The sequence below is a fragment of the Azoarcus sp. Soil_N_20 genome, assembly GCF_057656155.1.
In genome coordinates this window covers 397250-512592 of the sequence record NZ_JBDGKX010000002.1, presented here as the reverse complement: position 1 = coordinate 512592, position 115343 = coordinate 397250, and the positions used below count along the sequence as shown (strand labels likewise).

Below are 115343 nucleotides of genomic sequence, written 5' to 3'. Positions count from 1 at the left end.
GCAGCTTCTCGCGCGACAGCAGGTCCCACTCGCGCCACGGCGCGATGACCTTGATGCCGGGCATGAGTGCGTAGTAGCCCAGTTCGAAGCGGACCTGGTCGTTACCCTTGCCGGTGGCGCCGTGCGACACGGCGTCGGCGCCGGTGGCGCGGGCGATGTCGATCTGGCGCTTGGCGATCAGCGGCCGGGCGATGGAGGTGCCGAGCAGGTATTCACCCTCGTACACGGTGTTGCAGCGGAACATCGGGAACACGAAGTCGCGGACGAACTCTTCGCGCAGGTCGTCGATGAAGATGTTCTCCGGCTTGATGCCGAACTTGAGCGCCTTCTGGCGCGCAGGCTCGAGCTCTTCGCCCTGACCGAGGTCGGCGGTGAAGGTAACCACCTCGCACTGGTAGGTGTCCTGCAGCCATTTGAGAATTACCGAGGTATCCAGCCCGCCCGAGTAGGCGAGCACTGCTTTCTTCACATCGCTCATCGTCTTGTCCAGTCTTGGTGCCGGGTCGCTTCGTGGGCGTCCGGCGGTTAGCAGCAGTTTCGCGTCAGTCAGTTTGCGCCTTCGTCCCCGACGCGACCGAGTACGAGATATTCCATCAATGCCTTTTGCGCATGCAGGCGATTCTCCGCCTCGTCCCACACCACCGACTGCGGGCCGTCGATCACCTCGGCAGTCACTTCTTCGCCACGGTGCGCCGGCAGGCAGTGCATGAAGACCGCGTCGGCCGCGGCCACCGACATCATCTCGGCATCGACGCACCAGTCGGCAAAGGCCTTCATCCGCTCTTCGTTCTCGGCCTCGAAGCCCATCGAGGTCCACACGTCGGTGGTCACCAGGTGGGCGCCCTTGCATGCCTCGAGCGGATCGGCGAACTGTTCGAAGTTGGCGGTGCCGTACAGGCCGGCGCGCTCGGGCTCGACTTCGTAGCCCGGCGGGGTCGACACATGAACATTGAAGTCCAGCACCTCGGCCGCCTGCAGCCAGGTGTTGCACACATTGTTCGAATCCCCCACCCAGGCCACGGTCTTGCCCTTGATGCTGCCGCGGTGCTCGATGAAGGTGTAGATGTCGGCCAGAATCTGGCACGGATGATATTCGTTTGTCAGCCCGTTGATCAGCGGCACCCGGGAATTGGCCGCGAAGCGCTCGATGATCTCCTGCTCGAAGGTGCGGATCATGACGAGATCGCTCATCCGCGAGATCACCTGCGCCGCGTCCTCGACCGGCTCGCCGCGCCCCAGTTGGGAGTCGCGGGTATTGAGGTAGATGGCCGAGCCGCCGAGCTGCTGCATCCCGGCCTCGAACGACAGCCGGGTGCGGGTGCTGGCCTTTTCGAAGATCATCACCAACGTGCGGTCGAACATCGGATGATACGGCTCGTAGTTCTTGAACTTGTCCTTGATCCACTTGGCACGCCCGAACAGATACGCGTACTCGTCCGCGGAGAAATCCTTGAACTGAAGATAGTGTCTGGGTGAAGTCATGGGCAGATCGCCTTTGCCGTCACTGCGACAGGAAGTCGCGAATCAGCGGTGCGAGCGCATCGACCAGAGCCCGCGCATCGACGCTGGTAAAAATCAGCGGCGGCAGAAGACGCACCACGCGCTCGGCCGTCACGTTGATCAGCAGTCCCGCATCGAGACCGCGCGTCACCAGTTCGCCGCACGGACGATCGAGTTCGACGCCGATCATCAGCCCGCGTCCGCGGATATCGACCACGCCGCGTACGCCCTTGAGCGCCTCGGCCAGGCCGCTGCGAATCTCGTCGCCGACCTGAACGGCCTTGTCCATCAGTCCATCGTCGGCAATCGTGTCGAGCGTCGCCAGCGCCGCCGCGCAGGCCAGCGGATTGCCGCCGAAGGTCGAGCCATGATTGCCGTGTCCGAACAAGCCGGCGGCACGGCCGGAGGTCAGGCAGGCGCCGATCGGCACGCCCGAGCCCAGCCCCTTCGCCAGCGTCATCACGTCGGGACGCACGTCCGCATGCTGCCAGCCGAACCAGCGTCCGGTGCGGCCAAGCCCGCACTGCACCTCGTCGCAGATCATCAGCCAGCCCCGCTCGTCGCACAGCGCGCGCAGTTCGCGCTGGAATGCGTCGTCGGCGATGTTGATGCCGCCCTCGCCCTGGATCATTTCGAGCATTACTGCAACCACGTTGTGGTTGTGCTCGGCCAGATGACGGATGGCCGCGATGTCCTTGTACGGAACCCGCACGAATCCCGACACCAGCGGCTCGAAACCGGCCTGCGCCTTGCGGTTGCCGGTGGCCGACAGGGTCGCCATGGTGCGGCCATGAAAGGCGTTTTCCATCACCACGATCGTGGGCAGTTCGACGCCCTTCCGGTGCCCATGGAAACGGGCAAGCTTGATTGCCGCTTCGTTCGCCTCGCAACCGGAGTTGCAGAAGAAAACCTCGTCCATGCCTGACACTTCCGTCAGTCGGTCGGCAAGCCGCTCCTGCAGCGGAATCCGGTACAGATTGGAGGTGTGCATTACGCGCGAGGCCTGCTGCGAAATGGCACGGACCAGGCGCGGGTGATTGTGCCCGAGGGTGGATACCGCGATACCAGAAAGCGCATCCAGATAGCGCTTGCCCGTTTCGTCGTGGAGCCAGACGCCGTCGCCGTGGGTGAATGCCACTGGCAATCTGGCGTAGGTGTTCATGACATGGGACATGGAAAACCCCGATCAGGATGGACCAAAAACGCGCACGGCGGCAGATGCCGCCGTGCAGGAACGAGGGTGGATCTTAAGCCAAAACAGGGGCAAATGTACATATCGGCGGGCGCTTGACCGTCCCCCGCTCCGCGGTCAACGCCGTTGAATTCTGCTAGAATCCGCCCCGTCTCGAGCGGCGCCCGGCAAAACCGGCCAGCCACCACCCCCCGTAGCCGACATGGCGTGACACATGAACCAGAAGATCGAGAGCTTTGTCATCATCGGGGTGACGAGGGAAGGAAAAACGTTTCGTCCCAGCGACTGGGCGGACCGGCTATGCGGCATCATGTCGGCGTTCGGCGCCGATTGCCGCATGACGTACTCTCCCTACGTGCGCCCCGGCTGCACCCTCACGGGCCAGAAGACAGTCATGGTCGATGCCCGTCTTTACGACATCGAGCCCCTTGCGTACAAATTCATGGTGAATTTTGCCAATGACAATGGGCTGCAGATGGAGCCGATCAGCGACGATCAGTTCTGAACCAGGTCATCGAGCGTCACCAGGTCCGCCCGTAGGGTCGACTTCAGTCGGCCGCATACGCCCAACCCGGCACTGGCACCCGAACCATCTCCTGCGGCGGATTGAAACCTGCCCGAAACCCGATGAACGCTCCCCCGCGGGGCCGCCCAGTTGGCCACAGGTGCCGGGCTTCGCACTGGTGCTCGCATGATCTGCGGCGGACTGAAGTCCACCCCACGGCGGCTGTATCACGAACGCCGGCATAAAAAAAACGGCGACCACGAAGTCGCCGCTTGTTTCACGCGGCCCGCACGGGCCGCAGCATCACCCGCTCAATCAGACCGCCATTGCCTTGACGGCAGCAGACAGACGGCTCTTGTGGCGAGCAGCCTTGTTCTTGTGGATGATCTTCTTGTCGGCGATGCTGTCGATGGTGCTCATCGAGATGCGGAAGACCGACTGCGCAGCAGTCTTGTCACCGCCTACGACGGCCTTGCGCACGGCCTTGATCGCAGTACGCAGACGCGAACGCAGGCTGGCGTTGTGGGCGCGGGCCTTGGTCGCCTGACGTGCGCGCTTGCGAGCTTGTGCCGAGTTGGCCATAAATATGATTCCCGTTAGATTGGTGGTTCTATGAAGCCCGCGATTTTAACCACTAAGCACGATAGATGCAAGCAAAAGGCGCGCATAAAGTGCCGCGCCGGTGCCGGGGCCGGCTATCATGCCGCCTTTGATCCCGCGCAATCCCTTCCGCATGAACCTGCTGCGCGCCCTCGCCACCGTGAGCGGCATGACCCTGCTGTCACGCATTCTCGGCTTTGTCCGCGACTTCGTCATTGCACGTGCCTTTGGCGCCGGCATGGCGACCGACGCCTTCTTCGTTGCCTTCCGTCTGCCCAACCTGCTGCGCCGAATGTTTGCGGAGGGCGCGTTTTCGCAGGCCTTCGTTCCCATCCTCGCCGAGTACAAGAACAAGCAGGGCACCGAGACTACCCGCCATCTGGTCGACCGCGTCGCCACCCTGCTCGGGCTGGTGGTCGCGGCGGTGGCGCTGTTGGGCGTGATCGGCGCGCCGCTGATCATCCACGTCTCCGCGCCCGGATTCTCGGCCGACGCAGACAAGTTCGCGCTCACCGTCGAACTGACCCGCATCACCTTCCCCTATATCCTGTTCATGGCCCTGGTGGCACTCGCCGGGGGCATCCTGAACACCTGGAGCCGGTTCGCGATTCCGGCATTCACCCCGGTGCTGCTCAATCTTTCCTTCATCGGCATGGCGCTGTTCGCCGCCCCATGGTTCGATCCGCCGGTGCTGGCACTGGCGTGGGCGGTGTTCATCGGCGGCGTGCTGCAGCTTGCGCTGCAGATCCGCCCGCTGCTGAAGATCGGCATGCTGCCGCGATTCCGGGTGGACTGGTCCGATCCCGGGGTGCGCCGCATCCTGAAGCTGATGGCCCCGGCCATCCTCGGCGTCTCGGTGAGCCAGATCTCGCTGCTGATCAATACCATCTTCGCCTCCTTCCTTCAAAGTGGTAGCGTCTCGTGGCTGTATTACGCCGACCGGCTGATGGAATTCCCGGCTGGGCTGCTGGGCGTGGCGCTGGGCACCATCCTGCTGCCGAGCCTGTCGAAACTGCACGCCGACCAGGACCCGCACGCATTCTCGTCCTTACTGGACTGGGGGCTGCGCCTGACCCTGATGCTCACCCTGCCAGCCGCACTCGGGCTCGCAATGCTGTCGGTCCCGCTGATCACCACCCTGTTTCACTATGGCGCCTTCGCCGCGAACGACGTATTTCAGACCCGCAATGCGCTGCTGGCGTACAGCGTCGGACTGACCGGCATGATCCTGGTAAAGGTGCTCGCCCCCGGCTTCTACGCCCGCCAGGATATCCGCACCCCGGTGAAGATCGCGCTGGTGACGCTGGCAGCGACCCAGTTGATGAACCTCGCTTTCATCGTACCCTTGCGCCATGCCGGGTTGGCGCTGTCGATCGGCCTCGCGGCGTGCCTCAACGCCACCCTGCTGTACCACGGCCTGCGCCGGCGCGGGGTCTATATGCCGCAGCCGGGATGGGGTCGCTTCTGGCTGAAGCTGATCGCCGCACTGGTCGTGATGGGTAGCGTGCTGTGGTTCGGCGCCCACGCCGAGGCGGTCTGGCTGGCTCGCAGCGGCCTCGAACGGGTCGCGTGGCTGGCCGCAGTGGTTGTGGCCGGTGCCCTCGCCTACTTCGCCACCCTGCTTGCGCTCGGGTTTCGCCCCCGCGATTTTCGTCGCCGGGCGGCCGGCTGAGAATCCGTACCGATGAACTGTACTCGGCCGCATGTGTCGCTAGAATCAGAACAGTCCATCACCCCGGAGGAGATCCGCCATGAAACTGAGCAGCCATAGCATCACGAACGGCGGCCGCATCGCCGGCGAGTTCGCGTTCTGCATCCCGGCCACCGAAGGCCATGCCTGCCTCGGCGCCAACCGTAATCCTCATCTGACGTGGTCGGATGTGCCCGACGGCACCCGTTCGTTCGTGCTGATCTGCCACGACCCGGACGTCCCGAGCCGGGGCGACGACGTGAACCAGGAGGGACGCACCGTGCCGGCCAGCCTGCCGCGGGTCGATTTCTTCCACTGGGTGCTGGTGGACATCCCGGCGAACATGGACGAGATCGCGGCCGCCAGCTTTTCCGGCGAGGTGACCCCCGGCGGCAAACCAGGGCCGGATGCCGCCTACGGCACCCGCCAGGGCGTCAACAACTTCACCGAGTGGTTTGCCGGCGACGAATCGATGGGCGGCGACTACCACGGCTACGACGGCCCCTGCCCGCCATGGAATGACGCGCTGCTGCACCACTACGTGTTTACGCTGTATGCGCTCGACATCGGGCGCTGCGCGGTCGAGGGGCGCTTTGGCGGTCCCGAGGTGCGGGCCGCGATCGCCGGTCATGTGCTGGCCGAAGCCACCCTCACCGGCACCTACAGCCTGAACCCTGCCGTCGAGCGCTGATCAGTATCCCGCGGCCACGCCCTCGCGCCGGGGGTCGGCCGCCCCCGCCCAGCCCTGTGGCGTGCGCACCACCAGACTGATGCCACTGGTCAGGTCGCGCAGTGCCGTCTGGTGGCCGAACAGACCGAGGCGCGCGGCCAGGTCGCGACCGGCGGCCGAATTCTCGACTTCGGTCGGCCCGTTGCGACTGCCGACATGGGGCCGCAGCAGCAGCGCATCCGGCGCCATCCGCCAGTCGATCAGGCCAAGCACTGCACTCGCCACGTAATTGATGATCGCACTGCCGCCCGGAGAGCCGAGCACCGCATGGAGCCGGCCATCGGCGGCGAACACCAGAGTCGGCGCCATCGAACTGCGCGGGCGCTTGCCGGGGCCGACCCGGTTGGGATGGGGACCGCGTTCCGTGTTCGGCGCGAAGGAAAAATCGGTCAGCTGATTGTTGAGCAGCATGCCACGCACCATACGCCGGCTGCCGAACGCATCCTCGATCGACGCCGTGAGCGCTACCGCGTTCCCTTGCGCATCGACGATGGAAAGGTGGGTGGTGGCGGCCAGCTCCGGGCTGGCCAATCCGTTCGCCGCAGCGCGCTTCGTCGGCTCGCCGGCCGCCGCCGTGCCCATGCTCGAATCGAGCTGGATCCGCAGCGCGCGACGCGCAAGGTAAGCGGAGTCGAGCAAGCGGGCCGGCGCTACCGGCATCGCGCGCGGGTCACCGTACCAGGCGTCGCGGTCGGCATAGGCCAAGCGCCCCGCTTCGGCGAACAGGTGAGCGGCAAAGGCGCTGTCGGGGTCGATTTCGTCCAGCGCAAAGCGCGACAACAGCCCCAGCATCGCCAGCACCGTTCCGCCGCCGGAACTGGGCGGCGGCATGCCACAGATCCGCCAGCCACGATAGGTGCCACACAGGGCCTCGCGCTCGATCACCCGATAGCGCTCGAAGTCCGCTTCCGACAGGTGACCAGGATTGGGCGAAGCGCCCACCGTACGCACGATGTCGGCCGCGATGTCGCCGCGATAGAAGCCCTCGACGCCTTCGGCGGCGAGGCGGCGGAGCACCGCCGCCAGCTCGGGATTGCGCAAGCGCGCACCCACCGCAAGCGGCGCCCCCGCAGCGTCATGAAACACCCGACGGGCCCGTTCATCGGCGTCGAGGAAGCGGTCGCGGGCGATCAGCGCATGCAGCCGCGGCGACACCGGAAACCCTTCGTCGGCCAGGCGAACCGCGGATTCGAACAGGGTCGCCCACGGCAGGCGGCCATGACGTCGATGCGCCTGCGCCAGCAGCAGCGGCAACCCGGGCACCCCCACGGCACGGCCGCCAATTGCCGCGGCGTGAAAGCTTGCCGGCGTGCCCGCTTCGTCGATGAAGAGCGCATCGTCGACCGCTACCGGCGCGGTCTCACGGCCGTCCCAGGCCGTCACCCTGGCGCGTGCGGCATCGAAATGAAGCAGAAACCCACCCCCTCCCAGGCCGGACGACTGGGGCTCGACCACGGCAAGCACCAGCGCAGCGGCCACCGCGGCATCGGCGGCATTGCCCCCGCGGCGCAGGACTGACAACGCCGCTTCGCTGGCATGGCGGTTGGCGGTCACGACCATGGCGTGGCGCGCAATGACCGCGGGCCGCGGATGAAAACCGGTCGATGCCTCGGGCTGGGCGGGACTCTGGGCCGCAAGCAGCGACGGCGCCGTCAACACTGCCAGCAGCAGGGTCCGGCAAGCAGCAACCAGGCTCATGACCACACCTCCGCAATGTATCGACCAATCGATCGCCACCGAACCCGATGGCGCGACGCCAGCGCCCGATCACGCCTCAGCCCGTGTAGGGCGTGAGCATTTTCGCCAACAGCGGGCGGTCGAGGACGAAATGATCGGGCAATCCGTCAACGCAGGGAACGGCAATCTCGCCGGCGATCAACGGGCGCAGGTAGTTTCTGCCTGCCGCGCTCACCTGCATGCCGTCCGCGGCGATGAACGCCCTCGGCACCCGGCGCTCGAGATTGGCGACCCCGAAGGCGTCGACCGGGACCACATCCCAGGCATAGGGAGCGTCGCTCAAACGCCTGATCGAGGCCATCGCACCGTCGCGTCCGGCGAGCGCAAAGTCGACTGCGGCGCGCCCGACGGCCAGTGCCTGCGCGTGATCCGTCGCGGAAACCCAGTGCCCGGCCGCGCGCTGGAGATAGTCGGGACTTGCGTAATGATGTTTGTAGCCAAACCGGTCATACACCAGCCGGGCGATCGACTCGCCGGCACCGCCGAGCTGGACGTGACCCCTGGCATCGCGGCCCTGCTCCATCACCAGCGTCCCGTCCGCGCGCCGGATTCCTTCGGCTACGGTCACGGCGCAATAGCCGAGGCGCTCGACCACCTCCTGCACCCGGGAGAGGAAGGCGGTCTCGTCGAACGCCACTTCGGGAAGCAGCACGATATGCGGGGCCTCGTCGGGATGGCGGGCGGCCAGGGCCGTGGCCGCTGCCAGCCAGCCGACGTTGCGTCCCATCACTTCCATGACGAACAGACTGCCTTTGCGGCCTGCCATGGCGGCCACATCGAGCCCGGCCTCGCGCATCGAGGTCGCCAGATATTTGGCCGCGGAACCGTAGCCGGGGCAACAGTCGGTGCCTTCGATGTCGTTGTCCACGGTCTTCGGCACGCCGACACACACCAGAGGGTACGAACGGCGCCGGGCGGCGGCGGAAAGCCGGCCGATCAGTTCCATCGAGCCATTGCCGCCGTTATAGAGCAGGGCGCCGATGCGGTGGGCGTCGAGCACCGCGAACAGGCGGTCGTAGAGCGCCGGCTGTTCGTCCTCGACCGGCAGATCGAAGCGGCAGGAACCGAACGCGCCGCCCGGCGTATGCGCGAGAGCAGCGGTGTCGAGCGCGGCCGTGTCGTACAACTCCTCCGCGAGCACGCCGAGGATGCCGTGACGTGCCGCCAGCACCCGGTGAACACGGTCGGGTCGAGCGCGCGCGGCCTCGATCACGCCGGCGGCACTGGCGTTGATGACGGCAGTGACGCCACCGGACTGCGCGTAGAGCAGATTCATGGAACGCATTTCCTGGCTACAAGCGGCATTCGGGGCACCGCTCACAAACAAAGACGCGGTCGGCACCGCATGACGGCACCGACCGCGTCGAGCACAACGGTGAAATGCTTACTTCAGGGCTTCAAAAGCGCGTGCGGTAATTTCGTCGACGGCACCGAGCCCTGCGATCTTGCGCACCTTGGGCGCATCGGCCGCCCCGGAGTCCGCCCACTTGCTGTAATACTCGACCAGGGGCTTGGTCTGCGCATGATAGACGTCGAGACGCTTCTTGACCGTCTCTTCCTTGTCGTCATCACGCTGGACCAGATCCTCGCCGGTCACGTCGTCCTTGCCCTCGACTTTGGGCGGGTTGTACTTGACATGGTAGGTGCGCCCCGAGGGGAGGTGCGCGCGGCGCCCGCTCATGCGCTCGACGATTTCGCTGTCCGGCACGTCGATCTCGAGCACGAAATCGATCTTCACGCCGGCGTCCTTCATCGCGTCGGCCTGCGGAATGGTGCGCGGAAAACCGTCGAACATGTAGCCGGACTTGCAGTCGTCCTGCTGCAGACGATCCTTGACCAGGCCGATGATGATGTCGTCGGACACCAGGCCACCCGAGTCCATCACCTTCTTGGCCTCGATGCCGAGCGGCGTGCCGGCCTTGACCGCAGCCCGCAGCATGTCGCCGGTGGAGATCTGCGGAATGGCGAATTTCTCCTTGATGAAGTTCGCTTGCGTGCCCTTGCCGGCGCCCGGCGGTCCCAACAGAATCAGCCTCATACACCCTCCCGGAATTGCGGCCGCCTTTCGGCGACATCGTTTTTGATTGAAGGCCGAAACTTAACCGACAAGTCCCGACCGGTCAAACACCATCATGAAACCCTCACCCGGCGGCGAAAACCGCCCTGACCCGGGCCAGATCCTCCGCGGTATCCACCCCGGCCGGCGGCGCCGCATCGAGGCGCAAGACCCGGATCGGAAAACCGTGCCACAAGGCACGCAACTGCTCCAGCGCCTCCCACTGCTCGATCGGTGCGGGGGCAAGCGTCGTGTAGCGCTTGAGGAAACCGACCCGGTACGCGTAGAGCCCGACGTGACGCAGCATCGGCAGGCCCGCAGGCAGCAGGTCGCGGCGCTCGGCCCAGTCATCGCGAGCCCACGGAATCGGAGCCCGGGAAAAGTACAGCGCACGCTCGCGTGCATCGCACACCACCTTGACCACGTTCGGATTGAATACTTCGGCCGGATCGTGGATCGGATGGGCCGCGGTGGCGATCGCGGCCTCGGCGTCATCGGCCAGGGCCTGCGCCACGGCCGTCACCAGTGCGGGATCGATAAGGGGCTCGTCACCCTGCACGTTCACCACGATGTCGTCGTCGGCCCAGGCCAGCGTCGTCGCCACTTCGGCCAGACGATCGGTGCCGCTCGGGTGGTCGGAACGGGTCATCAGCACCTTGCCGCCGGCGGCAAGCACCGCGTCGCGCACCGCGTCGTGATCGGTGGCCACCCACACCTCGCTCGCGCCGGCCGCCTGCGCCCGTTCGAGCACGCGCACGACCATCGGCTTGCCGCCGATATCGGCCAGCGGCTTGCCCGGCAGGCGGCTCGAAGCGTAGCGCGCAGGGACGACGGCACGAAACACGGCAGTCATCGCCAGCCCTAGCGCAGCGCGTCGACTTCTTCGGCGCTCATCACGCGCGCTTCGTCCTCGAGCATCACCGGGATGCCGTCGCGAATCGGGTAGGCCAGGCGATCCGGCTTGCACACCAGTTCACGCTTGTCCTTCAGGTAATCGAGCGGTCCCTTGCAGATCGGGCAGACGAGAATCTCAAGCAGTCTGGCGTCCATTGTCCAGTTTCTCCAGGATGCGTTCGGCGGCACCCGAACCGATTGTGGCCTGCACCGGAAACTCCCAGGCATTGTCAGGCGCGAAAGGCGCGCATTTTACCGCATCCTTGCTCGTCATCAGCTTTGCTTCGCCGGCGCCGAAGTCGAGATCGGCCGCCGTGTAGCGATGATGATCCGGAAATGGGTGCTCCACCACGTCCAGCCCCATTGCCCGCAGCTGGTCGAAGAAACGTTGCGGGCGGCCGATGCCGGCCAACGCATGCACGCGTCGTCCACAAAAAAAAGAGACCGGGCGCGACTCGTGCGGATCGCGCAGTGCGCGGAAGGAGCTCCCGGCGAGTTCCATGCCGACGACCGGAACCGCTCCGGCTGCCGCGCGCAGGTCTGCCGACAGGCTGCCATGCGCAATCACCAGATCGACCGTCGCCAGCCGGGAGGAAGGCTCGCGCAGCGGCCCGGCCGGCAGCAGCCGCCGATTGCCGAGGGTCGCTTCGTCCACCACCGCGATCTCGATATCGCGCGCCAGCCGGTAATGCTGCAAGCCGTCATCGGCCACGATCACGTCGCACTCGGGATGCGCCGCAAGCAGGGCGTGTGCGGCAGCAGGACGGTCGCGCCCGATCGCGACCGGACATCCGGTAAGGCGGGCAAGGAGGACCGGTTCGTCGCCGCACTGCGCAGGGTCGCTGCCCGCCACCACCAGCGCCGCGCCGTCGGCCGTCCCGCCGTAGCCACGCGATACGATCCCCGGCGACCAGCCCGCGACCCGCAACACCGACACCAGCCACTCGACTACAGGCGTCTTGCCGCTGCCGCCGACCGCAATATTGCCGACCACGATCACCGGCACCGGCAGGCGCACGGATTCCAGCCAGCCGGCACGGAACAGCGTGCGCCGCGAGGCGGCGGCGACGCCGAACAGCAGTGACACCGGCAACAACGCCCGCGCCAGCCCTTTTTGCTGCTGCCAGAAGGCCGGGGCTTGCGCAGCCATCGGGGTCTTAGCGCGAAGGAGACTGGGTGGCGAAGGTGATGTGGCCAAGACCGGCGCGTTGCGCCGCCTGCATCACGTCGACCACGCTCTGGTGCGCTGCCTTGGCATCGGCATTGATCACCACCACGGGGTCGCGCTGCGCCGACGGCGTCGCCTTGCCGAGCGCAGCTGCAATGCCATCGATCCCTTTCTCCGCGACCGGCTCGCCATTGACGATCACGTCTCCGGACGCGGTCACGGCGACCACGATCTCATTGCTCACCGGCTCGCTGCCCTCCGACTCGGCGGTGGGCAGATTGATCTCGAGCCCGCTGGTCTTGGTGAAGGTGGTGGTCAGCATCAGGAAGATGATGATCACCAGCACCACGTCGATCAGCGGAATCAGGTTGATCTCGGGCTCCTCCCGACGGTTGCCGCGGCGAAAGTTCATGATGTTTTCAGCCGCGTCGCTCGCCGTGCGCCACTTCGACCAGCTTGATCGCCTGCTGCTCCATGTCGATCACCAGGTCATCGACCAGGCGGCGGAAATGGCGCCAGAAAATGGTTGCCGGGATGGCGATGATGAGGCCGAGTCCGGTGGTGTAGAGCGCGATCGAGATACCCTTTGCCAGTTGCGCCGGATTGGCGCCGCTGACGCCCTGCGAGGCGAAGATGTCGATCATGCCGACGATGGTGCCGAACAGGCCGAGCAGGGGGCTGATCGCAGCGATGGTGCCGAGCGTGGTCAGGAAACGCTCGAGATCGTGCGCGACGGCACGCCCCGACTCCTCGATCGACTCCTTCATGACCTCGCGCGAACTTGCGACATTGCGCAGCCCCGCCGCCAGGACCCTGCCGAGCGGAGAGTGCATCGCCACCCGGGCCACCATCTCGCGGGAGGCACCGTGCTGGTGCAGATCGGCAATCACGTTCTCGAGCAGACCGACCGGTACCACGCGCGAGCGTCGAAGGGTGACCGAACGTTCGATGATCAGCGCGACGGCAATTACCGAACCAAACAACAAGGGCCACATGGGCCAGCCACCGGCCTGAATGATCGCGAACACGCGCACCTACCTCGAATCGCCAAAGGCGGAACTCTAGCCTTGCCCGCCATGCAGGGCAAGCCGACATGCGCTCAAGCAATCCACAGAAGCTGTGGATAAGTTTGTGGAGCAATCCGGAATGCAGGGCCGGATCCCGCTAACGGCGCGACTTTTCTTGCTCCGATGCAAAATTGTGCAACACAATTATACTTAAAAATCAAACACTTAAAATAAGCCTTTGTTCCATCAAGGACTTGCGAACCGGGCCTTGACAGCAAGGAAAGGCTGTGGATTCCGCTACAATGCAGCCATGCAAACCGATTTCGCGGGCCTCCCCGCCCCCACCGAAAGCCTTGCCGCTCAGGTCCTCAGCGTCTCGGCACTCAACCGGATCGCACGCGAGGCACTCGAGGCCGCGATTCCGTTGCTGTGGGTCGGCGGCGAGATCTCCAACCTGACCCGGGCCAGCTCGGGGCACCTCTATTTCACCCTGAAAGACGCACAAGCGCAGGTCCGCTGTGCAATGTGGCGCAATCGTGCCCAGTTGCTGGCCTTCCGTCCGGAGAATGGCATGCGGGTGGAAGCGCGGGCGCTGGTGACCCTGTACGAGGCGCGCGGCGACTACCAGCTCAACATCGAAGCGCTGCGTCCGGGCGGGATCGGCAACCTGTTCGAGGCATTCAACCGGCTCAAGGAAAGGCTCGCCGCCGAAGGCCTGTTCGATCCGGCACGGCGCCGGCCGCTGCCCCCCTACCCGCGTGCAGTCGGAATCGTGACCTCGCCCGCCGCCGCGGCCCTGCGTGATGTGATCGTCACCCTGCGGCGGCGCAGCCCCGGACTTCCGATCGTGCTCTACCCCGCTCCGGTGCAAGGGGTCGATGCCCCGGCTCGCCTGCTCGCGGCCCTGCGTGCCGCCGGCCTGCGCGCGACCAGCGATGGCGTCGAGGCGATCCTGCTGGTGCGCGGCGGCGGCAGTCTCGAAGACCTGTGGGCGTTCAACGACGAAGCGCTGGCGCGGGCAATTCGCGCCTGCCCGGTTCCCGTGATCAGCGGCGTCGGTCACGAGACCGATTTCACCATCGCCGATTTCGCCGCCGATCTGCGTGCGGCCACGCCGACCGGCGCAGCCGAGCTGGTCAGCGCGGGGTTTCACGCGGCGCCAGCCGAACTCGAGCGCCATGGGCGGCATTTGCAGCGGGCGATGCAGCGCCGGCTGGAAACCCTTGCCCAACGCCTCGATCGCGGCGCGCTGCGACTGGTGCATCCCCGCGAGCGCCTGCGCCGGGCCGATGCCACCCTGGTCGCGCTGGGCCAGCGTCTGGACCAGGCGATGCGCACGCAACTCGAACGGACACGCCACCGGCAGGCACAACTCGCGCTCCGCTTGCAGGCGCGACGCCCCGATCCGGCCCGGATGCGGCAGCAGCTCGATCCGCTCGGCGGCCGACTGCAGCGTGCCATCCGGTCCCGGCTCCAGAGCCGTGGGCAGCACCTCGACGCCCTCGCCGCCCACCTCCAGCACCTCGCCCCCGGAGCCGTCCTTGCGCGCGGCTACAGCATCACCCGCGACGCCGCCGGCAATATCCTGCGCTCGGCGACGGACGCGAACCCCGGCGACATGTTGGAAGTCCAATTGGCGGACGGCACCCTGGACAGTGTCGTCACCGGACGGCGCTGAAGGCGGGTCGGTCCGCTCACCGTGGTTTGCATGCCCGGCGGATCGGCATAAGATCATGCCCGGCAGGATTGTCACCCGGCGGCAATCCCGACTAGAATAGTCAAGCTTTGATTCAGCGCCAAACCTGTTTGGCATTTCATGAATACCGAAAGGAGAACTTGATGGAACACACTCTGCCCGCCCTGCCCTTTGCCAAGGACGCCCTGGCTCCGCACATCTCGGCCGAAACGCTGGAATTCCACTACGGCAAGCACCATCAAGCCTATGTCACCAACCTGAACAACCTGATCAAGGGCACCGAGTTCGAGAACCTCGATCTCGAAGCCATCGTCAAGAAGGCGCCGGCCGGCGGCATCTACAACAACTCCGCGCAGGTCTGGAACCACACTTTTTTCTGGAACAGCATGAAACCCAACGGCGGCGGCGAACCCAGCGGCGCGCTGGCGGACGCGATCAAGGCCAAGTGGGGCTCGTTCGATGACTTCAAGAAGGCTTTCGCCACTTCGGCGGTCGGCAACTTCGGCTCCGGCTGGACCTGGCTGGTGAAGAAGGCCGACGGCGCTGTCGACATCGTCAACATGGGCGCCGCCGGCACCCCGCTGACCACCGGCGACACGGCGCTGCTCTGTATCGACGTGTGGGAGCACGCCTACTACATCGATTACCGCAACCGTCGTCCGGACTTCGTCGCCACTTTCCTCGACAAGCTCGCCAACTGGGACTTCGCGGCAAAGAACTTCGCCTGATCCCGCCGCACGGCGGTCGGACCGGACACGACCCCACGACCGGGCCGACGGCTACGCAAGGGCACCTTCGGGTGCCCTTTTTCGTTCCGGGCCTCGCATTCGCCGCCGCGTCTTGCGACACTGGCGCCCGACCTTCCCGGAAACGCCACCTCGATGCTCGATGTCCTCTACCGCGACGATCACCTGATCGCAGTCCACAAGCCCTCGGGCCTGCTGGTACATCGCAGCCCGCTCGATGCACACGAGGAGCGGTTCGCGGTGCAGTTGCTGCGCGATCAGATCGGTCGCCATGTCCATCCCGCCCATCGCCTCGACAAAGGCACCTCGGGCGTCCTGCTGTTCGCCCTCGACCGCGACACTGCCGCCCGGCTCGGCGCCCTGTTCGAGACCCGGCAGGTGGCGAAATGCTACCAGGCGATCGTCCGCGGCCATCCCCCGGAATCCGGGGTCATAGACTATCCGCTGGTGCGCCGCTTCGATCCGGTGGAACGCATGACGACCACGGCCGACCTCACCCCGCAACCCGCGGTCACCCACTTTCGCCGGCTCGCCTGCGTGGAACTGCCGTACCCGGTGGATCGTTACCCCACCAGCCGCTATGCGCTGCTCGAACTGAGCCCGGAGACCGGACGCCGGCACCAGATCCGCCGTCACCTGAAACACATCTCGCACCCTGTCGTGGGCGACGCCACTTTCGGCAAGGGGCGCCACAACCGCCTGTTCCAGAGCCTGTTCGGCAGCCGGCGCCTGCTGCTCGCCTGTACCAGGCTGGCGTTCGTCCATCCGGTAACTTGCTGCGAACTGGCCGTCGAATGCCCTCCAGCCGACGACTTCGCCGAGGTCGCCCATGCGCTCGGCTGGGATTGCCCGGCACCGACGCTTTCGGCTGCGGGCGATTCATAGCAAAATAGGGGTCCGTTCCGTCAACACCGCATCGAGAGCTCATGAATCCGCTGCTGCAAGTCCGCGAACAGGGTCAGCAAATCTGGCTCGACAACCTCTCCCGCACCCTGCTCAACGACGGTCAGCTGGCCCGCCTGGTTGCCGAGGACGGTCTGGCCGGCGTCACCACCAATCCGGCGATTTTTCACAAGGCGATCGCCGGCGGGCGTTACTACGAAGACGATCTCGCGGCACTCAAGACGCAAGCGCTCAGTGCAGAGTCGCGCTACGAGCAGCTGGTGATTCCGGACGTGCAGCGTGCCTGCGATCTGTTGATGCCGCTTCACCGTGACAGCCAGGGGAACGCGGGCTACGTCAGCCTCGAGGTTTCTCCCGCGCTCGCCGACGATGCCGAGGGCACCGTGGCCGCCGGCCTGCGGCTCAGGGCTGCAGTGGATCGGCCCAATGTGCTGATCAAGGTTCCCGCGACCCAGGCCGGGCTGGTGGCGATCGAGCATCTCATCGGCGCCGGGGTCAGCGTCAATGTCACCCTCATGTTCTCGCTCGCCCATGTCGACGCCGTGGCTGCTGCCTATATGCGCGGCCTGGAGCGACTGCAGGCGGCGGGCGGTGATGTTTCCAGGGTGATGTCGGTCGCCAGCCTGTTCCTGTCGCGGGTGGACACTCTGATCGACAAACAGCTCGACGAGGCCGGCGGCGATGCGCTGGCCTTGCGCGGCAAGGCCGCCGTGGCAACGGCGCGGCTGGCCTACCAGCGCTATCGCGAGCGCTTTCACGGCCCCGCCTTCGCCGCACTGCGCGCGGCCGGCGCACGTCCGCAGTTCATGCTGTGGGCCAGCACCGGCACCAAGAACCCGGACTACAGCGATCTGCTTTATGTCGAACCACTGATCGGCGCGGAAACGGTCAACACCCTGCCCGACGGCACGCTCGACGCCCTGCGCGATCACGGCAAGGTGGCCAATACCCTGGAGCAGGACATCGACCAGGCGAAGGCCGTGTTCGATGGCCTTGCCCGCCATTCGATCGACCTGAACGCCGCGGGTGAAAAGCTGCAGGCGGACGGGCTGCGCCAATTCGCGGAAGCGTTCGCCAAGCTGCTGGAGCTGACCGCAGCGTAAAAACCGGCGTCGACTTCAACCCGGTCCGGCAGCCGGTCCAGGCACCGGTGGCCGACTGGAGTCGGCCCGCCGAAAAGCAACTGGCGACGGCACAAGCCCCCGCAGCGCGCCGTCCGCCTCGGTCGCCGGGCGGACGCCCCGAAGACGAGGCAGGCCTCAGGCCAGGGCCGGTACCGGGGGCTTTTTCATCAGCGCCGAGCGCGCCACCCCGCGCTGCTCGCCGGCGGCGCCGAGCACTTCCTTCATGTCGAGGATCAACACGATCTGTCCGTTGGACAGCGTCGTCACCCCCGCCACGCCCTTCGGCCGGAAGTCGTCGAGCGACTTGATCACGGCATCCTCGCGCCCGGCAAAACTGTCGATCGCGAGGATGAATGACATCTCGCCGGTCTGCATCAATACCCCGTACTCGGGCGTACGCTCCTGATCCCAGCCCAGCAGGTTCGCCAGCGGTAGGATGGGCAGCACCTCGCCACGCACCACCATCGTCGCCCGACCACCGACCTCCTGGACTTCCTTCGGATTGATCGGCAGGATTTCCCGCACCATCGACAGCGGCACGGCAAACGGCTGATCGCCGAGGCGGACGAGCAGTACCGGCAGGATCGCCAGCGTCAGCGGCAGACTGATGACGAAAGTGGTGCCCTTGCCCTGGGTCGAGCGGATATCGATCGAGCCGTTGAGCTTCTGGATATTGGTCCGGACCACGTCCATCCCGACCCCACGACCGGATACATCGGAGATCTGGGCGGCGAGCGAGAAACCGGGCAGGAAGATCAGGTTGAAGCTCTGGCGCTCGTCCATGGTGTTGGCCTCTTCATCGGTGATGAGGCCCTTCTGCAAGGCTTTGGCGCGAAGTTTCTCGGCACTCATGCCGCGCCCGTCGTCGGCCACCAGGATCACGATGTGGTCGCCTTCCTGACGAGCCTCGAGGCGCAGCGCCGATTTTTCGGGCTTGCCGCTGGCGCGGCGCTCGGGCCCCTCCTCGACCCCATGATCGACCGCATTGCGGATGAGGTGGATGATCGGATCGGAGAGATCCTCGATCATCGTCTTGTCGATCTCGGTTTCCTCGCCGGCGAGCACGAGCTCGACGTCCTTGCCCAGGTTACGGGCAAGATCGCGGGCGATGCGCGGGTACTTCTGGAACAGGCGGCCGATCGGCTGCATGCGCGTCTTCATCACCGCGTTCTGCAGGTCGGACACCAGCAGGTCGAGCTGGCTCACCGCCAGGTCGAGCGCGTGCAGGGTTTCGGTGTCGTTGCGTCCGCTCAGGATGTCGCTGCGCAGCGCGTTGAGTCGGTTCTTGGTAAGCCCGATCTCACCCGAGAGGTTCAACACCTGGTCGAGACGGGCAGTATCCACCCGGATCGAATTGTCGCGCTGGCGCTCGCCCTCGCGCCGGCCGGTCGGTGCCGACGCGCCTGGGCGGTCGGTCGCCCTGCGCCCCACCGCCCGGGTGATGACCTCCTCGGGATCCTCGATCGGCGCTGCCGCTGCGATCGCCACCGGCTCCGGCGCACGACTGGCGGGCACCACCGCGACTGCGCTGTACAGCAGGGCCCAGTCGGGCTCATGGGCGCCGATGACACCCTCACCGCCGCCAGTCTTGCCGACCGCGGCCGGCTGCGGCGGTGCCTTGGCCGCCACCGGCGGAATCGCCTCGCCGGCGATCGCCACCCTGAGGGCCGCGATCAGTCCGCCATCGGCTGCCGCCGGCTGGGTGCCATGCTCCAGCTGGTTGAACATCTCCCGCACCGCCCCGGTTGCCTCGAGGATCACATCCATCATCTCCGAGGTGACCGCGAGTTCGCCGTTGCGCAGCTTGTCGAACAGGTTCTCGGTGAGGTGGCACAAGGTCACGAGCTCGGTGGCGTTGAGAAAGCCCGCCCCGCCCTTGATGGTGTGAAACCCGCGAAAAATCTCGTTGAGCAGATTCCTGTCGTCGGGGAAGCGCTCCAGATCGACCAACTTGTTGTCGACCCCCGACAACAGGTCCCCGGCTTCGAGCAGGAAGTCCTGCAACAGGTCTTCCATTCCGGCAAAGTCACTCATGGCTCACTCGCTCCCATTCACATTCGAACCCGGCCGGGCAATCCCTGTCCGGTGCGGCGCGCAGATCAGAATCCCAGGCTTTCAAGCAGGTCGTCGACCTGGCCCTGGGTAGTGACTACATCGTCGCGGCCCTCGCTATTCACCACCGGACCGTTCATCAGACCGGCATTCCGGTCGTTGCGAACCCCGGGCGGCGCCACCTCGATCAGCACTTCCAGCAACTGCGACTCCAGGGTCTGGGCCATCTCGACCACTTTCTTGATGACCTGACCGGTCAGGTCCTGAAAGTCCTGCGCCATCATGATCTCGAGCAGTTGCGCATTGGTGGCCCGGCTGCTGTCGGCCACGGTATCGAGGAAGCCGCGCGTTTCCGCGGCGAGCGCCTTGAACTCCTCGACCGAGAGCTCGTTGGCGTAGAGCCGGTCCCACTTCGCCCGCAGGGCCTCGGCACCGCCTTCCACCTTGTCCTGGATCGGCTTGGCGATATCGGTGGCGTTCAACACCCGGCTCGCAGCCTGCTCGGTCATCTGGGCGATGTAGGTCAGGCGCTGACGCGCATCGGGGATGGCCTGGACGACTTCCTGCATGGCGCTGTCGAAACCCAGCTCGCGCAGGGAGTCGTGCACCTGACGGGTCATCTGGCCGATCCGGGTAAAGACCGCATCGCTACTCTCGAGCCTGAGCTCGTCGCCCGTTGCCGCCGGCGGAACCGGCACTGCGCCGCTGCTGTCGGGCGCATCGAACTCGGCCGCAACCGCGTCGAACAGCGCCTGCAGTTCGTCACTGTCATCAGATTGCGAGGCAGGCGCGGGGGCGGGTGCGGGGGCGGGACGTTGACGTACGGGTTCGGGTTCGGACTGGGTCGACGCGATGCTGTCGAACAGTGCCTGGAGCTCATCCGAATCATTCTCTTCGTCGAATTTCATCCGCTTCGCCATTATCTGGCTCCCTCTATCTGTTCGCGCCGCCCGATCAGGCGGCCGTGCTCTTGTTGAGCCGTTCGAAGATTTTCTCCAGCTTTTCCGCCATCGTCACTGCCGTGAAAGGCTTGACGATATAGCCGTTCGCGCCGGCCTGGGCGGCGGCGATGATGTTCTCCTTCTTGGCCTCGGCGGTAATCATCAGCACCGGCAAATGCTTCAGCTGCGGTGTGCGCCGGATGGTCTGGAGCAGGGTCAGCCCATCCATGTTCGGCATGTTCCAGTCGGTCACGACGAAGTCGAACTGCGTCGCACTGAGCTTCTGCAGTGCCACGGCGCCGTCTTCCGCCTCGTCGACATTGGTGTAGCCCAATTCCTTGAGCAGGTTGCGCACGATGCGCCGCATCGTCGAAAAATCATCGACGACCAGAAATTTCAATTTTGGATCAGCCATCTCATTCTCCGTTGTGCCCGTTCCCGGCGCTCAACCCTGACGCGCGCGCTGCAGCAGCGGGCGAAGGGTCTCGGCGAGAACATCAGCGTCGAATTTTGCCACGTAAGAATCGACTCCGACCCGTTTCCCCATCGCGCGGTTTGCATCCGACGACAGCGAGGAATGCATCACCACCGGAATCCCGTCAAAACGGGAGTCGTTCTTGATATTTCGGGTCAGCACATAGCCGTCCATTTCCGGCATCTCGGCGTCGACCATGATCAGATCGATCTCGTCGCCGACATGGCGTCCCATCTGCTGCGCGTGCGTTGCCATTCCCTCGAGCCGCGTCCACGCCTCGAGACCGTTCTGCGCGTGCTTGTGGCGCACGCCGAGCTTGTCGAGCACCTCCGAGATCTTGCGCCGGGCGACCGACGAATCGTCGACGAAGAAAACATTGACGCTCTCGCCACCGTGTAGCGGAGCGATATTGCCGACGATCGCCTCGCCGAAGGTGTTGGACAGGATGGTCTCGACATCGAGAATGGACACCAGCTTGCCGTCCGCCAGTTCGGTGATCGCGGTGATGAAGCTGTGGATACTCGGCGACACGTTGTCCGGGGTGCGGACCTTGTCCCACTCGACGCGGATGATGCGATCCACTTCATTGACCAGGAAGCCCAGCGTGCGCTTGCTGTACTCGGTCACCATCATCGAGCCGCCGAGCGGATCGCCATACCCGTCCAGCCCGAGGATCTTGGCCAGCGACAGCACCGGGATGACGTTGCCGCGCAACGAAATGAGTCCCTCGACACCCTTGGGCATGTTGGGCGCCTTGGTGATGAAGGGGGTCGTCGACACTTCACGCACCTTGAACACGTTGATCCCGAAGGTTTCACTGGTACCCAGCGAAAACAGCAGGATCTCCATCCGGTTGGAGCCCGCCAGCATCGTGCGGCCGTCCACCGAATCGAGCAGCGCCGTATCCTTTTGATCCAGACTCAGCATGACCTCACCTCACTTCCTGTCAGACGCCGGGACGTCGCGATCTATCAACCGGCGCAGAGTCTGCGACAGCCGCTGCGGCTCGAACTTGGGGACGTATTCGTCGACCCCGACGGACTTGCCCAATTGCTGGTTCGACATCCCCGAAAGGGAGGAATGCATGACCACCGGCACCCCTTCGAAGCGCGGATCGGACTTGATATGGCGGGTCAGGATATAGCCGTCCATCTCCGGCATCTCGACGTCGGTCAGCACCAGACTGAGCATGTCGCGCACCTTGCGACCCGAGCTCTCGGCGTGGGTGGCGAGCTTCTTCAACTCCTCCCAGGCCTGGCGGCCATTGACCGCAGCAATGTAGCGCACGCCGAGCACGTCGAGGGTCTGGGTGATCTGCTTGCGCGCCACCGATGAATCATCGGCAAAGAGCACGGTATGGCGGCTGCCGTCGTCGATCGGATCGATGTCCTTGAACATGAAGCTGTCGTCGTAGCGGGTGGTTTCCGACAGGACCTTCTCGACGTCGAGCATCATGACCAGCTTGTTGCCCGGCAACTCGGTGACCGCGGTCACCAGCCCGCCCATGTTGGCGGTCAGCATCTCGGGCGGGACCCGCATCTGCGACCAATCGAGGCGCAGGATGGTATCCACCGCTTCGACCAGGAAACCCTGCGTATGGCCGTTGTATTCGGTGACGATCATGATTTCGCGCGGGTTGTCCGTTCCGACATTCACATATTTGGCGAGATCGACCACCGGCACCAGCACGCCGCGCAAACTGACCATGCCCTCGACCGAGGACGGCATTTCCGGCGCCGCCGTGATCCCCGGCGTGCGCATGACCTCGCGCACCTTGAATACGTTGATGCCGAAGGTTTCGCGGCGCCCGGTGCGCTGGTCCGTGCCCAGGGTGAACAGCAGGATCTCCAGCTTGTTGGTACCGGCCAACCGGGTTCGTGCGTCTATGTTCTTCAGTAAGTCAGACATTGGGTTCTCCGCAACGGGAGGCTGCTTGCCCGGTCGACGCGACCGGTAGCGATTTGAGTAGCTTATCGACCGTGCCCGGACAAACTTTAGGAGTCCCTGTCCGAGCACCCGGGGACGGGCATTCTCGCATCAAGGCCGCCAGCAATATAGTGTCAGGCCTGATAGCCCATGCGGAAGCCGCCCCAGTGCCTTCCCTTGACGTGAATCGGCGCGGAGATGTCATGCATGATCTCGCCGGTGTCACGACGATAGGTCTGGATCAGGAACTGAAGTTCATGGGCGCCGCAGCGCTTGCCGACAGGGTCGTCGAACATGCGTTTGGTCCGGTTGCCGACGAAGTCCTTGTCATGGTCGCCGGTCAGGGGCTGCGAGAAGCGGGTGTTATGGGTGGGCACGTAGCCGCGACGATCGCAGCCGATCGCATAGACGATTTCACCGTGCTGCTTCACGACGCTTTCCTGGATGCGCGGAAACGCCTTGTCGGTGAAGGTATCGAATCGCGTGGTGAACTTTTGCGGACGGGTGTTCGGAATCGGCTGGTAGGACTGATCGAACAAGGCGTCCTCGGTGATCTGCCCGGAGGCGATTGCCTGCTCCAGCAGCCGTCCGATCTCGGCCGCGGCCTGGTGCACGATCTCGGGCATGCGCTTGTGGGTGCTCATGGCCAGTTCGCCCTCCGCGCCCAGCTTGAACACCTTGCTGATCTCGTGCAGGTTGATCGCCAGACTATCGAGCTCCTGTGCCTCGTTCAGAGTCTGCGACGCACCATGGGCATTGCGCTCCACCATGCTCATGATCTGCCTGACATTGCCAACCACGCTGTCGGCTTCACGACTCTGCTGCGCGATCGAAACCGCAATCTCGTCGATACGCTCCATGGTCTGTTGGGCACCGAGGTTGATCTGCTCCAGGGTGCCAGCGGCGCGTTGCGCCAACTGGGCTCCGGCGTGCGCCTGCTCGCTACCCTTGCGAATCGAAACGATCGCCACCCCGGTTTCTTCCTGGATCGCCGCGATCATGCCGCTGATCTCGGTGGTGGCCGACGAGGTTCGCTCGGCGAGCTTGCGCACTTCGTCGGCCACCACCGCAAACCCCCGTCCCTGCTCGCCCGCACGCGCCGCCTCGATCGCCGCATTGAGCGCCAGGAGATTGGTCTGATCGGCGATCTCGCGAATGACCTTGACGATGCCGCTGATCGCCTGGGACCGGTCCCCGAGCGCAGAAATGACGTTTGCGGACTGGGCGACCGAGCGTGCGATCTGATCGATCTCGGCAGACGCTTCGGACACCACGCGGGCGCCGTCCAGCGACAACTCGCGGGCTTGCTGCGCGTTCTGGGCGGTCTGGGTCGCGTGCTCGGCGACCGCGTTCACGCCTGCGGTCATCTCCTCGATGGCCCGGGCCATCTGCCCGGAGGCCTCGCGCTGCGCATTCGAGCCGTCGGCCACGCTGCGGGCATGACCGGACAGCGCCTCGGATTTCTCGGCGACGCGCTGCGCGTCATAGATGACCTTGCCGACGATCCCCTGAAAGCTTCCGATGAGCTGATTGTAGTGACCGACACACCCGTCGAGCGCGCCTCCGCCCGACACTGCGCGGCGCGACAGGTCGCCATCCTGGAAGGTCGCCTTCAGGGTCGCCGCAAACGCATCGAGCGGAGCGCCGAAACGGCTCCTCAGGACGATCTGGGCGAGCACGGCAATCACGACACCCACGATCAGGTGCGCGCCAGCCACCGTCCATGACGGAGTCGAAGCAAGGGCGCTGGCAGCGGCTCCGCCCAATCCGGCCGCCAGGCCCAGCATGATGCAAATCGGCCAGATCCCCATTTCCCGCTCCCTTTGCGGCCCGCGCCGCACTGACGAAACTTCCGGCGCAAGTACCACACGTGCGCCGCTTCCATACGCCATTGTATCGGCGCATATACCGAACTTCTTTAGCCCGAAGACCGCATTCCCCCGAAAACGGTGAGATCGTTCCCGGTGAGGAAGGCTTTCAGCTGCGGCCAGTGGTGCCCGGAAGGCGCAGCAGGATGCGTGCGGCGATCTCACCCAAGGGGACCACCTCGCGCGCAGCGCCGAGTTGCACCGCCTCGCGCGGCATGCCGAACACCACGCAGGAGGCTTCGTCCTGGGCCATGGTCCATGCCCCGGCGTCAGCCATGCGCCGCAAACCGGCGGCACCGTCCTTGCCCATCCCGGTGAGCAGCACGCCGATCGCGGCACGGCCAAGCTGTTGTGCCGCGGAGTGGAACAGCACGTCCACCGAAGGACGATGACGATTTACCGGGTCCGACTTCGCCAGTTCGCACTGGAAACCGGCGCCGGCCCGACGAATCGACAGATGGGAATGACCGGGTGCGAGATAGACGGTGCCGGGCTCGATGCGCTCGCCTTGCTCGGCCTCCTTGACCCGCATCGCGCACAGACCATCAAGGCGGCGCGCGAACGACGCCGTGAACATCTCCGGCATGTGCTGCACGATCAGTACGGGCGGCATGGTCGCAGGCAACCCGCCCAGCACCTCCCTGATCGCTTCCGTGCCTCCGGTCGAGGCCCCGATGAAAACGATGTTGCCCGACTGCGAGTGCGCGTGCATCAAGCGTGTCGCGCTCAGCGCAAGGGCGAATCGAGGCGCACGTACACGGTGCGTCCGCGCGAACGCAAAATGTCCGCGGCGTGCATGAAGCTTTCCGAATGCCCGGCGAACAATTGCCCTTCCGGGCGCAGCAGGGGCGCGAAGCGCTTCAGGATTCCGTACTGGGTGGGCTTGTCGAAGTAGATCATCACGTTGCGGCAGAAAATTGCATCCATCGGTCCCTGCGTCGACCACACGGAATCGAGCAGGTTGATGCGGCGAAAGGAGATCAGCCGACGCAGTTCGGGACGAACCGCAAAACTGCCGTCCTGCGTCCCGTTCAAGCGCGAGAAGTAGCGGCCCAGTCGCTCGGGCGACAGGCGCTCGACACGATCCTGGCGGTACACGCCGGCTTCCCCCTGTGCCAGCACCGCGGTATCGATGTCGCTCGCCAGGATCTGCACCGGCGGCGTCAGGGTATTGAACGCTTCGCAGGCGGTGATGGCGAGGGAATAGGGCTCTTCGCCGGTCGATGCCGCGCAGCACCAGATGCGGATGCTGCGCTTGTCGCCGATCGTCTTCAACTGCTCGGCAAGGATCTCGAAATGATGCGCCTCGCGAAAGAAGGAGGTAAGGTTGGTCGTCAGGGCGTTGACGAAAGCCTCCCACTCGCCCCGGCCGTGCTCGAGGCGCACGAGATACTGGGCAAAGGTCCGGTCCCCGCAAGCACGCAGCCGCCGGGCGAGGCGGCTATATACCATGTCGTACTTGGCCGGCGACAGGGCAATGCCGGCGTGCTCATGGATCAGCTTCCGGATCCGTTCGAAATCGGCCGTGGTGAACTCGAACTCGCGCTCGCGTCCTGCCCCGGCCGCATTCTGCGTAACGGCCATCGACTGCAGGGCCGCCGACGTCGCTGCGGAGCGCCTCGGCGGATCGCCGCCACCCGCCGGAGCGAGCGGACGGCGAGAGGAAAACGGCAAGGACATGGATAAACCTCGTCAAAGACACAGGACCCGCCCGCGCCGCAGCCGGAAAACCGCTTCGCCGATCGATCAGCGCAGCGGTGGAAGCGGGCCGCCCGGTGGCGGCATGGACGATCCCTCGCGCCGGATGCGTTCGCCAAGTGCGGCAGGATCGACCGGGCCAGCGGCGTCGACCTCCAGATTGCCGCTCTCGCCGCGAATCGCCTCCTCCGCGCGCTTGTTCAACACGATGATGCTGATACGGCGATTGATCGGATCGAACGGATCTTCCTTCTTGAGCGGAATGGTATCGGCCAGACCGACGACCCGGACCACCTTGGCCATCTCCAGCCCGCCCAGGACCAGCTCCCGACGCGAGGCATTGGCCCGGTTGCTCGACAATTCCCAGTTGGAGAAGCCGCGATCGCCCCCCGCATACTGCGCCGCATCGGTATGCCCGGACAGACTCACGCGATTGCCCACGTCGTTGAGCGCACGTCCGATGGTGCGCAACAGGTCGCGGGTGTATGGACGCAATTCGGCACTCGCCGAGGTGAACATCGGCCGGTTCTGCTCGTCGACCAGCTGGATGCGCAGCCCCTCGGCGGTGATGTCCATCAGGATCTGGTTCTTGAACTGGCGCAGTTGCGGGTCGGCCTCGATGATGGCCTCGATGCGCCCCTTGAGGTCGATCAGCCGCGAGCGCTCACGCCGCAATTCGGCGGCCTCGACCTCCGGATCCCGGGTCTCCCCCGGCGCCCGCTGCCGCGCCGCATCGATGTTGATCGCGCGCGTGCTCGGCGTATCCCCGCGCTTGACCTGGCCGACCTTGCGTGAAAGATCCTCGCCACCCCCCTTGATGATGCTGGAACTGTCGCCCGAGCCTTCGCCGCCGGACATTGCCAGCTTGAGCGGATTCTGGAAGTGATCGGCAATGCCTTCGAGGTCCCCCTGTGCAGTCGACCCGAGCAACCACATCAGCAGGAAGAAGGCCATCATCGCGGTCACGAAGTCGGCATAGGCGATCTTCCATGCACCGCCGTGGGCGCCACCACCGCCTTTCTTGATGCGCTTGACGATAATCGGCTGCTGGGTGTCGTCGCTCACGCCTCACCCCCGGTCCGGCCAGATTCCGGACCACAACGCCGCAACAGGAAACCGGGCTTCGCCATGCCTCGTCTCAACCCTTGCGGCTCTTGATTTCTTCTTCCAGCTCGATGAAGGTCGGACGATCGGTGGAGTAAAGCACCTTGCGCCCGAACTCCACGGCGACCTGCGGAGCATAGCCGTTCATGCTCGCCAGCAGCACCACCTTCATCACCTGATAGATCTTGCCGCCTTCCTCGACCTTCTGTTCGATCTGGCTGGCCAGCGGCGCCACAAAGCCGTAGGACAGCAGAATGCCGAGAAAGGTACCGACCAGCGCGCCGCCGATCATCTTGCCCAACACGGCCGGCGGCTCGCCGACCGAGCCCATCACATTCACCACCCCCATCACCGCGACCACGATACCGAAGGCAGGCACCGCATCGGCCACCTTGGACACGATGTGCGGCGCCAGGTGCGCCTCCTGGTGATGGGTCTCGATCTCCATGTCCATCAGGTTCTCGATCTCGAACGCGTTCAGGTTGCCGCCGACCATCATGCGCAGGTAGTCGCACAGGAACTCGACCACGTGATGGTCGGAAGTGAGGCCCGGGTATTTGGAGAAAATCGCGCTGGAATCCGGATTCTCGATGTCGTTCTCGATCGACATGAGCCCTTCCTTGCGCACCTTGGCCAGAATCTCGAACAGCATCGCCAGCAGATCGACATACAGTGCGCGATTGTATTTCGAGCCCTTGACCGCCGAACTCAGCGAGCCGAGGGTCGCCTTGATTGCCTTCGGCCCATTGCCGGCCACGAATCCACCGATCATCAGGCCGAAGATCGCGAGATACTCGAGCGGCACCCAGAGTGCCAGCAAACTGCCGTGCACCGCATAGGTTCCCAACGATGCCGCGAGAATGATGACGTAGCCGATGATCAGAAACACTGCTCACTCCAGGCGATGGGGCCACAAGCGTTTGTAGTTGCGGGATTGTAACGGTCGCGATGGGCAAAACTTGAATGCAGGGCGCGAAAAAAAGGCTGCCGGATCAGCGGCAGCCCTTGCTGGTGGCCGAAGTGACTCAGGCGACGACTTCGCGCATCTTGGTCTTGCGCACGGCAGCGCGCCTGGTCTTGCCCGCACGCGACGGCATGTTGCACAAGCCGCAGACAAATGCGTGGGTCGGGTCGTAGGCATGTGCCACGAAACGTCCACCACAGCAGGTGCAGGCAGCCAGGTGCAGCAGATCGGCATCGAAGAAACGCACCAGTGTCCAGGCGCGGGTCAGGCTCAGTACCGGCTCCATCCGCTCCGCTTCGATCTGGTCGAGATAGAGATGGTAGGACTTGATGATCGAGTCCAGTCCGGTCATTCCGGCACACTGTTCGAAGAAGCGATGAAAACCCATGAACAGGGACGAGTGTACGTTCGGCTGCCAGGTCATGAACCAATCGGTCGAGAATGGCAACATGCCCTTCGGGGGCGAGACGCCACGTACTTCCTTGTAGATCTTGAGCAGTTTCTCGCGGCTGAGCCGGGTCTCCGCCTCGAGCATCTGCATGCGGGCGCCGAGCTGAACCATCTCCACCGCGCGGTCGATGTCGGCTGCTTCGTCGATGATTCGTTTGTTCTTCATGTATTCATCTCCTCAGGCTGCTTCCTCGGCCGCCTTGCCTGCAGCGATGATTGCCGCATGCAGACTCGAGGTGGCCGAATCGCGGCCTTCGCCTGCCATCAGACGGGCAAGCTGCTCATCATTGAAACGGAATTGCGGTATCAGCATCTGGCTGCCCGCCATCCGCACCAGCTTGGCAGCCGAAAGCCCTGCGACAAAATCGGCCACTTCCCCGCTCAGCCCCAGCCTGAACAACGCAGTTTCGCGATCGCCGCGCAGCATCTGCTGCGCCAACATCAGATATGCCAGATTCAGTTCGCGTATCTCTGCCTGATAATCGGGGCGTTTCATGGAATAAAATTCCCTTCGCGGGAGAAGCGGCCTTGAAGTTAAAGTAATTTCTCAACATTCGCAACATTCCCTTTCAATCACAGGGGTTTGCCTTGTCGTCAAAAAACAACAACACGCTCATGTGGCATGAGGGAAGCGACGATGCCCGTCAGGTGCTCACCACGCCGGGCCGGGCGGCCTGAATGGATGCAACCCGGTTGCGCCCCTCGCGTTTGGCCAGATAGGCTGAACGGTCGGCCTGCTTGATCAGGGCATCCTGATCGTTCATCGAATCGTCCCGCGTCGCGACGCCGACACTGATCGTCATCTCGAGCGTCGGACCGCCGGTTTCGATCACGAGCTGCACGACCGACAGGCGCAGGCGTTCGGCGCAGATCTTTGCCGCCTCGATATCGGTCTCCGGGCAGATCACCAGAAATTCGTCCCCCCCGGTCCGGCAGATGACATCCTGGCCACGCAATGCACCGCGAAGCGCATCGGCGGTCTGGCGCAGCACCATGTCGCCGACGTCGTGTCCGTAGGTATCGTTGACCAGTTTGAAGCCATCCAGATCGACAACCATGCACGAAAGCGGCCTGCGGCTGCGGGTCGATGCGATCCACTCCTGCTGCACACGGTCGATCGCATAGCGCCGGTTAGGGAAACCGGTCAGGGCGTCGGTGAGGGCCGCCTCCTGAAGACGACGATTCGAGATTGCCAGCTCGGCCGCAAAGTGCCGCACCTCCTCACGGTCGCGTTCGAGTTCCTGCTGCAGACGCACGACACGCTGTGCCGCCTGCAGCCGCGCCTTCAGCATCCGGGCATTGAATGGTTTGACGACAAAATCATCGGCACCGGACTCGAACATCCGGATTGAAACCGATTCGTCGTCCGCGGGGGTCAGCAACAACATGTACATGCTGCGGCCGATGCGGGTGGCGCGCAGCGACCGGATCAGCGTACTGCATTCGCCGCTCAGTCCGCTGCAATCGAGCACCATCATATGAGGCTGTATTTCGAGGACGCTCTCCATCAGTTGCTGCCCGCTAACCGCTTCGAAAACCCGATGTCCTGCGTCGAGGAGAATGCCCTTGAGGAGATCGCGATCGCCGACGTTGTCATCGGCGACCAGAATGCGCAGGCCGGACGCAATGCTCCCGGGCGCCGGGACGGCCGCGGGATCGGCGTTTGCCGCGGTGGGCGATTTTGCGTCCACGGACCGGGCGCCGCCTGCCACATCAGGGCAAAGCTCCGAGAACGACGGCGGTCGGCCCGTTGTCAGTTGCAGCAGCCGGCCCCACTCCACCCACTGCTGTCCGACATCGACACAGGTCTCGACGAAAGACTCGCGCGAATAGCCCAGACGCAAGGCCAGCTTGAGCACCACATTCATCAGTGCAGGCTGCTCGGACTCCCGCGCCAGGCAGATTTCGGCAATCGCCCGGGCCAGAATGAGGCACTGCATCAGTGAAGACTCACGGCTATCCGGCGCAAAGGTGGCCTTCTCGGGCTGTTCGAAAAAACATACCGGATCGGTGAACACGGGGGGCAGACCCCAGTCTGCCAGCATCGCCGCACCCAGCTCGCGATGGGTCATCGCCAGCGTCTTCCGTTCGAGATCGACCAGGCGAAGATTCGGCGCGCGCTGAACCTCGAGCAGCAGGCGCGAAAATTCGACCGGATAAACGGACGCCAGCGCGAGTTCGCCGATCCTGGCCATCAGTCCGACACTGAACGCCTCGTCGGCCGCCCCAAAACGCAGACGCTGGACCAGCGCCTGCATCGACAAGGCCATCAACAGGGACGAGGACCAGAACCTGTCGTAGTCGAAGCCGGCACAGTTTCCCCGGCGATAGCTCGACAACAGCGAAAATCCCAGCGCCATGGTGCGCACCGCCGGCAATCCGAGCACCATCAACGCATCGTGCACCGAAACCACCGCCCGCCTCTGCCGCCCGACCAGCCCGTTCGCCGCCTTGACCAGGCGCCCGACAAAAGCCGGATCGCCCTTGATCACCCGCGCAAGCTCGGGCATCGACACATCCTCATCCTGGGTCATGCGGATGATGGCCAGCGCGACCCCACGAGGCGAGGGAAGGTCGCCGGTGGCCTTGAGCTGCGCGAAGCGGTTCATTTCGATCTGAGGGGACATGATCTCGTCAGGCTGTCATTTTCAGCATCACGGTCAGGAAGCCGACCTCCTGAACAGGCCCGGGTCGTCATTCCCACTCGGGCAGGAATCCGGCTCCCCGGCCCGCATCCGCGCTCCCGCCTGCGCGGGAGCGCGGAAACCCGGGACCGGAAAGCTGGCGTAATGCCCATACAATGCGCCACTCTACCGTGACCCTCGCGCCACTACCAGCGACACGACGTGCGGGCGCACTTTACGGATTAAAATCAAACCATTCCCTCACCGATGGCCTGCCGATGAACTTCTGCTCGAGTTGCGGCGCAACAACGACCCTTCGCGTCCCGCCGGGCGACGCATTACCACGCCATGTCTGCGACAGTTGCGGCACCATCCACTACCAGAACCCGAAGCTGGTCGTGGGCGCCATCGCCGAATGGGGTGAGCGGATCCTGCTGTGTCGGCGTGCCATCGAACCCTGCCACGGCAAGTGGACCCTGCCCGCCGGCTTCATGGAAAACGCCGAAACCACGGCCCAGGCGGCCGCACGCGAGACGCTGGAAGAGGCCTGTGCACGCATCGCGGTGGGCGAAATCTTCTCGCTGATAGATGTGCCCCACATCAGCCAGGTGCATATCGTGTACCGCGCCCGGCTGCTCGATCTCGACTTCCGCCCCGGCGCCGAGTCGCTGGAGGTCGCACTGTTCGACGAGGCCGACATTCCGTGGGACGAAATCGCCTTCCGTACCATCGCCCTGAGCCTGCGTCACTTCTTCGAGGATCGGCGCACCGGAAACTGGTCCTTCCATACCGGCAGCATCGGCCCGCTCGCCCCGCTCGAAAAGGGCAAATAGGTAACGCCTTCGTTCCCGGCGCGGTGAACGGCGCGTCCCCCGAGCCCCCGACAGCCCGAAACGCCGCGCGCTGCTTGCGCTGCGGGTTGATGTCTGTTTTCATTCAGGAACGGGGTGCATCGCGTTCCGGCGCGCCTCGCCTATGGCCACGGAGGAAGCGTGCTGATCGAACACCGGATGATGCTGCCAGGACCGGACGGAATGGTCATCCAGGACGATGGCCAGTATCCGTGGATCCTGTCGCTCGACATGAACGGTACGCCGCATCGCTGGATCTCCTGGCAGGCGGCCTGCCACTACCATGCGCGCGATCTGGTGGCGTGGAGCATCGGGGAGCACGAATTCCGTTTTCTGGGCGGTACCTCGCGGATGACCGGACTGCGCTCCGAGATCACCACCCACAGCATCATCGCCATCAAGGGCCGGGCGTTGCGCCCGGGTGCCCTCGCCCAGGTTCCACCGCTCAACAATCGCGAGCTGTTCCGGCGCGACCGCCATCTGTGCGGCTATTGCGGCCACCGCCTGCCCGGCAGCCAGCTCACCCGCGACCACGTGAATCCGGTGTCGCAGGGCGGACGCGACATCTGGATGAATGTGGTCACCGCCTGCCGGCCGTGCAATCAGCGCAAGAGCGGCCGCACCCCGGAGCAGGCGCGCATGGCGCTGCTGTACGCCCCCTATGTGCCGAACAAGGCCGAATACCTGATCCTGTGCAACCGCCACATCCTGGCCGACCAGATGGACTTCCTGACCCGCCACCTGCCGCGGCAGAGCCGGCTGCTGATCACTCCCTGAAGTCTTTTTCGTGATGACGGGGCGTTTTTTTCCGCGCCGCACCAAACTCACAACCGAATTTCATAACTTCCCACATTTTGTATCGATGCGCCATCGCGCGCCCGGGCTGTGGCGGTGTTAAATTTGCACCATGAACACCGCAGAAATCCACTTCCTGCTCGACGGCCGCGACATCCGGCTGCACGACGTCGCCCCGAGCACCACCCTGCTCACCTGGCTGCGCGAGGATCAGGCACGAACCGGCACCAAGGAAGGCTGCGCCGAGGGCGACTGCGGCGCGTGCACGGTGGTGCTGGCCGAAGCGCGCGATGGCCGCCTCGACTGGCGCAGCGTGAATGCGTGCATCCAGTTGCTGCCCACGCTGCATGGCAAGGCCTTGTTCACGGTGGAGAGCCTGCGCGCGGCCGATGGCATCCTGCATCCGGCACAACAGGCCATGGTCGATTGCCACGGTTCGCAATGCGGCTTCTGCACCCCCGGCTTCGTGATGTCGCTGTTCGCGCTGTACCAGACCGAATCCGCGCCCGATGGCGACGCGATTGCCGATGCGCTGTCGGGCAACCTGTGCCGGTGCACCGGCTATCGGCCCATCATCGACGCCGCACACCGGATGTACCGCTTGCCCGCTGCCGGCAGCACCCTGCCCGCGCCGCACTGGCAGGGCGTCGCGGGCACCGCGGCGGGCCGCGAACTGCTCGCCCGCCTCACCGCACTCGACGACCTGCGCACGCTCGACATCAGCCACCCGCAGGGCCGCTTCATTGCCCCCGCCACCCTCGCCGAACTCGCCACGCTGCTCGCGAGCCATCCGTTGGCGACCGTGCTCGCCGGCGGCACCGACATCGGCCTGTGGATCACCAAGCAGTTCCGTGTGCTGCACGTACTGATCCATCTCGGCCGGGTGCGCGAGCTCCAGCGTATCGAGCAGAACGAGCACTGGCTCGAGATCGCCGCCGCGGTGAACCTCGAAGACGCCTTCGGCGCCATCCTGCCGCATTACCCGGAGCTGACCGAGCTGTGGCGCCGCTTCGGCTCGCGCCCGATCCGCAACGCCGGCACCCTGTGCGGCAACATCGCCAACGGCAGCCCGATCGGCGACACCATGCCGGCGCTGATTGCAATCGGCGCCGAGGTCGTGCTGCGTCACGACACCACCGTTCGCCTGCTGCCCCTCGAGGCGCTCTACCGCGATTACCAGCAGATGGATCTGGCGCCGGGCGAGTTCGTGCAGGCGGTGCGTATCCCGCTGCGCAACGCACGCACGGGTCGCCACCTCATTCGGGCGTGGAAAATCTCCAAACGGCAGGACCAGGACATCTCCGCGGTTTGCGCCGGTTTTGCGCTGCACTTGAACGACGACGTGATCACCGAGGCGCGGCTGGCGTTCGGCGGCATGGCCGCCACCCCCCGACGCGCCCACCATGCCGAAGCCGCACTCAGCGGCCGCCCCTTCGACGCAGCGGCGCTGGCCGACGCCCGCGCGGCGCTGATGCAGGATTTTCAGCCCTTGTCCGACATGCGCGCCTCCGCCGACTACCGCATGCGCGTGGCGCAAAACCTGCTCACCCGCCTGCAGCTCGACCATGCCGGGGTGCCCACCCGCATCGACATCGCGGAGAGCGGCCATGAACAGGCCTGAAACGCGGCCCGCCGCTGCATGCCGTGGCGCCGCCGGCACTGCGCTGCCCCACGAATCCGCAGTACTGCACGTCACCGGCCACGCCGCCTACATCGACGACTTGCCCGAGCTGCGACGCACCCTGCACGCCGCCGTCGGCCTTGCCAGCGCAGCCCATGCCCGGGTCACGGCGCTCGACCTCGGTGCGGTGCGGGCCGCGCCCGGCGTGGTCGCGGTGCTCACTGCAGCCGACATCCCCGGCGTCAACGACTTCGGCCCGGTCGTGCACGACGATCCGATCTTCGCCACCGACGAAGTCCAGTTCCATGGCCAGGCGCTGTTCGTGGTGCTCGCCGACGACATGCGCGCAGCCCGTGCGGCTGCCCGCCTCGCCCGGGTCGAATACGACCGGCTGCCGGCACTGCTTACGGTGGACGCCGCATTCGACGCCGGCACCCGGGTGCTGCCCGACACCGTACTGCACCGTGGCGATGCCGATGGCGCGATCGCCGCCGCACCGCATCGGCTGGCGGGCAGCGTGCGCGTCGGCGGCCAGGACCACTTCTACCTCGAGACCCAGATCGCCTACGCCATCCCGCAGGAAGACGACACCATGAAGGTCTATTCCTCCAGCCAGCATCCGGGCGAGATCCAGCTCCAGGTGGCCCATGCGCTCGGGCGTGAGGCCAAGGATGTGGTGGTCGAATGCCGGCGCATGGGCGGCGGCTTCGGTGGCAAGGAGAGCCAGCCCGGCCAGATCGCCGCCATCGCCGCGATCGCCGCGCGCCATACGGGCCGCCCGGTCAAGCTGCGTCTGGACCGCGACGACGACATGATCCTCACCGGCAAGCGCCACGACTTCCGCATCGACTGGGAAGCCGGTTTCGACGACGACGGCCGCCTCCTCGGCGTGCGCTTCCGCCAGGCGGCCCGCGCCGGCTACTCGGTCGACCTCACCGGCGCGATCGCCGACCGCGCGATGTTCCACGCCGACAACGCCTACTACCTGGCGGCGGTGGCGATCGACTCCCACCGCTGCAAGACCAACACCGTGTCGAACACCGCCTTCCGCGGCTTCGGCGGGCCGCAGGGCATGTTCGGCATCGAGGAGGTCATCGACGCCATCGCCCGCCACCTCGGGCGCGACCCGCTCGACGTGCGCAAGCTCAACTACTACGGCATCACCGAGCGCAACACCACCCACTACGGCCAGACCATCGAGGACAATGTTCTCGACGAACTCACCACCGAACTCGAAGCCGATTGCGACTACCGCGCCCGACGTGCGGCGATTCACGCCTGGAACGCCGACAGCCCGGTGATCAAGAAGGGCATCGCGCTGACCCCGGTGAAGTTCGGCATCTCCTTCACCGCCACCCACCTGAACCAGGCCGGCGCCCTGCTCCATGTGTATACCGACGGCACGGTGATGCTCAACCACGGTGGCACCGAGATGGGCCAGGGCCTGTTCACCAAGGTCGCCCAGGTGGTTGCCCGCGAACTGCAGATCGACATCGACCGCGTCCGCGTCACCGCCTCCGACACCGCGCGCGTACCCAACGCCTCGGCGACCGCCGCCTCCAGCGGCGCCGACCTCAACGGCAAGGCGGCGCAGGACGCGGCGCGCACGGTCAAGGTCCGTCTCACCGAATTCGCCGCGGCGAAGTACGGCTGCCGCGAGGACCAGGTCGAATTCCTGCCCAACCGGGTGCGCGCCGGCGACACGGTGCTCGATTTCGCCGAACTGGTCCACGCCGCGTGGATGGGACGGGTCTCGCTGTCGGCCACCGGCTACTACCGCACGCCGAAGATCGCCTACGACCGCGCCACCCTGTCCGGCCGCCCGTTCTATTACTACGCCTACGGCGTGGCCTGCAGCGAAGTGGCGATCGACACCCTGAGCGGTGAAGCGAAGGTGCTGCGCACCGACATCCTGCACGACGTCGGCCACTCGCTGAACCCGGCGATCGACCTCGGCCAGGTCGAGGGTGGCTTCATCCAGGGCATGGGCTGGCTGACCACCGAGGAACTGTGCTGGGATGCGGACGGACGCCTGCTCACCCATGCCCCGTCCACGTACAAGATCCCGGCGGTGTCGGACCTGCCGCCGGTGTTCAACGTGCGCCTGTGGGAACGCGGGATCAATGCCGAGGACTCGATCTTCCGCTCCAAGGCGGTGGGCGAACCGCCGCTGATGCTGGCGCTGTCGGTATGGCATGCAATCAAGGATGCGGTGGCCGCGGCTGCCGACTACCGTGTCACCCCCCTGCTCAATGCCCCGGCCACCGCGGAGGAGATCCTGCGCTGCGTGGACGAGGCGCGCCAACGGGCGGCCTCGGCATGAACACCGCACGCCTGCTCGACACCCTCGCCGACCGGCTCGACACCGGCCAGGCTGCGATCTGGGTGGGCGTCGCCGAGGTACGCGGTTCGGCCCCGCGAGCGCCCGGGGCACGCATGCTGGTCACCCACGACGGGCAGTGCGGCACCATCGGTGGCGGGCAGCTCGAACTGCGCGCGCTCGGGATCGCCCGCCAGATGCTGGCCGCAGCAGGGACCGGCCCGCTTCCACCTGCGCGCGTCGAGCGCTTTCCGCTCGGCGCCCGGGTCGGCCAGTGCTGCGGCGGCGTCGTGCAGCTCGCCTTCGACCTGGTGAGCCCGGCCGAGCGCGACTGGGTGGCCGAAGCCCGCCGCCTGGAGCAGCAACAGTGCGACTGGATCCGGGTGATCGAACTCGGCGGCCGCGGCGTAACCGTCGCCGCGCTGGCCACGGCCAGCCCGCCCCCACCGCTCCCTGCTGCCGTGCTGAACCGCCTGGTCGCCAGCGCCGGCGACGGCGCGCTCGTTGCCTGCGAGGGCGAGCCCGCCCCCAGCCACGTGGTCGAACTGTTCCGCCCGCCCGAGCTGCACCTTGCGCTGTTCGGTGCCGGCCACGTCGGCCGGGCGCTGGTCGACGTCCTCGCCCGCCTGCCGATCCGGGTCACCTGGATCGATCCGCGGGAAGACGAGTTTCTCGCCCTGATGCCGCGCAACGTCCGCCCGCTGGTCACCGACTGCCCCGAGGCCGAGATTCGCCACCTGCCTGCCGACAGCGCGGTGCTGATCGCCACCCATAGCCATGCACTCGACCTCGAACTGGTGCGGGCCTGGCTCGAGCACGGCGATTTCCGTTTTCTCGGCCTGATCGGCTCGCGCTCGAAACGCAGCCGCTTCGAAGCGAAACTGCGCGCGCGTGGCTATGGCGACACGCAACTGGCCCGGCTGACCTGCCCGGTGGGCCAAGCTGGCGTCAACGGCAAGGAACCGGAAGTGATCGCGATCGCGATCGCCGCGCAGTTGATGAAACTGCGCCGGACCAAGGCCACGGGTGCACCGAACCACGATCAAGCCGCCACCGCGGACACCCACTATCCATGACGCCACCAACGCCCATCGTTGCAGACGCGCCACCGCGCCTCGTCCTCCGGGACATCCGCAAGGTCTACCCGACCGTGGTCGCCAACGATGGTGTCGATCTGCAGGTCGCACCCGGCGAGATCCACGCCGTGCTCGGCGAGAACGGCGCCGGCAAATCCACGCTGATGAAGATCATCTACGGCGTCACCCGCCCGAACGCCGGCGAGATGCAGTGGGAAGGCCGGCCGGTGACCGTAACCAGCCCGGCGCACGCTCGCGAGCTCGGCATCGGCATGGTGTTCCAGCACTTCTCGCTGTTCGAGACCCTGACCGTGGTCGACAACGTGGCCCTCGCCCTGCCCGGCAAACCGGACCTGGACGAACTGGCGCAGCGCATCGAGGCGGTCTCGAAACGCTACGGCCTGCCGGTCGACCCGCGCCGCCATGTGCATGCCTTGTCGGTGGGCGAACGCCAGCGGGTCGAGATCGTGCGCTGCCTGCTGCAGAACCCGCGCCTGCTGATCATGGACGAGCCGACCTCGGTACTGACCCCGCAAGCGGTAACCAAACTGTTCGAAACCCTGCGCCAGCTCGCCGCCGAGGGCTGCTCCATCCTCTACATCAGCCACAAGCTCGACGAAATCCAGGCGCTGTGCCACACCGCCACCGTGCTGCGCGACGGACGCGTCACCGGCCACTGCAGGCCGGCCGAGGAAACGCCCGAATCGATGGCGCGGCTGATGATCGGCAAGGACCTGCCGGTGTGCGAGCACGGCGCGAGCCGGCCCGGCGGCGACGTCCGCCTGCGCCTGGCCGGCCTGTCGCACGCCAGCGCCGACCCGTTCGCGACCGATCTGCGCGACATCCACCTCGAGGTGCATGCAGGCGAGATCGTCGGCATCGCCGGCGTCTCCGGCAACGGCCAGCAGGAGCTGCTGCGCGCGATTTCGGGCGAGGAGCCGCTGGCGGAGAAGTTCCCGGTGCAGATCCTCGGGGTCGAGGCCGGGCGCCTGAATCCCGGCCAGCGCCGCCGCCTGGGCATGTGCTTCGTACCCGAGGAGCGCCTCGGCCGCGGCGCGGTGCCGGGCATGTCGCTGGCCGACAACGCCATCCTCACCGCGGCGCGGTCGCAGCACTTCGTCAGCGGGGGCTTTCTCTCCTTCGCGCGTGCACGGGACTTTGCCGAGCGCTGCATCGAGGCCTTCGGGGTCAAGTGCGGTGGTGCCGCGGCACCGGCCAGGTCGCTGTCGGGCGGCAACCTGCAGAAGTTCATCATGGGCCGCGAAATCCTGCAGGCGCCGAAGCTGCTGGTCTGCGCCCAGCCGACCTGGGGCGTGGACGTCGGCGCCGCCGCCTTCATCCGCCAGTCCCTGATCGACCTGCGCAAGCGTGGCTGCGCGCTGCTGGTGATCTCCGAGGAGCTGGACGAACTGTTCGAGATCTGCGACCGCATCGCGGTCATCGCCCAGGGCCGGCTGTCGCCGCCACGGCCCATCGCCGAAACCTCGGTCGAGGACATCGGCATGTGGATGAGCGGACTGTGGCCGGGCTCCGAGCTGACGGAACAACAGCCAGTCCTGCTGGCAGAGGTGGCCCGTGCTCAGGCTTGAACCGCGCGCCGAGGCCTCGCGCCTGATGAGCTGGCTGTCGCCACTGCTCGCCGCGGTCCTGACCCTGGTCGCCGGCATGGCGGTGTTCTCCGCACTGGGCAAGGACCCGGTGGACGGTCTGCGCCTCTTCCTGCTGAACCCGCTCAAGGATCTGTACGGCGTCTCCGAACTGCTGCTCAAGGCCACCCCGCTGATGCTGTGCGCGATCGGCCTTGCGGTCGGGTTTCGCGCCAACGTGTGGAACATCGGCGCCGAAGGCCAGTTCATGCTCGGCACTGTGGGCGCCACCGGCGTCGCGCTGTACTTCCAGGGCTCCGACAGCGGGCTGATCCTGCCCGCCATGGTGGTGGCGGGCGCGGCGGCCGGTGCGGCCTGGGCGGCGATCCCGGCGCTGCTGAAAACGAAGTTCAACGCCAACGAGATCCTGGTGTCGCTGATGCTGGTCTATGTCGCCCAGCTCTTCGTCTCGTGGCTGGTGTTCGGGCCATGGAAGGATCCGGACGGCTTCAACTTCCCGCAGACCGCGATGTTCGGCGACGCCGCGCTGCTGCCGGTCCTGTTCGAGGGCACCCGGCTCCACGCCGGCTTCGTCATCGCGCTCGCCGCGCTGGTGGCCGGCTACGCCTTCATGAACCGCAGCTATACCGGATTCAAGATGCGGGTCGCCGGCGAGGCAGCCGACGCCGCGCGCTACGCCGGTTTCTCGGCCCGGCGCATGATCTGGATCGGGCTGCTGACCGGCGGCGCGGCGGCGGGGATTGCCGGCATGAGCGAGGTTGCCGGGCCGATGGGCCAGCTCACCGACAAGGTGAACCTCGGTTACGGCTTCGCCGCGATCATCGTCGCCTTCGTCGGCCGGCTCAACCCCTTCGGCATCCTGCTCGCCAGCCTGCTGATGGCGCTGCTGTTCATCGGCGGCGAGCAGGTGCAGCAATACATGAATCTGCCGAGCTCGATCTCGATGGCGTTCCAGGGCCTGCTGCTGTTCTTCCTGCTCGGCTCGGACGTGTTCATCCACTACCGGCTGCGGCTCGGCCGCGCCACCGCCTGAGGCACCCCATGGACGCAGCGCTCATCACCTCCATGCTGTTCGCCACCGTGGTGGCCGGCACCCCGCTGATCATCGTGGCGCTCGGCCTGCTGGTCAATGAAAGGGCCGGCGTGCTCAACCTCGGCGCCGAAGGCATGATGGCGATGGGCGCGGTCGCCGCCTTCGCGGTCACCCACCACAGCGGCAATCCGTGGCTCGGCGTACTCGCCGGCATGGGTGCGGCGATGCTGGTCGCACTGATCTTCGGCTTCCTGACGCTGACCCTGCAGGCCAACCAGGTCGCCGCCGGGCTGGCGCTGTCGATCTTCGGCGTCGGCCTGTCGGCCTTCATCGGCAAACCCTTCGAATCGATCGCGCTCCCTGCGGTGCCGCCGATCCGCATCCCCTTCATCGCCGATCTGCCGCTGATCGGCGAGGCGCTGTACAACCAGCAGGCGCTGGTCTATCTGTCATGGGCGCTGTTCTGGGCCGTGGTGTGGTTCCTGTACCGCAGCCGCGCCGGGCTGGTGCTGCGCGCGGTGGGCGAATCGCCCGCCTCGGCGCACGCCATCGGCCACCCGGTGATCCGCATCCGCTACCTCGCGGTGCTCTTTGGCGGCGCCATGGCCGGCATGGGCGGCGCCTTCCTGTCGGTGTTCTACACCCCGATGTGGGTCGAAGGCATGGTCGCCGGCCGCGGCTGGATCGCGCTCGCGCTGGTGGTGTTCGCCACCTGGCGCCCGCTGCGGGTCATGATCGGCGCCTACCTGTTCGGCGGAGTGATGATCACCCAGCTCTTCATCCAGGGCTCCGGGCTGCAACTCGACTTCCCGGCCCAGTTCCTGTCGTCGCTGCCCTACTGGGCGACCATCGTGGTACTGGTGGTGATCTCGCGCAACGCGAACACCATCCGGCTCAATTCGCCGCTGTCGCTGGGCAAGCCGTATCGGACCGAGGGCTGAGCGCCGCCTGCGCGACCGCAGGCTTGCCACGGCGCCAGTTCTTGCCGGCTCACTGACAACGGGACGGCAAGAACAGGCAAGACTTGCCGCAGGGCGGCAAGAACGTCCTCCAAAGCATTGAAAAAAATAAGCTTAATAACTCAAAAACGCCTGGCACGCATTTCGCTGATAGCTGCCCAGAAGGCTCGGATGCCAAGCTTGAATCGCGGCCCACACCGCGTCAGCACCCCGAGCATCCGCCGACCCAGATATCGAAGGAGATGCAAAATGGCACAGGTCATCAACACCAACGTCGCCTCACTCAATACGCAGCGCCACCTGAACAGCTCGCAGACCTCGCTGTCGACCTCGCTGCAGCGCCTCTCCTCCGGCCTGCGCATCAACAGCGCCAAGGACGACGCTGCCGGCCTCGCGATCGCGGAACGGATGACGTCGCAGATCCGTGGTCAGGATCAGGCACGCCGCAACGCGAACGACGGCATCTCGCTCGCGCAGACGGCAGAAGGCGCCCTCCAGTCGGCCGGCGATGTGCTGCAACGCATCCGCGAACTCGCGGTGCAGTCCTCCAACGCCACCAACTCCGCATCCGATCGCCAGGCGCTGAACGCCGAGGTCAATCAGCTCACCGCGGAGATGGACCGGATCGCGAAGACCACCGAGTTCAACGGCCGCAAGCTGCTCGACGGCTCGTTCACCACTGCAACCTTCCAGGTGGGCGCCAACGCCGGCCAGACCATCCAGGCGACGACGGCCAACTTCAGCACCAACCAGTTCGGCGGCTATCGCATCGGTTCTGTGGTTGCCGCCAACGCGGGCGCCAAGGGCGATCTCACCGCGGGCAGCACCGCGTTCGCCCTGCCGTCTTCGGCGGCGGCGACCAACCGGGTCGCCGGCGGAACGGTGACGGTCAATGGCGCTGCAGGCGCCGCGGCAGTCACAATTCCAGCGGGCGCATCGGCCAAGACCGCGGCCCAGTTGATCAACGCTGACAACGGAACGACCGGGGTCAGCGCCTCGGCCAAGACCGAGTTCGATATCGACTTCAGCGCCCCCAATGTGAGCTATAAGTTCGACGTCACCTCGGATAACGCCGCTGCGATCACAGTATCCTTCACCATCGGTTCGGAAGACAACGACGGCCTCGCCGCCGCGGTCAATGCGTTCAACGACGTGTCGGCGAAGACCGGTGTCTCCGCCCGCGTCAACGACGCCGGCGACGGCCTCACGCTGCTCAACTCGTTCGGTGAGAACATCACCATCGCCAACGCGGCGTCCGGCTCGAACACCGCAACGATCGGCGGTACATCGACCGCCGCCGGGGCAACCGCCATCGGCACCGGGCAGCTGGTGCTGGACTCCGACAAGTCGTTCAGCATCGACGCGCCCAACACCACGGACTTCTTCAACAACGTCTCGGCAGCCGGGCAACTGCAGAAAGTCAGCGAACTCGACGTCAGCTCGGTAGACGCCGCCCAGCGCACGCTCGCCATCGCCGACGCCGCCCTGTCGGCGATCAACGGCCAACGCGCGAAGTTCGGCGCCCTGCAGGCCCGGTTCGAGACCACCATCTCCAACCTGCAGGTGTCGTCGGAGAACCTGTCCGCGTCGCGTTCCCGTATCCGCGACACGGATTTCGCAGCCGAAACCGCGAACCTCACCCGGGCGCAGATCCTGCAACAGGCGGGCAGCGCGATGCTGGCCCAGGCCAATGCGCTGCCGCAGCAGGTGCTGAGTCTGCTGCAGGGCTGAGCCAGGCCACCTCACCCCGGGCCCGCTTCGGGGGGCTCGCCGCACTAAACTGGTAACATCCGGAACGCGCCGGGCGGGTGCCCGGCGAGGACATGGGGCTGTGCAGAAACTCGCACCATGTCGAACCCCTCAACGAATCGATCTTGATTCCTACGTTCCAGAGATGAAATCGGAAAACGTCTCCACCCACTCGTCGCTCGTCGGCCGCGAAGCCCGTTACCGGCAGAACGGACACCGCAGTGCCATCGTGTGGCTGACCGGACTCTCCGGTGCAGGGAAATCCACCATCGCGTTTGCGGTCGAGAAAAGGCTGCATTCCCTCGGATGCCGGACCTACGTCCTGGACGGCGACAACCTGCGCCACGGCTTGTGCGGTGACCTGGGTTTTTCCGGCGCGGACCGTAGCGAGAATATTCGCCGCATCGGCGAGGTGGCAAAACTCATGATGGATGCAGGCATCATCACCCTGGCCGCATTCATCTCCCCGTACCGGGCTGATCGGGAGCAGGCACGGGCCATCGTGGCACACGGCGAATTTCTGGAAGTGTATTGTCGCTGCGATCTTGAAGTCTGCATGGAACGGGACGTAAAGGGGCTCTACAAACTGGCCCTAGCGGGGAAGATAGGGAACTTCACCGGCATCTCCTCGCCTTACGATCCACCACCGGAACCGGAATTGACCCTCGACACGATGAGCAACGACGTGAACGCCTGCGTCGATCAGGTGCTAGGCCTGCTGTATGCCCGTGGGCTGCTCCCGGAGCACCTGGCTCGGAACCTGGAGCCGGGCCGGTAAGGGGCCGTGATCGATCCATGCCGATCCTGAGCCATGCGCGCGCGAGCGTCATCGAACACGCAAGCTGCGTAGTACACATCGGCGCGCCGAAAACGGGCTCGACCGCGCTCGAGGCTTTTCTCGGCGCCAACCGCGCCGCACTCGGAAACGACGGCATTCTTTATCCGGCGTCCATCGAACGCGGGTTTGCCCATCACGACCTCGCCTTTCTCGTCTCCGGCGGCTACCCGGAATGGGCGACCCCGCAGGAACGCTCGCTCGACGCGCTGCTCGACGCCCTGCGCATCGAGGTGGATGCGCACCCGCGGTTTCGGCGGCTCATCCTGAGCAGCGAGAATTTCTACTGGCTGGCCCCGCCGGAAAAGGTTCGCGATCTCCTCGCCGGGCTGGGCCATGCGGCCGGCCGTGTGGCAGTCGTGGTCTATGTCCGCAGGCAGGAGGACGCGATCGAGTCGTGGTACAACCAGGTCGTCAAGGCGCAAGGCTATGCGGGGACTTTCCTCCAGTGCATCGCCGAATTCGATGGCTTGTGGGACTACTCCAGCCGTCTCGCACGATGGGCCGACGTATTCGGACATGAGCGGATCGTGGTGCGGACCTACCCCGACGACAGCGCAACCGCATTCGATGTACGGCACGATTTCACCGGGCTTCTCGGGCTGGATCCCGCGCACTACGCGTACGCGCCGGAGCGTCCGAATCAGAGATTGCTGCGGGATCTGCTCGAGTTCCAGCGCACCATCAACCAGCTGCCGCTGGGCACCATCGACAAGCGCCGCTTTCACAAACAGCTGATCGCGCTGTCGCACACCGCCCCGGGCACGCTGCTGGCTGATGCCCCCCTGCATACGCGGGCGACCAGGCAAAGCGTGCGTGAGCGCTACGATGCGGGAAATCGACAGCTTGCCCGGTGCTTCTTCGGACGCGAAATGCTCTTTCCCGCGGTCGCGGCGCCCGCTCCGGTCGATGCGGCGCCACCGTCGCCGTTAAGCGCCGAAAAGCTGGCTTGCATCTTCGCCTGGCTGATGATGAGCCAGCCCCGGGACCACTAGCCCCCTTCGACCACCGCCACCGATGAACGAACCAAGGCCTGAGAACGGCAGCTACGAAGCGCATGCACTGACCTGCGATGCCGATGACTTGTGGGGGCAGGTCAAGCGCACGGTCAACGGCAGGCCGCTCCCCGACGCGCAGATCGCCATGATCGTCGATACCGTTTCCACGCTGCTGGACCTCCAGCCGTGTGACCGTCTGCTCGATCTGTGTTGCGGAAACGGCGCCCTCTCCCACCATTGGTTCGGCCAGTGCGCGGCGGGGCTCGGCATCGACGCCTCCCCGCGCCTGATCGAGATCGCGAGCGCCCGCTTCGCTACGCGGGAATCGGATCGCTTCGTCGTAGCCGAGGCGCTCGCCTATCTGCGCCGGGATTCGCGCCCGTCGAACTTCACCAAGGCGGTCTGCTATGGTTCGCTGCAATATTTTTCGCGGGAACGCGCCGCAGAGTTGCTGTGCGCGTTGCGGACGGGCTTCGCCGACATCGGTCGCGTCGTGATCGGCAATATTCCGGACCGCGAACGCGCCCCGCTGTTCTTCGCGGCCGACCGCGTGGACGAGGCCGTTCTCGACTCCCCGCTGGAGCCCATCGGGGTGTGGTATTCGATGCGCGAGTTCTCCACGATGGCGCGACAATGTGGCTGGAACTGCGCAACCAGCCTCATGCCCGAGGGCTTCCACGCGGCCCACTACCGGTTCGACGCACTCCTATCCCCACGCGGGTTGAATACATGATGGACAAGCTCATCTGGATTGCAGGCATGCCCCGTTCCGGTACCAACTGGATCGGGCAGATATTTGCGTCCCACCCGGCGGTTCGGTATAAACTCTGCCCACTGTTCTCGTACGACTTCAAGAACGCACTGGACGAAAACAGCAGCGCCGCCGACTGGCACAAGCTGCTTGCGGCGACCTACTCGACCCGCAGCGAGTATCTCGACCAGGAATACCTCCGCCGCGAAACCCTGGTGCCCCGTTTTGCGCAGCGCGATCCGCAGCCGCCGGTGCTCGCGATCAAATCCACCCGCTTCCATCACCTGCTGCCCCGCCTCCTCGAACGGGTTCCCATGGCCCAGGTGGTCGGCATCGTCCGCGACCCCCGTGCGGCGATCCATTCGTGGCTCACCAACCCGCTGGAGTTTCCGGCCGGCGCCGATCCGGGCCGCGAATGGCGCACCGGCCACTGCCGCAAGACCGATGTGGGCGAGTACTGGGGTTTCGACGACTGGAAGAAAGTCGGCAATCTCTACCTCGATCTCGAGCAGCAATATCCGCGGCGCTTCCACCTCGTACGCTACGAGAGCTGGGTCAGGGACCCGCTGGCCGGCGTGCAGGCCGTCTTCCCGGGTGTCGGGCTCGCGCTGCACCCGCAGACCGAACAGTTCCTGCGCGAGTCGCAGACCGACCACCGGGATCACCCACGCTCGGTATTCAAGAGCCCGAGTGTCGCATCGCGATGGGAAGCCGAACTGGACCCGGAAATCGGCAGCGCGATGGTGCGCGAGCTCGAGGACACCCGGCTCGCCTCGTTTCTGTCGTGAGCACGGCCAGATGAATGACAAGCACAGCGTTTCGGAGCTCGCCATCTTCGGCGGCAAACCCTTGTTCGCGCAGGTGCGTCCCATCGGACAGCTTGCGCGCCCCGACCCGGAGCGGTTCTTTGCGCTGGCAAGGGAGTGTTTTTCCCGGCGCAGACTGTCCAACAACGGCCCGATGGTCCAGAAACTGGAAGAGCGCCTCGCCGACTTTCACCAGGTCAGCCATTGCATCGCCTATGCCAATGCCGGACTGGCACTGATTGCACTCATCGACAGCATCGCCGCGGGCCGGACCGGAAACGTCGTGATCCCGACCTTCACCTATACCGGCCTGCCCCATATCGTGCGCTGGGCACGGCAGACGCCGCGATTCTGCGACGTCGACCGCAACACCCACACGCTCACCGCCGAAACGGTATCGGCGGCGCTCGATGGGGACACCCTGATGGTCCTCGGCGTCCATCAGGCCAACAGCCCGTGCCCGATCGACGAACTCGAAGCCCTGTGCGGGGACAGGCGCATCGCGCTCCTGTTCGACTCCGTCCACGGGCTGGGCGCGAGCTACCGTGGCAGGCCGATCGGAGCATTCGGGCGCGCCGAAGTCTTCAGCCTGCACGCCACAAAACTGCTCAACGGTTTCGAGGGCGGATACATCACCACCGCCGATGCTACGCTGGCGGGCCTGCTGCAACGCAAGCGCAATTTCGGCTATACCGGCGAATCCTCGATCGACACCATCGGCCTCAATGCCAAGCTCAACGAACTGCATGCAGCCAGTGCGCTGGCCGCACTCGACGATCTGCCGGCGGTGATCGAGCGCAACCGCCAGCGCTATGAAGCCTATCGCAGCGCTTTCGACGGGATCACCGGGGTCTCCTGGATTCCGTTTGCCGACGGGAATACCACGAACTACGAATTCCCCCTGCTGCAGCTGGCGCACGACTGGCCCCTCGGGCGGAACTGGCTGGTATCGATCCTGCGCGCGGAAGGGGCGCTGGCGCGGCCCTATTACGCCCCTCCGCTGCACCTCCAGGACGATCCCAGACATGCATCGCTCCCCGTCGCCGAGGCCCTGTCGATGCATATCGTGCAGATGCCGGCCGGTGACGCCCTCGAACCGGACGACATCCCGCGGCTCGCGAACCTGGTCGATTTCGTCTATGCCCACGCCGACGAGATCTTCGCCACCATGACCGCCACGGGAGCAGCCGTTCGATGAAGAGCAGGGTCGACCAACTGGCCATCTTCGGCGGCGAGCCGGCATTCGCCGAAGAGATCCCGGTGGGACAGGTCAACCTTCCGGCGTGGGACGATTTCGAACGCATGTTCTCCGGGATATTCGAGCGCGGCTACTACACCAACCACGGCCCGCTCGTGGCCGAACTCGAGGCCGCGATAGCCGGCAAGCTCGGCGTGCGTCACGCGCTCTGCGTCACCAACGGCACCATCGCACTCATGATCGCGGCCCGCGCCCTCGATCTGCGGGGCGAGGTCATCGTGCCCGCGTTCACTTTTCCCGGAACCGTACAGGCCCTGACCTGGGCCGGGCTGGAGCCGGTGTTCGCCGATGTGGACCGATCGACACATGCCCTGTCCGCCGCCACCGCGTCGGCGCTGATCGGCCCCCGGACCGCAGCCATCCTCGGGGTTCACCTGTGGGGACAGCCGTGTGACCCGCAGGGGCTGCAGGCGCTGTGCGACGCGAACCGCCTCGCGCTGTTCTTCGATGCCGCCCACGCCTTCGGCTGCTCGCACGACGGCCGGATGATCGGGAATTTCGGGCGCATCGAGGCCTTTTCCTTTCACGCGACCAAGATCATCAGTGGCGCGGAGGGCGGCTGCCTGACCACCAACGACGACGACCTGGCGATGCGGGTCCGCACCATCCGCAATTTTCATCACTCGGAGACGTTTGCCAACGTCGGCCTGCGCATCAACGGCAAGATGAGCGAGGCCCAGGCCGCCATGGCACTGCTGTCGCTCGATCACTACGACGCCAACCGCGATCACAACCGCACGATATTCGGGATCTACCGCGAGCGTTCGGCGCGCTGGCCCGGGATCCGGCTTTACGATTTCCGCGGCACCGGGCTGCACAATTTCCAGTATGCCGTCCTCGAGACGACCGCCGCGCAGGGTGCCATCGACCGCGACACGCTGGTCGAACTGCTGCGCGGCGAGAACATCCTCGCCCGGCGCTACTTCCACCCCGGGGTGCATCGTCTGTCTCCCTACTCGGAACGTCCGGATTCGGTATCGCTGCCGGTCACCGACGCGCTGTGCCGCCGGACATTGCAGATTCCGCTCGGACCGTGCGTCACCGAGGACGTCGCGCACGGCATTTGCGACATCATCGACCTCGCCACCGGTGAGGCCGCGGCGATCACCGGACGCCGGACACAGCGGCGCGACACACAATGAAACTCGGCATCATGCAGCCCTATCCCTTCCCCTACATCGGCTACTTCGAGCTGATCGCCCGGGTGGACCGATGGATTGCATTTGATGTCGTCCAGTACAACCGGCACAGTTGGATGAACCGGAACCGGATCCTGCATCCCGCGCACGGCTGGCAGTATTTCGGCATACCGGTCCGGAAGGCCGCCCATGGAACCCCGCTCACCGCGGTGTCGGTCGCCGACCGGGACGAGGCCGAACGCAGGATCCTGGCCCAGCTCGACCACTACCGGCGGCGTGCGCCGTACCACGGCGTCGTCACCGACATCGTTCGCGACACGTTCTCGCGCACCCGCTCCGACGGCCTCGTCGCGCTGAGTCTGGCAAGCCTCGCCGCAGTCACCGAGCGGCTCGGCATCCCCTTCGCCGCCGAACGCTGCTCGACGCTCGATCTTGTGCTGGACGATGTCGAGCACGCCGGACAATGGGCTCTGCGCATCGCCTCCGCACTCGGGGCGGACGAATACCTGAACCCGCCCGGCGGCCGTGGGCTGTTCAGGGACGACGAGTGGCGGGCGGCCGGAATCCGGCTGTCCTTCACCCGGATGAACCAACTCCGTTACGACTGCACACCCTACGCCTTTCATGAGAACCTCTCGATTCTCGACGTACTGATGTGGTGTTCGCTCGGCGAAATCAACGCCTATCTATGCAACCCGCGACCGGAAGACGCTCGCCATGAAGAACAATGAGATCGTAAACCCCCCGCACCCGGGAAAACTCGAACTGATCGAAGCCGTGGGACGGGCGATCGACGGCCCGTGGCGGTTCGTCGATCTGGGCGGGCTGTGGGCCGTGCACGGCGCCTATGCGTTCCATGCCCTGTCCCAGCCCGGCTGCACCGGCGGCACGATGGTCGACACCCATCCGACCCGGACCTTTCTCGACGCCCTCGCGCACGAACCGCGGCTCGAGTTCGTCCAGGGCAATTTCGGCGATGGCGCGGTGTTCGACCGCCTCCCCCCGTTCGACGTCGTCTTCCTTTTCGACACCCTGCTGCACCAGGTTCGTCCCGACTGGGACGAGATCCTGCGCATGTACGCCGCACGGGCCTCACACATCCTGATCTTCAACCAGCAATACACCGGCGAGCGGACGGTCCGGCTGCTGGACCTCGGTGAGGATGAGTACTTTCGCAACGTTCCGCATGACCGGAAGCATCCCACCTATGCGGAACTGTTCCGCCGTCTCGACGAACCGCATCCGGTGCACGGGCGCGCGTGGCGCGATGTGCACCACATATGGCAATGGGGGATCACCGACACCGACCTGGCCAGGGCCCTGAAAGCGCTCGGATTCGCCCCGGTCTTCGCTCACAACTGGGGGCAGGTACATCAGCTCGAAAAGTTCGAGAACCATGCCTTCATCTTCGCCCGGACGAACACCGGCCTCGATCGCCTGCGGACGCCGGATGCCGGCGACGCCGAACACTCGGCCATGCCCCCCGCCGCCGCCCCGGACTCACCACCGCCCCGGGTGGCCCCCACCGACCCGTCGCCGCTTCCGGCGTCTGGCGCGTTGCCACCGGTCGCCGAAATTCGCTACGCAGGCAGGCTCGAGGACATGCCGCCGGCCGAGCTGCTGACGCTGCTGCGCAGTTTCCGGCGCGCGCTCTGCCCGGGGGGACGGGTGTACCTCGATGCCCCCGCCGCCGCCGCGGCGCGCCAGACCCTGGCCGAGCGGGCGCGCTACGCCGGGTTCGCGGTTCACCCCGAGAACCCGGATCGGCTCGCCCTGACGGTTCCCGACCACCGCATTCCACCGGATGTGCTGCCGCTGGTGACACTCGCGATCCCGGCGTTCAAACCGGCGTTCTTCGCCGCCTGCCTGGACAGCGCGCTGGCCCAGACCTATCCGAACCTCCACATCCTGGTGTGCGACGACAGCGCCGACGACCGCCTGCAGCGGATAGCCGACGACCTGATTGCGCCCGGCCGGACGATCGAGTGGATCCGCAACCCGCACAACATCGGCGGCCGAGCCAATTTCGCCCAGTGCATCGAACGGGCGAACGGCGAGTTCGTGAAGTTCCTCTGCGACGACGACACGCTCGCACCAGATTGCATCGAGCGCATGGTGGAGGCGTTCCGCCGCGAGCCGGCGGCGACCCTGGTCTTCTCGCGCCGAACCCGCATCGATTCCGCCGGAAATCCGCTCCCCGACGACCAGCACACCGAAGCGCTGAGCGCCGTCGACTGCGTCTTCCGGGGCGAGGAGCTCGCCGGTGCGATCATCGCGCTGCAGGCCAATTTCATCGGCGAGCCGACCACGGTCATGTTCCGCAAGGCCGACCTGGCCTGGATCCAGCCCCATTACGCAAGCTTCGACGGGCATGACGACATCCGCGTGGTCGGCGACATCGCCGCGTGGCACAACCTGCTCTCCCAAGGCGAGGCGGCGTACATTGCCGCCCCCCTGAGCCGGTTCCGGATCCATCCCGGCCAGAACCAGGCACGGGACGAGATCCGCGCCCTGATCGGGGCTTCGTGGGCAAAACTCGAGCAAGGCTCGGGAACCCTGGGATTTGTTCACACACCACACCCCTCGGTCGCGCACCGGCAAGCAGGCGGCACGACCTGGTTGATCGATGCCGAGCTCCCACTCAACCGCCGACTGGGGGCAAGGCGCGCCGCAAGCGGCGACGGCACCGTGCGGCGACCGGATCGCAGCGAGCTCCTGCAGTCGGTAATCGGGTTGATCGACGGGTCCCGCGCGGCCCCACCGGAGAACCCGCCACCGGCCCGGCACAACGACGCCGATCTCGACCGCTACCGGCACGCCGCGGCGGCGATGGTAGCGGGCAGCCTCGAAGAGGGGGCAGAGGCATTGATCGTGCTCGCCGGCGAAGACACGATGGTCTGGGAGGTCTACGCCGATCTCGCCGAATACGCCCTGCGGCAGAACGACATCGAGGCCGCCCTCGCGCTCCTGCAGACTGCGACGAACAAGGCCTCGCCACCGGGCAGGGCGGCGCTGGGCCTGGCGACGCTCCAGGCCGAGACCGGGCGCTTCGAGGACGCGCTGGTGACACTCAGCCCGTATCTGCGGCATCACCCGCAGGATGCGGGCGCCCTGTCCCTGGTCCGCCGGATCCTCGGCCTCGCCGCAGAGCTGTCACCGGTGGCCTGGGCACGCCTGCTGGCCGACCTTCGCCATGAGGAAGCGGTGCTCGCGACCCGTCTCGGGCAGGCGCAAGAGACGATGGCGCGGATCCGGGCGGTCGCGTCAGCGGCCCTGGGCCCGGAGCGATGAAGCTCCACCCCCCGGAACCGCCTTCGGACGCTCCTCGCCGCCCGGCACGATGCGCCGCAATCCGATGAACAAGGAGTTTCACCCATGCCGAATGCCACCCCAGGCACCGAAGACGACCGCTCCCGGCTTGAACTGGCGCGCGAACTCATCGCCCAACAGCGGCCCGGCGAAGCCGCCGAGACCCTGACCGCCCTCGTCCTGGCGGGCACGACTCTGTTCGAACCCTACTACGAGCTCGCATGCCTTGCCGTGCAGCAGGGCGACATCGAGACCGCGATCTCGCTTTTCGGGCTGACGCTGGAGCGCAATGCCGGGTGTGCCCCGGCACGACGGAATCTCGCCCTGCTCCATGGGCTCGAGCACCGATTCGAAGACGCTTTGGCCACGCTCAGCCCGCTCCTGCGCTCGGGCGTGGCCGGCGCCGAGGAGTACAACCTCGTTCGCGAGCTGCTGGGCAAGGCACCGGCGCTCGGTCCGATTGCGTGGGCCCGGTTGCTGGCGGACCTGAAGACGCTTTCGCCGGAACAGAAAGCCGCGATCGACGACCACGCCGAACTCCAGCACCAGATCATTGCGCACAGGAAGGACAAGGACCGGCTGCAGTCGGAAATCGCCGAACTCAAGGCTGAACTCAAATACCTCGCAGCCACCCCCAGCGCCGAGGCCCGCAACGTTGCCTGGCAGCGCATCCGCTCGCTTGCCGACGACGAATGGTTGAACGTGCTGATCCGCAGCGTCGGCACGCCGTCGTATCGTGGCTTCCCGCTACCGGGCTTTCCCGCCGACGGCCTGCAGATCGGCATCGTCGGCTCGAGCAACGAATCCGCACTGCGGGAGGGCTTCAACTTCTACCAGGCGGTGAAAGCCCACTGCGCCGGGAACGCGCACCCGTTGACCGCCGACACCCGCCTGCTCGACTTCGGGACCGGCTGGGGGCGCTACGCACGGATCTTCATGAAGGATATCCACCCGGACAACATCACCGGGGTGGACGTGGACACGAGCCTCGTGCAGGTCTGCCGCGACACCTTCCCCTATTGTCGCTTCGATGCGGTGCCTCCCTTTCCGCCGACGCAACTCGCTGACGACCGGTTCGACCTGATCATCGCCTACTCGGTGTTCTCGCATCTTTCCGAACCCGCCGCGACGGCCTGGATCCGGGAGTTCGCCCGAATCCTGTCTCCTGGCGGAATGATCGCAATCACCACCCAGGCGCGCAGCTTCCTGGCGTACTGCGACCATATCCGGACCTCGGGCGAGATCACCCATCCCTGGCACCTCAAGCTCGCGCAGTCGTTTACCGACCTGGCCGCGTGCCAGTCCGCCTACGACCGGGGAGAATTCCTGTACTCCGCAACCGGCGGCGGAGAGGCTCGCCCGTCGAGCTTCTATGGTGAAGCGCTGATCCCGCCCGCCTTTGTCGAGACGCAATGGTCCCGCTACCTGGACCCGGTCGCGTTCATCGATGACGGCAGCCTGCCCCAGGCCCTGATCATCATGCGCAAGCCCCGCCCAGTCGCCCATCGAGCCGAGCACGCCGCATGCAGCCCAAACTGATCGCCTTCCATCTCCCACAGTTCCACCCCATCCCCGAGAACGACGCCTGGTGGGGCAAGGGCTTCACCGAGTGGGCCAACGTCACCCGGGCCACCCCCCGCTTTCCCGGCCATCACCAGCCGCAGTTGCCCACCGACCTCGGCTTCTACGACCTGCGCCTGCCCGAGGCGCGCGAGGCGCAAGCGGCGCTGGCCCGTGAGTATGGAATCCATGGCTTCTGCTACTACCACTACTGGTTCAACGGCAAGCGCCTGCTCGAACGTCCGGTGGAGGAGATCCTGGCGTCGGGCAAGCCCGACTTCCCGTTCTGCCTGTGCTGGGCGAACGAAAACTGGACACGGCGCTGGGACGGAGCAGAACAGGAAGTGCTGATCGGCCAGGACTACAACGACGACGACGATCGCGCGCATATCCGCCACCTGATCGAAGCCTTCCGCGATCCGCGCTATATCCGCGTCGATGGCCGCCCGCTGATCCTGATCTATCGCGCGCGCCACCTGCCCGATCCTAAGCGCACCACCACGATCTGGCGCAACGAGGCGCGCAAGGCCGGCATCGGCGAGATTTTCATCTGTCGCGTCGAGAACTTCTTCAACGAGCGCGACGACCCCCACGCGCTTGGTTTCGACGCATCGGTAGACTTCCAGCCCGACTGGATGGCCATCAACGACGACAATCCGAGCGTCGTGTTACCGGACGGGCACTTCGTGGTCGACTATCGCGACATGGTCGAGGCGCAACTCGACCGCGCAGACGTCGGCCACCTTCGCTTTCCCGGCGTCACCCCGTCGTGGGACAACTCCGCGCGTCGCAAGAAAAACGCCTTCATCATCGCCGACAGTTCGCCGGAGGCCTACGAGCACTGGCTCGCCGAGACACTGCGCCAGGTCGCGGACCGCCCCGAGAGCCACCAGCTCGTCTTCATCAATGCGTGGAACGAATGGGCCGAGGGCAACCATCTCGAGCCAGACCAGAAGTTCGGCCGGGCCTACCTGGAAGCGACCCGCCGGGCGTTGGCGCAGACCGCAAACCCGTCCGGCATCAAGTCTCCTCCGCTGGGCGATCCGCTGACCCATGACGGATTCGTCGCCCGGCAGGCCTACGCCAGGTGGCAGTCGGCCCGACGCCTGGGCAAGGCGGTCGCCACCCTCCACGACCAGCGCCTGAACGCCCACCGGCCGCCCCGGATCCGGGTCATCCTCGATGCCACCCGATGCAGCGACGAGGCCCTGTCGCGGTCGCTGAACTCGATCTCCTCCCAGCTCTACGAACATTGGCAACTGGACGTACTGTCGTCGCGGCCGTCGCCGAACATCTCGTCGTCGCGCCTCGGCTGGCACACGATCGATCCGGCGCATGCCGGACCGCGTACTGCCCAGCTGATCGCCGCGTCGGGCGACGCCTGGCACGCACTGGTCAGCGGCGGTGACGCCCTTGCCGAAGACGGCTTGCTGTTCGTGGCGCAACAGCTGATCGATGATCCGGCGTGTTCATTGATCGTCGCCGACGGCGACACCCGCACGGCCGACGGCAGCCCGGTCCGCACCTGGCTGGCGCCGGGGGTCAATGAGGACTGGTTCCGCGCCACCCTTCATATCGGCGGCCTGGTGATCGGCACCACGCAACTCATGCTCGCGGCGCTGCAGGACATCGGCGACTCGCCGACCAATGCCCTCCCGCTTGCGGCGGTGCTGCGCGCCATGGAAGGCCCGCCGCAACACCGCGCCCGGCATCTGCCCCGCATCGCCCTGAATCGCTCGGATGCGCATCCGCCGATTCCGCTCGAGTTCCGCGCCGATCTGCTGCGTATCCACCTCGAGCGGATGGGTGAGGCGGCGCACATCGAACACGGTCTGCTCGACGACACCTGCCGGGTGCGCTACCAACACCCGGACCAGCAAGCACGCGTCGCCATTCTGATTCCGGCATTGGGCACCCGCGAGGACGTCCTGCGTTCGGTCGAGGGCATCCTGTCGCACGGTGGCACCACGCCGGCGACGGTGCTGCTGCCGCTGAGCCCGTCCTGCCCGGAGGCCCTGCGGGCCAGCCTGCAGGAACTCGCCGCGCTCGACAGCCCCCGCATCCGGGTGATCGAAGTCGCCGACGGACCAGCCTCCGAGATCGCCAATCGGCTGGCAGCCCTGGCCGGGACCGAACTCCTGCTGGTCATGGGCTGCGGGCTCGTTCCGCTCGATGACAACTGGCTCGACGACCTCGTCCGGCATGCACTGCGCCCCGGCATCGGCGCGGTGGGCGGGCGCGTGGTCGCCACCGATGGCGCGCTCCACAACGGCTTCATCCGCCTCGGACAGATGGGGGTCGCGGACACGCCGTATCGCGGCATGTCCGCGAACTACGCCGGCAATGGCGGCGAACTGCTGGTCGAGCAGAACTGCGCGGCCGTATCCGTACAATGCCTGATGGTACGCACTGCGGTGTTCTCGGCAGCGGACGGATTTTCCGCCTCGCGCTATCCGGACGAGCACGCCGACATCGATCTCTGCCTTCGGCTCGGTCGCCAGGGCCTGCGCACCCTGTGGACCCCTTTTTCCACCCTGGTCGCGCCGAACCCCGCGCATTCCCCCGTATGGAAACCGCCCCGCGCAGCCGACGCTGCGCTGCTGGAAGACTGGCTGGAAGAGCGGCCCATCGACCCCTACTTCAACCGCCAGTTGACCCGTCACTTCAATCGCCCACGCTTGCAGACCGACATTGCACTCGCGCAGGACTCACTGCCGTGGCATCCGGTGCCGCGGGTCTATGTCCATCCCGCCGACTTCACCGGTTGCGGCGAGGTGCGGGTGGCTGCCCCGCTGCGCGCCCTCACGCGCAGCAGCGCCATCCAGGGTGGCGGCGGCGTGCGCTTTCTCGGTCCGTGGGAAGTCGCCGCGCTCGCCCCCGATACCATCGTCACCCAGCGCATCTTCAATGATCTCGGACTCGAGTGGCTGGCGTCCTACCGCAAGTACGGCCGCAGCCTGCTGATCTACGAGCTCGATGACCTGATTACCCGCATCCCGCGCGACAATGAAACGGGCGGCGGCTTCCCGGCCGACATCGAAACACGAGTCGCCCGGGGAATCGGCATGTGCGACCGGCTCGTGGTCTCCACCCAGCCGCTCGCCGATGCCTATGGCCGCCACGCGAAGGAGACCGTGATCGTCCCCAACCTGCTCGACGATGCGGTCTGGAGCGGGCTCCAGGCACGCCGGACCGAAGGCCCGAAACTGCGCGTGGGCTGGGCCGGAAGTGTCAGTCACGGCGGCGATCTGGCGCTGATCAAGGACGTTGTCCGCACCCTGGCGAACGAGGTGGACTGGATCTTTCTGGGCTTCTGCCCCGATGCTTTGCGCCCCTTCATACGCGAATTCCATCCCGCGGTGCCGATCAAGGACTATCCCGCAGCACTCGCCAACCTGGGGCTCGACCTCGCCGTCGCGCCACTCGCGGCCAATGCCTTCAACGAAGCGAAAAGCAATCTGAAGCTGCTCGAGTACGGCGCCCTCGCCTACCCTGTTGTGTGCAGCAACATCCTGCCCTATCAGGGGCGGCTGCCGGTGGCGCGCGTGGCCAATACGTCCCAGCAGTGGGTCTCGGCGATCCGACGGCTGCTCGCCGATCCCGCCGAACGTCTGGCGCTCGGCGCCGCGCTGCACGCCGAGGTCAAGGCGAACTGGATGCTCGACGCCCGCAGCGCCGAATGGCTCGCGGCGTGGACTCGTTGATCAGGCGGTCACGGTGATGTGATCCGGCCCCAAGCCTGCCGCATGCCGTGACCAGGCCAGTTGCAACCCGACTCCAAGGTGCCTGGCGAAGGCCCCTGCATCGAACAGCGGGCAGCGGGGGCGCCGTGCGGCCAGGCCCTCCCGCAGCACGGCCAGGCGAGCGCGGTCGTCGATCAGATTCATGACCAACGCTTCGTAGTCGGCATCGGTGCCTGCCACCAGCTCGGGCATTCCAGCCGCGCTCACGATGCTCGCCGACACCCGCGACACAAAGCTATCGCCGCAGCGAGCGACCTGTGGCACCCCGACCCACAGCGCATCACTGGCAGTCGTATGTGCATTCACCGGAAACACATCCAGCGCCAGGTCAGCCGCGGCAAGGCGACCGAGATGGTCGCTTGCTGCCATCCGCGGCGCCCACACCAGCCGGACCGGATCGATGTCGGCAGCGACGGCGGCCTGGTGCAAGGCATCCTTCACCATCGGCGGCGCGTCCAGCAGCCACAGCACTGAATCCGGTCGATACGCCAGCAGCCGCAGCCACAGGTCGACCGTGCTGCGGGTGATCTTGTACGGCTGATGGAACGCAGCCAGCACCAGGGCGTGTTCGGGTAGCCCCAGGGCTGCGCGTGGCAAACGCGGGCCGATGACGCGATGACCGTCATTGGGCTGATAGCTGCCGGGAAGCCGCAATACCTTCTCGCTGTAGCCCGCCTCCGCTCCCGCCGGGATCACCACCTTGTCGCCGATGATGTAGTCCATCCACGACGCGCCCAGGGTACCGGGGTAGCCCAGCCACTGCATCTGCACCGGCGCCGGACGGTGGGCAAGGATTCCGCTGCGGTAACCCTGGGTCCAGCCTTTCAGGTCGATGGCGATATCCACGCCGTCGGCCTGCATGCGTTGCGCAGCGTCGAGGTCGGACAGGCCCGCCACCGGCACCCAGTCCGGAATCGCCCGCAACAGCCGGCGACGGTAATCGTCATCGGCCGGCGGACTGTAGTCGTAGGCGATAAGCTGAAAGCGCTTGCGATCCAGCACCTCCAACACGCCGGTGAGCAGATGGGCCGTGGCGTGGTCGCGAAAGTCGGAGGACAGGAGGCCGATACGCAGACGACCATCGTGGCGCGGCACAAGACGCGCCGGCAAAGCCGCACGGTCGGCGAACTGTGCGGCAAAGTGGCCGGCGATGCGGCGTTGCGCGGTCGCACCGGCACCGGGCGTCGTCAAATAGGCAAAGGGCGACGGACGATGGCCGATCGCCGCCGACAGGCTGCCGTCGTCCGCCAGTTGCCGGGCCAGTTCGTCCTCGAGCAGTTCGGCCCCTTGCCAGTCGAGTACCTGCCGGCAGGCATGCGCGCCCTGCAGCAGCCACTCGGGCCGCGGAGATCGCTTGAGCGCTTCGATGTAGGCCTCGCGGGCCGTTTCATGCGCTCCCAGGTCGCCGCACACGCAGCCGAGGTTGTAATAGGCGTCGACGCACTCGCCATCGCAGGCGAGTGCGCGCAGATACGCTGCCTTTGCCTCCTCCCAGGCGCCGGCGTCGCGCAGTGCGGTGCCGAGATTGTTGTGCGCCAGCGCCCACTGCGGCGCCAGCTCGGCGGCACGCTCGCCGGCCGCAATCGCATCGGCGAAACGGGCCCGTTGGCGCAGCACGACGCACAGATTGGACCAGCTGACGGCATCGTCCGGCGCCAGTCGTAACGCCAGGCGCAGCATGGCTTCGGCTTCGTCCTTGTCGGCTGCCGGATCGTCGAGCAGCAGCGCGCCCAGCATCCCCGCCGCGCCGGCATCGTCGGGCAGATGGTCCAGATTCAGGCGGCAAAATCGAATCGCCCGCGCGGGATCATTGAGTTCCAGCACCAGCTCCCGGCACAGGCGGGCCAGGTCGCCGTCGCCCGGGGCCGCTTCATACGCCCACCAGAACTCGTCGAGGGCCTCGGCCCGGCGCTGCTGTTGCAGCAGTACGCAGCCGAAGTTGTATCGCGGCGTCGCCGCATCCGGGGAAAGCGCGATCGCCTGCCGATGGACGTCCACGGATTCGGCGTCGCGGCCGATCGCCGCCAGTGCATTGCCCAGATTGGTCAGGGTTTGCGCATCCTCCGGCAACAGCCGGGCCGCCGCGCGCAGCGCGGCCACCGCCTCGGCGCTGCTGCCCAGCATGTGCAGCGCACTGCCGAGCAGCTTGTACGCCGGACCGAAGGCCGGAAGGCGCGCGCTCAGGTCTCGCGCGATGGCGACCGTGTCGCGGTAGCGCCCGGCGGCGAAATGGTTTGCCGCCACGCTCAAGGCCTCCCGGTCGCGTGTCGATAGAGCAATGGGACCAGCCATGAAGCACCTACCTCCGGGCATGAATGAAGTCCGCTTATGTTAACCGCGGGCGGCCCCCGTCGCGCGCCGGCCCATCGTCACCGAAGGGCCCATTGTTGCCGGGCCCGACCCGGCAAAAATTTCCTAAAGTTCGCCGCAAGCAGACCGTTAATGGATTCAAGAGCGCAGTACAACAGGATTCGCACACTGGCTCGCAACGAATACTCCGGCTCGCGCCGGCCCATTTTTGATACTTCTCTAACGGAGTAAGTCATGGCACAAGTCATCAACACCAACGTTCAGTCGCTCAATGCCCAGCGTAACCTGAACACTTCCGGCAGCTCACTGGCCACTTCGTTGCAGCGTCTGTCCTCCGGCCTGCGTATCAACAGCGCCAAGGACGACGCCGCCGGGCTTGCGATCTCGGAGCGTTTCACCGCCCAGATCCGCGGCCTCGACCAGGCTCGCCGCAATGCCAACGACGGCATCTCGCTGGCGCAAACCGCAGAAAGCGCGCTCCAGTCGTCCGGCGACATTCTGCAACGGATCCGCGAACTCGCGGTGCAATCGTCGAACGCCACCAACTCGGCGTCCGACCGTCAGGCCCTGAACGCCGAAGTCAACCAGTTGACCCAGGAACTTGACCGCGTCGCCAAGACGACCGAGTTCAACGGTCAGAAGTTGATGGACGGTTCCTTCACCACCGCGACCTTCCAGGTCGGTGCCAATGCCGGCCAGACCATCTCGGCGACCACCGCCAACTTTTCCACCAGCCAGTACGGCAACTATCGCATCGGCTCCGAAGTCGCTACCGACGCCGGTGCCAAGGGCGACCTGACGACCGGCAGCACCGCGTTCGCGATCGCCTCCAACGCCGCTGCAACAAGCCGCGTTGCCGGTGGCACGATCACCATCAACGGTGCGGTTGGCGCCGCCGCGGTCGCCATCACCGCCGGCGACTCGGCGAAGAAGGCAGCAGAACTGATCAACGGCGAAACCGGCACGACCGGCGTCTCGGCCTCGGCCAAGACGGAGATCGACGTGACCGCGCTGGCGGCCAACACGTCCTACAAGTTCGACGTAACCTCGGACAACAGCACAGCCGTCACGGTGTCCTTCACCGTCGGCGCCGCGGTCGACAAGGATGGCCTGGCCGCTGCCGTGAATGCGCTGAACGACGTCTCGGCCAAGACCGGCGTCACCGCCCGCGTCAATGACGACGGCGATGGCATCACCCTGCTCAACGCCTCGGGCGAGAACATCACCCTCGCCAACGCGGCGAGCGGCTCGGCCACGGCCACGATCGGCGGCACTTCCACCGCTGCAGGCGCAAGCGCGATCGGCACCGGCCAGATCGTGCTCGACTCCGAGAAGTCGTTCAGTGTCGAAGCCGCCAACGCCACCGACTTCCTCAACAACGTGGCCTCGGCCGGACAACTGCAGAAGGTGAGTGACCTCGATGTGAGTTCGGTCGATTCGGCCCAGCGCACCCTGGCCATGGTCGACTCCGCGCTTGCCGCAGTGAATGGCCAGCGTGCCAAGTTCGGCGCCCTGCAGTCGCGCTTCGAGAGCACCATCGCCAACCTGCAGACCACGTCGGAAAACATGTCGGCCTCCCGGTCGCGTATCCGTGACACCGACTTCGCCGCGGAAACCGCCAATCTGACCCGTGCGCAGATCCTGCAGCAGGCCGGTACCGCGATGCTGTCGCAGGCCAACGCGCTGCCGCAAAACGTGCTTTCGCTGCTCGGCTAAGCAGAGTAGCCTGAGGCAAAACACACGGCGCGGAGCTCGCAAGGGCCTCGCGCCGTAGCCCATGAGGGAGTCGAATCATGAGTATCCCTGTATTGAACAGTTCGCTGCCGGCGGTGATACCGACCGACCCACGTCCGACGGCTCCGGCGCAGGCACCGGGTGCAGAGTCGGTGCGGATTCAAGCCGCAGCCCGTACCGGCACGGTCGCTGCATCCGGGACCGGCAGGCCTGACGCACCCGCGTCCTTGCAGGATGTTCAACTGGCCATGGAAGAAGTGCGAAAAGCCATCACTCCAGTGGCACAGGATTTGCTTTTCTCGATAGACGAAGACACCGGAAAGACCATCGTCAAAGTGGTCGATGCCAGCACGGATGAAGTCATCCGACAGATTCCGTCCGAAGAGATCATCTCCATCGCCAAGGCGCTGGACAAGCTGCAGGGCCTGCTGCTCAAGCAAGAGGCCTGAGCAGCACCGAATCAAGGAGGTAGAACATCATGGCAACGATCACCACAGGCGGTTCGATACTCGATATCGAGTCCCTTGTCACCGGCCTGATGACCGTGGAAAGCCGTCCCCTGAGCCTGCTCGCCAGCAAGGAGGCCAGCTACCAGACCAAGCTCTCGGCGTTCGGGCAGATGAAAGCCGTGCTCTCCTCCTTGCAAACCGCCACCGATGCGCTGAAAAGTGCCGACAAGTTCTCGGCGACCAAGGCAACGGTCGGCAGTGACAGTGCGTTCACCGCCAGTTCGAGCGCGGGCGCCGCGGTGGGCAGCTACAGCGTGGACGTGCTGCAGATGGCAAAGATCCAGCGCGTCTCCACCCCGACCGACAGCGCGTTCGTCCCGGCCGACGGCAAGCTGACCATCGAGTTCGGCACCGTTTCCGACTCGGGCGGCGTCAACACCTTCGTTGGCGACGTGCCGGCGCGCACCGCCGCGCTCGAGTTCGAGGGCAGCACGCTGGAAGAACTCCGCGATGCGATCAACGGCGACGCGACGCTCGGCATCAAGGCCAGCGTGATCAACAACGGCAGCTTCAGCCAGCTCGTGCTCAGCGGCACCAAGACCGGCGCGGACATGGCGTTCAAGATCACGGGCGAGAACGGCCTCGCCGATCTCAGCTACGATCCTGCCGCCACCCCGGCGCCCACCGACAAGATGTATTCGGTGCAGGCCGCCCAGGATGCCCGCATCAAGGTCGACGGGATCGAGATCACCCGCGGCACCAACACCATTGCCGATGTCATCGACGGGGTGACGCTCACCCTGACCAAGGAGCCGACGGGCACCGACACCAGCCTCGACGGCTCGGTTTCCATCGCGGCCGACCAGAGTACGGCGAAGGCCGCCATCGAAGCTTTCGTCAAGGCTTACAACGAAGTCGCCACTACCCTGAAGGGCCTGACGTCGTACAACGCCGAAACCAAGACCGCGGCCGCCCTGACCGGAGACTCCACTGCGCGCAGCATCCAGGGCCAGTTGCGCGGCGCACTCGGCGCCTCGTTCGCGGGGCTCGGCACCGCCACCTCGCTGTCGCAGATCGGTCTCAGTTTCGGCAAGGACGGCACGCTGGCGCTCGACAGCACCAAGCTCACCGCGGCCATGAACGATCCGGCCAGGGACGTGGCCGCCCTGTTCGCCGGCAAGGACGGGGTCAAGGGCTTTGCCGAAACCTTCAGTGCCAAGCTCGACGGCTTCATCGACACCGATGGTCTGATCGCCAGTCGTACCGAAGGGATCAACTCGACGATCAAGACGATCACCAGGCAGTATGACGCCATGGAAATCCGGCTCGAGACCATGGAAGCCCGTTACCGGGCCCAGTTCTCGACGCTGGACACACTGCTCATGGGGCTGAGCCAGACCAGCAGCTACCTCACCCAGCAGCTCGCCAATCTGCCCGGCGCCCGTTCAAGTTCGAACTAACCAGGAGCCTCAAGTCCATGTTCGGAACCTCCTACGCCAATCGCGCATCGGCCTATTCCCGGCTCGGTACCGAAACCAGTGTCGACTCGGCAACCCCGCACCAGCTCATCCTGATGCTGTACGACGGCGCGTTGCTGTCCTTGCGCACCGCCAGCACCGCGATGCAGGGCAAGAACATTCCGGCCAAGGGGGTGGCGATCTCCAAGGCGATCGACATCATCACCAACGGCCTCAAGGCGAGTCTCGACCTTGAAGCAGGCGGGGATCTCGCCGGTCGACTCGACGCGCTCTACGAATACATGTCCGAACGTTTGCTCTACGCCAACCTGCACAACAATCAGGCCGCGCTGGAAGAGGTTTCCGGCCTGCTCGCCAGCCTGCGCGAGGCGTGGGCGGCCATCGCCGACCAGGTCGCGGCCTGAGGAGGAATTGCCATGCTGACCCCCGACAGTGCTTCCCGTCTTGTGGCTCTCTACGAGGTCATGGCCGACGCCGCCCGCGACAACGACTGGGGCAGACTGGCCGAACTTGAACGCGACGCCACGGCGATCCGCAAGACTGCCAAAGGGAACGACAGCGATCCCACGGCACTGCGACCGGGCGAGCTGGTCGAGATCGCAGTCAGCATCCAGCGCGTGCTCGAACTCGACCGCGAAATCCGCACGCACGCCGAACCCGCACGCGAAAGCATCCGCAAGCTGCTGTCCACCACGGTCCGGGACCGAACCGTGCGCAATGCCTACAGCGGCTTCGGGGGCTGACGCCGGATAAGGGCCACCTGGCCAGGGAACCCGTCCGATGATTCCCGCCGACCTCGCGGCCAGGCTTCGCCTGCTCAACGAAGCCAGCTTCTTCAACACCGAACCTCCGGTGGCCGGGCTGCAGCGCGCCCGCGAGATCCAGGCGCAGCTCCCGGAACTGGTCCCCGGACAACGTTTTTTCGCCACCTTGCAGCGCACCCTACCGGATGGCAGCTTTCGCGCGCTGGTGGCCGGGCAACAGGTCACGCTGTCGCTCAACACGGCCGCCAAGGCGGGCGACACCCTCGAACTGGTGGTCGCACAAACCACACCGAAGGCCGTGTTTGCCCGCCTGGCCGACCCCGCGGCGGCGGCGCAGGCCAACAGTTCCGCGCCCTCGACCCTGAGCCAGGCCGGCAAGCTCATCAGTTTCCTGCTTACCGGCCAGCCGGCGCCCAGGCCGGCGCTCCTTGCCAACAACCAGCCGCTGGTCAGCGCTCCGCCCAGCAACGGCGCGGTGCTGGTGCCGATGCTGCGGCAGGCGCTGACCCAAAGCGGACTCTTCTACGAATCTCACCAGGCACAATGGCTCTCGGGCAAGACCGATCTCGCCGCCTTGCAGCGCGAACCGCAGGCGCAGTCCGGGCCACAACCCGCCGGCCAGGCCGCCCAGATCGCGGGACGGCCCGCACCCGCCACGCTGGCGGGCAATCCTGCCGCTGCCACGACCGTGGCCACCGGCGGCAGCGCGGGCAACCCGGCAATCGCTGCCGCCGCCGGTGGTGCCGAGGGCGAACCGGCACGAGGCATCGCATCGGGCTCGAGTGCGGAAGCCGCCGCGCGCCCTGCAGCGGTTTCGGAACGTGCCTTGCCCATCGTCCACCAGCAGCTCGATGCGCTGGCGACCAATCAGTACATATGGCACGGCATGGCATGGCCGGGACAGAAGATCGACTGGATCATCGAGGACCCGCGCGGCGGGCGCGAAGGTGACGATGGCGACACGGCGGATGACTGGAACAGCACCCTGCGCCTGAGCCTGCCGCGCCTGGGCGGCATGGAGGCCCAGTTGCACCTGACGCCGGCCGGGGTTGCCCTGCGCCTGCGCGCGGACGAGCCGGCCACGATCGCGGCACTCGAAGCCGGCCGCGCAGATCTCGAAGGGGCGCTGTCCGCGGCCAATGTGCCGCTCACCGGACTGGTCGTGGAGTTGCGTGATGAACGCGGATAATCTCTCCGAACCCGGCCGCGGCGAGGCGGTCGCCCTCACCTACTCGACCGGCGACGCCGCGCCGCGCGTGGTGGCCAAGGGCCGCGGCCTGATCGCGCAGGAGATCATCGAACGCGCCCGCGAAGCCGGGGTGTACGTGCATGAATCGCCGGAACTGGTCTCCCTGCTGATGCAGGTCGATCTCGATGCACGCATCCCGCCACAACTCTATGTGGTCATCGCCGAACTCCTCGCCTGGCTCTACCGGATCGAACAGGGCGATGCACGCACCGTGCCTCCACTGGCCCTCTCCGGCCTGATGGGCAATGCCGCCGACGACGAGCACCGACACGGCGAACGCGACCTCGGTCCCGACCGGCCGCGCTGAAGTCGATGCACCGCGACGTGGCCTCATGCTATAAGCTCTGCGCTGACACTTCACAACTGCTATCCCGCACCGAAGCCGCATGGCCAACGATAACGAACAGACCCGGGTCGAACTGCTGCGCGCCGATGACGACGAAAAATACCTGCTGCGCGACGAGCGCGAGATCCGCCATACCCTTGCCAGTCTCGTGACCGGGCGTGCGCTGATTACCGCCCACCTCAGTCCCGGCAACCAGTCCTTCCTGACCGCACTGCTCAGCCTCACCGACAACGACAGCGCGCTCCTGCTCGACGGCAGCACCGACGAGTCGATCAACACCAGGGTTGCGCAAGCGGCACAGGTCACCTGTGTTACCCAACTGCACAACGTCCGTATCCAGTTCACCATCGGCACCCCGACGCGGATGCAGGTCGACGGCCGCCCGGCATTTCGTACGCCACTGCCGGATACGGTGTTGCGGCTGCAACGGCGGGAATTCTATCGCCTGCACACCCCGGTCACCCAGTCGGTGACGTGTACGATCCCGATTGCCGACGCGGCCGATGGCGGCACCACGGTCGCCGTGCGCATCATCGACATCGGTGGTGGGGGCATTGCGGTCGCGGTACCGCCGAGCGGGGTGGCCTTCGAGCCCCACATGGAATTTCCGGACTGCACACTGCGCCTCCCCGACGCCGATCCGATCGGTACCCGGCTGGTGGTGCGCAACCTGTTTCGCCTGGTGAACCGCAATGGCGTCGAGATGCTCCGGGCAGGCTGCCAGTTTCTCGACCTGCCGCGCAATGCAGACACCGTCATCCAGCGCTACATCCTCAAGATCGAACGCGAACGCAATGCCCGCGAGCGCGGCAACTACTGAGCCATCGAAACGACCGCGAGTTGCCGCGCAATCGCTCACACTTCGAACAGCCGGGCACTAACGGGGGTGCCTGTCGTGATATAAGCACCCTCATCGTCCCTCTTGCCCGCAAGGTCTTGTCCAGGCATGTCCGAACCACACCAAACCGAGCCCGCCGAACCGCTGCCGACGGCCAATCTCGAACAGTACCTGCTCCATGGGCGACGCCAGATCCGCCAGTTGCTGCAGGAGTTGATCGACGGCCATGCGCTGGTCAGCGCCCATCTGTCACCCGGCAACCAGTCGTTTCTGACCGCACTGATCACCCTGTCGGATGACGAAGAGTGGTTGTTCTTCGACGTCAGCCCCGATCAGGTGATCAACCGGCGGGCGCTGCAGGCAGACCAGCTGGCATGCGTGACCCAGTTCGAGAAGATCCGCATCCAGTTCTCGGTGAGCGACGTGACCGAGGTCCAGGTAGATGGCCGCCCGGCTTTTGCAGCACCGGTGCCGGCACAGATGCTGCGTCTGCAACGGCGCGAGTACTATCGCCTCCATGTTCCCTTGGCCGATGACCTGGTGTGTCGCCTGGCCGTCGATGCCGCGCTTCCGGACGCCACCCCGATCGAAGCACGAGTACTCGATATCAGTGCCGGCGGGCTCGGCCTGCAACTGCCTGCCGAGAGCACCGGGGTTGTGATCGGTGCCACGCTGGAAGATTGCCGCCTGAATCTACCCGAAGGCGAACCGCTTTCGGTTCGGATCGAAGTGCGCAACATCTCCCGCCAGACCGGACGTAGCGGCAGTGAAACCCTCCGCGTCGGCTGCCGATTCGTTGATTTGGCGCGTGCCGCCGACACCCGGATCCAGCGCTACATCTTCCGCACCGAGCGCGAACGCAGCGCACGCGAGCGCGGCGGGCTCTGACGCGACAACGCCGCTCGAGGTCTTGGTCCAGGAGCGGCGTCGTTGTTTGTTGCTGTACGACCGGCGGTCAGACCGGCATATTCATGATGTCCTGATAGGCACTGACGAGGCGATTGCGCACCTGCACCATCTGCTGGAACGAGAGATTGGCCTTCTGCAGATTCACCATCACGTCCTGCAGATTCACGTTCGGGTCGCCGGCGGAGAAATCCTGCGCCATTGAACGGGCCTCACTTTGCGCCGCACTGACGTCCTTCAATGCACCATTGAGCACATCGGCAAAATTGACGCCGCCCGCAGCATCAGCGCCCTGAACCGGCTTGTTCTGGGCGGCCTGAGACACCGAGCGCAGCTCGGACAGCATTTGATCAATTCCGCGGGTTTCCATGCTTACTCCCCCGGCTTCGGGTTACCTTGGTTCTGAGAATAGCAGAGCAATCCCTGTGCCACCACCCGCTTCCACTTAGACATCGTGGCCCTCGTCACGGTACTGCTGCAGCTTGTAGCGCAAGGTACGTTCCGAGATCCCCAGCTTTTCAACGGTCTTCTTCCGCGAACCGCCCATCTCGCGCAGCGTGCCGAGGATGTGCTCGCGTTCCAGATCCTTCATGTTCGCCGGTCGGGCAGCCGGATCGGGCGCCGGCGAAAACGCCGCAGCGGCAAAAATTGCCGCCGTATTGCCGGTCACCCCCGCCGCCGCGGCCGGCGGCGCAGGCTGCCACGACGCGGCGGGCGGCACTGCAGCCGTCGCCTCCGCGCCCTCTCCGGTCCAGTGCGGCAGGCACAGGCGGATGGTCTCCGCGCTTACCGTATCACCGCCGGTCAGGATCAAGGCGCGATGGGCGGTGTTCTCCAGCTCGCGTACGTTGCCCGGCCAACGATAACGCCGCAGCAGCAGCTCTGCCTCGGGCGAGAATCGTACCTGCCGGCCGGCACGCTGGGCGTGGCGACCGAGGAAGTGGTGCGCCAGCGGCACAATATCCCCCGGGCGCTCGCGCAGCGCCGGAATGGCAAGCGGAAACACGTTCAGGCGGTAGTACAGGTCCTCGCGGAAACGGCCGCTGGCAATCTCCTTGAGCATGTCGCGGTTGCTGGTGGCGAGTACCCGGATATCGAGCGCAATCGGCTTCTTGCCGCCCACCCGTTCCACCTCGCGCTCCTGCAGCACGCGCAGCATCTTGGCCTGCAAACCGAGCGGCATTTCCGATATTTCGTCGAGCAGGATGGTGCCGTTCTGGGCTTGCTCGAACTTGCCCGGCTGAGCGCTCTGGGCACCGGTGAAGGCGCCCTTCTCGTAGCCGAACAGGGTCGCTTCGAGGAGGTTCTCCGGAATCGCGGCACAGTTGATCGCGACGAACGCCGCCTTGGCGCGCGGGGAATGGTGATGGATGTAGCGTGCGAACACTTCCTTGCCGGTACCGGACTCGCCGGTCAGCAGCACGGTGGCGTCGGTCTCGGCGACGCGCGCGGCCAGCGCCAGCAGGTTGCGGGTATGCAGGTCCTCGGCAATGGTGTCGGCCGCACCGGGTTGCACGGCCGCATAGCGGCGCACGTTCTCGAGCAGCAGTTCGGGCTCGAACGGTTTCATCAGGAAGTCGCAGGCGCCGCCACGCATCGCCGCAACCGCCTTGTCCACATCGCCGTAGGCGGTCATCAGCAGCACCGGCAACTGCGGCAAGCGGCTGCGAATCTCACCCAGCAGTTCGAGCCCGTCCATCGGCTGCATGCGCAGGTCGGAGACGACAAGGTTGAACGACTGCCGCTCCAGTTCGGCCAGCGCCGACGGACCGCCGTCGACGCCGGTCACGCCGTGCCCGGCCATCTCGAGGGTGAAGCACACGGCATCGCGCAGTGCGGCATCGTCCTCGACGACGAGGATGTTGAGGTGTTCGATCATGATGCTCGGACTCCGCCCGCGACAGCGCCGCTATCGGCGCCGGGAGGCTTGGAAATGGGCAGGAACAGGGTGAAGGTGGAACCGGCACCGGGCACCGAGTGCAGCGCGATGTCGCCGCCATGCCCGCGCGCCACGCCACGGGCGATCGCGAGACCGAGGCCGGTGCCTTCTGCACGGGTGGTAAAAAAGGGGTCGAATAGCCGTCCCTGCACGTCGGGCGCAATCCCGCGCCCAGTGTCGCGGATCACGAAGCGGACCTCCATGCCCTGCGCCCCGGGGCCGCTTTCGACCTCGCAACTCACCCGTCCGCCAGGGTCCGTGGCCTGGATCGCGTTTTCCAGCAGGTTGGTCAGCGCGCCACCGAGCGCCTTGCGGTCGCCATGAACCGCAAGCTCGCCGCAGTCGCAGCGGCCGATGAACTCGATCTGGCGCGCACGGGCCAGCGGCTCCAGCGTGTGGGCGAGCTCGGCGGCGAGTTCGCACACGCCGAAATCCTGTCGTCCGAGACTGTCGCCACGAGCGAACAGCAGCATGTCGCGGATCAGACGTTCGAGGTAGCGCATGCGCTCGATTGCGCGCTCGGCGACCATCGCCCGCTCCGCCGGTCCCAGCTCGGGCTGGCGCAGATTGCCGGTGTATAGCAAGGCTGCAGCCAGTGGCGTGCGCAACTGGTGCGCGAGTCCGGCCACCATCTCGCCCATCGCCGCCAGACGCTCGTTGCGCTCGGCCGCCAGGCGCATGCGATGGGTCTCGGTCACGTCATGGAGCAGCAGGATGCGCTCGTCGCCCGACTCCAGCGCCGTCTCCGACACCGCCAGCCGGCGTGCGCCTTCGGGGCGGTCGAAGCTCATCTCGCCCGGGGTTTCGGTGGACTGCAGTGCGGATGCCACGCCCTGCCACGCCTTGCCGGGAAGATCCGGGCCGAACAGCAACTCTGCCGCGCGGTTGACCTGGACCACCTCACCGGCGCGATTCACCACCACCACGCCCGCAGGCAGGGCGCCCATCAGCACGGTGAGGCGTTCGGTCAGTTGCACGACCTGGCCCTGCAGCGCATTGTAGGCCGTGGATAGCTCCTCCGAGGCACGACTGAACAGCGCAAAGGCTTCGGCCAGCTGGACTGCGTCCAGCGGGGGGGCGGCAGGGGCGGCGGCGGTCGGCAGGGTGGGCGATCGGTTCACGACTGGCACTTCTCCAGTTTCATGGCTGGCACTCTAAGTGCTGACAACCGTATGGTAACCGGCAAACAGGCGGCAAAAAATGCCGCTTATCCGCCGACGACGCTTGCCGCCCCGGGCGGACAATGCCGACATCCATAAAAGGGCATGCATCAGGGGTTCCACATGGCTACCGCAGAAAACGTCGCCGCTCCGCCCGCCAGCGTCATCAACGCCCGGCTGCAGCAGATATTGCAGAACATCAACGCGTTGTCGCAACAGCAGAAACTCGCCGCCGCTGCCGCGCTGGCGATCGCCATCGCCCTGGTCGTCGGCGTGCTGCTGTGGAACCGTGCGCCCGATTACGCGGTGCTGTTCTCCAATCTGGAAGAGCGGGACGGCGGCCAGATCATCAATGCGCTGCAGCAACAGAACGTGCCCTACCGCATGTCACCGGACGGCCGCGCCATCCTGGTGCCGCAATCGCAGGTGCACGACGTGCGCCTGCGACTGGCCGCCGAGGGCCTGCCCAAGGGCGGGCTGGTGGGCTTCGAACTGATGGACACCCAGAAGCTGGGCGTGTCGCAGTTCAACGAACAGGTCAATTATCAGCGCGCACTCGAAGGCGAACTGTCGCGCACCGTGCAGTCGATCGCATCGGTCATGAGCGCCCGGGTGCATCTGGCCATGCCCAAGCAGACCGCATTCCTGCGCGACGACCAGAAACCCACCGCCTCGGTGATGGTGCAGTTGCGGCCCGGACGCGTCCTCGATGCCAGCCAGATCGCCGGTATCGTGCATCTGGTGTCCTCCAGCGTGCCGCGCATGCCCGAATCCGGGGTCAGCATCGTCAACCAGAATGGCGAACTGCTCACCACCCAGTCCGACCCGCTGCGCCGTGCCGGCCTCGATCCGACCCAGCTCGAATACGTGCGCGAGCTCGAGGCGACCTTCATCCGCCGGATCGAGACCATCCTCGAGCCGCTGGTCGGCAAGGGCAATTTCCGCGCCCAAGTCACGGCCGATGTCGATTTCAACCAGGTCGAGCAGACTGCCGAAAGCTTCAAACCCAACCCCTCGCCCGACCAGGCGATCCGCAGCCAGCAAACCACCGAACAACTGTCGCGCGAGCCCGGCCCCGAAGGCGTGCCCGGCGCGCTCACCAATCAGCCGCCGGTGCCGGCCACCGCCCCGATCACCGCACCGGCGGTGCCGCCCGGCCCGGCGGTCAATGGTCAGCTGCCGGCGACCAGCAACCGCAGCGCGCTGCTCAACTACGAGCTCGACCGTACCATTCAGCACACCAGACAGGCCCTCGGCCAGATCAAGCGTCTGTCGGTTGCGGTCGTGGTGAACCATCGCTCGACCACGCTGCCCAATGGCAACCCGCAAGTCGTGCCGCCGACCGACGAAGACATCACCCGCATTACCAATCTGGTGCGGGAGGCCATGGGTTACAACCCGGTGCGTGGCGACACCCTCAATGTTGCCACCAGCCCGTTTGCGACCACGGTCACCACCGAGCCGGAACTGCCGCTGTGGAAAGATCCCGAGATCATCGATCTCGGCAAGGAAGGGCTGAAGTATCTGCTGGTGATCGCGGTGTTGCTGTTCGCCTACTTCGGCATTGTGCGCCCGCTGCTGCGCGCCGTGGCGCCGAAGACAGCGGAAGAACGCGAGGAAGCGGGGATCGAACGCGAAGAGGGCGAGGAGGATGTTGAAGTCAGGCTCTCCGCGGCAGCACAGGGCGACAGTTACGAGGCCCGCCTCGAACGCGCCCGCCAGCTTGCCCGCAGCGATCCGAAGATGGTCGCCACCCTGGTCAAGGAGTGGATGGGGCTCAACGAGGAGGCACGCAAGTGAGCACGCCGGAAGAAGGAATCGAGAAAGCCGCCCTGCTGCTGCTCACGCTGGGGCCGGACGAAGCGTCCGAGGTGCTCAAGCATCTCGGCCCGCGCGAGGTGCAGAAGCTGGGCATGAAGATGGCGACCATGCCGGCCCAGCAACGGTCGAAAGTCGCCCCCCTGCTGGAAGAGCTCACCGCACACTTCGACAAGGGTTCGCCGATCCACGCCGATGAGGACCAGATCCGTGAAATGCTGACCAAGGCGCTCGGCGATGAACGTGCGGCACACCTCATTTCGCGCGTGCTGCAGGGCTCGGACACCGCCGGCATCGAAAGCCTGAAGTGGATGGATGCCGCCACCGCCGCCGACCTGATCAAGAACGAGCATCCGCAGATCATCGCCACCATCCTGGTCCACCTCGAGTTCGACCAGGCCGGCGAGATCCTCAAGCATTTCACCGATCGCCTGCGCAACGACGTGATCCTGCGCATCGCCACCCTCGACGGGGTGCAGCCGACCGCGCTCAAGGAGCTCAACGAAGCCCTGACGCGGATGCTGTCGGGCGCATCGAGCTCCAAGAAGGCGGCCATGGGCGGCGTGCGCCATGCGGCCGAGATCCTGAACTTCGTCGGCTCTGCGGTCGAAACCGCGGTCATCGACAATGTCCGCGACTACGACCCCGACCTCGCGCAGAAGATCCTCGACGAGATGTTCGTGTTCGAGAACCTGATGGACATCGACGATCGCGGCATCCAGACCCTGCTGCGCGAAGTGCAGTCCGACTCGCTGATCATCGCCCTCAAGGGCGCGGCCCCCGAACTGCGCGAGAAGATCTTCAAGAACATGTCGAGCCGTGCCGCCGAGATGATGCGCGAGGATCTCGAGGCCAAGGGGCCGGTGCGGCTCTCCGAAGTCGAGGCCGAACAGAAGGAAATCCTCAAGATCGTCCGCCGTCTGGCGGAGGAAGGCCAGGTCGTGATGGCCACCAAGGGCGGCGACGATGGCTTCGTTTAAGCGAGTCGGGCAATGAGCATCTCGCGCCATCAGGCCGTGGGCGCCTATCAGCGCTGGGATCCGCCCTCGTTCGACGATGCACCGGCAGCGCCCGTGCCGGAACACGACCCGGCCGCGCCCGCCGAAGCGGACTCCGGACAGGTGTCGCAACCGCCGACGATGCCGTCGCTGCCGGCCGATTTCAAGCTGCCGACCGCGGACGACATCGAACGCATGCACGAGGAAGCACACGCTGCGGGCCACGCCGAGGGCTATGCCGCAGGTCATGCCGCCGGGCTCGAAGCCGGGTGCAAGGCCGGCTATGCCGACGGCAAGGCGCGCGTCGAGGCCGAAGCCGAGCGTTTGCATGGCCTGGCCGACGATCTCGATCAGGCGCTCGGCCACCTCGATACCGAGGTCGCCGAGGATCTGCTCGCCCTGTCGATCGAGATTGCCCGCCAGGTGCTGCAGCACACCCTCGCCGCGCATCCGGACGGCATCGTCGACACCGTACGCGCCGCACTCGCCCAGTTGCCCCAGGCCCATGCCCAGATCCGGCTCCACCCGGACGACCTCGCACTGATCCGCGAACATCTCGGCGAACAACTCGGCCACGGCGGCCACCGCCTGATCGAGGACAGCGGCATCGCACGCGGCGGCTGCCGGGTGGAAGCCTCCGGCGCCCAGATCGATGCCACCATGGAAACCCGCTGGCGCCGCGTGCTCGAGAGCCTCGGCCGCAGCAACGCGCGCTGGGTGGTGGAGGACTGATGCAACGTCACGGCGAAACCTGGCGCACCTTCCTGCAGGACGGCAAGCGCCTGGTCGAGGGCGCGACCCCGTTCCAGAGTGCGGGGCGCCTGACCCGCATCAACGGTCTGGTGATGGAGGCGGCCGGTCTGCGCCTGCCGCTCGGCTCGGGATGCATGGTGCTGGCGCCCGGGGGCGGCTATGTCGAAGCGGAAGTCGTGGGCTTCAACGGCGAAAAGCTGTTCATGATGCCGACCGACGACGTGTTCGGCCTCGCCCCCGGCGCCCAGGTGTTGCCGATGGAGGTGAGCCAGCCGCGCCTGGTCCCCGGCAAGCCGCTCGGGCCGCGACGGCGCGCATCGGACCGGGCCAAGCACCTGCCGGTGGGCAACGCCCTGCTCGGCCGGGTAATCGACGGTGCCGGCCGTCCGCTCGACGCCCTCGGCCCGCTGCAGACGGTGGAGACCCGCTCGCTGCAGGGGCGCCCGATCAACCCGCTCAACCGGGCGCCGATCCGCACCCCCCTCGACGTCGGCATCCGCGCGATCAACAGCCTGCTCACCATCGGCCGCGGCCAGCGGCTCGGCCTGTTTGCCGGCTCGGGGGTCGGCAAGTCGGTGCTGATCGGCATGATGGCGCGCTATACCGAAGCCGATGTGATCGTGGTCGGCCTGATCGGCGAACGAGGTCGCGAGGTCAAGGAATTCATCGAGCACAGCCTCGGCAGCGTCGGCCTCGAACGCTCGGTGGTGGTTGCCGCACCGGCCGATACCAGCCCGTTGATGCGGCTGCAGGGCGCCGCCTATGCCACCACGATCGCCGAGTATTTTCGCGATCAGGGCAAGCAGGTGTTGCTGGTCATGGATTCGCTGACCCGTTATGCCATGGCCCAACGCGAAATTGCCCTCGCCATCGGCGAGCCCCCCGTCACCCGCGGCTATCCGCCGTCGGTATTCGCCCGCATGCCGGCACTGGTGGAGCGCGCCGGCAATGGACCGGAGGGTGGCGGCTCGATCACCGCCTTCTACACCGTGCTCGCCGAAGGCGACGATCAGCAGGATCCGATCGCGGATTCCGCGCGCGCGATTCTCGACGGTCACATCGTGCTCACCCGCGCACTTGCCGACCAGGGCCACTACCCCGCGATCGACATCGAACAATCGATCTCGCGCGCCATGCACAACATGGTCGGCGACGAGCACTTCAACAAGGTACGCCAGTTCAAGCAACTGTTCTCGCGCTACCAGCGTTCCCGCGACCTGATCGCGGTCGGCGCCTATCAGCCCGGTGGCGACCCGCTGCTCGATCTCGCGGTCAACGCCTACCCGCAACTGGAAGCCTTCCTCCAGCAACGCATCGACGAGCGCGAGGACTACATCGGCGCCGGCAACAAACTGAATCAGCTGTTCGCGGGGCGCTGAGGCCAGGACCCGCGTTATGATGCCGGCCAGGCTCAACCCCCGAGGTCCGGAAGGAGAACCCGCATGACTCGACGCCGTCACTTCGTGCTCACGGCCGCAGCGCTCGTCCTTGCCGCCACCCTGCCGGTCGGCGCGGAGGCACAGGAACCAGCCAGGATCGGATTCGTGTACGTCAGTCCGATCGGCGACGCCGGCTGGACCTTCCAGCACGACGAAGGCCGCAAGGCGCTGGAAAAGGCGCTCGGCGACAAGGTCCAGACCAAGTACGTCGAGAACGTCACCGAAGGCGCCGATGCCGAGCGCGTCATCCGCGGATTCGCCGCCAGCGGCCACAAGATCGTGTTCGCCACCAGCTTCGGCTACATGAACTATGTCGAGCGCGTCGCCAGGCAATTTCCCGCGGTCACCTTCCTGCATGCCACCGGCTATAAATCGGGCAAGAACTTCGGTACCTACAACGCCCGCTTCTACGAGGGCCGCTATCTGAACGGCGTCATCGCCGGCAAGATGACCAAGTCCAATGTGCTCGGCTACGTGGCCGCGTTCCCGATTCCGGAAGTGCTGCAGGGCATCAACGCCTTCACCATGGGCGCCAGGAGCGTCAACCCCAAGGCCGAGGTGCGGGTGATCTGGGTCAACACCTGGTATGACCCGGGCAAGGAACGTGACGCGGCGATGACCCTGATCAGCCAGGGCGCCGATATGCTCACTCAGCACACCGACTCCACCGCCGTGGTCCAGGCCGCAGAAGAAAAAGCCATCCACGCCTTCGGCTACCACTCCGACATGTCCCGTTACGGCCCGACGGCACAGCTCACCGCCACCACCCACCACTGGGGCGAGTTCTACACCAGAACCGCGCAGGAGGTGCTCGCCGGCACGTGGAAGCCGACCGCGGTCTGGGGCGGGTTCAAGGACGGCATGATCCGCCTCGCCCCGCTCAGTCCGGCCGTGCCTGCCGCGGTCAGGAAGACGGTCGCCAACCTCGAGCGCAAGCTCAAGGCCGGCACCTTTCACCCGTTCACCGGCCCGATCGTCGACCAGTCCGGCACCGAACGCCTGGCCGCGGGTGCGGTCATGGATGACGGCGCGCTCGGCAAGATGGATTTCTTCGTCGAGGGCGTGGCGTCGAAGCTGCCCAATACAAGATAAATCACTGGATCGGCGACAACGCTTGCCGTAGGACCGACTTCAGTCGGCCGCAGGTGCCAATGTCCGGTGCTTGTGCCCGGATCGCCCCCTGCGGCGAGCTGAAGCCCGCCCTGCCGGGCCGGTGCCCGGAATGGGCACCTGACTCCGATATCCGTACCGACGAAGGCGCCTGACGATGACCACACCCCTCCATGCCGTGCGCGGCGAACTCCTCCACTTCACCGCCGATCCGGCCGATGCCGGCGCGGCGGCGCTCGTCCACGTCGCCGACGGCCTGCTCCTCATCGATGGCGGCCGTGTCGCCGCATGCGGCCCCGCCGAGGCCCTGCTCGGCACCCTTCCGACCGACGCCCGCATCACCGACTACCGCGGCAAGCTCGTGATGCCGGGCTTCGTGGACACCCATGTCCATTACGCCCAGATCGACATCATCGCCAGCCATGGCGAGCAACTGCTCACCTGGCTGGAAAAATACACCTTCCCCGCCGAGCGCCGTTTCGCCGATCCGGCACATGCCGCCGAGGTCGCCGGCTTCTTCTGCGACGAACTGCTGAAGAACGGCACGACCACCGCGCTGGCCTTCGCCACCGTACACCCGGCCTCGGTCGACGCCCTGTTCGAGGCGGCGCAGCAGCGCCGCATGCGGCTGATTACGGGCAAGGTGCTGATGGACCGCAACTGCCCGGACTTCCTCGCCGACACGGCCGCAACCGGCTATGCCGAATCGAAGGCACTGATCGACCAATGGCACGGCCGCGATCGCCTGCTGTACGCCGTCACCCCGCGCTTCGCAGCCACCTCGAGCCACGAGCAGATGTTGCTGGCTGGACAGTTGTACGCCGAGCACCCGGGGGTCTACCTGCAGTCGCACGTGGCCGAGAACCGGGCCGAAGTGGCCTGGGTCGCCGAACTGCATCCGGACGCACGCAGCTACCTCGACGTCTACGACCGCTACGGTCAGCTCGGTCCACGCAGCGTGTACGCCCACTGCATCTGGATCGACGACCGCGACCGCCGGCGCATGGCCACGACCGGCGCGGCGATGAGCTTCTGCCCGACCTCGAACCTGTTCCTGGGCTCGGGCCTGTTCGACCTCGATCAAGCGCACGCACTGGGGGTGCGGATCGGGATCGGCACCGACGTCGGCGGCGGCACCAGCTTCTCGATGCTGCAAACGCTGGGTGAAGCCTACAAAGTGCTGCAGCTCAAGGGACAGCACCTGTCGGCGGAGCGGGCGTTCTATCTGGCTACGCTCGGGGGGGCGCGCAGCCTATACCTCGACGATCGCATCGGCAATTTCGAACCCGGCAAGGAAGCCGATTTTGTCGTTGTCGACCCGCAGGCCACCGCGCTGATCGCCCGCCGCATGGCCCTGGCGAACACCGTGGCCGAGCGCCTGTTCGTGCTGATGACGCTGGGCGACGACCGTTGCGTGGCGGCAACCCACATACTCGGAGAGCCGGCCTGACCGCCACCCGCGGCACCCGCTTCAGACGCCGTGCTTCTCGGTCACCATCTGGCTGATCAGGCGGATCACGTCGCGGCTGCCGGCCTCGGCACTCTCCATCGCGGTCACGATGCGCTCCCGGGATTCGTCCTCGTTGACCGAATCGGTCCTGATCCCCGCGAGCGCGCGATGCACCGAGTCGTGCACCTTCGCGTGCGGTTTGTCGAGTTCGGCAAACCCGCGCGTCGAGCCGAACAGCGACTTGCCCGTACCGTCGTAGTACCACTTGCCCAGCCGGCAATCGTGGTGATCGATGGCGATCGCGGCCGCCTCCTCGCCTTCACCCTTTGCTTCCATCGACACATAGGCGTTCTGCATGTAGATGATGTGATCCATCTTCACCAGCGAGGCAAACGAGAAATCCTTCGCCCGGTCGAGATGCTCGATCGTCGCCTCCGCCGATGAGGCCACCGCCGCGAACCGTTCACGGAAGGTCGCAACCTCGCCACTCACCCGCGCGCTCTGCTCGCCCACGGCCGCGGTTTGCTCGACCATCGCCTCCACCCGGCCGCGAAAGCCCTCGATGATCTGGCTGATCTCGGTGGTGGCGGCCTTGGTGCGCTCGGCCAGCTTGCGCACCTCGTCGGCCACCACCGCGAAGCCGCGTCCGACCTCTCCCGCGCGTGCCGCCTCGATGGCCGCATTGAGCGCCAGCAGATTGGTCTGATCGGTGATCTCGGAAATGATGTGCACGGCGCGCCCGATCGTGGTGCTCGCCTCGCCGAGTTCGCCTGCCGCGCTCGTCATCGTCTGCATGCGCTCGTTGATCCCCTCCAGGGCCTCTCCGATGCGGCCCATCTCTGCGCGACTGCGGGTGGCGCCCTGACGGTTTTCTTCCGCGATCCCGACCACGCCGTCCATCTCGTTCGACACATGGATCAGGTCGGCCTGGTTTCCCTTCAGGTTGCGCAGCAGATTGACGGTATTGAGCGCATGCAATTCGGCCCCGAGACGATGCTGCGCCACGAAGCGCGCGTTGTCTTCCATCCCCTGGATGGCCCCGTTGATGTTGTCCAGCGACGATGCGAACTCCCCCGGCAGCCCGTGCACCAGCCCCCGGCGGTAGTACTGTCCCTCGCCCACCAGGCGAAAACAGGTGGTGATCTCCTTGAAGTAGGTTTCGACGAGATCGAGGAATTCATTGAACTCCCAGGCCACCTTGCCCACCTCGCCCAGCCCTGCGGTGTGGGTGATGCGCTGGTGCAGATTGCCGTCGCGACAGGCAAGGATCACCTCCTCCATCCGGTTCAGGGTGGCGAGCGGGCGCTGAAAACGGCGCCAGGCATAGATGCTGAAACCGATCGCCAGCACCGGAATCACCACCACCGGCCCGTCGATGCCGTGCAGCCAGGTCTGCCACCCGGCCAGCGCGGTCGTCAGGGCGACGAAGACCAGACAGTAGATGAGAAACTGGCGGTCGAGAAACGGCGCCCGGCCGCTGGTGCCGTTGGTCGTCGTGCGCAAAGTCATGTCGGTCAAGGGGTTCTCCGCGGCTCAGGCTTGATACAGCGCGAGCACGAACTTGTCATAAGTCGTGTTCTGGTCGGCAATCATCTTCTTGAGCAAGGCCATCGAGGCATCGGGCGCGCTCGCCGGGCCGGCCTCGCGCTCGGCCCGCATCATCGCCTCATACACCGGGATCACCGCCCGCACGGCGCTGGCAGGCGGCGGCCGACGCACCGAGAAGTAGCCGGTCGTGCGCCCCGCGCCATCCATATCGGGGGTCACGTTGGCGAACACCCAGTAGAAACTCCCGTCGGAGCTCATGTTCTTCACCAGGCCGAAGAACTCGCGTCCGCCCTTCAGCGTTTCCCACATGAAGCGATACACCCCGCGCGGCATGTCAGGGTGGCGCACGATGTTGTGCTGCACGCCCAGCAAGTCGCGCTCGGGGAAATTGGAGATGCGCATGAAGGTACGATTGGCGTAGGTGATCCGCCCGGTCAGGTCGGTCTTGGTCACGATCATCTCGTCGGCCCCGAGACGGACTTCCTGCTGGGTCGGCGTAATCCTGTTCTTCAATCCTGTCTCCGTCGGTCGTCGGCGCCCGGGCCATGCGCCCGGGCACCCGTGTAAGGTGGATTATCGGCAGATCGACGGGAAACTTCAGTGGCACGATACACAGCCTTGCAGCCTTTCCCGGATGCAATGCACGGCCGCGATGCGATAGTATGGCCATCGCTTTTCTCCGAGGGTTTTTCCGTGATTCTGGTAACCGGTGGCGCAGGTTTCATTGGTGGCAATTTCGTCCTCGACTGGCTGGCCGCTTATGACGAGCCGGTGCTCAATCTGGATGCGCTCACCTATGCGGGCAACATGGAAACCCTGAGCGCGCTCGCCGGCGATCCGCGTCATGTGTTCGAGCGCGGCGACATCTGCGACCGCAGCCTGGTCGACCGTGTGCTGAACACCTGGCGGCCGCGGGCGATCGTGCATTTTGCCGCAGAAAGCCATGTGGACCGCTCGATCCATGGTCCGGGCGAATTCATCCGCACCAATGTCGAAGGCACCTTCACCCTGCTCGAGGCCGCACGCACCTACTGGACGGCGCTCGACGGCGACGACAAGGCGGCGTTCCGCTTTCACCACGTCAGCACCGACGAAGTCTATGGCTCGCTCGGGCCGCACGACGCTCCATTCACCGAAACCCACCCCTACCAGCCCAACAGCCCGTATTCGGCGAGCAAGGCGGCGTCAGACCACCTGGTGCGGGCCTGGTTTCACACCTATGGTTTGCCGGTGGTCACCACCAACTGCTCGAACAACTACGGCCCCTATCACTTTCCCGAAAAGCTGATCCCGCTGATGATCGTCAACGCGCTCGCGGGCAAACCGCTGCCGATCTACGGCGACGGCCAGAACGTGCGCGACTGGCTGTACGTGAAGGACCACTGCAGCGCGATCCGTGAAGTGCTCGCGCGCGGCCGCGTCGGCGAAACCTACAACATCGGCGGCTGGAACGAAAAACCCAACCTCGAGATCGTGCATACCGTCTGTGCGCTGCTCGACGAGCTGCGCCCCGATCCGGCCGGCAGCTACAGCCGCCTGATCACCCATGTGAAGGACCGCCCCGGGCACGACCGGCGCTATGCGATCGACGCACGCAAGGTCGAGCGCGAGCTGGGCTGGCGCCCGGCGGAGACCTTCGAAACCGGTATCCGCAAGACCGTGGAGTGGTATCTGGCCAACCCGGCGTGGGTCGCCAACGTGCAGAGCGGCGCCTACCGCGAGTGGGTATCGGCCAATTACGGCGGCCGTGACGAGGCGATGGCGTGAAGATTCTGCTGCTGGGCAAGAACGGTCAGGTCGGCTGGGAACTGCAGCGGGCGCTGGCGCCGCTGGGCGAAGTGGTGGCGCTGGACCGCCATGGCGCACCGGGCCTGTGCGGCGATCTCTCCGATCTGCACGCGCTGCGGGCCACGGTCGACACGGTGGCACCGGACGTGATCGTCAATGCCGCGGCCTACACCGCGGTGGACAAGGCCGAAGGCGACATCGGGCCGGCCACGCGGATCAATGCCGCGGCGCCGTCGGTCCTGGCGCAAGCCGCAGCCGAGCGCGGCGCCGTGCTGGTGCATTACTCGACCGACTATGTGTTCGATGGCAGCGGCACGCGGCCGTGGCAGGAGGACGACGTCACCGGACCGCTGTCGGTATATGGCCGGAGCAAACTCGACGGCGAAAATGCAATTCGCGCCAGTGCCTGTGCCCACCTGATCTTACGCACTTCGTGGGTGTATGCGGCGCGCGGCGGCAACTTCGCAAAAACCATGCTGCGTCTGGCTGCGGAGCGCGAACGGCTGACCGTGATTGCCGACCAGTTCGGCGCGCCGACCGGCGCGGATCTGATCGCGGACGTGACTGCCCACGCCGTGCGCGCCGTGCGGAGCCGACCGGAACTGCTCGGGACCTACCATCTGGCCGCCGCCGGCGAGACCTGCTGGCACGGCTACGCGGCCTTCGTGATCGACGAAGCGCGCCGGCACGGCGTGGCACTCCAGGTCGACGAGATCGAACCGATCCCCACCTCGGCCTACCCCACTGCCGCCGCCCGCCCGCACAATTCACGGCTGGATACCACCAGGCTGTGCAACGCGTTTGCCCTTTTTCTGCCGGCATGGCAAACAGGGGTCAGGCGCATGCTCGACGAGACCTTATGACCAAACAACGCAAAGGCATCATCCTCGCCGGGGGCTCGGGCACCCGGCTGCATCCGGCTACGCTGGCCGTGTCCAAGCAGTTGCTGCCGGTGTACGACAAACCGATGATCTACTACCCATTGTCCACCTTGCTGCTGGCGGGGATCCGCGACATCCTGATCATCTCCACCCCGCAAGACACGCCCCGCTTCGAACAGTTGCTGGGCGACGGCCGGCAGTGGGGCATCGAGCTGAGCTATGCAGTGCAGCCCAGCCCCGACGGCCTGGCGCAGGCCTTCGTCATTGGCGAACACTTCCTCGACGGCGGTCCGTCGGCCCTGGTGCTGGGCGACAACCTGTTCTACGGTCACGAGATCGCAAAGGACTTGCGCACCGCCGGCAGCAGCGAGACCGGTGCCACCGTGTTCGCTTACCCGGTGAACGACCCCGAGCGCTACGGCGTGGTCGAATTCGACGCCGAAGGTCGCGCGATCAGTCTCGAGGAAAAACCGGCCAAACCGAAGAGCCGCTATGCGGTGACCGGACTCTATTTCTACGATGCGCGCGTGGTGGAGGTGGCGAAAGCCCTCGAGCCCAGCGCGCGCGGCGAACTCGAGATCACCGACGTGAACCGGCAGTACCTCGAATGGGGCGCACTCGACGTGCAGGTCATGGGCCGCGGCCATGCCTGGCTCGATACCGGCACCCACGAAAGCCTGCTCGAGGCCGGTCTGTTCATCCAGACCATCGAGAAGCGACAGGGGCTGAAGATTGCGTGTCCGGAAGAGATCGCCTGGCGCGCGGGCTGGATCGACAACGCACAGTTGCAGGCGCTTGCCGCGCCATTGGCCAAGAATGGCTATGGTCAGTACCTGAAGCGACTGCTCGAAGACCGGGTGTTCTGATGAGGGTGATCCCGACCTCCATCCCTGAAGTGCTGATCCTGGAGCCGAAGGTGTTCGGCGACAGTCGCGGTTTTTTCCTCGAAAGCTTCAACGCACGCGCGTTTCGCGATGCATGCGGGCTGGACGTGAGTTTCGTGCAGGACAACCACTCGCGTTCGGCGCAAGGCGTGCTGCGCGGATTGCACTACCAGTTGCTGCAGCCTCAGGGCAAGCTGGTGCGGGTGGTACGCGGGCGGGTGTTCGACGTGGCCGTCGATGTTCGCCGCAGCTCACCGACCTTCGGCCGCTGGGAAGGCACCGAACTGTCGGAGGACAACCACCGCCAGTTGTGGGTGCCGGCGGGGTTCGCCCACGGGTTTGTGGTGCTGAGCGAGTCGGCGGACTTCCTGTACAAGACGACGGACTATTACGCCCCCCAGCATGAACGATGCATCGCCTGGAACGACCCTGCGATCGGGATCGACTGGCCGTTCCAGGGCGAACCGCTGCTGTCGGCAAAGGATCGCGAAGGCAAACTGCTTGCCGATGCCGAGGTATTTGCGTAACGGGAGGCCGCTTGCCTGCCGTCTATCCTGCAATCCGCCCGTAGGTATCCTCGAAGCGCACGATGTCGTCCTCGCCCAGGTATCCACCCGACTGCACTTCGATGATCTCCAGCGGCACCTTGCCCGGATTGGCCAGGCGGTGGGTGTGCCCCAGCGGGATGTAGGTCGATTCGTTCTCGCCGAGCAGAAAGGTTCGTTCGCCATTGGTCACTTCGGCGGTACCCCTGACCACGATCCAGTGTTCGGCGCGGTGGTGATGCATCTGCAAACTGAGCGTGGCGCCCGGATTGACCACGATGCGTTTGACCTGGAAGCGCTCGCCGAAGTCGATCGAGTCGTACCAGCCCCACGGGCGATAGACCTTGCGGTGGCTCCGGGTCAGGCTCGAACTCTTGCCCTCGGCCTTGAGCCGCGCCACGACCTTCTTGACGTCCTGGGTGCGGCTCTTGTGCGCCACCATCACCGCGTCCGCCGTCTCCACCACCACCATGTCGTCACAGCCGACTGCGGCCACCAGGCGGTGGGTGGCGTGCACCAGGGTGTTGCGGCTGCCCTCGAACATCACTTCGCCGCGTCCCGCATTGCCTTCGCCATCCTTGGCCGATACGGCCCACAGCGCATCCCACGCGCCCACGTCGGACCAGCCCGCCGATAGCGGCACCACCACGCTTTGGCCGAGTTCGGGCGCGGACTGCAGTTTTTCCATGACCGCGTAGTCGATCGAATCCGGAGGGCAGGCCTCGAACGCGGCCTTGTCGACCCGCAGGAAGTCGGCATCGGCCTTGCGGCCATCGAAGGAGAGCCGGCATGCGGCAGCGATATCGGGACGGAACTGCTCGATGGCCCTGAGCCACACCGAAGCCTTCATCATGAAGATACCGCTGTTCCAGAAGTATTCGGTGCTCGCGACATAGCGCGCGGCGGTATCGGCATCGGGTTTCTCGACGAACTCGGCCAGCACCCGCGCCGTGCCGGTATCGCCCGCCAACGGGCCGACGCGGATGTAGCCGTAACCGGTTTCCGCGCGATCGGGCACGATGCCGAAGGTCACCAGGCGGCCGTTCGCGGCCTGCTCGGCGCCTTCGGCGATCGCGTGCTGAAAGGCGGCCACGTCCAGGATCACGTGATCGGCCGGCATCACCAGCAGCACCGGGTCGTCTCCGGCCGCACCGGCGGCCAGCGCCGCCAGGGTGAGTGCGGGGGCGGTGTTGCGCCCGACCGGCTCGAGCACGATCTGCGCCGACTTCACGCCGATCTGGCGCAGTTGCTCGGCGATGATGAAGCGGTACTCCTCGTTGCTGACGAGCAGCGGCTGCGGATCGACCGCGCCGCCGGCAAAGCCGTTCAGCCGCACCGCGGTTTCCTGCAGCAAGGAGTGCTCGCCGGTCAGCGGCAGCAACTGCTTGGGATAGGACTCGCGCGATGCGGGCCACAGCCGGGTGCCGGAGCCACCCGACAGAATTACCGTCTTGATCGTCATGTTCAGCCACCTTGAGGTCGTTCGACGTTGTTGCGAGCGTCTTGCTGCGCTGGACGCTTCGAATGGAGCGGTGATGGAGCAATGAAAAACTCCATTGCCACTGCGGACAGGCCGCTCGCGGCGCAGCGTCTGCGCCCGCCGGGTCGCCCGTCCCCGCGCCGGGCCCACCCGCCGATAGTGCGTGAAAGCTCAGGCGCGCGCATCCCCCCACCGCAATTTCACCGTTTCGTCTCCTACGTACAGCGTTTCACCCGAGCGATCCACACAGTACTGCGGCGAGATGATCTTGTCCTTGAACAGCTGCCCTTCGCCCAGCCGGGTGTAGTCGAACAGAATGCTCTGTTCCACGCGCGAGCCCGCGCGCAGGTGGCTCCCGTGGCCAATCCAGGTGGGACCGATCACCGACACGCCGGGCTCGATGCGCACGCCCGCGCCGATATACACCGGGCCCACGATCTGCACGCTTTCCCACGCAACCGAGGTATTCAGCCCGACCCACACGCCCGGCTTGATCTCGCGCCCGGGCATGTCCATCTGCGCCACTTCGCCACGCAGCACGCGCTGCAACACCGACCAGTAATCCGTCAGCCGGCCGATGTCGATCCAGTTGAAGAAGCGCTTCTGGGCGAAGAACGGCAGGTCCTGCTCGACCAGCATCGGAAACAGGTCGCTGCCGATATCGAACTCGCGCCCCGACGGAATCAGGTCGATCACCTCCGGTTCGAACAGATAGATCCCGGTGCTCGCAAACGTGGACTTCGCCTCTTCGGGGGACGGTTTTTCCTGGAAGGACCTCACCCGCCCCTCCTCGTCCGCCACCACCACGCCGTAATTCTTGACCTGATCGCGGGGCACATCCAGCGTTACCACGCTCGCCACCGCGCCCTTGTGGCGATGCTCGTCGAGCGCCGCACGGATATCGAGATCGATGATCGCATCGCCGCAGATCACCAGCGTGGTCTCGTCGAAGAAGCCACCAAAATCCTGGATTTTGCGCATCCCGCCGGCCGAGCCGAGCGCCTTGGGCACAATGTCGCCGTGATCGCGCCCACCCTCGTACGAGTAGCCGATCTCGACCCCCCAGCGATGCCCGTCGCCAAAGTAGTTCTCGATCTTGTAGTGGTTGAACGCCACATTGATCATGATCTCGCGGACTCCGAAGCGCGCCAGATGCTCGATCAGGTACTCCATCACCGGTTTGCCCAGTATCGGCACCATCGGTTTCGGCACATTCTTCGTCAACGGGCGTACCCGCGACCCCTGGCCTGCGGCCAGAATCATTCCCTTTGCCACAATCAACTCCTTATCGACAACGTCTTATCGTGTACCGCACAACGAAGCGGCAGCGACCTGCTCACCGCCGCCCGATCCCGAAGTACTCGATCCCCTGCGCCCGCACCAATGCGGGGTCATACATATTCCGTCCATCGAAGATCACCGGCGACCGCAGCCGGCTCTTGATCACATCGAAGTCGGGACTGCGAAATTCCTTCCATTCGGTCACGATCACCAGCGCATCGGCCCCTTCGAGTGCGCTCTTGGGGCGCCCGGCATAGGTCAGCCGCGTTTCGTCGCCGAAAATGCGCTCGCTCTCCAGCATCGACACCGGATCGTAGGCGGTCACCGTCGCCCCCCGCTTGAACAGTTCCGCGATGATCACCCGGCTCGGCGCGTCGCGCATGTCGTCGGTATTGGGCTTGAAGGCCAGCCCCCACATTGCGAAGCGCTTGCCGGACAGATCGTCGCCAAAACGCGCCACGATCTTGTCTATCAGCACATGCTTCTGCGCATCGTTGGCCTCTTCCACCGCGGTCAGCACCCGCAAGCTGTTCCCATGCTCGCCCGCGGTCTTGATCAGCGCCTTCACGTCCTTCGGAAAGCACGACCCGCCATAGCCGCAACCCGCATACAGAAAATGCCAGCCGATCCGCGGATCACTGCCGATCCCCTGGCGCACCAGTTCGATATCGGCCCCCAGCGTCTCGGCCAGGTTGGCCAGCTCGTTCATGAAGCTGATCCGCGTCGCGAGCATCGCGTTTGCCGCGTACTTGGTCAGTTCGGCCGAGCGCACATCCATGAATACCAGCTTGTCGTGGTTGCGCTGGAACGGCGCGTACAACTGACGCATCAGCGCAATCGCCTGCTCGTCGTCCGCACCCACCACGATCCGGTCCGGGCGCATGAAGTCATCGACCGCGGCACCCTCTTTCAGAAACTCGGGATTCGATACCACGCTGAAGGCCACATCGCTTCCGCGTGCGGCCAGCTCTTCGGCCACCGCCGCCCGCACCTTGTCCGCGGTACCCACCGGCACGGTGGATTTGTCCACGATCACCCGGTAACCATCCATGTACTTGCCGATATTGCGCGCCGCCGCCAGTACATATTGAAGATCGGCCGAACCATCCTCGTCCGGCGGCGTGCCGACCGCAATGAACTGGACGCTGCCATACCTGGCGGCGCGCTCGACATCGGTGGTAAAGGACAGACGACCCGCCTCCACGTTGCGCCGGACCATTTCCAGCAGGCCGGGCTCGTGGATGGGGATCCCGCCATCCTCGAGGATTCTGATTTTCTCCGCATCGACGTCGAGGCACAGCACGTCGTTGCCGACATCGGCCAGGCACGCGCCGGATACCAAACCCACGTACCCCGTCCCAATCACGGTCAGTTTCATCTCGTTTCTCCCCTTCCAGACAATTTCATGAGTTCACCCGTACCATAGACCCTATCGCACGCCGCAACACGCGCCCAAGGCGAGCGCGAATGCGCACCACCAGGCCCGGCCTGTTGAGACGCTCGTACTTCTCGACCAGGGGCTGTATGCACGACATGAAGTACTCCAGTTCAACCCGCTGCTTTGCGTCGGCGAACAGGCGATGGCTGCGATCGGAGATTATCCGGCGCTGACGTACCAAGGCCTTGCGCTGAGCCGACACGGGCAAGCCGCCCGGTGCGATTCGTTTCAATGGAATCCACTTCCCCGCGCGCAGGTCATCGGCCAGCCGCACGGAGAGGCCATCGCGGCGGTGGCGGAAATTCCCCCCCTGGGATTCCGCGGCGCGGGCCGCCGACAGCGCATCGAGCACGATCTCGCCGGATGCCCTGCCGTCCTCGATAATCCGCTCGATGGTGGCGTTGCGGGTCAGCACGATATTGGTCCCACGCCAGTCGGCCCGGTATTCGGGCAACCACGCATCGCCAAAAACCACGTCTGCGGTCTCGGCGAAGATGTCGTCGCAATAGTTGCAGGCATTGAGCTGGAACATCCCATGTCCCCAGTTGCCGCCGTGAAGCTCGTAGGTCGGCCGGGTGACCCATTCGTCGGCGCCTTTCTGCAGCACACCGAAGTCGTAGCGTCCAGCGTCCCGGCCGCGCGCCTTGACCCGAAAATCCACGGCCTCCACGTCGGCCGGCGCCACGCCGCACTGCCAGGCAAGGAACTCGGCGAATGCGGCCGACTTCAGATGGCCGCAGACGAGCCCGACGAAGTACTGCAGTTGCTGCGCCAGCACCGCATCCTCGAAGCAGGTGAGGCGTGCCGCCTTGACGAAACATGGAACGCCCACCAGGGCATAACGCAGGCCATCACCACGGATCTCGGCCAGGACCTCGCCCAGGGTGGTCGAGTAGTAGGCGGACTTGCGCTTGCCACGGAGTTGGGTCGGCGAGCGCGAAACCGAATACGAAAACAGGTCCCCGCCGCCGCGTCCGACGTGAATGACGCCGTCCACATGACCGCCTTCGAGCAGTTTGCCGACGAGCCAGCTGGTCAGCCCGCCCGAACTGCTCTCGTTCAGGTAGTCGTCCGATGCCACCCGCCCGGCGTATATGGAACGGTACTTGCCGATCCTGGGATCGCTGACGGGCGCGTCGTGGATCACCCGTTCGGCAACGGTGTCCTCGTTCGCGGCTTCGTTGGCGAAGGGGCAGACCCTGCTCGCCGTCTCGAGGACCTCGCGCTCCACCTGCGCGAGGTCGGCGACAAAGAAGCCGTAGCCGCCTTTACGGACGGGAATCGCGCCGTGCGTTACGACCGAGCATGCGCCGCAACCGACGCAGATCCCGTTTTCAACCACATTCTGGATAGTAGGCACGCCCGCTCTCCTCACCGGTATCCGAACGTCGCCGCGCCCGCCTGCGGCAACTGACTTCCGTAGGCGTAGTTCAGCCGCGACCGCTCGGTGACCAGTGGAAGCCGCGCGGCGATGTGATCCCGGACCTCTTCGATGCGATCGAGCACGTCGTCGGCAACGGCAATGATGCGTGCGCCGAAGCCCACGCAGGGATCGATGCAGAGCGCTTCGGTGCCGAACAACTGCATCAGCCCCTCGACCTTGCCTTGAGTTGCCAGCGTGATCGCCGGCGCGCCGCTATAGAAAGACATGATCGCGAGGTGCATGCGACCCGTGATCACCAGGGTGGCACGCGCGGTCAAGCCGCGTATCGCTGCCGGGCCGAGCACGCGCTCGACCAGGATGATGTCCGGGTCGGCCAGGGCGTTGTGGATCTCGCGACAGACCACCATGTCATCGGCGCCAGGCCTCACCACATGGGGCAGCAAGACCACCTTCAGCCCCCGTCGCCGGAGGTGGTGGATCACCGCGACATACTCCTCCACCTGGGACACGGATTCTCCAACGAGCCCGCTGGCGTTCACCAGCGCGATGCGCGCGTCGGCGGGCACGGAGGCGAGAAGACGGTCGGCCGTATCCTGATCGACCATGCGCGCCGAGAACACCGTGTCCGCCGCATCCACCACGTTCATCAGGCCGTCGGCGCGGGCCCGCGCCGCCGACACCGGATCCCGGAGCAGCAGCTGGGTGCCCGCCCGCGACGCGGCCAGAAGGGCACGCCGGGCCTGCGGATGGGCCCTGCCGTTCCAGCTGAAGCCAAGCACCCTGGCATCCACTCCGGCCCTGCGCGCCAGGCGGGCCAGATTGGCACGGTTCACTGAGGCGCGTGGGTTGTAGGCCCCATCCATGATATCGGCCCCCACCACCGCAACCGATCTCGCCCCGCGCAGCAAGCGACGGTAAGCGACAATATCGACAAGACGGCGAGGCAAGCCGCCGTACACCAGAGACGTGAGCGCGAGCACCCGCACCCGCGCGGCGTGAGCCGGAGGTACGCTCACCTCCCGCGGGTCGCGGACGACAATCACCACCTCGCCATCGGTGTTGTCGAGGAAGGCCTCGACCATCGCCTGATCGCCGATATTGCCACCACCCGGCGGAGCGATCAGTACATGCCGACCGGGATCGCTCCCCCGGCCCGGGATGAGGGCAAACACGACACGGTCGACGATGGACAGCAGCCGCGGGTTGGAGGCGATCTCCCGTAGCCCCGATTTGATCCGGTCAAGCCTGCGATCATTGGTATTCATGTGTTTCCCTTGATTCCTTGCCAACAAAATGGCCTTGATCTCACGGTGCCCGCAGCAGCGACCGGCTATGGACGATGCTGGTCACGCTGCGCCGAAAGGCCGGCCACGTCACGCGCACCAGAAGGAAGGCCACGATCATCGTCACCCCGCCGACCACGAGACGGCCCGACATCGAGGTGGCCAGCGTTACGGACGCGAGCGCAGACGCCAGCCCGCATGTGCCGTAGCCGCCGATCACCAGCACGCCGTTACCCAGCATGCGTCCGATCGGCGCCCCGGAGTTCCGCAACCACGCGAGCGCGCCCAGCCAGCTCAGCGCGAGCCCTGCCGAATGCGCCGTCGCGACGCCGAGCACGCCCCACTGGGTTCCGAACAGGATCGCGCAGATGAAGACGAAGCGCGAGACCAGCGCAAACCGAAAATGCGACCCGCTCAGCCCCTTCGACAGAAACACCCAGTAGCTGGCATAGCCCGCCGCCTGAAACACGCCACCGAAAGCGAGGATCTGGAAGATCGGCACGGCCGGCGCCCACTGCGGCCCGAGCACCAGCAGAATCAGCGGCTCGGCCTGCGCGCAGCCAAAGGCAAACATTCCCACGATCACGTGCAGCATCGTTTCCTGGCCGCGGATCAGGAAGGCATCGTAGCGTTCGCGCTCATCCTTCAATCGCGACAGTATCGGCAGCGCGACCGTGGTTGCCGGAGCGTTGATCTGGTTCAAGGGCATCATCAGCAACTGGTAGGCGCGGTTGTACAGACCGAGCACTTCGGCCCCGAAACGATTGCCGATGACCAGCGTGTCCACGTTGCGGGCCAGATAGGCGATGAGCTGGGTGTTCATCAGGTTCCACCCGAAGCGCAGGAAGGGCCCCATCGCCGCGCCACGCCGCGGCACCCCGGGGCACCAGCGGCTCGCGACCACCAGCAACACCAGCGTGGCAACGATCTGACCGACCTGCTGGCCGACCAGCGACCAGTATCCGTGGCCCCCCAAGGCCATTGCCACTCCGATCGACAACCCGGCGGCCTGGCTGGCCACATCGACCAGTGCGAGTGCGCCGAAGCGCATCTCGCGGACGAGCTGGGCGCGATACTGGGTGGCCAATCCGTTGAGGAGGAAGGTGATCGACAGGGCCTGCGCGATCGCCTGCAGCAAGGGCTGATCGTAGAACCGGGAAATCCACGGCGCCGCCGCGTAGACCACCGCAGCGAGCGCCAGTCCGATTGCGCTGTTGATCCAGAACAGGTTGGTCCGCTGCTGCGCAGACACACTGGCCGCCTGGATCGCCGCCGACGACAGCCCGAAGTCGCGCAACACTTCGCCGACGCCGATGATCGCGACCACCATTGCCAGCAGGCCATAGTCGGTTGGCGACAGCAGCCGGGCGAGGATGATGATCCCGCCGAACTGAAGCAGGGTCTTGACCACCTGACCGCCCATCGTCACCAACGCACCGCGGGCGGCGGTGCCACCGAGTTGCCTGCTGGCCGGAGCCGGGATGGAGGCGGCGGCATCCTCCCTCAAGGACATGCATCCTCCACCGGTTCGCCATGGATCGCAGCCAGGTAGGCGCGGTAGTGGCGGACCCCGGCATCCAGCCAATCGCGCCGCGAGAAGTCGGGGGTCGGGGCACGCTGGTCCGATCGGACCTGGCGCAGCGTCCGCAGCAGCGTCTCGCTGCTCAGCTCATCGTCGTACATGTACACCCACCCGGGGCCGACCTCCTCGGCGAGCGCTTCGTTGGCAGCGTTGCGCGGTACCAGGACGGGTCGATCAAGCGACAAGGCCAGCAGTACCGAACCGGAATTGTGCATCTGCCGGAATGGCAGCACGACCAGCTCCGCTTCGCCGATCTCGTGGGCCAGCGTCACCTCGTCGACATAGGCGAGCACCGCCCCCACCCGTGGATCGATCGCGCAGGCGTGGTCGATCTGCGCCCGTAGTTCCGCTGTCGCCGGATGGCCGACAATGCGCAGCCCGAGTCCATGTGCCCGCTCCGGCGCGATCGCACGGAATGACTCCAGTAGTGATTCGACGCCCTTGTAGGGACGGATCAGTCCGAAGTACAGCAGGCGTCCCGGCACCGTCGCCGGCACCACTTTGGTGGCGAACCAGTCGCGGTAATGTCCGTGCAGGATGGTCACCGTCTGCGGCGCACGACCCTCGGTCGTTGCATTCAGACGAATCCACATCCGGGTCTGGCGGTCGAGCAGACCGAGCAGGAGACGTTCGATCGAACTGGCCCCTTCGTGCGGTTCGAGATTGTGCATCGTGCGTACCACCGGCCGACGCAGCGTGGCCATGCGCACGATGAAGGCGAGGAAAAGTCCGTACTGAACGGGCTTGCTCCGGCCGTGCTCGCGCAGCAGGAATTCGGGCCAATGCACGTGGAACACGTCATAGCGCCCGAACAAGGCCTTACCCCAGGAGAAGAATTCCACTTCGGCGTGCGGCCCGATCGCCGACAGCACCTGCTTCAGGTAGGGATTGTCATTCTCGGTCTGTTGCCGCAATGACTGCAGCACCCTGATTCGTGGCCGCCGCGCGGCCCGACCCGCCTCATCGGCCCGCATCTGTCATCTCCTGTCGCGTCGGAGGAAAAACCACCATCTTTTCCAAGAATCGATCCAGAACAAGTAGTGAAATCAAAAGAACAGGCCTTATCTCAAGCTGGCCTTGATCAGACCGACAAACCCCGGAAACCACAAGCCGAGACTCGCAAACTTCGTGTAATCCTTGATACTTGGCTTCACCCCGTACAAGCGCGCAAAAAGCTGCAGATACAACATCTGCACTCTCCTGCCGTTGCCGTGCGTATGCGAATCGACCAGGATTCCCAAAGCTCGTCGGAGCTTATCCTCACTGCGCTGGGATATCCGATCCTTGCGCGGCGAGTTCTCGAAGTTGTAGGTCGCCTTGTTCACGAGCCGTCCCGGGCCGAACAGCTTCAACACCCGCATGAAAAACTCGAGATCCTGCCACGCGGGAAGCTCCGGATTGAACAGACCGGCATCCAGAAAATGACTTCTCGGGGCAAAGATCTGATTGCCGACCACGTTCTCGACAAACATGTCCTCGAATCTCGCCAGATCGGGCTTGTTGGTCTGATGGGTAATCTTTCCGAACTCGACCACATTGAGTTGCGAATACAGACATGAGGGCGCCTTTGATCCGCTCAGCCTGAACCGCTCCCATGCCAGCACGAAACTCTCGAGCCGGTCCGGCGTAAACTCGTCGTCATCGTCGAGCCCGGTGACAAACTCGCCCCGGGCTTCCAGGATCGCAATGTTGCGCGCCGCGGCACCACCGACCGACTGGCTGTTGTGGATGGCACGAACACGCGGATCCGCCGACCGCGCACGCTCGATCACTGCAGCCGTATCGTCGTCCGATCCGTCATTGACGATCAGAAGTTCAAAGTTCTCGTAGGTTTGCCGCAACACGGAGTCAATTGCGTTGCTGAGCATCCCGGCCCGATTCTTGGTGGGCATATATACGCTGATCAACATCGGCTCTTTCCCTCGATCCATTCAATTACGACGCATTGGAACAATTGTGCCCGCCGGAACGGGACGCCCGCGTTCCGCATCGATCCGGACTTTCCGCAAAAACACCGCGAGCCCATCGGGATCCGGCCGGTATTGGCCGTGGCCGCATCAGCATCGAGGCGGATCGGCCCGCGTCGCCGCCCCGCGTCCGATCTTCCGCCCGGGTGCGTTTCGGGCGTGCCGTGGTCCGCCAGCGGCGGCTCAGGATCGCAATCATCATGCCTCCTGTTGCGTGCGCTTCATCGGACACTCGAGCCTCGGCAACGCCAGGCCCTGAGCACGAAAACGGGATTGCCGACGACATAGCGGAGGAACAGACGCCGCGGCTCGAGCACCAGCCGATACGCCCACTCCATGCCGAAACGCCGGACCCACTCCGGCGCGCGCCCGACCTTGCCGCCGAGGAAGTCGATGATCGCGCCCCCGCACACGATCAGCGCACCCCCCGCCACCACGGCGCGCAAGGCGCTCGCCACCCGCTCCTGCTTCGGCATCCCCATGCCGAGCACGATCAGCTCCGGTTGCAGCAGTTCGGCGCGCTCGCAATAGAGGGCGGGGGACTGGAAACCGTCCTCGCACGACACCACACGTACCCCGAACTCCAGCTCGCAATGGATCGCGGCAGTACTCAGATACGGCTCGCTGGTGCCCCAAAGGGCAATCCGGCGACCGCGGAAAGCCGAAAGCAGGCGCGGAATGAAATCGGTACCATTCAGATTCAGGCCGGGCTGACGTCCCTGCAAGCGGTACAGCAGGGCCATCCCCGAACCGTCACGAAGCAGGACATCCGCATCGAGCAGGGCCGCGCGGAAGGCCGGATCGGTCACCACCGAATTCATCGCATGGGCGTTGACGAAGGCGAGGATCCGCGTTGTCTTGCTCGATGCGAGTTCGTCGACGAGTCGAACAACCGCCGCCTCCGAATCCACCGTGTGTATCCGGTCGACGATCGGCGCCCAGTGCGCGCCGAACGAGGACGGCCATTCAATCGGGCTCATGATCCATCCCTCCGCGAACGCACCCATTCGACCTGCCGGCCGATGACGAATCGGCAATAGAGCGGGATCTTCGACAATGCATACAGCGGCGCCGTGACGAGATCGCCGAACGACACGATGTTCCGACCGCAGCCGAACCATGCGAGCAATACCGCAAGGCCGAACAGCACGAAGGACACCCCGCCGAGCAGTAGCGGCAGCCCCGACCCGCCAAGGGCAAGCACCAGCGTGCCTGCCGCCACCTGAGCGCCAAGCGCCAGCGCGAGCAAGGCCAGCGGCGGCACGCACAGGTCGAGCACCAGCGCCGTCAGGGGCAGGTCGAAACGCGCCAGGGATCGCAACAGCAAGCCGGGGGCCTCGCCGAGAATCATCCCCAGATGCCCGTGCTCCCACCGCGTTCGCTGCGCATGCGCGCCCTCCGCCGAGACCGGAAACACACTGCTGACCAGCGCTTCGGAGCAGAACAGGGGCGGCTGCCCCACCCGGGCCAGGTCCAGCCCGAGCTTCAGATCCTCCACGATATGACCCTTGCCCAGATCGGCATCGCGTATCGATTCCCACGGAAAGGCCATTCCGGTTCCCATCAACTGGCACGGAAGACCGAGTCGCTGGTAGCCGAGGGGCCTCATCAGATTCTTGACGGCCCAGGCGAACTCCGCGATGCGCAACTTCAGGCCGCCCCCGGACGGCGCATGCATCAGGTACAGGGCCTGCACGGGGCGCCCCGCCTCCCCGCAGACCCGCGCGAGACGGTCGAGCGTGCCGCGACCGAGGCGGCAGTCGGCGTCGATCACGATCACGACCTCCGGCGGGTCGACCTCCAGCTGTCGCATGCCGAAATCGAGGGCATAGCCCTTGCCCCGGCGCTCGGGATCGGTACGCACGGCAGTCTCGGCACCGGCCGCCGACGCCAGCAGGGCCGTGTCGTCGCTGCAGTTGTCCGCGACCACAAGCACCCGGTCACCGGTTGCGAGCTGGTCGACGATCCCTCTCACCGTGGCAACGATACCCAGCGCCTCGTCATGCGCCGGTACCAGTACGGCAACACGGGGACGGTGCGCCGTCGCCCGCCGCCTGCGCTGGCGCGACGGGAGCGCGACCAGGATCTGCACCAACAGTACTGCCACCGGCACGAGCAGCAGCAGCGCGAGCAGCGACAACAGGATGGAGACGATGCTCATGCGAACGACTCCTGAAATAGCCGCCCCAGCTTTGCCGCCTCGACATCGACGTCATGGCGCTCGAGTACCAGCTGGCGGCCCGCGTCACCCATGCGCTCCAGGGTCTCGGGACTTGTTGCCAGGACCGTCTCCAGCACCGCGGCAAGCATCTCCACCGATCCGGCCGGAAACAGCCATCCGTTCTCCGCCGGTCGCACCAGCTCGGGAATACCGGCCACGTAGGTCGATAGGACCGGCCGGCACAAGGCCAGCGCCTCCATGATCACCACCGGCAAGCCCTCGGCAAAGCTCGGCAGCACCAGCGCGCGGGCCGCGAGGATCTCCTCCCGCACCTGTGCGCTGCTGATCCACCCCGTGATTCGCACCTTGCCCTCCAGCCCGTGCCGGGCAATCAGGCGCTCGATCTCCCCGCGCAGTTCACCGTCACCGGCGAGCACCACCTCGAAATCGACGTTCCTCGCCGCCAACTGAGCGAGCGCTCCGACAAGCAACAACTGCCCCTTCTGCTCACACAGGCGGCCGACGCACACGATCCGCGGAGACGACGGAACGGGCTGGGCCCGCTCCTCGTGGAACGCGTCCTCGAGGCCGCAATGGACAACCTTGATCCGGTCCCAGTGGCCGTGCTCCACCCACCGGTACAGCTGGCTGCGCCCGAACGAGCTGATGGCGACGACAAACGCTGCGCGGCGCACCTTTTCGGCCGTGCCCAGGAACTGCGGTTTGTCGAACTCCTCGGGTCCATGCACGGTAAAACTGTACGGAAGGCCGGTCAGCGCATTGATGAGCATTGCCACTTCGGCAGGATTGGTGCCGAAATGCGCATGCAGATGCCGCGCACCGAAGCTGCGCAGGGCCGACAGCGCAGCGCAGGCCTCCGCCAGATAGATGAGGTGATAGGGCCACGGGCGCTCGGCCCTGCGTCCCATCTTCAGCGCAAGCGCCAACCCGCCGAAGAATCGGCCGGGGCTCGCCCAGGCCACCTTGGCGACGTCCCTGGCCAGCGACCACACCCCGCCCTGCAGCAGATAGTTCGTACGGCCCTGCTCCTGCCGGTCCTCGACGTCGACCAACTCCGCATCCCACCCTCTCACGGCGATGCGAAGCACTTCGAAACCCTGTCGCTCCAGGGCGAGAATTTCCCGCCGAATGAAACTGTGGCTCACTTTCGGATACTGATTGATCAAATAGGCGATTCTCAAATCGTCCTCCAGAGACAGAAATTGCCGGCATCGAGCCGGGCCGGTGCGCGCGTCACGAGTGCATCTCCTTGCGCACGATGCGCGCCGGGGCCCCGATCGCCGTCGCGCCATCGGGCACGTCACACAGGACCACCGAAAGCGCACCGATACGACAGTTGTTGCCGATGCGGACACCACCGATCACCTGCGCATAGGCGCCGAATTCGACGTTGTCGCCGATAACGGGGACTGCCCCGCCCTCGCGCCGATTACCGATCGTCACCCCCTGGCGCAAGGTGCAGTTGGCTCCCATGACGACATCGGAATGAATGAAGATGCCCCCGAAATGCCAGATGCGCAGACCGGGCCCGATCGACGCCTCCTTCGGCAGGCTGATCCCGGTCAGGGTCTCGACCAGCCGAAAGAGCAGCCAGTAGCCGCGGGTCAGCCAGCGCCGCCTGAATCCGGACGGCAGCGCATCGACCCGGCGTCCGAAGCGATACACCCAGATCGCTGCCAACGACTGCTCGCGCAGCCAGGCGCGGCCGCCCCCGCAACGGGCGAGATCGGCTTGCCAGCCGCCTGCCGCCGCCACGATGCCGCTGTCGGTCATCAAGGCAACGCGAGCAGCGAGCCGCCCACGCTGGAGCCGTCGCCGGAGGTGCCGCTATAGGCCGTCAATACCACCCCGACCGGACCCGATGGCCAGGTAATGACCGAGGATTGCCCGGCCCCCAGCTCGCCGCTATCGGCATGCAACACGCCGCCGTCCCCATACAGCCGAAGACGTAGCGCCGCGCCACCACTGGCCTTGGCCGTCAGCTGGTAGCGCCGTCCCGCCTCCGGGCGCGCCCACGACACGGTGCTGACATTGCGCCCGGAACGATTGCTCTGAACGATGCGCTCCGTGCTCACCGGGAATACCACCGCCTGGGCCCAGGTCTCGAACGTGCCGATCGCCGGTCCGCGCTCCAGACGCCACGGCCCGCGCATCGACAGGCGGTTCAAGTTGGACTCCATCTTCATCGGCCAGCCCGCACCGTCGACCCAGTCCGACACCGCAACCACCTGGCGCAGCGCGGCGCGGATCCGGTCCAGATCGCGCGCCACGACCGAATCCCATCCCGAGCGGTGCAGCTTGTAGCCGCTGCCGTTCTCCACGTAGATGACGAAGGGCGTGCCGTGATTGCGATCGACCACGTAGGCCCCGTGGACCTTGAGCGTTTCCGCGACCTTGCGAAGATCGGGATTGGCGATGCCGGCGGTATCGAATGTCGCTGGCAGCATCATCAGGGCGCCCTCCGCAATCGCGCCGGAATTGGTCGTCGCCGCGTTGCGGTCCGCCGACGTGGCCGGAAATATGTAGGTCGGATCCGCACTCAAGGCGTTGAAGGTGAGCGACATCGCCAGCGCATGCTGAAAATGCGGCTGGCCGTCGTCGATCTCATGCTTGCGGATCAGGCCGCCCATCGTCGGCACGCCGGCCGCACGCGCGCCCTGGAAGTAGTGTCCCGGCTCGCCCCAGCCCCGCCCGTCGAGCTTCGTCCAGCTGTACTGGGTGGCGCGCCACTGACCGTCCTCCTGGCGCAGCTGAAAGAACGAATGCACCACGCCCATCTCGGGGTCGACGATGTCCGCATGCCCATCGCTGCCGATCGCCGGGCTGACCCCTGCCGGCCACCGGGGAATACGAACGTTGGGCCGATACGCTTCCGCATCCGGATCCCAGACCCCCGCCTTGCCCGCTAGCGGCAACACCACGACCGGCGGATCGGAGGGACGCGCGAGAAATACGCCGGTGGACCACTTGCCCCCCGCGACGGTCGGAGAGTAGTCCGATTTCGGCACCTCGAAATCCCCCAGCACCGGATTCAGCGGCCGGGCATTCCATGGCGAGTCAACCGTGAACGGTCGCTCATACGTGCCAAACTCCGCACCGCATACAACCGACGCATGGACGAGTCCGGCGCCGGCAATGGCAAACATCAAAGCAACAGGTCGTCGCATGGCGGGGGCCTCCAGTGGCTAAAAGGCGAAATAGATGAATCCGCTTCCTCCGGCCGAGAGCATCAGCAGGAGGTAGAAGGTCGCCGCAAAAACGCCACCCGAGACGACCGATGGCAAGCGATGGACAGCGTGAACCAGCCGCCCATCGAAGCGGGCCGGCACGAAATGTAGCGCCAGCGCCGCCCCCATCAACAACGCCACCAGCAGTGGCAGATCGAATGGACCGACCGCGACATTGGCGAACATGGCTTCGACAAAAGCACGCGCTTCCGCAATTCCGTCCGCGCGGAAAAGAATGCGGGAAAAGGACACGAAATTGAAAACAAAAGCCCATTTCAGGCCAACCCGAACCCAGGATAGCTGATCCGCCGTTCTGCCCAGACGTTCGTTCCGCAACCTGATGTAACGCTCCGCGGCGACGACGCTTCCATGAAGAACCCCGTACAGCACGAAGTTCCAGCCGGCGCCATGCCATATCCCGATCGCAATGAACGTAACGAGCAGATTGAAATAGACATTTCCGTATCGCGACCCGCCTAGACCGTGAAAAAGATAGTCCCGAAAGAAACTCGACATGGAAATATGCCAGCGCTGCCAGAACTGCGAGACCGTCAACGCGGCATATGGCATCCGGAAGTTTTCCATCAGGTCGAAACCGAAAACCTTGGCAACGCCCCTGGCAATGTCGGTATAGCCCGAAAGATCCATATAGATCTGGAGGGTGTAGGCATAAACGGCAAGAACGAGAAACAGCGTCGAGAAGTCGGACGGATTTGCGAATGCGGGATCGACGATATGAACGGCAAACAGATCGGCAAAAACGATCTTCTTTACAAAACCACGCGCGATCAGGAAAAACCCCTCGGCAGTGCGCTCCGCCGACAGCGCGCCGCCCTTTGAAATCTGCGGGAGAAGATCGCCTGCCCTGTTGATCGGACCCGACAGCAGAGACGGAAAGAACGACAGGAACAACAGGACGTCGAGCGGATTCCGGTGCGCTGAAAACCTGCCCCGGTGGACGTCGATGACATAAGCCAGGCCCTGGAAGGTGAAGAACGAAATACCGACCGGCGCCACCACCTGCAGAACGCCCACATGCAAACCGAGCACATCAAACAGCGCCGCCAGCTCGGCAACGAAAAAACTCATGTACTTGAAGTAGGCGAGCACGCCGAGCGGAACCGCTACTGCACCCGCAAGAACCCACTTCTTCGCCCGATCCTGCAATGGCAGACCAAGCACGCGCGCAGCCAGATAGTAGAAGATCGACAGGCCGAGCAGCGGCAGGCCGAACCGCCAATCGAACGTCATGTAGAAATAATACGATCCCAACAAGAGAACGATCTTTCTGGACGTACCGGTCTTGCAGATACCCCATGCGCACAGCCAGAGGACAACCGTGAAGATGAAAAACCCGGAAGACTGGAAACTCATCGGTCGCCCTGCAGATCGATATGGGTCCGGATAAAGTTCGCCAATTTGTCACTGACAAACGCTTCGCCCCGCCGGTTGAAGTGAGTCGCGTCGCCGAAAAAATCGGCCCCCGCCGGAACCACGCTTGCCAGATCGAACAGGGGCAGCGAGCGCTGAGCCGAAACCTTGCGCAGAATGTCGTTATGCGCGTCATACACGCGATTCAGCTCGCTCATCGACATGCACGAAACATAGCCTCTGACGGAAGCGGAAAGCCGCCATTGGGTGGCTTCGTCCTGGTTCCCGGAGAATGCCCGTGCGCCGGTCACCAGGATCACGTGCTTTGACGCATCAAGGGCCTCATCAACCAAGCTGGAAACGGACTGTTGAAACCGGTCGTATTCAATCTCCTTGCCTGCCTCACGGGTAGAGGTCGAGACCGCCGGTCGAAGAGCATCGCTACGGCGGCGAACGGTGTTGAACGACATCCACCAATCGGGCAGCGAGAGATAGGGCAAGCCTCGACGCTCCCGCACCTGACGGACTCCGCAATAGTCGGAAACGTCGTTGAAGCCCGGATAGATCACGAGAATATCCGTATGCAGGACGTCAGCGAGACGACGCAACATCCGTCTTTGGTCGTCCACACGATACCCGGCGATACCGGCGTTGATGGGCGTAACCTCGGCGGAAAGATCCCGCGCCAGCTTCCGGGCGGTGAGGTAGGCAAAGGTCTCCTCGTTCTTGGCGGCAAGTTCTCCCATCACCGTCGAGGCCCCCAGGAACATGACCTTCAGCGAACGGGCTGATGAGGACCCGGCAATTTCCGGCGACCTGAGGCCATACGAGTTAACGACGAATCCATCCCTCGAATAGGCAGGATTCAGTAACTTGAGTCCGCTTTCGGCATCGGTCACGTATTTGGTTTCGTCGTTCAACAGTGCCACGACGCCCTGCCCATGGCGTACATAGGCGTATGCCTGATTCATCACCTCGGCGAGGACGATGACAAGCACAAAAGTGACAAAGACCTTGATCAGCTTCGCGCTCGTCATTCAATCACCCAGCCATCATGGGTGGTCCGTGCGGGATGAACCTGCGCCGGGCCATCCGGCGGTGCCACCTCGGATCGATTCTGAATATGCCTGACCGACGCGACCCCCGCCCCGAGAATGATCCACACATACCAGTTGAATGCGAGATAGATCAGCATGTTGTCCGACAGGCTGATGATTACATACTGGATCGCCACTGCCAGCAGCACGAATGCACCCAGCCGGTCGATAGCGGCATAACGGCTTACCGTTCTCGCGACGCCGGCCAGCAACATGACATAGGCAAACAGACCAATCAGGCCGAGATCGAAGAACATCTGCACATAGACGTTGTGTGCGCCGGCCTCCATTCCACCGGACATGGAGAAAAATCCCGGCGAATAGTGTTTGAATCCGCCGACGCCATAGCCCGCAACATAGCGGATTGGCTCCATCCAGCTCAGGCCGTCCTCCCAGATCAGTTGGCGCCAGGCGAAGGAGTTCAGTTTTGCGTAGCGAACCAGTTCATTGCCCTCGGCCAGGTCAAGCAATCGCTCGCTGACGCTGGGAATGAGCAGGGCGAGAAAGGGGGCAATGCATAGATACAGGAGGTAGCGGCGCTCGAACATCAGCGCATAGATAAAGAAGATGGCGAAGCACGCGACCCATGCACTGCGGGTTTTCGTCATCAGCAACAGGACCAGCAACAGCACGAGATACGCCCAGGCCGGCCAGCGCAGTTGATTGGGCAGCTTGAAGTTTGGCGATTTCAGTGCATAGAGGAGCAAGGAGACGACCGTAACCAGGTAGAAGGCGAAAATGTTGGGATGCGTGAATGTGCTCTTGAGCCTGAAGTCGCCGATCGCGCCAGCATGCGCGGCGATATCGAACAGCGCATAGAGCACCGGCAAAATGGAAGAGAACAGCACCAGGCGCACGCAGGGCCGAATGTCCCCGGTTCGCTCCACGTAGAAATAGGCCGCCAGAAAGACCGCAAAGTAGGACAGCACGGCGAGCAGCGCCTTGACGGCATCCCCGGGGTTGGGCGAATACAGCACGCCGGCGGCGAACACTGCGATGAAGGCGAACCACCAGCGCTGCCCCTGGAAGACATCCTTCTTGCGCGACTCGACGATCAGAACAGTGACGATCAGGAGCACGGCGAGGTTGATCAGCCCGCCCAGACCAATTGAGAGCGGCCCGACCGAGACTTTGGTGGTTTCAAAGAAGACATCGCCTGCGGAGCGGATCAGCAGGATGGCGGTGAGCAGGAAGAACTTGTCAACGAGAAAGACGATCGCCAGCGCAAGTGCGAGCGGCAGCAGCAGCAACCTTCCGACGCTGTCCCCCATGAAGCTCGCGTACACCGGAACGAGCCCCCCCAGTCCGAGGGCGATGACCGCCAGCAGCACGTAGGGCGCGCCGCGCCCGAGCGCCGCCAGGGACATGGGTTCGGCACGAAGCGCGGCAGGCTTGCTCATCGGCTCGCGGGCAGGGAGCGGCCGTATTCGGTGCGGGCGGCCTGAGTCAGGACCGTACCGACGATCGTGGCACCGGCATCCCTGACCGCAGCGCAATGCGCGCGGACGGCGCCCAAGCGGGAATGATTGAGCCGGGTGACGATCAGCGTGCCCCCCGCCCTGACCGTCAAGGTATTGGCCTCGGCGTAGCGGCTGGCTGGCGGCGTATCGATCAGAATGACGTCATAGCGGGCGCTACAGTACTGCAACAGCGCGGGCAAGTGGAACTTGGACAGGATTTCCTGCGGGTTCGGCGGCAGCGGCCCCGATCCAAGCACCGAGAGGTCGAGGAGCCCCGGCACCGTGCTGATCGCCTCTTCGCCCGCGCGTCCGGAGAGGATGGTCGACAGGCCGGTGCGATTGTCCAGCCCGAACAAGCGGTGTTGAGCCGGTTTGCGCAGATCGGCATCGATCACGAGCGTGCGCTCGCCCAACTGGGAGAAAACGACGCCCAGATTGGCCACCAGCCAGGAGCGCCCTTCCGCCGACGCCGGGCTGCTCACCACCAGACACTTGCGCCCGTCGGCCTTGTCGAACCAGCGCAGCATCAGCTGGCTGCGCAGCGCCCGCAGGGCTTCGACCGCAGAAGAGAACGGCGCGTAGGCAGCGCTGACCTCTTCGCTCACTTTGCTCTCTCCGGGTCTCAGATAGGGATACTCGAACTGGCGGGACATCGCAAAGGCAATGTCGTCGGTGCTGAGCACCTTCAGCTTCAATGCGGCATCTCCGAACATGAGCCTCTCCTCGCGCTGCAGTCTGAGGATCCGTTCGGCATCGGCCGGGGTCAGCCGGCCGGCGTCCATGAGAATTGCACCGATCGACCGCTTGGTCGTCGCTTCCAGAACCTTGTAATTGGGCGCGTTCACTGCGGCCTCCCTAGGCGGAGAATGCGGGCTTCCTGCTCGAGGTGACGTACTTGGATGCGGGGGACACTTCCGAGGAAGGGCACCGCCGGCAACACGATGAGATCGTCCTCGCTACGGAGATACCGATCCCGGACTTCGAGCAGCAGCGCGGCGCCGATGCCCAGAATCCCGCCGACCAGCATGCCGAGCCCGACAATGATCAGTTTCCGCGGGCCAGCCGGATAAATCGGTGCGGTGGCGGCGGTGAGGATGGCGACGTTGGTCTGCTGCATCTGGCTCTCGAGACTCGTCTGCGCGAACCGCTGCGCGACCAGATCGTAGGATCGCTGTGCGGCCTCCACATCACGTTGCAGGACCGCGATCTGATCGCGATGGGACTTGAGCTTGAGCACGCGCGCCCGCTGCTCCTCGACCGCAGCGGCGATCTCGGCTTCCCTTGCGTTGCTGATCCGGGTCGTCGCGCCCAATGAACTCGCGACCCGAAGGACCTCGGTGGCCACGCGCTCACGCAGCGACGCGAGCTCTGCGTTGATCCGTGCAAGCTCGGGGTGATTCGGACCCACGCGACCGAGCAACTGCCCTCTCTCGGCCTCCCGGCGAGCCACATCCGCCTTCAGACCCGAAATCAGCGGATTCTGCATGACTTCCGGAAGCGACTCGGCCAGTCCGGCCTGGCTCTGGCGCGAACGACTGTCGGCACGCTGGCCCTGGACGATCACCAATTGGGTCGAAAGCTCCGCCAGACGGGCCGTTTCGACATCGAGCCGCCCATCGGCCGCAATGATGCCGTTTTGCTGCTCGTAGTCGGACAGACGCTTCTGGGCGCGCTCCAGATCTTCACGGAGCCCCATGGTGCGTTCATCGAACCATTTGGCGTATTGCCGCGCCGGCTCGACCTTCAGTTCAAGCGTCGTGTCGATATAGGCCTGTGCAAAAGCATTGGTGATGCGGGCCGCCGATTGCGGATCACTGCCCTTGTAGGCGATGGTAATGACGCTGCTCTCCCGCGACGGCCTGACTTCGAGCTTGCTCTTGAGCGCGGCGGCCGCCCAGACCTCGATCGAACCTTCCCCCCCGGTTGCGGCCTGCCACTGTTCCTGCATCAACGGAAGTTTGTCGACCCCGGTCAGTGCGACCACGCGTTGCGCGACCCGGTCGGAGCGGATGATGTCCATCTGGGTCGCAAGATACCCATCGGCCATTTGCGAGGGGAGAAATGCGCCCAACACCGGATCCGCTGACTTGATGTCGACCACGACCGCAGTTTCGGCGGCGTACTGTTTGGGCAACAGCAGGCTGACGACGAGGGCCGCGACCACCACTGCGACAAAAGTGGCGACGATGACCCAGAACCGGGCGCGGAGAATGAGGAACAGCTGCTGGATAGTCATATATCGCCTCGCGGATCAGAACAGACTTTCCTTGACGTAGATAACATCGTCGTCCTTGAGCAGGTCGTCGAGCTGAGGCTCGAATACCTTGAGCGTGCCGTCCGGATCGCGGCGGTGGATACGCAGACCCCGCGTGGTGCCGCGCAGGGTGGTGCCGCCCCCGGTGGCCAGCCCCTGCATCACGCTCATGTTGCGTTCGAGGCGGAAGGAACCTGGACGCTGGACTTCGCCGTAGATGTAGATGACCGGCGCGCGACTGACGAAAATCCGGTCGCCGGAGGCCAGCACGGTATCCCCCGACAGGTCGCCACCCGCGAACAGCGACGGCAGATCGATCTCGCGGCGGACTTGCTTGCCATCGCGGACTCCGACCAGCACCACGGTGTCCGCCCCGGCCGGTGATATTCCGCCCGCCGTGGCCAGCAGATCGGTGAGGCGAAGGTTTGCGGTTTCCAGCGGGTAGCGTCCGGGACGGTTTACCTCCCCGAGCACGGCAACCTGATTGCCGCGGACCTGCACCGGCAACAGGTTGACCTGCGGCTGCAGCACGAAGCCGCCCTCACGCAGACGGGCCGCGATGGCGGCTTCGGCCGCTGACAGGCTCTTGCCGCCAACCGCAACCGGCCCGATCAGCGGAAAGGTGAGCATGCCGGATTCGGACACCCTGGCCTCGGTGGTGAGGTCGGGGTTCTGGAACACGGTGATGCGGACGACATCGCCGGCCCCGAGCATGTACTCGTAAGTGTCGGCAAATGCGCTCGTCACCAGTCCGAAGACCAGCGCGGCGACGGCGACGAATTTCTGCAATGGATTCGATTTCATGGTCGGATTTTTCCTGCCTGTCGTTGTTGGCGTCGATGGTGGGGCCGGGGTCAAAAAGTGAACTCGCCGGTCAGCAGCGCGGAGTCGGCGTCGTATTCCCGCGCCGGATCTTTCGAGTCCCTGGTCTGCCGCTGCAGCCGCAACCCGAGCGTCAGCGCGCGTATCGGCTGATAGCTGAGGCTGAGGCCGAAGATGTTGGTGCGGTCTTCGCGATCGTCTGCGGTCGGCGTAGCGCTTCCGGGCGCAGGATTGCCCCCGTAATCGCGCTGACGAACCTCATAGTTGGCGCCCAGCCGGATCTTGTCGGTCACCGCCCAGGTCGGTGCCAGGCTGATCGCCTTGGTTACGGCGTAGCTGGAGACCAGATCCGACTCCGCACCGATTTCACGCCGCATCGAGAGCCGCACGGAGGTCTTCCCGGTTGCGACCCAGTTGAATGTAAGTCGCCCGGTCATTCCCGAAAAGTCGCGCTCCGGCGCCAGATCGTAGCTGCGGTGGGTCTGACCGACATATCCGGACACCGACAGCGCTCCGGTCGCCTGCCAGTTCCCGTTCAGCAGCAGATCGTCCTGTTGATAGTCGCGGATCGACCCTTGAACGGGAGGTCGGTTGGGAAAGCGTCCATCGGTGTTGCGCACGGAGAGCACCAGCCGGTTGCCGCTCTTCGGACGATAAGTGAGGCTGAGAGCAGTCGTACGGGCGTTGTATTCGGACTCGGGCAATGCGTTGTCCTTGAATCGACTCTCGATCGAGCTGACTCCCGCTCCGGTCGCCCAGTCGGGATGCCACCAGTAGTTGGCCGACGTGCCGGTGCGTCGAAAGACATTGATGTTGCGGGCGGCCCCGCTGGTCTCGTCGAAATCGACCAGGCGTTCACGGTATTCATGGTCCACGATACCGCTCCAGCGATTGCCCACCTGCCAGTCCCACCCCAGGCGGAGGCTCGGGGCCGTGTGGTCGAGTTCGTCATGTTCGGCAAATCGGGTGTCGGCGATTGCGACCTTGGCCCGCAGGCGCTGGCGGCTGTAGGTCCGGTCGAACGCCCCGTTCATCGTGGTCACGCTGACCGTGTCGTGCCGGGAGCCACCCGGCGCGGCCTCGTCGTCGGCGAGCCGGTAAAGGTTGCTCTCGTAGCCCACGGACTGTCCGACCCCGAGACTGAAAGCATCTCCATCGGCGCCATTGGCCACTCCGGTTCCGATGAGCAGAATCCACGGGATAGTCATGCGGAGCGCGCAAGATCTCATGCTGTTCGCGGCGCCCTAGCGGGGAAAACGCCGAACCACCAGCACGCCCAGCATCAGGCCGCCCATCAGCAGCAGGCCGTTGTTCTGATCGTCGCTGGCCGCGGTCGCCGGCGGGCGCGGAGTGCCCGCGGATGGCGAGGCCTGTTCCGACGGGAACGCCCGGAATTGCTGCGAGACCAGCAACAGGCGGGCGTTTGCCGCTGTGCTCGCCTCATGCAAAGGCGCCAACCCCGATATTCCGGCGCGCTCCCCGACCCGATTCGCCCCCTCGCCCAAGGCCGGTACCGGAGGCTCGCCGCCTGCAAGGGTAAAGGCATGAACGGCGGGGGAAGAAAGCAAGCCTACAACTGGGATCAGGAGCAATTTCCACCAGTTTTTCATGACGTCCTCACTTGGTTTATCTGATGCTCTGGATGACGTGCAAGAACCACACCAGCGCTAGCCAGGGCATGTCCAACACAAGCGATACTCGCCGCTCTTGATGCTGCATTGCAGTATTTATTGCTGAATATCGACCAGCCCTATGTCGGATAAGAATTTTCCGATAAGGCATTCAGTGTAGTAACTGCACCACGACGATGCGTAACATATACCAACATGGTGCGCCTGCCAACGCGGAATTTTGTGTATTTATATGTTTTCGTTACTTGTTTTTACTTTCAGATACAACTATCGGAAAGACCTTTGTCATTCATATTGTAGGGAAATTGTTACCATCGACACCGATGCGGCGATTGCGGTGATATAAATGCGCCAATATTGCTTCGCAGCACAAATATTGGGTATCTTCCCCACATGCTCAGCACTCTGGACCGTCAGACCAATTTCATCCGCCCCGGCTTTACGCTGATGGGTGTGCTGGGCGCGTTTCTCGATCCGTTGGTGATCGTCGGGATATTGGCGGCCTGCATGGCCGGATTTGGCGAGAGCGTGTCGCCGCCTTATGTGATCCTCGCGGTGCTCGCATTCGCCCTGAGCTTTCCCGGCAACCTCACCCTGAACGACCCGCCACGACGGGAAGTGCGCAAGGTGGTGATGAACTGGTTGCTGTTCGTCTGCGTCCTCGGCGGCTTCGGCTATGCCAGCGGCTACCTCTTTTCCTTTCCGCAGCAGATGTTGCTCACCTGGGCGGCGACCACCCCCGTCGCCCTCCTCGGCGCCCGCCTGCTGGTGCGCTACACCGCGCCCCGGGTCATTGCGCTCCAGCACAACCAGCACCCCGCAGTCGTGGTCGGCGTCAACGAAGTCGGGATGCAACTGATTCAGCAATTACACAGCAACCCCTATCTGGGTCTTCGCGTCATGGCCCTGTTCGACGACCGCAGCGGCGACCGCCTGCTCGATTCGAACAGCATTCCCATCCTCGGGCGGCTTGCAGATCTCGCGGAATTCGTGAAGAGCAACCACGTCGAAGCGATCTACCTCGCGCTGCCGATGGCGGCGCAGCCCCGCATCCTGTCGCTGCTGGATGACCTGAAGGACACAACGGCCTCGATCTATTTCGTTCCCGACATCTTCATCACCGACCTCATCCAGGGTCGGATGAACGAAGTGGGTGGCGTGCCCGTGGTTGCCGTGTGCGAAACCCCCTTTACCGGCTTCAGCGGCGTGGTCAAGCGCTTCTCGGACATCGTGCTGTCGCTGCTGATTCTGTTGATGCTGACGCCGGTCATGACCGTACTGGCGGCCGGGGTGAAATTGTCGTCGCCCGGTCCGGTGATCTTCAAACAGCGCCGCTATGGGCTGGATGGCAAGGAGATCCTGGTCTACAAGTTCCGCTCGATGACTTCGACCGACAATGGCACGGTGGTGAAACAGGCCACCAGGGACGACCAGCGCATCACCCGCTTCGGCGCCTTCATCCGCCGGACCTCGCTCGACGAATTACCGCAGTTCGTGAATGTGCTGCAGGGCCGCATGAGCATTGTCGGCCCCCGTCCCCACGCGGTGGCGCATAACGAGACCTACCGCAAGCTGATCAAGGGCTACATGGTGCGCCACAAGGTCAAACCCGGTATTACCGGCTGGGCGCAGGTCAATGGCTATCGCGGCGAAACCGAGACCGTCGACAAGATGGAAAAACGCATCGAGTTCGACCTCGAGTACCTGCGTAACTGGTCGCTGAGCCTGGACCTGTGGATCATCATCAAGACCGCGCTGGTGGTGGTGAAGGACCGCAACGCCTACTAAGGACGGGGGAGTCCCGGACCGGCCTCCACGCGGCGGAAGCGCGATCGCACCCGGACCGTCATTGCCCGGGCGGCGGTACGCGCAGGCAGGCAGCGATGGCGGTGGCGATGCCATCGGCCATGCGGGCCTGGCGGACCGGGTCGACGAGCAGCAGCTCTTCGTCGCGGTTCTTGACCACGCCGGCTTCGAACAGCAGCGCGGGCATCGTGGCGTGGCGCAGCACCGCCAGGCCGTCGTAGTAATGCACGGCGTGGAGGGCGTCGGCATAGGGCCTGCGGCGTGCATTCTTGTGGGTGGGAACGAAACCGAGGCGTTGCAGCCGGGCCCCGACCACGCGGGCACAGAGTTCGCTGCGCGCAAGCGCTGGATTCTCGCGCGAGACGAAAACCGAATGCCCGGCAAAATCGTCGTTGTAGTCACGGGGTTCGCCGTCCCACGTCCACGGCACGAGCTCGTGCGCGGAAACCGAATCGTGATGGAGCGAAATCAGCAGATCGGCACCGTGCTGCGCAGCCTGGGCGGGACGCTCGCGCAGGCTGGCAATCATTCCATCCGGATTGATCAGCTGCACCGACACTCCCCGCTCACGCAGGGCCGCCACCAGATGGTGGGCGAGCTCGCGGTTGAAGAAATACTCGCCACGGCCCCTGGCACTGGTCGCGCCCGGTGCAGCCAGCGTGTGCCCGATATCGACGGCGACGCGCTGGGCTCGTGCGAGCTGGCTCGAGGCCAACAGCAGCCCGACGGCAAGCAACGCGACGAGGCGGGACATCCGGGTGCTGCCTCCACCCTTCCCGTTCGCCGACAAACGCAAGGCGACGCCGCACACCGATAAACCCGGACCGAACCAGCCCCGTGACGGAACCCGGAACCGGCGGACGGATCGTGTATGCGCTGAGACACGGGCAGGAACCGCTGCTGCAATGGGCTGTATAGGCTGGAACACCGCAGACCTGCCATACCGGGAGGGCCTTGGAGTATGCGCCGGCCGACATTCGACAACAACCGCGCAGGGCCTGCAGTGACGGTCCACGGCTCACGGTGTGAGCCCGATCGGGATATGCGCCCGCACGCCGCGGCCCGGTCCCGGACGCCTTGAAATAACACTGAAAGGCATATCAACTGAACTTTTTATTCTTTTGAAGTCTTTCCGCACTGCGGTAACGTAACGCTCCCGAATCCCCTTTTTCTGTGAGCGTCATGCTGGTCCCCGAGTCACTCCACGCCCCGATCGTCGGCCTTGCGCTGATCGGCCTGTTCGCGGCCTTCGTGCGCGAGTGGCTCAAGCCCGACGTTGCCGTGATGAGCGTGGTGGCGCTGCTGCTGGCACTGGGGCTGGTCAGCCCGCGGGAGGTGCTCAGTGTGTTCAGCAACAGCGCGCCGATCACGATTGCCTGTCTGTTCATTATCAGCGGTGCGCTGAGCAAGACCGGCTGCGTGGATCGCCTGGGCGAGTGGCTGGGCGCGATGGCCGGGCACAGCGAGCGCCGTCTGCTGTTGGCGATGCTCGCCGTCGGCTTGCTGGTATCGCCCTTCATCAACAACACTCCGGTGGTGATGGTGATGATTCCGGCGGTGATCGCGATGGCCAGCCGCTACAACGTGGCGCCGTCGCGCCTGCTGATTCCGCTGTCCTACGCCACCATCCTCGGCGGCATGATCACCATGGTCGGCACCTCGACCAACATCCTGGTCGATGGCGTCGCCCGCACCTACGGCCTGGCTCCGTTCCGCATGTTCGAGATCAGCGCCCCGGCGATCGCGATGGCCCTGATCGGCTGTGGCTTCATGTTCTGGCTCGCGCAGCGCCTGCTGCCGGTCCGCGAAACCCTGACTCAGCAGTTCACCGGCAGCGGCGACCGCCTGTTCATGACCGAACTCTTCGTACCCGAGGGTTCTCGCCTCGCCGGACGCACGCTCAAGGAAGCGCGCCTTTCGAACGGCACGATCAAGGTCCTGAACCTGTTCCGCGGCGACGACGAGATCTCGGCCCCGGCGCCCGACACCACCCTGATGGTCGGCGACCGCGTTGTCGTGCACAGCCGCAGCAGCGCAATGATGGACCTGCGCAGCAGCACCGATCTGGTCGGCCTGCAGGGCCAGAGCGCCGACCCTCACGACCTGGAGACCCTGCGCCGGCGCGGCGTGGTGATGGTGGAGGCGATCGTCGGCCAGACCTCGCGTTACGTGTTGCGCCCGATCCGCGACCTCGACCTCGCCGCACGCTACGGCATCCATCTGATCGCGGTCCACCGCAAGAACGCCTCCATCGCCGACATCGGCGACGACTTCCAGCTCCAGTTCGGCGACGTGTTGCTGGTCGAAGGCACGCCGGCCCAGATCAAGCGCTTCTGCGACAACGGCGACCTGTTCGCGATCACCGATGGCAAGGCGCCGGTCAACAATCAGGGCAAGGCACCGATCGCGCTCGCCACCATCGCCGGCGTGATGCTGCTGGCGGCGTTCAATGTGATGCCGATCGAAGGTCTGGCGATCATCGGTGCCGCGATCGTGGTCGCCACCGGCTGTCTGCGCGCGGACGAGGCCTACAAGTCGATCGAATGGCCGATCCTGATGCTGATCTTCGGCATGCTCGCGATCAGCATCGCGATGCAGAACTCCGGACTGGACAAGCTGCTGGCCAGCGCACTGGCCAATGTCGGCGGCGGGCTGTCGCCCTGGATGATGCTGTCGCTGGTGATCCTGCTCACCTCGATCGCCACCGAGTTCATCAGCAACAACGCGGTCGCGGTGCTGTTCACCCCGATCGTGATCGGTATCGCCCAGCACCTCGGCGTGGACCCGCGACCTTTCGTGGTCGGCGTGATGTTTGCCGCCAGCGCGAGCTTCGCCACCCCGATCGGCTATCAGACCAATACGCTCGTGTACAGCGCGGGCAACTACAAGTTCACCGACTTCGCCCGCCTCGGGATCCCGCTCAACCTGATCGTGTGGATCAGCGCCAGCGTGCTGATCCCGATGTTCTGGCCGCTGACCGCGGCCTGAGTCGCGCGGGGCGATCTGCCCCGATTGCACTGCACCATTCTGGGAACCGGTGCACGGGACTGTATCAGCCGTGATACACCCTCCGGCTCGTCCCGCCTCTGCCCTGCATCCCGGGCGGTCAGTGCCGTCTCCGCGATTTCGGGCGCCCAGGGTCGGTATGCCATCGCTGCCGCCTGTAACAGAACTTGACACTTCTCCCCCCGGGACACGACCAGACAAACGCGGAATATTCCATAAGCATTATTAGAACCCAGCAAGTACGCGTCTTCTGGGCCGCTGGTACGAGAGTTGCGAGGAGGGCTGTTGAGGTGGGACGTTGGGCCCCGCCCTCACACTGCACCAGAGGAGGAAGTCATGAAGATCAGTCTGCTATCGAGTGCAATCGCACTTGCTTTCGGCGTCGCCACCCAGGCGATGGCGAACCCGACCAATACCGCCACCGAGGCAACGGACACCAACAACCAGACCGCAACGGCAACGTCGACGCAGGGTGGTACCGGCCCGCAGGCCAATGAATATGCAACCGCGACCTGGGACTCCAGCAGCTTATCGGACAGCAGCAACAATTCCGACAACAGCGACAACTCGGACAACAGCAACAATTCCGACAACAGCAACAATTCGGACAACCGCAACAACTCCGACCAGGCCAATGACAAGAGTACGGGCGACAACCGCAACAACGACGGCATGGCGACGGCAGGCGACTGGGGCAATGCGGCGGCGAACAACGGTGCGAGCGCATCGTCCGCGATGAGCGACTCGTTCAACACGACGTCCGCAGTGGCATCGAGCATGCTCGAGGGCACGGTGAGCGGGATTTCGGTGAGTGGCCTCGGCAACCACGTGATGAACCATGGCAACGCCAATGGTGGCGCGGGTGGCATGGGCCACGGTGGCGTGGGCGGGATGGCCACCGGTGGCAACGCCCGTGGTGCCAACGGCGACGACGGCGGATATGCCGATGGCGGCAATGGTGGCAACGGGGGGAACGGTGCACAGGCGCAAGGCGGCGATGCGGACAGCGGCAGAGCCCGCGCCGGCGGCAACGATGCGACGGCTGGCAATGCAGATACCGGCTCCGTGACCGCAGGCGCAGGGGGCGAAGGCGGACGGGCGGGTGATGCCAGGGGCGGCCGTGGCGGCGACGCCACTGCATCGACAGGTGAGGCTACGGCCACTGCCAGCGCCACCGGCGGCACCAGTGTTGCCGCGTCGCTCGGCTTCAACGGCGGCGCACGGGCGGGCAGCAGGGCCGGCGGCAGCGGCGCCGATACCGGCGACGCCAACGGCAGTTCGTCTGCCATGTCGGCCGATGCCACCGCCCAGGCACGCGGCAGGGGTGACGATACCGCCTCCGCCAGCAACGCCCCGGATTCGAGCGGTGGCGCAGGCGGTACCGGCGGTGCGGCAACCTCGACCGGTGGCACCACCGGCGCGGCAACCGCAAGCGGCGGCAGCAACACGCAGACCGCAAGTTCGGCTGGCGGCGCGGCAAGTTCCAGCGCGACGGCCACCTCGGGCGACAGCGCAGCCACCGGCGGTGAGGGCGGCATGGCCACCAACACCGCCGGCGACGGCGCCGCAGGCGGAGCCGCGACCAGCGGTGGCGCGACCGGCGGCAACGGAACCGGCGGCACCAG

The 115343-nt window shown here is 65.4% G+C and carries 101 protein-coding genes (2 of these 101 running past the window's edge); 48 read left to right on the top strand and 53 right to left on the bottom strand.

Translation table 11 applies throughout. The features are described 5' to 3' along the window. The 3 genes from AC3A35_RS06880 to AC3A35_RS06870 form a co-directional block, all read right to left on the bottom strand. On the bottom strand, positions 1-478 hold the 5' portion of the coding sequence (locus tag AC3A35_RS06880; protein ID WP_487435231.1) for an argininosuccinate synthase. The gene continues 752 nt to the left of window position 1, outside the view; 478 of the gene's 1230 nt are visible here — the first part of the coding sequence; its start codon is at positions 476-478; the stop codon falls past the left edge of the window. Between the two features lie 68 nt (positions 479-546). Continuing rightward, positions 547-1482: an ornithine carbamoyltransferase gene (argF, locus tag AC3A35_RS06875; protein WP_487435230.1), complete on the bottom strand. Its 936-nt coding sequence runs from the start codon at positions 1480-1482 to the stop codon at positions 547-549. 19 nt (positions 1483-1501) lie between these two features. Further along, positions 1502-2674, bottom strand: a complete 1173-nt coding sequence (locus tag AC3A35_RS06870; protein WP_487435229.1) for an acetylornithine/succinylornithine family transaminase — start codon at positions 2672-2674, stop codon at positions 1502-1504. A 232-nt stretch (positions 2675-2906) separates the two neighbouring features. Between AC3A35_RS06870 and AC3A35_RS06865 the strand changes: the two genes are divergently transcribed. Continuing rightward, positions 2907-3197: a DUF3579 domain-containing protein gene (locus tag AC3A35_RS06865; RefSeq protein WP_487435228.1), complete on the top strand. Its 291-nt coding sequence runs from the start codon at positions 2907-2909 to the stop codon at positions 3195-3197. 315 nt (positions 3198-3512) lie between these two features. Here the strand turns inward: AC3A35_RS06865 and rpsT are convergent, their stop codons facing one another. Beyond that, positions 3513-3779, bottom strand: a complete 267-nt coding sequence (rpsT, locus tag AC3A35_RS06860; protein WP_487435226.1) for a 30S ribosomal protein S20 — start codon at positions 3777-3779, stop codon at positions 3513-3515. A 151-nt stretch (positions 3780-3930) separates the two neighbouring features. On the opposite strand from rpsT, the gene murJ reads away from it, so the two are divergent. Beyond that, positions 3931-5469 (top strand): murein biosynthesis integral membrane protein MurJ, encoded by a 1539-nt coding sequence (gene murJ / locus AC3A35_RS06855; RefSeq protein WP_487435378.1) that lies wholly within the window; start codon positions 3931-3933, stop codon positions 5467-5469. A gap of 79 nt (positions 5470-5548) precedes the next feature. After that, positions 5549-6178 (top strand): YbhB/YbcL family Raf kinase inhibitor-like protein, encoded by a 630-nt coding sequence (locus tag AC3A35_RS06850; protein WP_487435225.1) that lies wholly within the window; start codon positions 5549-5551, stop codon positions 6176-6178. Here AC3A35_RS06850 and ggt read toward each other — a convergent pair whose 3' ends face one another. The 8 genes from ggt to AC3A35_RS06810 all read right to left on the bottom strand — a co-directional run bounded on the left by ggt (position 6179) and on the right by AC3A35_RS06810 (position 13100). Further along, positions 6179-7915, bottom strand: a complete 1737-nt coding sequence (gene ggt, locus AC3A35_RS06845) for a gamma-glutamyltransferase (protein WP_487435224.1) — start codon at positions 7913-7915, stop codon at positions 6179-6181. A 76-nt stretch (positions 7916-7991) separates the two neighbouring features. After that, the gene (locus tag AC3A35_RS06840) at positions 7992-9239 is read right to left on the bottom strand and encodes a 6-phosphofructokinase (RefSeq protein ID WP_487435223.1); all 1248 of its coding nucleotides are present in this window, start codon (positions 9237-9239) and stop codon (positions 7992-7994) included. A 99-nt stretch (positions 9240-9338) separates the two neighbouring features. Continuing rightward, entirely contained in the window at positions 9339-9992 is a 654-nt protein-coding gene (gene adk / locus AC3A35_RS06835) for an adenylate kinase (protein WP_487435221.1), read from the bottom strand. Positions 9993-10095: 103 nt separating this feature from the next. Continuing rightward, on the bottom strand, positions 10096-10863 hold the full coding sequence (gene kdsB, locus AC3A35_RS06830; protein WP_487435220.1) for a 3-deoxy-manno-octulosonate cytidylyltransferase: 768 nt from the start codon (positions 10861-10863) through the stop codon (positions 10096-10098). Between the two features lie 8 nt (positions 10864-10871). Next, positions 10872-11060, bottom strand: coding sequence for a Trm112 family protein (locus AC3A35_RS06825; protein WP_487435219.1), 189 nt, complete (start codon positions 11058-11060; stop codon positions 10872-10874). Next, on the bottom strand, positions 11041-12054 hold the full coding sequence (lpxK, locus tag AC3A35_RS06820) for a tetraacyldisaccharide 4'-kinase (RefSeq protein WP_487435217.1): 1014 nt from the start codon (positions 12052-12054) through the stop codon (positions 11041-11043). The genes AC3A35_RS06825 and lpxK overlap by 20 nt, the downstream gene beginning before the upstream one ends. A gap of 7 nt (positions 12055-12061) precedes the next feature. Then, complete coding sequence (locus AC3A35_RS06815) at positions 12062-12484, bottom strand: ExbD/TolR family protein (protein ID WP_487435216.1); 423 nt, start codon at positions 12482-12484, stop codon at positions 12062-12064. Positions 12485-12491: 7 nt separating this feature from the next. Continuing rightward, a complete protein-coding gene (locus AC3A35_RS06810; RefSeq protein WP_487435215.1) occupies positions 12492-13100 on the bottom strand; it encodes a MotA/TolQ/ExbB proton channel family protein in 609 nt (202 codons plus the stop codon). Between the two features lie 289 nt (positions 13101-13389). Here AC3A35_RS06810 and xseA point away from each other — a divergent pair, with 289 nt between their 5' ends. The 4 genes from xseA (at position 13390) to tal (ending at position 17527) form a co-directional block, all read left to right on the top strand. Beyond that, complete coding sequence (gene xseA / locus AC3A35_RS06805) at positions 13390-14757, top strand: exodeoxyribonuclease VII large subunit (RefSeq protein ID WP_487435214.1); 1368 nt, start codon at positions 13390-13392, stop codon at positions 14755-14757. Positions 14758-14918: 161 nt separating this feature from the next. After that, positions 14919-15503: a superoxide dismutase gene (locus tag AC3A35_RS06800; RefSeq protein ID WP_487435213.1), complete on the top strand. Its 585-nt coding sequence runs from the start codon at positions 14919-14921 to the stop codon at positions 15501-15503. A 153-nt stretch (positions 15504-15656) separates the two neighbouring features. After that, positions 15657-16406 carry a pseudouridine synthase gene (locus AC3A35_RS06795; protein WP_487435212.1) on the top strand — a complete coding sequence of 250 codons (750 nt, stop codon included), beginning with the start codon at positions 15657-15659 and terminating at the stop codon, positions 16404-16406. A 41-nt stretch (positions 16407-16447) separates the two neighbouring features. Further along, positions 16448-17527 (top strand): transaldolase, encoded by a 1080-nt coding sequence (gene tal / locus AC3A35_RS06790; RefSeq protein WP_487435211.1) that lies wholly within the window; start codon positions 16448-16450, stop codon positions 17525-17527. A gap of 156 nt (positions 17528-17683) precedes the next feature. On the opposite strand, the gene AC3A35_RS06785 is transcribed toward tal, so the two are convergent. The 13 genes from AC3A35_RS06785 to AC3A35_RS06725 all read right to left on the bottom strand — a co-directional run bounded on the left by AC3A35_RS06785 (position 17684) and on the right by AC3A35_RS06725 (position 31653). Next, on the bottom strand, positions 17684-19582 hold the full coding sequence (locus tag AC3A35_RS06785; protein WP_487435210.1) for a chemotaxis protein CheA: 1899 nt from the start codon (positions 19580-19582) through the stop codon (positions 17684-17686). Between the two features lie 65 nt (positions 19583-19647). Next, positions 19648-20520 carry a protein phosphatase CheZ gene (cheZ, locus tag AC3A35_RS06780; protein WP_487435208.1) on the bottom strand — a complete coding sequence of 291 codons (873 nt, stop codon included), beginning with the start codon at positions 20518-20520 and terminating at the stop codon, positions 19648-19650. A gap of 34 nt (positions 20521-20554) precedes the next feature. After that, positions 20555-20956 carry a chemotaxis response regulator CheY gene (gene cheY, locus AC3A35_RS06775; protein ID WP_487435207.1) on the bottom strand — a complete coding sequence of 134 codons (402 nt, stop codon included), beginning with the start codon at positions 20954-20956 and terminating at the stop codon, positions 20555-20557. A 30-nt stretch (positions 20957-20986) separates the two neighbouring features. Continuing rightward, complete coding sequence (locus tag AC3A35_RS06770) at positions 20987-21943, bottom strand: chemotaxis protein (RefSeq protein ID WP_487435206.1); 957 nt, start codon at positions 21941-21943, stop codon at positions 20987-20989. A gap of 9 nt (positions 21944-21952) precedes the next feature. Further along, entirely contained in the window at positions 21953-22924 is a 972-nt protein-coding gene (locus tag AC3A35_RS06765) for a chemotaxis protein (RefSeq protein ID WP_487435204.1), read from the bottom strand. Positions 22925-23076: 152 nt separating this feature from the next. Then, a complete protein-coding gene (locus AC3A35_RS06760) occupies positions 23077-24753 on the bottom strand; it encodes a methyl-accepting chemotaxis protein (protein ID WP_487435203.1) in 1677 nt (558 codons plus the stop codon). A gap of 166 nt (positions 24754-24919) precedes the next feature. Continuing rightward, on the bottom strand, positions 24920-25522 hold the full coding sequence (locus AC3A35_RS06755; RefSeq protein WP_487435202.1) for a CheB methylesterase domain-containing protein: 603 nt from the start codon (positions 25520-25522) through the stop codon (positions 24920-24922). 14 nt (positions 25523-25536) lie between these two features. Continuing rightward, complete coding sequence (locus AC3A35_RS06750; protein WP_487435201.1) at positions 25537-26490, bottom strand: CheR family methyltransferase; 954 nt, start codon at positions 26488-26490, stop codon at positions 25537-25539. Between the two features lie 66 nt (positions 26491-26556). Further along, complete coding sequence (motB, locus tag AC3A35_RS06745; RefSeq protein ID WP_487435200.1) at positions 26557-27573, bottom strand: flagellar motor protein MotB; 1017 nt, start codon at positions 27571-27573, stop codon at positions 26557-26559. Between the two features lie 73 nt (positions 27574-27646). Then, positions 27647-28501, bottom strand: a complete 855-nt coding sequence (gene motA / locus AC3A35_RS06740) for a flagellar motor stator protein MotA (protein ID WP_487435198.1) — start codon at positions 28499-28501, stop codon at positions 27647-27649. Positions 28502-28637: 136 nt separating this feature from the next. After that, complete coding sequence (gene flhC, locus AC3A35_RS06735) at positions 28638-29192, bottom strand: flagellar transcriptional regulator FlhC (RefSeq protein WP_487435197.1); 555 nt, start codon at positions 29190-29192, stop codon at positions 28638-28640. A 12-nt stretch (positions 29193-29204) separates the two neighbouring features. Beyond that, positions 29205-29522: a flagellar transcriptional regulator FlhD gene (flhD, locus tag AC3A35_RS06730; protein WP_487435196.1), complete on the bottom strand. Its 318-nt coding sequence runs from the start codon at positions 29520-29522 to the stop codon at positions 29205-29207. Positions 29523-29670: 148 nt separating this feature from the next. Continuing rightward, the gene (locus tag AC3A35_RS06725) at positions 29671-31653 is read right to left on the bottom strand and encodes a GGDEF domain-containing response regulator (protein WP_487435195.1); all 1983 of its coding nucleotides are present in this window, start codon (positions 31651-31653) and stop codon (positions 29671-29673) included. 275 nt (positions 31654-31928) lie between these two features. On the opposite strand from AC3A35_RS06725, the gene AC3A35_RS06720 reads away from it, so the two are divergent. From AC3A35_RS06720 to AC3A35_RS06630, 19 genes are all read left to right on the top strand, one after another. Then, a complete protein-coding gene (locus AC3A35_RS06720; RefSeq protein ID WP_487435194.1) occupies positions 31929-32483 on the top strand; it encodes an NUDIX hydrolase in 555 nt (184 codons plus the stop codon). A gap of 159 nt (positions 32484-32642) precedes the next feature. Then, complete coding sequence (locus AC3A35_RS06715; RefSeq protein ID WP_487435193.1) at positions 32643-33278, top strand: HNH endonuclease; 636 nt, start codon at positions 32643-32645, stop codon at positions 33276-33278. Between the two features lie 130 nt (positions 33279-33408). Next, positions 33409-34917, top strand: coding sequence for a xanthine dehydrogenase small subunit (xdhA, locus tag AC3A35_RS06710; RefSeq protein ID WP_487435191.1), 1509 nt, complete (start codon positions 33409-33411; stop codon positions 34915-34917). Continuing rightward, positions 34904-37240, top strand: coding sequence for a xanthine dehydrogenase molybdopterin binding subunit (gene xdhB / locus AC3A35_RS06705; protein WP_487435190.1), 2337 nt, complete (start codon positions 34904-34906; stop codon positions 37238-37240). The genes xdhA and xdhB overlap by 14 nt, the downstream gene beginning before the upstream one ends. Then, entirely contained in the window at positions 37237-38313 is a 1077-nt protein-coding gene (gene xdhC, locus AC3A35_RS06700; protein ID WP_487435189.1) for a xanthine dehydrogenase accessory protein XdhC, read from the top strand. Before xdhB ends, xdhC begins: the two co-directional genes overlap by 4 nt. Next, complete coding sequence (locus AC3A35_RS06695; RefSeq protein WP_487435188.1) at positions 38310-39902, top strand: ABC transporter ATP-binding protein; 1593 nt, start codon at positions 38310-38312, stop codon at positions 39900-39902. Before xdhC ends, AC3A35_RS06695 begins: the two co-directional genes overlap by 4 nt. Continuing rightward, positions 39889-40953 (top strand): ABC transporter permease, encoded by a 1065-nt coding sequence (locus tag AC3A35_RS06690; protein WP_487435186.1) that lies wholly within the window; start codon positions 39889-39891, stop codon positions 40951-40953. The genes AC3A35_RS06695 and AC3A35_RS06690 overlap by 14 nt, the downstream gene beginning before the upstream one ends. A gap of 8 nt (positions 40954-40961) precedes the next feature. After that, complete coding sequence (locus tag AC3A35_RS06685) at positions 40962-41894, top strand: ABC transporter permease (protein ID WP_487435185.1); 933 nt, start codon at positions 40962-40964, stop codon at positions 41892-41894. Positions 41895-42161: 267 nt separating this feature from the next. Next, entirely contained in the window at positions 42162-43643 is a 1482-nt protein-coding gene (locus AC3A35_RS06680; protein ID WP_487435184.1) for a flagellin N-terminal helical domain-containing protein, read from the top strand. A gap of 163 nt (positions 43644-43806) precedes the next feature. Continuing rightward, the gene (cysC, locus tag AC3A35_RS06675) at positions 43807-44439 is read left to right on the top strand and encodes an adenylyl-sulfate kinase (RefSeq protein ID WP_487435183.1); all 633 of its coding nucleotides are present in this window, start codon (positions 43807-43809) and stop codon (positions 44437-44439) included. Positions 44440-44456: 17 nt separating this feature from the next. Continuing rightward, complete coding sequence (locus tag AC3A35_RS06670) at positions 44457-45491, top strand: hypothetical protein (RefSeq protein WP_487435182.1); 1035 nt, start codon at positions 44457-44459, stop codon at positions 45489-45491. Positions 45492-45639: 148 nt separating this feature from the next. Next, the gene (locus AC3A35_RS06665; protein ID WP_487435180.1) at positions 45640-46227 is read left to right on the top strand and encodes a class I SAM-dependent methyltransferase; all 588 of its coding nucleotides are present in this window, start codon (positions 45640-45642) and stop codon (positions 46225-46227) included. Then, on the top strand, positions 46224-47033 hold the full coding sequence (locus tag AC3A35_RS06660; RefSeq protein ID WP_487435179.1) for a sulfotransferase: 810 nt from the start codon (positions 46224-46226) through the stop codon (positions 47031-47033). The genes AC3A35_RS06665 and AC3A35_RS06660 overlap by 4 nt, the downstream gene beginning before the upstream one ends. Positions 47034-47043: 10 nt before the next feature. Then, entirely contained in the window at positions 47044-48249 is a 1206-nt protein-coding gene (locus AC3A35_RS06655; RefSeq protein ID WP_487435178.1) for a DegT/DnrJ/EryC1/StrS family aminotransferase, read from the top strand. Then, a complete protein-coding gene (locus tag AC3A35_RS06650) occupies positions 48246-49451 on the top strand; it encodes a DegT/DnrJ/EryC1/StrS family aminotransferase (protein WP_487435177.1) in 1206 nt (401 codons plus the stop codon). Before AC3A35_RS06655 ends, AC3A35_RS06650 begins: the two co-directional genes overlap by 4 nt. Beyond that, on the top strand, positions 49448-50179 hold the full coding sequence (locus AC3A35_RS06645) for a WbqC family protein (protein ID WP_487435176.1): 732 nt from the start codon (positions 49448-49450) through the stop codon (positions 50177-50179). The genes AC3A35_RS06650 and AC3A35_RS06645 overlap by 4 nt, the downstream gene beginning before the upstream one ends. Next, a complete protein-coding gene (locus AC3A35_RS06640) occupies positions 50166-52739 on the top strand; it encodes a glycosyltransferase (RefSeq protein ID WP_487435175.1) in 2574 nt (857 codons plus the stop codon). Before AC3A35_RS06645 ends, AC3A35_RS06640 begins: the two co-directional genes overlap by 14 nt. A gap of 84 nt (positions 52740-52823) precedes the next feature. Then, the gene (locus AC3A35_RS06635; protein ID WP_487435174.1) at positions 52824-54296 is read left to right on the top strand and encodes a methyltransferase; all 1473 of its coding nucleotides are present in this window, start codon (positions 52824-52826) and stop codon (positions 54294-54296) included. Then, positions 54281-58021 carry a glycoside hydrolase family 99-like domain-containing protein gene (locus AC3A35_RS06630; protein WP_487435173.1) on the top strand — a complete coding sequence of 1247 codons (3741 nt, stop codon included), beginning with the start codon at positions 54281-54283 and terminating at the stop codon, positions 58019-58021. Before AC3A35_RS06635 ends, AC3A35_RS06630 begins: the two co-directional genes overlap by 16 nt. Here the strand turns inward: AC3A35_RS06630 and AC3A35_RS06625 are convergent, their stop codons facing one another. Then, positions 58022-60352 carry a tetratricopeptide repeat protein gene (locus AC3A35_RS06625; protein ID WP_487435171.1) on the bottom strand — a complete coding sequence of 777 codons (2331 nt, stop codon included), beginning with the start codon at positions 60350-60352 and terminating at the stop codon, positions 58022-58024. A gap of 252 nt (positions 60353-60604) precedes the next feature. On the opposite strand from AC3A35_RS06625, the gene AC3A35_RS06620 reads away from it, so the two are divergent. The 9 genes from AC3A35_RS06620 (at position 60605) to AC3A35_RS06580 (ending at position 68116) form a co-directional block, all read left to right on the top strand. After that, positions 60605-62086, top strand: coding sequence for a flagellin (locus AC3A35_RS06620; RefSeq protein WP_487435170.1), 1482 nt, complete (start codon positions 60605-60607; stop codon positions 62084-62086). Positions 62087-62163: 77 nt separating this feature from the next. Beyond that, complete coding sequence (locus AC3A35_RS06615; protein ID WP_487435169.1) at positions 62164-62553, top strand: flagellar protein FlaG; 390 nt, start codon at positions 62164-62166, stop codon at positions 62551-62553. Between the two features lie 29 nt (positions 62554-62582). Beyond that, positions 62583-64013, top strand: coding sequence for a flagellar filament capping protein FliD (fliD, locus tag AC3A35_RS06610; protein ID WP_487435168.1), 1431 nt, complete (start codon positions 62583-62585; stop codon positions 64011-64013). A gap of 17 nt (positions 64014-64030) precedes the next feature. After that, positions 64031-64435, top strand: a complete 405-nt coding sequence (gene fliS / locus AC3A35_RS06605; protein WP_487435166.1) for a flagellar export chaperone FliS — start codon at positions 64031-64033, stop codon at positions 64433-64435. A 12-nt stretch (positions 64436-64447) separates the two neighbouring features. Further along, positions 64448-64774 carry a flagellar protein FliT gene (locus AC3A35_RS06600; protein ID WP_487435165.1) on the top strand — a complete coding sequence of 109 codons (327 nt, stop codon included), beginning with the start codon at positions 64448-64450 and terminating at the stop codon, positions 64772-64774. A gap of 37 nt (positions 64775-64811) precedes the next feature. Beyond that, positions 64812-65984, top strand: coding sequence for a flagellar hook-length control protein FliK (fliK, locus tag AC3A35_RS06595; RefSeq protein WP_487435164.1), 1173 nt, complete (start codon positions 64812-64814; stop codon positions 65982-65984). After that, a complete protein-coding gene (locus AC3A35_RS06590) occupies positions 65971-66351 on the top strand; it encodes an EscU/YscU/HrcU family type III secretion system export apparatus switch protein (RefSeq protein WP_487435163.1) in 381 nt (126 codons plus the stop codon). The genes fliK and AC3A35_RS06590 overlap by 14 nt, the downstream gene beginning before the upstream one ends. A gap of 79 nt (positions 66352-66430) precedes the next feature. After that, positions 66431-67210 (top strand): flagellar brake protein, encoded by a 780-nt coding sequence (locus AC3A35_RS06585; RefSeq protein ID WP_487435162.1) that lies wholly within the window; start codon positions 66431-66433, stop codon positions 67208-67210. Between the two features lie 126 nt (positions 67211-67336). Then, positions 67337-68116 (top strand): flagellar brake protein, encoded by a 780-nt coding sequence (locus tag AC3A35_RS06580; RefSeq protein ID WP_487435161.1) that lies wholly within the window; start codon positions 67337-67339, stop codon positions 68114-68116. Between the two features lie 67 nt (positions 68117-68183). Here AC3A35_RS06580 and fliE read toward each other — a convergent pair whose 3' ends face one another. The 3 genes from fliE to AC3A35_RS06565 form a co-directional block, all read right to left on the bottom strand. After that, complete coding sequence (fliE, locus tag AC3A35_RS06575; RefSeq protein ID WP_487435159.1) at positions 68184-68504, bottom strand: flagellar hook-basal body complex protein FliE; 321 nt, start codon at positions 68502-68504, stop codon at positions 68184-68186. Positions 68505-68579: 75 nt separating this feature from the next. Next, entirely contained in the window at positions 68580-70013 is a 1434-nt protein-coding gene (locus tag AC3A35_RS06570) for a sigma-54-dependent transcriptional regulator (protein WP_487435158.1), read from the bottom strand. Further along, the gene (locus tag AC3A35_RS06565) at positions 70010-71203 is read right to left on the bottom strand and encodes a sensor histidine kinase (protein ID WP_487435157.1); all 1194 of its coding nucleotides are present in this window, start codon (positions 71201-71203) and stop codon (positions 70010-70012) included. Before AC3A35_RS06565 ends, AC3A35_RS06570 begins: the two co-directional genes overlap by 4 nt. 153 nt (positions 71204-71356) lie before the next feature. Here AC3A35_RS06565 and fliF point away from each other — a divergent pair, with 153 nt between their 5' ends. The 6 genes from fliF (at position 71357) to guaD (ending at position 78801) form a co-directional block, all read left to right on the top strand. Continuing rightward, entirely contained in the window at positions 71357-73033 is a 1677-nt protein-coding gene (gene fliF / locus AC3A35_RS06560) for a flagellar basal-body MS-ring/collar protein FliF (protein ID WP_487435156.1), read from the top strand. After that, positions 73030-74031 (top strand): flagellar motor switch protein FliG, encoded by a 1002-nt coding sequence (gene fliG / locus AC3A35_RS06555; RefSeq protein WP_487435155.1) that lies wholly within the window; start codon positions 73030-73032, stop codon positions 74029-74031. Before fliF ends, fliG begins: the two co-directional genes overlap by 4 nt. Positions 74032-74043: 12 nt before the next feature. Beyond that, complete coding sequence (locus tag AC3A35_RS06550; protein WP_487435154.1) at positions 74044-74781, top strand: flagellar assembly protein FliH; 738 nt, start codon at positions 74044-74046, stop codon at positions 74779-74781. Beyond that, a complete protein-coding gene (fliI, locus tag AC3A35_RS06545) occupies positions 74781-76181 on the top strand; it encodes a flagellar protein export ATPase FliI (protein WP_487435153.1) in 1401 nt (466 codons plus the stop codon). Before AC3A35_RS06550 ends, fliI begins: the two co-directional genes overlap by 1 nt. A 63-nt stretch (positions 76182-76244) precedes the next feature. Continuing rightward, positions 76245-77333: a BMP family ABC transporter substrate-binding protein gene (locus AC3A35_RS06540; RefSeq protein ID WP_487435152.1), complete on the top strand. Its 1089-nt coding sequence runs from the start codon at positions 76245-76247 to the stop codon at positions 77331-77333. Positions 77334-77508: 175 nt separating this feature from the next. Continuing rightward, the gene (gene guaD / locus AC3A35_RS06535) at positions 77509-78801 is read left to right on the top strand and encodes a guanine deaminase (protein ID WP_487435151.1); all 1293 of its coding nucleotides are present in this window, start codon (positions 77509-77511) and stop codon (positions 78799-78801) included. Between the two features lie 21 nt (positions 78802-78822). Here the strand turns inward: guaD and AC3A35_RS06530 are convergent, their stop codons facing one another. Continuing rightward, entirely contained in the window at positions 78823-80310 is a 1488-nt protein-coding gene (locus AC3A35_RS06530) for a methyl-accepting chemotaxis protein (RefSeq protein ID WP_487435377.1), read from the bottom strand. Positions 80311-80334: 24 nt separating this feature from the next. Beyond that, a complete protein-coding gene (locus AC3A35_RS06525; protein WP_487435150.1) occupies positions 80335-80862 on the bottom strand; it encodes a PAS domain-containing protein in 528 nt (175 codons plus the stop codon). A 180-nt stretch (positions 80863-81042) separates the two neighbouring features. Here AC3A35_RS06525 and rfbB point away from each other — a divergent pair, with 180 nt between their 5' ends. From rfbB to rfbC, 4 genes are read left to right on the top strand one after another with little or no spacing between them, the layout of a single operon-like run. After that, complete coding sequence (gene rfbB, locus AC3A35_RS06520) at positions 81043-82116, top strand: dTDP-glucose 4,6-dehydratase (protein ID WP_487435149.1); 1074 nt, start codon at positions 81043-81045, stop codon at positions 82114-82116. After that, positions 82113-83000 (top strand): dTDP-4-dehydrorhamnose reductase, encoded by an 888-nt coding sequence (gene rfbD / locus AC3A35_RS06515; protein ID WP_487435148.1) that lies wholly within the window; start codon positions 82113-82115, stop codon positions 82998-83000. The genes rfbB and rfbD overlap by 4 nt, the downstream gene beginning before the upstream one ends. After that, positions 82997-83884, top strand: coding sequence for a glucose-1-phosphate thymidylyltransferase RfbA (gene rfbA / locus AC3A35_RS06510; protein ID WP_487435147.1), 888 nt, complete (start codon positions 82997-82999; stop codon positions 83882-83884). The genes rfbD and rfbA overlap by 4 nt, the downstream gene beginning before the upstream one ends. Then, positions 83884-84429, top strand: coding sequence for a dTDP-4-dehydrorhamnose 3,5-epimerase (rfbC, locus tag AC3A35_RS06505; protein ID WP_487435146.1), 546 nt, complete (start codon positions 83884-83886; stop codon positions 84427-84429). Before rfbA ends, rfbC begins: the two co-directional genes overlap by 1 nt. 22 nt (positions 84430-84451) lie before the next feature. On the opposite strand, the gene AC3A35_RS06500 is transcribed toward rfbC, so the two are convergent. The 21 genes from AC3A35_RS06500 to AC3A35_RS06400 form a co-directional block, all read right to left on the bottom strand. Beyond that, positions 84452-85909, bottom strand: coding sequence for a mannose-1-phosphate guanylyltransferase/mannose-6-phosphate isomerase (locus tag AC3A35_RS06500; protein ID WP_487435145.1), 1458 nt, complete (start codon positions 85907-85909; stop codon positions 84452-84454). A gap of 189 nt (positions 85910-86098) precedes the next feature. Next, positions 86099-87202: a nucleotidyltransferase family protein gene (locus tag AC3A35_RS06495; RefSeq protein WP_487435144.1), complete on the bottom strand. Its 1104-nt coding sequence runs from the start codon at positions 87200-87202 to the stop codon at positions 86099-86101. 61 nt (positions 87203-87263) lie between these two features. After that, positions 87264-88586 (bottom strand): UDP-glucose dehydrogenase family protein, encoded by a 1323-nt coding sequence (locus tag AC3A35_RS06490; RefSeq protein ID WP_487435143.1) that lies wholly within the window; start codon positions 88584-88586, stop codon positions 87264-87266. Between the two features lie 25 nt (positions 88587-88611). Further along, a complete protein-coding gene (locus tag AC3A35_RS06485) occupies positions 88612-90006 on the bottom strand; it encodes a Coenzyme F420 hydrogenase/dehydrogenase, beta subunit C-terminal domain (protein WP_487435142.1) in 1395 nt (464 codons plus the stop codon). A gap of 11 nt (positions 90007-90017) precedes the next feature. Then, positions 90018-91295 (bottom strand): polysaccharide pyruvyl transferase family protein, encoded by a 1278-nt coding sequence (locus tag AC3A35_RS06480; protein WP_487435141.1) that lies wholly within the window; start codon positions 91293-91295, stop codon positions 90018-90020. 40 nt (positions 91296-91335) lie between these two features. Beyond that, positions 91336-92826, bottom strand: coding sequence for a lipopolysaccharide biosynthesis protein (locus AC3A35_RS06475; protein WP_487435140.1), 1491 nt, complete (start codon positions 92824-92826; stop codon positions 91336-91338). Beyond that, positions 92817-93869 carry a glycosyltransferase gene (locus tag AC3A35_RS06470; protein ID WP_487435139.1) on the bottom strand — a complete coding sequence of 351 codons (1053 nt, stop codon included), beginning with the start codon at positions 93867-93869 and terminating at the stop codon, positions 92817-92819. The genes AC3A35_RS06475 and AC3A35_RS06470 overlap by 10 nt, the downstream gene beginning before the upstream one ends. A gap of 87 nt (positions 93870-93956) precedes the next feature. Further along, a complete protein-coding gene (locus tag AC3A35_RS06465; RefSeq protein WP_487435138.1) occupies positions 93957-94805 on the bottom strand; it encodes a glycosyltransferase in 849 nt (282 codons plus the stop codon). A 278-nt stretch (positions 94806-95083) separates the two neighbouring features. Continuing rightward, the gene (locus tag AC3A35_RS06460) at positions 95084-95842 is read right to left on the bottom strand and encodes a WecB/TagA/CpsF family glycosyltransferase (protein ID WP_487435137.1); all 759 of its coding nucleotides are present in this window, start codon (positions 95840-95842) and stop codon (positions 95084-95086) included. Continuing rightward, positions 95839-97023, bottom strand: coding sequence for a glycosyltransferase family 2 protein (locus AC3A35_RS06455; RefSeq protein ID WP_487435136.1), 1185 nt, complete (start codon positions 97021-97023; stop codon positions 95839-95841). Before AC3A35_RS06455 ends, AC3A35_RS06460 begins: the two co-directional genes overlap by 4 nt. Then, a complete protein-coding gene (locus AC3A35_RS06450; protein WP_487435134.1) occupies positions 97020-98225 on the bottom strand; it encodes a glycosyltransferase family 4 protein in 1206 nt (401 codons plus the stop codon). Before AC3A35_RS06450 ends, AC3A35_RS06455 begins: the two co-directional genes overlap by 4 nt. Before the next feature lie 52 nt (positions 98226-98277). After that, entirely contained in the window at positions 98278-98817 is a 540-nt protein-coding gene (locus AC3A35_RS06445; RefSeq protein ID WP_487435133.1) for a serine O-acetyltransferase, read from the bottom strand. Next, positions 98817-100211 carry an Atrophin-1 multi-domain protein gene (locus tag AC3A35_RS06440; RefSeq protein ID WP_487435132.1) on the bottom strand — a complete coding sequence of 465 codons (1395 nt, stop codon included), beginning with the start codon at positions 100209-100211 and terminating at the stop codon, positions 98817-98819. The genes AC3A35_RS06445 and AC3A35_RS06440 overlap by 1 nt, the downstream gene beginning before the upstream one ends. An 18-nt stretch (positions 100212-100229) precedes the next feature. Beyond that, complete coding sequence (locus tag AC3A35_RS06435; RefSeq protein ID WP_487435131.1) at positions 100230-101645, bottom strand: MBOAT family O-acyltransferase; 1416 nt, start codon at positions 101643-101645, stop codon at positions 100230-100232. After that, positions 101642-102679: an SGNH/GDSL hydrolase family protein gene (locus AC3A35_RS06430; protein WP_487435129.1), complete on the bottom strand. Its 1038-nt coding sequence runs from the start codon at positions 102677-102679 to the stop codon at positions 101642-101644. Before AC3A35_RS06430 ends, AC3A35_RS06435 begins: the two co-directional genes overlap by 4 nt. Next, positions 102676-104139: an O-antigen ligase family protein gene (locus AC3A35_RS06425; RefSeq protein ID WP_487435128.1), complete on the bottom strand. Its 1464-nt coding sequence runs from the start codon at positions 104137-104139 to the stop codon at positions 102676-102678. The genes AC3A35_RS06430 and AC3A35_RS06425 overlap by 4 nt, the downstream gene beginning before the upstream one ends. Further along, on the bottom strand, positions 104136-105044 hold the full coding sequence (gene epsG, locus AC3A35_RS06420) for a chain length determinant protein tyrosine kinase EpsG (protein WP_487435127.1): 909 nt from the start codon (positions 105042-105044) through the stop codon (positions 104136-104138). The genes AC3A35_RS06425 and epsG overlap by 4 nt, the downstream gene beginning before the upstream one ends. Further along, complete coding sequence (epsF, locus tag AC3A35_RS06415; RefSeq protein ID WP_487435125.1) at positions 105041-106435, bottom strand: chain length determinant protein EpsF; 1395 nt, start codon at positions 106433-106435, stop codon at positions 105041-105043. The genes epsG and epsF overlap by 4 nt, the downstream gene beginning before the upstream one ends. A gap of 15 nt (positions 106436-106450) precedes the next feature. Then, entirely contained in the window at positions 106451-107257 is an 807-nt protein-coding gene (gene epsE, locus AC3A35_RS06410) for a polysaccharide export protein EpsE (protein WP_487435124.1), read from the bottom strand. Positions 107258-107307: 50 nt separating this feature from the next. Next, on the bottom strand, positions 107308-108483 hold the full coding sequence (epsL, locus tag AC3A35_RS06405) for an XrtB/PEP-CTERM-associated polysaccharide biosynthesis outer membrane protein EpsL (RefSeq protein WP_487435123.1): 1176 nt from the start codon (positions 108481-108483) through the stop codon (positions 107308-107310). Between the two features lie 36 nt (positions 108484-108519). Further along, positions 108520-108885 carry a hypothetical protein gene (locus AC3A35_RS06400; RefSeq protein WP_487435122.1) on the bottom strand — a complete coding sequence of 122 codons (366 nt, stop codon included), beginning with the start codon at positions 108883-108885 and terminating at the stop codon, positions 108520-108522. Between the two features lie 414 nt (positions 108886-109299). On the opposite strand from AC3A35_RS06400, the gene AC3A35_RS06395 reads away from it, so the two are divergent. Further along, a complete protein-coding gene (locus AC3A35_RS06395; protein WP_487435121.1) occupies positions 109300-110694 on the top strand; it encodes an undecaprenyl-phosphate glucose phosphotransferase in 1395 nt (464 codons plus the stop codon). Positions 110695-110752: 58 nt separating this feature from the next. On the opposite strand, the gene AC3A35_RS06390 is transcribed toward AC3A35_RS06395, so the two are convergent. Beyond that, the gene (locus tag AC3A35_RS06390) at positions 110753-111466 is read right to left on the bottom strand and encodes an N-acetylmuramoyl-L-alanine amidase (RefSeq protein ID WP_487435120.1); all 714 of its coding nucleotides are present in this window, start codon (positions 111464-111466) and stop codon (positions 110753-110755) included. A 428-nt stretch (positions 111467-111894) separates the two neighbouring features. Here AC3A35_RS06390 and AC3A35_RS06385 point away from each other — a divergent pair, with 428 nt between their 5' ends. Together AC3A35_RS06385 and AC3A35_RS06380 are read left to right on the top strand one after the other, a co-directional pair. Beyond that, entirely contained in the window at positions 111895-113700 is a 1806-nt protein-coding gene (locus AC3A35_RS06385; RefSeq protein ID WP_487435118.1) for an SLC13 family permease, read from the top strand. A gap of 354 nt (positions 113701-114054) precedes the next feature. Continuing rightward, positions 114055-115343 carry the 5' portion of a hypothetical protein gene (locus tag AC3A35_RS06380; RefSeq protein WP_487435117.1) on the top strand. It continues 337 nt past the right edge of the window, so the window shows 1289 of its 1626 coding nt (coding positions 1-1289); its start codon is at positions 114055-114057; the stop codon falls past the right edge of the window.

Bases quoted from the DNA above. Each gene is read 5' to 3' on its own strand.
- argF (WP_487435230.1), bottom strand. From the start codon at position 1,482: ATGACTTCACCCAGACACTATCTTCAGTTCAAGGATTTCTCCGCGGAC.
- AC3A35_RS06870 (WP_487435229.1), bottom strand. From the start codon at position 2,674: ATGTCCCATGTCATGAACACCTACGCCAGATTGCCAGTGGCATTCACC.
- AC3A35_RS06865 (WP_487435228.1), top strand. From the start codon at position 2,907: ATGAACCAGAAGATCGAGAGCTTTGTCATCATCGGGGTGACGAGGGAA.
- rpsT (WP_487435226.1), bottom strand. From the start codon at position 3,779: ATGGCCAACTCGGCACAAGCTCGCAAGCGCGCACGTCAGGCGACCAAG.
- murJ (WP_487435378.1), top strand. From the start codon at position 3,931: ATGAACCTGCTGCGCGCCCTCGCCACCGTGAGCGGCATGACCCTGCTG.
- AC3A35_RS06850 (WP_487435225.1), top strand. From the start codon at position 5,549: ATGAAACTGAGCAGCCATAGCATCACGAACGGCGGCCGCATCGCCGGC.
- ggt (WP_487435224.1), bottom strand. From the start codon at position 7,915: ATGAGCCTGGTTGCTGCTTGCCGGACCCTGCTGCTGGCAGTGTTGACG.
- AC3A35_RS06840 (WP_487435223.1), bottom strand. From the start codon at position 9,239: ATGCGTTCCATGAATCTGCTCTACGCGCAGTCCGGTGGCGTCACTGCC.
- adk (WP_487435221.1), bottom strand. From the start codon at position 9,992: ATGAGGCTGATTCTGTTGGGACCGCCGGGCGCCGGCAAGGGCACGCAA.
- kdsB (WP_487435220.1), bottom strand. From the start codon at position 10,863: ATGACTGCCGTGTTTCGTGCCGTCGTCCCTGCGCGCTACGCTTCGAGC.
- AC3A35_RS06825 (WP_487435219.1), bottom strand. From the start codon at position 11,060: ATGGACGCCAGACTGCTTGAGATTCTCGTCTGCCCGATCTGCAAGGGA.
- lpxK (WP_487435217.1), bottom strand. From the start codon at position 12,054: ATGGCTGCGCAAGCCCCGGCCTTCTGGCAGCAGCAAAAAGGGCTGGCG.
- AC3A35_RS06815 (WP_487435216.1), bottom strand. From the start codon at position 12,484: ATGAACTTTCGCCGCGGCAACCGTCGGGAGGAGCCCGAGATCAACCTG.
- xseA (WP_487435214.1), top strand. From the start codon at position 13,390: ATGCAAACCGATTTCGCGGGCCTCCCCGCCCCCACCGAAAGCCTTGCC.
- AC3A35_RS06800 (WP_487435213.1), top strand. From the start codon at position 14,919: ATGGAACACACTCTGCCCGCCCTGCCCTTTGCCAAGGACGCCCTGGCT.
- AC3A35_RS06795 (WP_487435212.1), top strand. From the start codon at position 15,657: ATGCTCGATGTCCTCTACCGCGACGATCACCTGATCGCAGTCCACAAG.
- tal (WP_487435211.1), top strand. From the start codon at position 16,448: ATGAATCCGCTGCTGCAAGTCCGCGAACAGGGTCAGCAAATCTGGCTC.
- AC3A35_RS06785 (WP_487435210.1), bottom strand. From the start codon at position 19,582: ATGAGTGACTTTGCCGGAATGGAAGACCTGTTGCAGGACTTCCTGCTC.
- cheZ (WP_487435208.1), bottom strand. From the start codon at position 20,520: ATGGCGAAGCGGATGAAATTCGACGAAGAGAATGATTCGGATGAGCTC.
- cheY (WP_487435207.1), bottom strand. From the start codon at position 20,956: ATGGCTGATCCAAAATTGAAATTTCTGGTCGTCGATGATTTTTCGACG.
- AC3A35_RS06770 (WP_487435206.1), bottom strand. From the start codon at position 21,943: ATGCTGAGTCTGGATCAAAAGGATACGGCGCTGCTCGATTCGGTGGAC.
- AC3A35_RS06765 (WP_487435204.1), bottom strand. From the start codon at position 22,924: ATGTCTGACTTACTGAAGAACATAGACGCACGAACCCGGTTGGCCGGT.
- AC3A35_RS06760 (WP_487435203.1), bottom strand. From the start codon at position 24,753: ATGGGGATCTGGCCGATTTGCATCATGCTGGGCCTGGCGGCCGGATTG.
- AC3A35_RS06755 (WP_487435202.1), bottom strand. From the start codon at position 25,522: ATGCACGCGCACTCGCAGTCGGGCAACATCGTTTTCATCGGGGCCTCG.
- AC3A35_RS06750 (WP_487435201.1), bottom strand. From the start codon at position 26,490: ATGTCCTTGCCGTTTTCCTCTCGCCGTCCGCTCGCTCCGGCGGGTGGC.
- flhC (WP_487435197.1), bottom strand. From the start codon at position 29,192: ATGAAGAACAAACGAATCATCGACGAAGCAGCCGACATCGACCGCGCG.
- flhD (WP_487435196.1), bottom strand. From the start codon at position 29,522: ATGAAACGCCCCGATTATCAGGCAGAGATACGCGAACTGAATCTGGCA.
- AC3A35_RS06725 (WP_487435195.1), bottom strand. From the start codon at position 31,653: ATGTCCCCTCAGATCGAAATGAACCGCTTCGCGCAGCTCAAGGCCACC.
- AC3A35_RS06720 (WP_487435194.1), top strand. From the start codon at position 31,929: ATGAACTTCTGCTCGAGTTGCGGCGCAACAACGACCCTTCGCGTCCCG.
- xdhA (WP_487435191.1), top strand. From the start codon at position 33,409: ATGAACACCGCAGAAATCCACTTCCTGCTCGACGGCCGCGACATCCGG.
- xdhB (WP_487435190.1), top strand. From the start codon at position 34,904: ATGAACAGGCCTGAAACGCGGCCCGCCGCTGCATGCCGTGGCGCCGCC.
- xdhC (WP_487435189.1), top strand. From the start codon at position 37,237: ATGAACACCGCACGCCTGCTCGACACCCTCGCCGACCGGCTCGACACC.
- AC3A35_RS06695 (WP_487435188.1), top strand. From the start codon at position 38,310: ATGACGCCACCAACGCCCATCGTTGCAGACGCGCCACCGCGCCTCGTC.
- AC3A35_RS06685 (WP_487435185.1), top strand. From the start codon at position 40,962: ATGGACGCAGCGCTCATCACCTCCATGCTGTTCGCCACCGTGGTGGCC.
- AC3A35_RS06680 (WP_487435184.1), top strand. From the start codon at position 42,162: ATGGCACAGGTCATCAACACCAACGTCGCCTCACTCAATACGCAGCGC.
- cysC (WP_487435183.1), top strand. From the start codon at position 43,807: ATGAAATCGGAAAACGTCTCCACCCACTCGTCGCTCGTCGGCCGCGAA.
- AC3A35_RS06670 (WP_487435182.1), top strand. From the start codon at position 44,457: ATGCCGATCCTGAGCCATGCGCGCGCGAGCGTCATCGAACACGCAAGC.
- AC3A35_RS06665 (WP_487435180.1), top strand. From the start codon at position 45,640: ATGATCGTCGATACCGTTTCCACGCTGCTGGACCTCCAGCCGTGTGAC.
- AC3A35_RS06660 (WP_487435179.1), top strand. From the start codon at position 46,224: ATGATGGACAAGCTCATCTGGATTGCAGGCATGCCCCGTTCCGGTACC.
- AC3A35_RS06655 (WP_487435178.1), top strand. From the start codon at position 47,044: ATGAATGACAAGCACAGCGTTTCGGAGCTCGCCATCTTCGGCGGCAAA.
- AC3A35_RS06650 (WP_487435177.1), top strand. From the start codon at position 48,246: ATGAAGAGCAGGGTCGACCAACTGGCCATCTTCGGCGGCGAGCCGGCA.
- AC3A35_RS06645 (WP_487435176.1), top strand. From the start codon at position 49,448: ATGAAACTCGGCATCATGCAGCCCTATCCCTTCCCCTACATCGGCTAC.
- AC3A35_RS06640 (WP_487435175.1), top strand. From the start codon at position 50,166: ATGAAGAACAATGAGATCGTAAACCCCCCGCACCCGGGAAAACTCGAA.
- AC3A35_RS06635 (WP_487435174.1), top strand. From the start codon at position 52,824: ATGCCGAATGCCACCCCAGGCACCGAAGACGACCGCTCCCGGCTTGAA.
- AC3A35_RS06630 (WP_487435173.1), top strand. From the start codon at position 54,281: ATGCAGCCCAAACTGATCGCCTTCCATCTCCCACAGTTCCACCCCATC.
- AC3A35_RS06625 (WP_487435171.1), bottom strand. From the start codon at position 60,352: ATGGCTGGTCCCATTGCTCTATCGACACGCGACCGGGAGGCCTTGAGC.
- AC3A35_RS06620 (WP_487435170.1), top strand. From the start codon at position 60,605: ATGGCACAAGTCATCAACACCAACGTTCAGTCGCTCAATGCCCAGCGT.
- AC3A35_RS06615 (WP_487435169.1), top strand. From the start codon at position 62,164: ATGAGTATCCCTGTATTGAACAGTTCGCTGCCGGCGGTGATACCGACC.
- fliD (WP_487435168.1), top strand. From the start codon at position 62,583: ATGGCAACGATCACCACAGGCGGTTCGATACTCGATATCGAGTCCCTT.
- fliS (WP_487435166.1), top strand. From the start codon at position 64,031: ATGTTCGGAACCTCCTACGCCAATCGCGCATCGGCCTATTCCCGGCTC.
- AC3A35_RS06600 (WP_487435165.1), top strand. From the start codon at position 64,448: ATGCTGACCCCCGACAGTGCTTCCCGTCTTGTGGCTCTCTACGAGGTC.
- fliK (WP_487435164.1), top strand. From the start codon at position 64,812: ATGATTCCCGCCGACCTCGCGGCCAGGCTTCGCCTGCTCAACGAAGCC.
- AC3A35_RS06590 (WP_487435163.1), top strand. From the start codon at position 65,971: ATGAACGCGGATAATCTCTCCGAACCCGGCCGCGGCGAGGCGGTCGCC.
- AC3A35_RS06585 (WP_487435162.1), top strand. From the start codon at position 66,431: ATGGCCAACGATAACGAACAGACCCGGGTCGAACTGCTGCGCGCCGAT.
- AC3A35_RS06580 (WP_487435161.1), top strand. From the start codon at position 67,337: ATGTCCGAACCACACCAAACCGAGCCCGCCGAACCGCTGCCGACGGCC.
- fliE (WP_487435159.1), bottom strand. From the start codon at position 68,504: ATGGAAACCCGCGGAATTGATCAAATGCTGTCCGAGCTGCGCTCGGTG.
- AC3A35_RS06570 (WP_487435158.1), bottom strand. From the start codon at position 70,013: ATGATCGAACACCTCAACATCCTCGTCGTCGAGGACGATGCCGCACTG.
- fliF (WP_487435156.1), top strand. From the start codon at position 71,357: ATGGCTACCGCAGAAAACGTCGCCGCTCCGCCCGCCAGCGTCATCAAC.
- AC3A35_RS06550 (WP_487435154.1), top strand. From the start codon at position 74,044: ATGAGCATCTCGCGCCATCAGGCCGTGGGCGCCTATCAGCGCTGGGAT.
- fliI (WP_487435153.1), top strand. From the start codon at position 74,781: ATGCAACGTCACGGCGAAACCTGGCGCACCTTCCTGCAGGACGGCAAG.
- AC3A35_RS06540 (WP_487435152.1), top strand. From the start codon at position 76,245: ATGACTCGACGCCGTCACTTCGTGCTCACGGCCGCAGCGCTCGTCCTT.
- guaD (WP_487435151.1), top strand. From the start codon at position 77,509: ATGACCACACCCCTCCATGCCGTGCGCGGCGAACTCCTCCACTTCACC.
- AC3A35_RS06530 (WP_487435377.1), bottom strand. From the start codon at position 80,310: ATGACTTTGCGCACGACGACCAACGGCACCAGCGGCCGGGCGCCGTTT.
- rfbA (WP_487435147.1), top strand. From the start codon at position 82,997: ATGACCAAACAACGCAAAGGCATCATCCTCGCCGGGGGCTCGGGCACC.
- rfbC (WP_487435146.1), top strand. From the start codon at position 83,884: ATGAGGGTGATCCCGACCTCCATCCCTGAAGTGCTGATCCTGGAGCCG.
- AC3A35_RS06500 (WP_487435145.1), bottom strand. From the start codon at position 85,909: ATGACGATCAAGACGGTAATTCTGTCGGGTGGCTCCGGCACCCGGCTG.
- AC3A35_RS06490 (WP_487435143.1), bottom strand. From the start codon at position 88,586: ATGAAACTGACCGTGATTGGGACGGGGTACGTGGGTTTGGTATCCGGC.
- AC3A35_RS06480 (WP_487435141.1), bottom strand. From the start codon at position 91,295: ATGAATACCAATGATCGCAGGCTTGACCGGATCAAATCGGGGCTACGG.
- AC3A35_RS06475 (WP_487435140.1), bottom strand. From the start codon at position 92,826: ATGTCCTTGAGGGAGGATGCCGCCGCCTCCATCCCGGCTCCGGCCAGC.
- AC3A35_RS06470 (WP_487435139.1), bottom strand. From the start codon at position 93,869: ATGCGGGCCGATGAGGCGGGTCGGGCCGCGCGGCGGCCACGAATCAGG.
- AC3A35_RS06465 (WP_487435138.1), bottom strand. From the start codon at position 94,805: ATGTTGATCAGCGTATATATGCCCACCAAGAATCGGGCCGGGATGCTC.
- AC3A35_RS06460 (WP_487435137.1), bottom strand. From the start codon at position 95,842: ATGAGCCCGATTGAATGGCCGTCCTCGTTCGGCGCGCACTGGGCGCCG.
- AC3A35_RS06455 (WP_487435136.1), bottom strand. From the start codon at position 97,023: ATGAGCATCGTCTCCATCCTGTTGTCGCTGCTCGCGCTGCTGCTGCTC.
- AC3A35_RS06445 (WP_487435133.1), bottom strand. From the start codon at position 98,817: ATGACCGACAGCGGCATCGTGGCGGCGGCAGGCGGCTGGCAAGCCGAT.
- AC3A35_RS06440 (WP_487435132.1), bottom strand. From the start codon at position 100,211: ATGCGACGACCTGTTGCTTTGATGTTTGCCATTGCCGGCGCCGGACTC.
- AC3A35_RS06435 (WP_487435131.1), bottom strand. From the start codon at position 101,645: ATGAGTTTCCAGTCTTCCGGGTTTTTCATCTTCACGGTTGTCCTCTGG.
- AC3A35_RS06430 (WP_487435129.1), bottom strand. From the start codon at position 102,679: ATGACGAGCGCGAAGCTGATCAAGGTCTTTGTCACTTTTGTGCTTGTC.
- AC3A35_RS06425 (WP_487435128.1), bottom strand. From the start codon at position 104,139: ATGAGCAAGCCTGCCGCGCTTCGTGCCGAACCCATGTCCCTGGCGGCG.
- epsF (WP_487435125.1), bottom strand. From the start codon at position 106,435: ATGACTATCCAGCAGCTGTTCCTCATTCTCCGCGCCCGGTTCTGGGTC.
- epsE (WP_487435124.1), bottom strand. From the start codon at position 107,257: ATGAAATCGAATCCATTGCAGAAATTCGTCGCCGTCGCCGCGCTGGTC.
- epsL (WP_487435123.1), bottom strand. From the start codon at position 108,483: ATGACTATCCCGTGGATTCTGCTCATCGGAACCGGAGTGGCCAATGGC.
- AC3A35_RS06400 (WP_487435122.1), bottom strand. From the start codon at position 108,885: ATGAAAAACTGGTGGAAATTGCTCCTGATCCCAGTTGTAGGCTTGCTT.
- AC3A35_RS06395 (WP_487435121.1), top strand. From the start codon at position 109,300: ATGCTCAGCACTCTGGACCGTCAGACCAATTTCATCCGCCCCGGCTTT.
- AC3A35_RS06390 (WP_487435120.1), bottom strand. From the start codon at position 111,466: ATGTCCCGCCTCGTCGCGTTGCTTGCCGTCGGGCTGCTGTTGGCCTCG.
- AC3A35_RS06385 (WP_487435118.1), top strand. From the start codon at position 111,895: ATGCTGGTCCCCGAGTCACTCCACGCCCCGATCGTCGGCCTTGCGCTG.